At 42.3% G+C, this 115,343-nt stretch carries 115 protein-coding genes (1 of these 115 running past the window's edge); 39 read left to right on the forward strand and 76 right to left on the reverse strand.

Features of this window, described 5'->3' with window-relative positions:
* Nucleotides 1-191: 191 nt before the first annotated feature.
* Nucleotides 192-338: an Lmo0850 family protein gene (locus HPK16_RS06180; protein ID WP_181676135.1), complete on the reverse strand. Its 147-nt coding sequence runs from the start codon at nucleotides 336-338 to the stop codon at nucleotides 192-194.
* Between the two features lie 232 nt (nucleotides 339-570).
* Here HPK16_RS06180 and HPK16_RS06185 point away from each other — a divergent pair, with 232 nt between their 5' ends.
* Nucleotides 571-774, forward strand: a complete 204-nt coding sequence (locus HPK16_RS06185; protein WP_181676136.1) for a uracil phosphoribosyltransferase — start codon at nucleotides 571-573, stop codon at nucleotides 772-774.
* Here the strand turns inward: HPK16_RS06185 and HPK16_RS06190 are convergent.
* The 9 genes from HPK16_RS06190 to HPK16_RS06230 all read right to left on the reverse strand — a co-directional run bounded on the left by HPK16_RS06190 (nucleotide 771) and on the right by HPK16_RS06230 (nucleotide 9,630).
* On the reverse strand, nucleotides 771-1,439 hold the full coding sequence (locus tag HPK16_RS06190; protein ID WP_181676137.1) for an ABC transporter ATP-binding protein: 669 nt from the start codon (nucleotides 1,437-1,439) through the stop codon (nucleotides 771-773). The two genes, HPK16_RS06185 and HPK16_RS06190, sit on opposite strands and share 4 nt — an antisense overlap.
* The gene (locus tag HPK16_RS06195; RefSeq protein WP_181676138.1) at nucleotides 1,439-2,527 is read right to left on the reverse strand and encodes an ABC transporter permease; all 1,089 of its coding nucleotides are present in this window, start codon (nucleotides 2,525-2,527) and stop codon (nucleotides 1,439-1,441) included. The genes HPK16_RS06190 and HPK16_RS06195 overlap by 1 nt, the downstream gene beginning before the upstream one ends.
* 79 nt (nucleotides 2,528-2,606) lie before the next feature.
* Nucleotides 2,607-3,986, reverse strand: coding sequence for a sensor histidine kinase (locus HPK16_RS06200; RefSeq protein WP_181676139.1), 1,380 nt, complete (start codon nucleotides 3,984-3,986; stop codon nucleotides 2,607-2,609).
* Complete coding sequence (locus tag HPK16_RS06205; protein ID WP_181676140.1) at nucleotides 3,983-4,660, reverse strand: response regulator transcription factor; 678 nt, start codon at nucleotides 4,658-4,660, stop codon at nucleotides 3,983-3,985. The genes HPK16_RS06200 and HPK16_RS06205 overlap by 4 nt, the downstream gene beginning before the upstream one ends.
* Nucleotides 4,661-4,978: 318 nt before the next feature.
* Nucleotides 4,979-5,707 carry an amino acid ABC transporter ATP-binding protein gene (locus tag HPK16_RS06210; RefSeq protein ID WP_181676141.1) on the reverse strand — a complete coding sequence of 243 codons (729 nt, stop codon included), beginning with the start codon at nucleotides 5,705-5,707 and terminating at the stop codon, nucleotides 4,979-4,981.
* Nucleotides 5,700-7,094, reverse strand: coding sequence for an amino acid ABC transporter substrate-binding protein/permease (locus HPK16_RS06215; protein WP_425487924.1), 1,395 nt, complete (start codon nucleotides 7,092-7,094; stop codon nucleotides 5,700-5,702). Before HPK16_RS06215 ends, HPK16_RS06210 begins: the two co-directional genes overlap by 8 nt.
* Before the next feature lie 244 nt (nucleotides 7,095-7,338).
* Complete coding sequence (locus tag HPK16_RS06220; protein ID WP_220132270.1) at nucleotides 7,339-8,445, reverse strand: 5-methyltetrahydropteroyltriglutamate--homocysteine S-methyltransferase; 1,107 nt, start codon at nucleotides 8,443-8,445, stop codon at nucleotides 7,339-7,341.
* A gap of 63 nt (nucleotides 8,446-8,508) precedes the next feature.
* On the reverse strand, nucleotides 8,509-8,886 hold the full coding sequence (locus tag HPK16_RS06225; protein ID WP_181676143.1) for a RidA family protein: 378 nt from the start codon (nucleotides 8,884-8,886) through the stop codon (nucleotides 8,509-8,511).
* A 66-nt stretch (nucleotides 8,887-8,952) separates the two neighbouring features.
* Entirely contained in the window at nucleotides 8,953-9,630 is a 678-nt protein-coding gene (locus HPK16_RS06230) for a hypothetical protein (protein WP_181676144.1), read from the reverse strand.
* 100 nt (nucleotides 9,631-9,730) lie between these two features.
* On the opposite strand from HPK16_RS06230, the gene HPK16_RS06235 reads away from it, so the two are divergent.
* Together HPK16_RS06235 and HPK16_RS06240 are read left to right on the forward strand one after the other, a co-directional pair.
* The gene (locus HPK16_RS06235; RefSeq protein ID WP_181676145.1) at nucleotides 9,731-10,006 is read left to right on the forward strand and encodes a DUF1294 domain-containing protein; all 276 of its coding nucleotides are present in this window, start codon (nucleotides 9,731-9,733) and stop codon (nucleotides 10,004-10,006) included.
* Between the two features lie 77 nt (nucleotides 10,007-10,083).
* Nucleotides 10,084-10,374 (forward strand): rhodanese-like domain-containing protein, encoded by a 291-nt coding sequence (locus HPK16_RS06240; protein ID WP_181676146.1) that lies wholly within the window; start codon nucleotides 10,084-10,086, stop codon nucleotides 10,372-10,374.
* A 60-nt stretch (nucleotides 10,375-10,434) separates the two neighbouring features.
* Here HPK16_RS06240 and HPK16_RS06245 read toward each other — a convergent pair whose 3' ends face one another.
* Nucleotides 10,435-13,083: a cation-translocating P-type ATPase gene (locus HPK16_RS06245; RefSeq protein WP_181676147.1), complete on the reverse strand. Its 2,649-nt coding sequence runs from the start codon at nucleotides 13,081-13,083 to the stop codon at nucleotides 10,435-10,437.
* 138 nt (nucleotides 13,084-13,221) lie between these two features.
* Complete coding sequence (locus tag HPK16_RS06250; protein ID WP_181676148.1) at nucleotides 13,222-14,694, reverse strand: MDR family MFS transporter; 1,473 nt, start codon at nucleotides 14,692-14,694, stop codon at nucleotides 13,222-13,224.
* Nucleotides 14,695-14,820: 126 nt separating this feature from the next.
* Here HPK16_RS06250 and HPK16_RS06255 point away from each other — a divergent pair, with 126 nt between their 5' ends.
* On the forward strand, nucleotides 14,821-15,486 hold the full coding sequence (locus tag HPK16_RS06255) for a TetR family transcriptional regulator (RefSeq protein WP_181676149.1): 666 nt from the start codon (nucleotides 14,821-14,823) through the stop codon (nucleotides 15,484-15,486).
* A 3-nt stretch (nucleotides 15,487-15,489) separates the two neighbouring features.
* On the forward strand, nucleotides 15,490-16,041 hold the full coding sequence (locus HPK16_RS06260) for a GNAT family N-acetyltransferase (protein WP_181676150.1): 552 nt from the start codon (nucleotides 15,490-15,492) through the stop codon (nucleotides 16,039-16,041).
* 29 nt (nucleotides 16,042-16,070) lie between these two features.
* Here the strand turns inward: HPK16_RS06260 and HPK16_RS06265 are convergent, their stop codons facing one another.
* The 9 genes from HPK16_RS06265 to HPK16_RS06305 all read right to left on the reverse strand — a co-directional run bounded on the left by HPK16_RS06265 (nucleotide 16,071) and on the right by HPK16_RS06305 (nucleotide 24,298).
* Nucleotides 16,071-16,472: a DUF805 domain-containing protein gene (locus HPK16_RS06265; protein ID WP_181676151.1), complete on the reverse strand. Its 402-nt coding sequence runs from the start codon at nucleotides 16,470-16,472 to the stop codon at nucleotides 16,071-16,073.
* Nucleotides 16,473-16,643: 171 nt separating this feature from the next.
* Entirely contained in the window at nucleotides 16,644-18,365 is a 1,722-nt protein-coding gene (locus HPK16_RS06270; protein ID WP_181676152.1) for an ABC transporter ATP-binding protein, read from the reverse strand.
* Nucleotides 18,366-18,483: 118 nt separating this feature from the next.
* The gene (locus tag HPK16_RS06275) at nucleotides 18,484-19,521 is read right to left on the reverse strand and encodes a lysylphosphatidylglycerol synthase transmembrane domain-containing protein (RefSeq protein WP_181676153.1); all 1,038 of its coding nucleotides are present in this window, start codon (nucleotides 19,519-19,521) and stop codon (nucleotides 18,484-18,486) included.
* Between the two features lie 6 nt (nucleotides 19,522-19,527).
* Nucleotides 19,528-20,550, reverse strand: coding sequence for a glycosyltransferase family 4 protein (locus HPK16_RS06280; protein ID WP_181676154.1), 1,023 nt, complete (start codon nucleotides 20,548-20,550; stop codon nucleotides 19,528-19,530).
* Nucleotides 20,543-21,826: a glycosyltransferase gene (locus tag HPK16_RS17085; RefSeq protein ID WP_181676155.1), complete on the reverse strand. Its 1,284-nt coding sequence runs from the start codon at nucleotides 21,824-21,826 to the stop codon at nucleotides 20,543-20,545. Before HPK16_RS17085 ends, HPK16_RS06280 begins: the two co-directional genes overlap by 8 nt.
* 252 nt (nucleotides 21,827-22,078) lie before the next feature.
* Complete coding sequence (locus tag HPK16_RS06290; RefSeq protein ID WP_181676156.1) at nucleotides 22,079-22,456, reverse strand: OsmC family protein; 378 nt, start codon at nucleotides 22,454-22,456, stop codon at nucleotides 22,079-22,081.
* Nucleotides 22,457-22,469: 13 nt separating this feature from the next.
* A complete protein-coding gene (locus HPK16_RS06295; RefSeq protein ID WP_181676157.1) occupies nucleotides 22,470-23,069 on the reverse strand; it encodes a short chain dehydrogenase in 600 nt (199 codons plus the stop codon).
* Between the two features lie 18 nt (nucleotides 23,070-23,087).
* Nucleotides 23,088-23,504, reverse strand: coding sequence for a phosphate-starvation-inducible protein PsiE (gene psiE, locus HPK16_RS06300; RefSeq protein WP_181676158.1), 417 nt, complete (start codon nucleotides 23,502-23,504; stop codon nucleotides 23,088-23,090).
* 65 nt (nucleotides 23,505-23,569) lie between these two features.
* Nucleotides 23,570-24,298: a gamma-glutamyl-gamma-aminobutyrate hydrolase family protein gene (locus tag HPK16_RS06305; RefSeq protein WP_246369310.1), complete on the reverse strand. Its 729-nt coding sequence runs from the start codon at nucleotides 24,296-24,298 to the stop codon at nucleotides 23,570-23,572.
* Between the two features lie 155 nt (nucleotides 24,299-24,453).
* On the opposite strand from HPK16_RS06305, the gene HPK16_RS06310 reads away from it, so the two are divergent.
* Nucleotides 24,454-26,412 (forward strand): fructose-1,6-bisphosphatase, encoded by a 1,959-nt coding sequence (locus tag HPK16_RS06310; RefSeq protein ID WP_181676160.1) that lies wholly within the window; start codon nucleotides 24,454-24,456, stop codon nucleotides 26,410-26,412.
* 54 nt (nucleotides 26,413-26,466) lie between these two features.
* On the opposite strand, the gene HPK16_RS06315 is transcribed toward HPK16_RS06310, so the two are convergent.
* Nucleotides 26,467-26,805: a winged helix-turn-helix transcriptional regulator gene (locus HPK16_RS06315; RefSeq protein ID WP_181676161.1), complete on the reverse strand. Its 339-nt coding sequence runs from the start codon at nucleotides 26,803-26,805 to the stop codon at nucleotides 26,467-26,469.
* A gap of 108 nt (nucleotides 26,806-26,913) precedes the next feature.
* Here HPK16_RS06315 and HPK16_RS06320 point away from each other — a divergent pair, with 108 nt between their 5' ends.
* The 3 genes from HPK16_RS06320 to HPK16_RS06330 all read left to right on the forward strand — a co-directional run bounded on the left by HPK16_RS06320 (nucleotide 26,914) and on the right by HPK16_RS06330 (nucleotide 30,229).
* Nucleotides 26,914-27,969 (forward strand): LLM class flavin-dependent oxidoreductase, encoded by a 1,056-nt coding sequence (locus HPK16_RS06320; protein ID WP_181676162.1) that lies wholly within the window; start codon nucleotides 26,914-26,916, stop codon nucleotides 27,967-27,969.
* Between the two features lie 14 nt (nucleotides 27,970-27,983).
* Nucleotides 27,984-28,550, forward strand: coding sequence for an NADPH-dependent FMN reductase (locus HPK16_RS06325; RefSeq protein ID WP_181676163.1), 567 nt, complete (start codon nucleotides 27,984-27,986; stop codon nucleotides 28,548-28,550).
* Nucleotides 28,551-28,873: 323 nt separating this feature from the next.
* Complete coding sequence (locus HPK16_RS06330; protein ID WP_181676164.1) at nucleotides 28,874-30,229, forward strand: aspartate kinase; 1,356 nt, start codon at nucleotides 28,874-28,876, stop codon at nucleotides 30,227-30,229.
* 396 nt (nucleotides 30,230-30,625) lie between these two features.
* On the opposite strand, the gene HPK16_RS06335 is transcribed toward HPK16_RS06330, so the two are convergent.
* On the reverse strand, nucleotides 30,626-32,971 hold the full coding sequence (locus tag HPK16_RS06335; RefSeq protein ID WP_181676165.1) for a cation-translocating P-type ATPase: 2,346 nt from the start codon (nucleotides 32,969-32,971) through the stop codon (nucleotides 30,626-30,628).
* A gap of 301 nt (nucleotides 32,972-33,272) precedes the next feature.
* Here HPK16_RS06335 and HPK16_RS06340 point away from each other — a divergent pair, with 301 nt between their 5' ends.
* A complete protein-coding gene (locus HPK16_RS06340; protein WP_181676166.1) occupies nucleotides 33,273-33,923 on the forward strand; it encodes a Crp/Fnr family transcriptional regulator in 651 nt (216 codons plus the stop codon).
* Nucleotides 33,924-33,983: 60 nt separating this feature from the next.
* Here the strand turns inward: HPK16_RS06340 and HPK16_RS06345 are convergent, their stop codons facing one another.
* The 4 genes from HPK16_RS06345 to HPK16_RS06360 form a co-directional block, all read right to left on the reverse strand.
* On the reverse strand, nucleotides 33,984-34,700 hold the full coding sequence (locus tag HPK16_RS06345) for a LutC/YkgG family protein (RefSeq protein WP_181676167.1): 717 nt from the start codon (nucleotides 34,698-34,700) through the stop codon (nucleotides 33,984-33,986).
* Nucleotides 34,697-36,169 carry a LutB/LldF family L-lactate oxidation iron-sulfur protein gene (locus tag HPK16_RS06350; protein ID WP_181676168.1) on the reverse strand — a complete coding sequence of 491 codons (1,473 nt, stop codon included), beginning with the start codon at nucleotides 36,167-36,169 and terminating at the stop codon, nucleotides 34,697-34,699. The genes HPK16_RS06345 and HPK16_RS06350 overlap by 4 nt, the downstream gene beginning before the upstream one ends.
* 15 nt (nucleotides 36,170-36,184) lie before the next feature.
* Complete coding sequence (locus HPK16_RS06355; RefSeq protein WP_181676169.1) at nucleotides 36,185-36,928, reverse strand: (Fe-S)-binding protein; 744 nt, start codon at nucleotides 36,926-36,928, stop codon at nucleotides 36,185-36,187.
* 357 nt (nucleotides 36,929-37,285) lie between these two features.
* The gene (locus HPK16_RS06360; RefSeq protein ID WP_181676170.1) at nucleotides 37,286-37,933 is read right to left on the reverse strand and encodes a GntR family transcriptional regulator; all 648 of its coding nucleotides are present in this window, start codon (nucleotides 37,931-37,933) and stop codon (nucleotides 37,286-37,288) included.
* Nucleotides 37,934-38,079: 146 nt separating this feature from the next.
* On the opposite strand from HPK16_RS06360, the gene HPK16_RS06365 reads away from it, so the two are divergent.
* Genes HPK16_RS06365 through HPK16_RS06380 form a run of 4 tightly spaced genes read left to right on the forward strand, consistent with a single transcriptional unit; the run spans nucleotide 38,080 to nucleotide 42,166 of the window.
* Nucleotides 38,080-39,528 (forward strand): AcpB/EbpR/MafR family transcriptional regulator, encoded by a 1,449-nt coding sequence (locus HPK16_RS06365; RefSeq protein WP_181676171.1) that lies wholly within the window; start codon nucleotides 38,080-38,082, stop codon nucleotides 39,526-39,528.
* A 24-nt stretch (nucleotides 39,529-39,552) separates the two neighbouring features.
* On the forward strand, nucleotides 39,553-40,449 hold the full coding sequence (locus HPK16_RS06370) for an ABC transporter ATP-binding protein (RefSeq protein ID WP_181676172.1): 897 nt from the start codon (nucleotides 39,553-39,555) through the stop codon (nucleotides 40,447-40,449).
* Entirely contained in the window at nucleotides 40,442-41,677 is a 1,236-nt protein-coding gene (locus HPK16_RS06375; RefSeq protein ID WP_181676173.1) for an ABC transporter permease, read from the forward strand. The genes HPK16_RS06370 and HPK16_RS06375 overlap by 8 nt, the downstream gene beginning before the upstream one ends.
* A 15-nt stretch (nucleotides 41,678-41,692) precedes the next feature.
* The gene (locus tag HPK16_RS06380; RefSeq protein ID WP_181676174.1) at nucleotides 41,693-42,166 is read left to right on the forward strand and encodes a GNAT family N-acetyltransferase; all 474 of its coding nucleotides are present in this window, start codon (nucleotides 41,693-41,695) and stop codon (nucleotides 42,164-42,166) included.
* 911 nt (nucleotides 42,167-43,077) lie between these two features.
* Here the strand turns inward: HPK16_RS06380 and HPK16_RS06385 are convergent.
* A complete protein-coding gene (locus HPK16_RS06385) occupies nucleotides 43,078-44,094 on the reverse strand; it encodes a PTS sugar transporter subunit IIC (RefSeq protein WP_181676175.1) in 1,017 nt (338 codons plus the stop codon).
* 263 nt (nucleotides 44,095-44,357) lie between these two features.
* Here HPK16_RS06385 and HPK16_RS06390 point away from each other — a divergent pair, with 263 nt between their 5' ends.
* Entirely contained in the window at nucleotides 44,358-44,537 is a 180-nt protein-coding gene (locus HPK16_RS06390) for a hypothetical protein (protein WP_181676176.1), read from the forward strand.
* A 41-nt stretch (nucleotides 44,538-44,578) separates the two neighbouring features.
* The gene (locus HPK16_RS06395; RefSeq protein ID WP_181676177.1) at nucleotides 44,579-45,040 is read left to right on the forward strand and encodes a GNAT family N-acetyltransferase; all 462 of its coding nucleotides are present in this window, start codon (nucleotides 44,579-44,581) and stop codon (nucleotides 45,038-45,040) included.
* A gap of 83 nt (nucleotides 45,041-45,123) precedes the next feature.
* Here HPK16_RS06395 and mreB read toward each other — a convergent pair whose 3' ends face one another.
* The 12 genes from mreB to HPK16_RS06455 form a co-directional block, all read right to left on the reverse strand.
* A complete protein-coding gene (mreB, locus tag HPK16_RS06400) occupies nucleotides 45,124-46,137 on the reverse strand; it encodes a rod shape-determining protein (RefSeq protein WP_181676178.1) in 1,014 nt (337 codons plus the stop codon).
* A gap of 160 nt (nucleotides 46,138-46,297) precedes the next feature.
* Nucleotides 46,298-46,600 (reverse strand): nucleotide pyrophosphohydrolase, encoded by a 303-nt coding sequence (locus HPK16_RS06405; protein WP_181676179.1) that lies wholly within the window; start codon nucleotides 46,598-46,600, stop codon nucleotides 46,298-46,300.
* A gap of 46 nt (nucleotides 46,601-46,646) precedes the next feature.
* Nucleotides 46,647-47,792: a mannitol-1-phosphate 5-dehydrogenase gene (locus tag HPK16_RS06410; protein WP_181676180.1), complete on the reverse strand. Its 1,146-nt coding sequence runs from the start codon at nucleotides 47,790-47,792 to the stop codon at nucleotides 46,647-46,649.
* Complete coding sequence (locus HPK16_RS06415) at nucleotides 47,789-48,223, reverse strand: PTS mannitol transporter subunit IIA (protein WP_181676181.1); 435 nt, start codon at nucleotides 48,221-48,223, stop codon at nucleotides 47,789-47,791. The genes HPK16_RS06410 and HPK16_RS06415 overlap by 4 nt, the downstream gene beginning before the upstream one ends.
* 2 nt (nucleotides 48,224-48,225) lie before the next feature.
* The gene (locus HPK16_RS06420) at nucleotides 48,226-50,310 is read right to left on the reverse strand and encodes a BglG family transcription antiterminator (RefSeq protein WP_181676182.1); all 2,085 of its coding nucleotides are present in this window, start codon (nucleotides 50,308-50,310) and stop codon (nucleotides 48,226-48,228) included.
* Nucleotides 50,311-50,325: 15 nt separating this feature from the next.
* Entirely contained in the window at nucleotides 50,326-51,765 is a 1,440-nt protein-coding gene (locus HPK16_RS06425; protein ID WP_181676183.1) for a PTS mannitol transporter subunit IIBC, read from the reverse strand.
* Nucleotides 51,766-52,030: 265 nt separating this feature from the next.
* Nucleotides 52,031-52,540: a hypothetical protein gene (locus tag HPK16_RS06430; protein ID WP_181676184.1), complete on the reverse strand. Its 510-nt coding sequence runs from the start codon at nucleotides 52,538-52,540 to the stop codon at nucleotides 52,031-52,033.
* Between the two features lie 255 nt (nucleotides 52,541-52,795).
* Nucleotides 52,796-53,125 (reverse strand): thioredoxin family protein, encoded by a 330-nt coding sequence (locus tag HPK16_RS06435; protein WP_181676185.1) that lies wholly within the window; start codon nucleotides 53,123-53,125, stop codon nucleotides 52,796-52,798.
* Nucleotides 53,122-53,562 carry a flavodoxin gene (locus tag HPK16_RS06440; protein WP_181676186.1) on the reverse strand — a complete coding sequence of 147 codons (441 nt, stop codon included), beginning with the start codon at nucleotides 53,560-53,562 and terminating at the stop codon, nucleotides 53,122-53,124. Before HPK16_RS06440 ends, HPK16_RS06435 begins: the two co-directional genes overlap by 4 nt.
* On the reverse strand, nucleotides 53,559-54,608 hold the full coding sequence (locus HPK16_RS06445) for a ribonucleotide-diphosphate reductase subunit beta (protein WP_181676187.1): 1,050 nt from the start codon (nucleotides 54,606-54,608) through the stop codon (nucleotides 53,559-53,561). Before HPK16_RS06445 ends, HPK16_RS06440 begins: the two co-directional genes overlap by 4 nt.
* 217 nt (nucleotides 54,609-54,825) lie before the next feature.
* The gene (locus HPK16_RS06450; protein WP_181676188.1) at nucleotides 54,826-57,102 is read right to left on the reverse strand and encodes a ribonucleoside-diphosphate reductase subunit alpha; all 2,277 of its coding nucleotides are present in this window, start codon (nucleotides 57,100-57,102) and stop codon (nucleotides 54,826-54,828) included.
* A gap of 434 nt (nucleotides 57,103-57,536) precedes the next feature.
* Nucleotides 57,537-58,874, reverse strand: a complete 1,338-nt coding sequence (locus tag HPK16_RS06455; RefSeq protein WP_181676189.1) for an MATE family efflux transporter — start codon at nucleotides 58,872-58,874, stop codon at nucleotides 57,537-57,539.
* A 190-nt stretch (nucleotides 58,875-59,064) separates the two neighbouring features.
* Between HPK16_RS06455 and HPK16_RS06460 the strand changes: the two genes are divergently transcribed.
* Entirely contained in the window at nucleotides 59,065-59,424 is a 360-nt protein-coding gene (locus HPK16_RS06460; protein WP_181676190.1) for a YxeA family protein, read from the forward strand.
* Between the two features lie 19 nt (nucleotides 59,425-59,443).
* On the forward strand, nucleotides 59,444-59,785 hold the full coding sequence (locus tag HPK16_RS06465; RefSeq protein ID WP_181676191.1) for a YxeA family protein: 342 nt from the start codon (nucleotides 59,444-59,446) through the stop codon (nucleotides 59,783-59,785).
* A gap of 92 nt (nucleotides 59,786-59,877) precedes the next feature.
* Here HPK16_RS06465 and HPK16_RS06470 read toward each other — a convergent pair whose 3' ends face one another.
* Nucleotides 59,878-61,296 carry an aminotransferase-like domain-containing protein gene (locus tag HPK16_RS06470; RefSeq protein WP_181676192.1) on the reverse strand — a complete coding sequence of 473 codons (1,419 nt, stop codon included), beginning with the start codon at nucleotides 61,294-61,296 and terminating at the stop codon, nucleotides 59,878-59,880.
* A gap of 784 nt (nucleotides 61,297-62,080) precedes the next feature.
* On the opposite strand from HPK16_RS06470, the gene pdxS reads away from it, so the two are divergent.
* Together pdxS and pdxT are read left to right on the forward strand one after the other, a co-directional pair.
* Complete coding sequence (gene pdxS / locus HPK16_RS06475) at nucleotides 62,081-62,968, forward strand: pyridoxal 5'-phosphate synthase lyase subunit PdxS (RefSeq protein ID WP_036060913.1); 888 nt, start codon at nucleotides 62,081-62,083, stop codon at nucleotides 62,966-62,968.
* A 1-nt stretch (nucleotide 62,969) separates the two neighbouring features.
* Nucleotides 62,970-63,536: a pyridoxal 5'-phosphate synthase glutaminase subunit PdxT gene (pdxT, locus tag HPK16_RS06480; RefSeq protein ID WP_181676193.1), complete on the forward strand. Its 567-nt coding sequence runs from the start codon at nucleotides 62,970-62,972 to the stop codon at nucleotides 63,534-63,536.
* A gap of 53 nt (nucleotides 63,537-63,589) precedes the next feature.
* On the opposite strand, the gene pta is transcribed toward pdxT, so the two are convergent.
* Both pta and HPK16_RS06490 read right to left on the reverse strand, forming a co-directional pair.
* Nucleotides 63,590-64,567 carry a phosphate acetyltransferase gene (gene pta / locus HPK16_RS06485; protein WP_181676194.1) on the reverse strand — a complete coding sequence of 326 codons (978 nt, stop codon included), beginning with the start codon at nucleotides 64,565-64,567 and terminating at the stop codon, nucleotides 63,590-63,592.
* A gap of 192 nt (nucleotides 64,568-64,759) precedes the next feature.
* Entirely contained in the window at nucleotides 64,760-65,479 is a 720-nt protein-coding gene (locus HPK16_RS06490) for a pseudouridine synthase (RefSeq protein WP_181676195.1), read from the reverse strand.
* A gap of 184 nt (nucleotides 65,480-65,663) precedes the next feature.
* On the opposite strand from HPK16_RS06490, the gene HPK16_RS06495 reads away from it, so the two are divergent.
* Genes HPK16_RS06495 through HPK16_RS06505 form a run of 3 tightly spaced genes read left to right on the forward strand, consistent with a single transcriptional unit; the run spans nucleotide 65,664 to nucleotide 68,050 of the window.
* On the forward strand, nucleotides 65,664-65,894 hold the full coding sequence (locus tag HPK16_RS06495) for a FeoA family protein (protein ID WP_036060907.1): 231 nt from the start codon (nucleotides 65,664-65,666) through the stop codon (nucleotides 65,892-65,894).
* Nucleotides 65,891-67,879, forward strand: a complete 1,989-nt coding sequence (gene feoB / locus HPK16_RS06500; RefSeq protein ID WP_181676196.1) for a ferrous iron transport protein B — start codon at nucleotides 65,891-65,893, stop codon at nucleotides 67,877-67,879. The genes HPK16_RS06495 and feoB overlap by 4 nt, the downstream gene beginning before the upstream one ends.
* Before the next feature lie 15 nt (nucleotides 67,880-67,894).
* Entirely contained in the window at nucleotides 67,895-68,050 is a 156-nt protein-coding gene (locus HPK16_RS06505) for a FeoB-associated Cys-rich membrane protein (protein WP_181676197.1), read from the forward strand.
* A gap of 39 nt (nucleotides 68,051-68,089) precedes the next feature.
* On the opposite strand, the gene HPK16_RS16760 is transcribed toward HPK16_RS06505, so the two are convergent.
* Nucleotides 68,090-68,314: a type IV toxin-antitoxin system AbiEi family antitoxin domain-containing protein gene (locus tag HPK16_RS16760; protein ID WP_181676198.1), complete on the reverse strand. Its 225-nt coding sequence runs from the start codon at nucleotides 68,312-68,314 to the stop codon at nucleotides 68,090-68,092.
* A 136-nt stretch (nucleotides 68,315-68,450) separates the two neighbouring features.
* Between HPK16_RS16760 and HPK16_RS06515 the strand changes: the two genes are divergently transcribed.
* The 6 genes from HPK16_RS06515 to HPK16_RS06540 all read left to right on the forward strand — a co-directional run bounded on the left by HPK16_RS06515 (nucleotide 68,451) and on the right by HPK16_RS06540 (nucleotide 74,833).
* Nucleotides 68,451-69,185 (forward strand): NADPH-dependent oxidoreductase, encoded by a 735-nt coding sequence (locus HPK16_RS06515; RefSeq protein ID WP_181676199.1) that lies wholly within the window; start codon nucleotides 68,451-68,453, stop codon nucleotides 69,183-69,185.
* 19 nt (nucleotides 69,186-69,204) lie between these two features.
* Nucleotides 69,205-70,158 (forward strand): mannose-6-phosphate isomerase, class I, encoded by a 954-nt coding sequence (gene manA / locus HPK16_RS06520; RefSeq protein ID WP_181676200.1) that lies wholly within the window; start codon nucleotides 69,205-69,207, stop codon nucleotides 70,156-70,158.
* Nucleotides 70,159-70,281: 123 nt separating this feature from the next.
* Nucleotides 70,282-71,037 (forward strand): hydrogen peroxide-dependent heme synthase, encoded by a 756-nt coding sequence (gene hemQ / locus HPK16_RS06525; RefSeq protein WP_181676201.1) that lies wholly within the window; start codon nucleotides 70,282-70,284, stop codon nucleotides 71,035-71,037.
* A 604-nt stretch (nucleotides 71,038-71,641) separates the two neighbouring features.
* Nucleotides 71,642-72,409: an ABC transporter ATP-binding protein gene (locus HPK16_RS06530; RefSeq protein WP_181676202.1), complete on the forward strand. Its 768-nt coding sequence runs from the start codon at nucleotides 71,642-71,644 to the stop codon at nucleotides 72,407-72,409.
* The gene (locus HPK16_RS06535; protein ID WP_181676203.1) at nucleotides 72,396-74,330 is read left to right on the forward strand and encodes an ABC transporter permease; all 1,935 of its coding nucleotides are present in this window, start codon (nucleotides 72,396-72,398) and stop codon (nucleotides 74,328-74,330) included. The genes HPK16_RS06530 and HPK16_RS06535 overlap by 14 nt, the downstream gene beginning before the upstream one ends.
* 131 nt (nucleotides 74,331-74,461) lie before the next feature.
* Nucleotides 74,462-74,833 (forward strand): iron chaperone, encoded by a 372-nt coding sequence (locus tag HPK16_RS06540; RefSeq protein WP_181676204.1) that lies wholly within the window; start codon nucleotides 74,462-74,464, stop codon nucleotides 74,831-74,833.
* 48 nt (nucleotides 74,834-74,881) lie between these two features.
* Here HPK16_RS06540 and HPK16_RS06545 read toward each other — a convergent pair whose 3' ends face one another.
* From HPK16_RS06545 to HPK16_RS06570, 6 genes are all read right to left on the reverse strand, one after another.
* Nucleotides 74,882-75,451: a VanZ family protein gene (locus tag HPK16_RS06545; RefSeq protein ID WP_181676205.1), complete on the reverse strand. Its 570-nt coding sequence runs from the start codon at nucleotides 75,449-75,451 to the stop codon at nucleotides 74,882-74,884.
* A gap of 27 nt (nucleotides 75,452-75,478) precedes the next feature.
* Nucleotides 75,479-75,928, reverse strand: coding sequence for a hypothetical protein (locus tag HPK16_RS06550; protein ID WP_181676206.1), 450 nt, complete (start codon nucleotides 75,926-75,928; stop codon nucleotides 75,479-75,481).
* A gap of 763 nt (nucleotides 75,929-76,691) precedes the next feature.
* The gene (locus HPK16_RS06555) at nucleotides 76,692-77,066 is read right to left on the reverse strand and encodes a DUF423 domain-containing protein (protein ID WP_181676207.1); all 375 of its coding nucleotides are present in this window, start codon (nucleotides 77,064-77,066) and stop codon (nucleotides 76,692-76,694) included.
* Nucleotides 77,067-77,082: 16 nt separating this feature from the next.
* The gene (locus HPK16_RS06560; protein WP_181676208.1) at nucleotides 77,083-77,370 is read right to left on the reverse strand and encodes a YwdI family protein; all 288 of its coding nucleotides are present in this window, start codon (nucleotides 77,368-77,370) and stop codon (nucleotides 77,083-77,085) included.
* Nucleotides 77,370-77,939 carry a sugar O-acetyltransferase gene (locus HPK16_RS06565; RefSeq protein WP_281368025.1) on the reverse strand — a complete coding sequence of 190 codons (570 nt, stop codon included), beginning with the start codon at nucleotides 77,937-77,939 and terminating at the stop codon, nucleotides 77,370-77,372. Before HPK16_RS06565 ends, HPK16_RS06560 begins: the two co-directional genes overlap by 1 nt.
* A 103-nt stretch (nucleotides 77,940-78,042) precedes the next feature.
* The gene (locus tag HPK16_RS06570; protein WP_181676210.1) at nucleotides 78,043-78,420 is read right to left on the reverse strand and encodes a DoxX family protein; all 378 of its coding nucleotides are present in this window, start codon (nucleotides 78,418-78,420) and stop codon (nucleotides 78,043-78,045) included.
* A gap of 193 nt (nucleotides 78,421-78,613) precedes the next feature.
* On the opposite strand from HPK16_RS06570, the gene HPK16_RS06575 reads away from it, so the two are divergent.
* The 5 genes from HPK16_RS06575 (at nucleotide 78,614) to HPK16_RS06595 (ending at nucleotide 83,213) form a co-directional block, all read left to right on the forward strand.
* Complete coding sequence (locus tag HPK16_RS06575; protein ID WP_181676211.1) at nucleotides 78,614-79,480, forward strand: Cof-type HAD-IIB family hydrolase; 867 nt, start codon at nucleotides 78,614-78,616, stop codon at nucleotides 79,478-79,480.
* A gap of 21 nt (nucleotides 79,481-79,501) precedes the next feature.
* Nucleotides 79,502-80,317: a pyridoxine/pyridoxal/pyridoxamine kinase gene (pdxK, locus tag HPK16_RS06580; protein ID WP_181676212.1), complete on the forward strand. Its 816-nt coding sequence runs from the start codon at nucleotides 79,502-79,504 to the stop codon at nucleotides 80,315-80,317.
* 135 nt (nucleotides 80,318-80,452) lie between these two features.
* Nucleotides 80,453-81,016: a DUF420 domain-containing protein gene (locus tag HPK16_RS06585; protein WP_181676213.1), complete on the forward strand. Its 564-nt coding sequence runs from the start codon at nucleotides 80,453-80,455 to the stop codon at nucleotides 81,014-81,016.
* A gap of 148 nt (nucleotides 81,017-81,164) precedes the next feature.
* Nucleotides 81,165-82,100, forward strand: a complete 936-nt coding sequence (locus tag HPK16_RS06590; protein ID WP_181676214.1) for an LCP family protein — start codon at nucleotides 81,165-81,167, stop codon at nucleotides 82,098-82,100.
* 99 nt (nucleotides 82,101-82,199) lie between these two features.
* Complete coding sequence (locus tag HPK16_RS06595; RefSeq protein ID WP_181676215.1) at nucleotides 82,200-83,213, forward strand: LLM class flavin-dependent oxidoreductase; 1,014 nt, start codon at nucleotides 82,200-82,202, stop codon at nucleotides 83,211-83,213.
* 9 nt (nucleotides 83,214-83,222) lie between these two features.
* Here HPK16_RS06595 and HPK16_RS06600 read toward each other — a convergent pair whose 3' ends face one another.
* Both HPK16_RS06600 and HPK16_RS06605 read right to left on the reverse strand, forming a co-directional pair.
* A complete protein-coding gene (locus HPK16_RS06600; RefSeq protein WP_181676216.1) occupies nucleotides 83,223-83,942 on the reverse strand; it encodes a metallophosphoesterase in 720 nt (239 codons plus the stop codon).
* Between the two features lie 88 nt (nucleotides 83,943-84,030).
* On the reverse strand, nucleotides 84,031-84,222 hold the full coding sequence (locus tag HPK16_RS06605; protein ID WP_181676217.1) for an Lmo0654 family protein: 192 nt from the start codon (nucleotides 84,220-84,222) through the stop codon (nucleotides 84,031-84,033).
* Between the two features lie 174 nt (nucleotides 84,223-84,396).
* Between HPK16_RS06605 and HPK16_RS06610 the strand changes: the two genes are divergently transcribed.
* Both HPK16_RS06610 and HPK16_RS06615 read left to right on the forward strand, forming a co-directional pair.
* Nucleotides 84,397-85,458, forward strand: coding sequence for a DUF975 family protein (locus tag HPK16_RS06610; protein WP_181676218.1), 1,062 nt, complete (start codon nucleotides 84,397-84,399; stop codon nucleotides 85,456-85,458).
* Nucleotides 85,439-85,978: a GNAT family N-acetyltransferase gene (locus tag HPK16_RS06615; protein ID WP_181676219.1), complete on the forward strand. Its 540-nt coding sequence runs from the start codon at nucleotides 85,439-85,441 to the stop codon at nucleotides 85,976-85,978. The genes HPK16_RS06610 and HPK16_RS06615 overlap by 20 nt, the downstream gene beginning before the upstream one ends.
* A 34-nt stretch (nucleotides 85,979-86,012) precedes the next feature.
* On the opposite strand, the gene HPK16_RS06620 is transcribed toward HPK16_RS06615, so the two are convergent.
* The 3 genes from HPK16_RS06620 to HPK16_RS06630 are packed head-to-tail and all read right to left on the reverse strand — an operon-like array spanning nucleotide 86,013 to nucleotide 88,354.
* Nucleotides 86,013-86,669 (reverse strand): GntR family transcriptional regulator, encoded by a 657-nt coding sequence (locus HPK16_RS06620; protein WP_181676220.1) that lies wholly within the window; start codon nucleotides 86,667-86,669, stop codon nucleotides 86,013-86,015.
* A 60-nt stretch (nucleotides 86,670-86,729) separates the two neighbouring features.
* Nucleotides 86,730-87,371 (reverse strand): GntR family transcriptional regulator, encoded by a 642-nt coding sequence (locus tag HPK16_RS06625; protein WP_181676221.1) that lies wholly within the window; start codon nucleotides 87,369-87,371, stop codon nucleotides 86,730-86,732.
* 29 nt (nucleotides 87,372-87,400) lie between these two features.
* A complete protein-coding gene (locus HPK16_RS06630) occupies nucleotides 87,401-88,354 on the reverse strand; it encodes a magnesium transporter CorA family protein (protein ID WP_181676222.1) in 954 nt (317 codons plus the stop codon).
* Nucleotides 88,355-88,468: 114 nt separating this feature from the next.
* On the opposite strand from HPK16_RS06630, the gene HPK16_RS06635 reads away from it, so the two are divergent.
* On the forward strand, nucleotides 88,469-88,768 hold the full coding sequence (locus tag HPK16_RS06635; protein ID WP_181676223.1) for a hypothetical protein: 300 nt from the start codon (nucleotides 88,469-88,471) through the stop codon (nucleotides 88,766-88,768).
* A 55-nt stretch (nucleotides 88,769-88,823) separates the two neighbouring features.
* Here HPK16_RS06635 and HPK16_RS06640 read toward each other — a convergent pair whose 3' ends face one another.
* Both HPK16_RS06640 and HPK16_RS06645 read right to left on the reverse strand, forming a co-directional pair.
* Complete coding sequence (locus tag HPK16_RS06640; protein ID WP_181676224.1) at nucleotides 88,824-89,660, reverse strand: VOC family protein; 837 nt, start codon at nucleotides 89,658-89,660, stop codon at nucleotides 88,824-88,826.
* Nucleotides 89,661-89,745: 85 nt separating this feature from the next.
* Nucleotides 89,746-89,967: a helix-turn-helix domain-containing protein gene (locus HPK16_RS06645; protein WP_343064804.1), complete on the reverse strand. Its 222-nt coding sequence runs from the start codon at nucleotides 89,965-89,967 to the stop codon at nucleotides 89,746-89,748.
* A 333-nt stretch (nucleotides 89,968-90,300) separates the two neighbouring features.
* Between HPK16_RS06645 and HPK16_RS06650 the strand changes: the two genes are divergently transcribed.
* The gene (locus tag HPK16_RS06650; protein WP_181676226.1) at nucleotides 90,301-90,945 is read left to right on the forward strand and encodes a Crp/Fnr family transcriptional regulator; all 645 of its coding nucleotides are present in this window, start codon (nucleotides 90,301-90,303) and stop codon (nucleotides 90,943-90,945) included.
* A gap of 49 nt (nucleotides 90,946-90,994) precedes the next feature.
* On the opposite strand, the gene HPK16_RS06655 is transcribed toward HPK16_RS06650, so the two are convergent.
* From HPK16_RS06655 to HPK16_RS06665, 3 genes are all read right to left on the reverse strand, one after another.
* A complete protein-coding gene (locus HPK16_RS06655) occupies nucleotides 90,995-91,375 on the reverse strand; it encodes a VOC family protein (protein ID WP_181676227.1) in 381 nt (126 codons plus the stop codon).
* Entirely contained in the window at nucleotides 91,372-92,109 is a 738-nt protein-coding gene (locus tag HPK16_RS06660) for a DUF2238 domain-containing protein (RefSeq protein WP_246369299.1), read from the reverse strand. Before HPK16_RS06660 ends, HPK16_RS06655 begins: the two co-directional genes overlap by 4 nt.
* Nucleotides 92,110-92,174: 65 nt before the next feature.
* Nucleotides 92,175-93,050: a PhzF family phenazine biosynthesis protein gene (locus HPK16_RS06665; RefSeq protein ID WP_181676229.1), complete on the reverse strand. Its 876-nt coding sequence runs from the start codon at nucleotides 93,048-93,050 to the stop codon at nucleotides 92,175-92,177.
* Nucleotides 93,051-93,176: 126 nt separating this feature from the next.
* Between HPK16_RS06665 and HPK16_RS06670 the strand changes: the two genes are divergently transcribed.
* The gene (locus HPK16_RS06670) at nucleotides 93,177-95,504 is read left to right on the forward strand and encodes a glycoside hydrolase (protein ID WP_181676230.1); all 2,328 of its coding nucleotides are present in this window, start codon (nucleotides 93,177-93,179) and stop codon (nucleotides 95,502-95,504) included.
* Between the two features lie 86 nt (nucleotides 95,505-95,590).
* Here the strand turns inward: HPK16_RS06670 and HPK16_RS06675 are convergent, their stop codons facing one another.
* The 16 genes from HPK16_RS06675 to HPK16_RS06750 form a co-directional block, all read right to left on the reverse strand.
* A complete protein-coding gene (locus HPK16_RS06675) occupies nucleotides 95,591-95,803 on the reverse strand; it encodes a hypothetical protein (RefSeq protein WP_181676231.1) in 213 nt (70 codons plus the stop codon).
* A gap of 132 nt (nucleotides 95,804-95,935) precedes the next feature.
* Nucleotides 95,936-97,432, reverse strand: a complete 1,497-nt coding sequence (gene yjeM, locus HPK16_RS06680; RefSeq protein WP_181676232.1) for a glutamate/gamma-aminobutyrate family transporter YjeM — start codon at nucleotides 97,430-97,432, stop codon at nucleotides 95,936-95,938.
* A 307-nt stretch (nucleotides 97,433-97,739) separates the two neighbouring features.
* The gene (gene cls / locus HPK16_RS06685; protein ID WP_181676233.1) at nucleotides 97,740-99,263 is read right to left on the reverse strand and encodes a cardiolipin synthase; all 1,524 of its coding nucleotides are present in this window, start codon (nucleotides 99,261-99,263) and stop codon (nucleotides 97,740-97,742) included.
* Nucleotides 99,264-99,373: 110 nt separating this feature from the next.
* Nucleotides 99,374-100,483, reverse strand: a complete 1,110-nt coding sequence (gene ytvI, locus HPK16_RS06690; protein ID WP_181676234.1) for a sporulation integral membrane protein YtvI — start codon at nucleotides 100,481-100,483, stop codon at nucleotides 99,374-99,376.
* Between the two features lie 259 nt (nucleotides 100,484-100,742).
* Nucleotides 100,743-101,684 (reverse strand): L-lactate dehydrogenase, encoded by a 942-nt coding sequence (locus tag HPK16_RS06695; RefSeq protein ID WP_181676235.1) that lies wholly within the window; start codon nucleotides 101,682-101,684, stop codon nucleotides 100,743-100,745.
* Nucleotides 101,677-104,319 carry a cation-translocating P-type ATPase gene (locus HPK16_RS06700; protein WP_181676236.1) on the reverse strand — a complete coding sequence of 881 codons (2,643 nt, stop codon included), beginning with the start codon at nucleotides 104,317-104,319 and terminating at the stop codon, nucleotides 101,677-101,679. The genes HPK16_RS06695 and HPK16_RS06700 overlap by 8 nt, the downstream gene beginning before the upstream one ends.
* A gap of 825 nt (nucleotides 104,320-105,144) precedes the next feature.
* Nucleotides 105,145-106,068, reverse strand: a complete 924-nt coding sequence (gene bla, locus HPK16_RS06705) for a class A beta-lactamase (RefSeq protein WP_181676237.1) — start codon at nucleotides 106,066-106,068, stop codon at nucleotides 105,145-105,147.
* Nucleotides 106,069-106,250: 182 nt separating this feature from the next.
* Nucleotides 106,251-106,928: a DUF4956 domain-containing protein gene (locus HPK16_RS06710; protein ID WP_181676238.1), complete on the reverse strand. Its 678-nt coding sequence runs from the start codon at nucleotides 106,926-106,928 to the stop codon at nucleotides 106,251-106,253.
* Complete coding sequence (locus tag HPK16_RS06715; RefSeq protein WP_181676239.1) at nucleotides 106,928-107,638, reverse strand: polyphosphate polymerase domain-containing protein; 711 nt, start codon at nucleotides 107,636-107,638, stop codon at nucleotides 106,928-106,930. Before HPK16_RS06715 ends, HPK16_RS06710 begins: the two co-directional genes overlap by 1 nt.
* A 150-nt stretch (nucleotides 107,639-107,788) precedes the next feature.
* Nucleotides 107,789-108,481 carry a Crp/Fnr family transcriptional regulator gene (locus tag HPK16_RS06720; RefSeq protein WP_181676240.1) on the reverse strand — a complete coding sequence of 231 codons (693 nt, stop codon included), beginning with the start codon at nucleotides 108,479-108,481 and terminating at the stop codon, nucleotides 107,789-107,791.
* A gap of 43 nt (nucleotides 108,482-108,524) precedes the next feature.
* Nucleotides 108,525-109,487: an SDR family NAD(P)-dependent oxidoreductase gene (locus HPK16_RS06725; RefSeq protein ID WP_181676241.1), complete on the reverse strand. Its 963-nt coding sequence runs from the start codon at nucleotides 109,485-109,487 to the stop codon at nucleotides 108,525-108,527.
* A gap of 57 nt (nucleotides 109,488-109,544) precedes the next feature.
* Nucleotides 109,545-110,510 carry an ABC transporter ATP-binding protein gene (locus HPK16_RS06730; RefSeq protein ID WP_181676242.1) on the reverse strand — a complete coding sequence of 322 codons (966 nt, stop codon included), beginning with the start codon at nucleotides 110,508-110,510 and terminating at the stop codon, nucleotides 109,545-109,547.
* A 15-nt stretch (nucleotides 110,511-110,525) separates the two neighbouring features.
* Entirely contained in the window at nucleotides 110,526-111,335 is an 810-nt protein-coding gene (locus HPK16_RS06735) for an ABC transporter permease (protein WP_181676243.1), read from the reverse strand.
* 17 nt (nucleotides 111,336-111,352) lie between these two features.
* Nucleotides 111,353-112,420, reverse strand: coding sequence for an accessory Sec system protein Asp2 (locus HPK16_RS06740; RefSeq protein ID WP_181676244.1), 1,068 nt, complete (start codon nucleotides 112,418-112,420; stop codon nucleotides 111,353-111,355).
* A gap of 24 nt (nucleotides 112,421-112,444) precedes the next feature.
* Nucleotides 112,445-114,577 (reverse strand): glycosyltransferase, encoded by a 2,133-nt coding sequence (locus tag HPK16_RS06745; RefSeq protein ID WP_181676245.1) that lies wholly within the window; start codon nucleotides 114,575-114,577, stop codon nucleotides 112,445-112,447.
* Between the two features lie 12 nt (nucleotides 114,578-114,589).
* Nucleotides 114,590-115,343, reverse strand: partial view of a glycosyltransferase family protein gene (locus HPK16_RS06750; protein WP_181676246.1) — the 3' end only. 1,397 nt of this gene lie beyond the right edge of the window; only the last 754 of its 2,151 coding nucleotides appear in the window; the start codon falls outside the window, past its right edge; it ends in the stop codon at nucleotides 114,590-114,592.

Here is a 115,343-nt window from a genome sequence, read left to right on the forward strand (position 1 = left end):
CCGAGCCAAAATACTAGCACAACACTTTATCAAAGATTTTGACATCTCTGTAGGTTAAGAAAAGGCACGAGCTATTGACTCCCTAGCTCGCACCTTGATATTTCACCCCAACAATTGACATAGAGCCGGAATTAAATCCATATAAAAAAGCCGATATTCAGAATACCGACTCTAAAATGTGTCTATGTAGTTCAACGAATGCCTAGCTTCACAATGTTCAAATTGTTTTTTTGCAGATTGCGCCAAATGTCATTTCTGGATTTGGTCTTCTCTACAAAAATACCTTTTTTCTCTAATTGTTGGATTACCTTATTCAATACATCTTTATTTTCTTGCAAATGGTATCACTCCAATCGCTTTTTACAAGTTATCCCGTTTGTATTTTCTCTATAGGTTCACTTTAACACAAAACTGCTGACAAAAATACCCCTTTTTCAAAAAATATCTCTTATTTACGAATTATTTTTTATTTTTAAGTCCTGTAAACGGTTTAAACCCGAATATTATACGTCAAAAGGGACTTTTTCAAGAAATTTTGTTACAATTAGAAAATACAAAGGAGTGATGAACATGGCGATTTCACAGGCCAAAAAAGCGCGAATGAAGCGTGTTAGAGAAGGAAATCTGGATCCATCGATTCATAGAAGTGCTTTTGCAACATTAGATTTACGGACGAAACGAACAAAAACAAAGCAAGCGAAACTGAATCAGAAAAAATACAAGCCCTCTTATTCCAATACGGAACAGGATAGCTTGTATTTTTTATTTGTCTAGCCTCTTAGGTGCCCATCTTCAATTCTAACAACCCGATCAACCAAGTCCAGTACGCGCTCATCATGAGTCACCATGATAGCTGCTTTGTTATTTCGCTTCACTTCTTCGGCAATCATTTGCACCACTTTATGCCCTCGACTCGCATCTAGACTTGCTGTTGGTTCGTCAGCCAGGATGACATCTGGATTATTCATCAAGGATCTTGCAATCGCGACACGTTGTTTTTCACCGCCTGATAAGCTTTCTGGATAGTTGTGTTGGCGCGCGGTAAGTCCTAATTCGCTGAGCAATGTGTCCGCCTTTTGTTTCGCTTCGCTACCACGATGACCCGCTAATTCAGCAATAAGTAGGAGCTGGTCACGAACATTTAAATACGGAATCAGATTCGCGCCTTGGAAGATGAAGCCGACTTTTTCAAGACGAATTTCTGTCAATGCTTTGTTGGAAAGATTGCTGAGCTCCGTGCCACCTATCGTGATTTCTCCGACTGTCGGTGATAAAAGCGCGCCTGCGATGGACAGAAAGGTACTTTTCCCAGCACCCGATGGACCGACGATTGCGACGAATTCTCCTTGTGCGACTTCCAAAGATACATTTTTCAAAACCTCAACAACTTGATCTCCGTCCTGATAACTTTTAGAAATATTTTTCATCGTTAATGTCATTAGATTGCCCTCCCAATTGCTTCTAGTGCGTCTACTTTAGCCACGCGGTAAAGCGATAGCATTGATCCAGCCACGGCCACGGCAAGGAATAAGACCGAGCAACCGATGGCGAGTAGCGGGCTGAGTGTGAATGGCATGCTTGCTGGCAAAATCGCGGCTAACCCGAATGTGAAGGCGTTACCGATGAGTAAACTGACGACTGATAGAAATACAACTTGGCTCACGATGCTTCGTCCGAGGTACGCTGTTCTCGCTCCGACAGCTTTTAAAACACCGAACTGATTGATTTTTTGAATCGTGATGACGTAGAAAAAGGCTGCTAAAACAAAGGCTGCGATGACGAATAAAAAGGCGATCATCATGAGTAGCGAACCTTGTTCTTCGGAATATCCCGGAATGCCTTGAAGCACCTCTTTGCTCGATGCCAATTCTAATTTTCCGAGCGATAAACTCTCGGCTTTGCTTTTTGAAACATTTAGCGCGACCGCTGTATATTCACCCTTGGCTGCTTGATTCGTTTGATGAATCATTTCCCAAGCGTCCCAACCGACAAAAATAACGGGGGAATGGCTAAATGTATTATTTTTCGTAAAAGCGGTAATTTGGAACACGTTTCCTGTTGCGCTGTCCTTTATTTCACTTTTCAATTTGTAACCGGATTCTTTCAATGAGATATCTGCTATCACCTCGTTTTTTGTTTGAGGCGCTTTTCCTTCTGTGATTTCCGGTTTCATGAAGCTACTCTTATCGATGCCAAAATAAGCAATGTCTGTTTTCTTGTCTTTCGCAGGTGGCGTTACCGTCCCCATTTGCACGCCAAGGTTCGTACTATCCGATTTCCCGACTTGTTTTGCAATCTCCTCTGTCTCCACCTTGGTTAAGTTCGACCTCGTTAAGCGATTATCCGAGTCTTTCTGCAACACGTAATAGGTCGCTTGATTCGATGAAATCGCGGCTCCGTTATCATTTGCGAGCCCATTTGCTAAACCCGTGACAAACAAAACGAGCCAAGCGATCAACACCATAATAAGCCCTATTAAAAAATAGCGTAGTTTTGCATGTTTCAATTCTCTTAACGCCAAAAACATTCCGTTCAACTCCTCTATAAGATCTTACACTTAGTTTAAAGGAGTTTTGTAAACGGAATGTGAATCGGATTTTACAAATTTAATTTTTAGGAAGAATGATAGTGAATTTCGTGCCTTCGCCTAGCTTACTTTCGACGAGGATGGTTCCGTGGTGTAACTCGATAATTTTTTGGCTGATGGATAGGCCTAGACCACTAGATCCTTCCTCGCGGGACCGGCTTTGATTGGCTTTGTAGAAGCGGCGGAATATATTAGGAATTTCCGCCTCGTTTATCCCAATACCGCTATCCTCGACTTCTACGCACACATCATTGGTCCTTTCATAGAGCCGAACCTTGATGGTGCCTCGTTTTGGTGTAAACTTAATCGCGTTTGTTAACAGGTTCGACCAGACTTGATAGAGCAATTCCGCGTCACCACTGTATGCCACATCTGCCAGCTCGATATCAATCGTTAACTCCTTAGCACGCCAACTCCATTCAGTCATTTGCAGTAGTTGGCGCCACTGTTCTTCCAGCTGAAACAGATCTTTTTTGCGCAACTCGGCTTCTTGATCTAGTGATGCGAGGGTCAGCAGCTGTTTCGTCAAAGAAGATAAGCGCATCGTTTCCTCTGATAAAATGGCTAAATATTCCGCTCGTTCTGCAGCCGTCAGCGTTTCCGAACCGAGCAATGTCGCGAACCCTTGCATGGATGTGAGTGGAGATTGTAATTCATGCGACACATTGGCAACGAATTCTTGGCGCGCAGCCTCCGATTTTTCCAATTCTCCAGCCATTTTTGCAAAGGAGTCCGCGAGCTGACCAATCTCATCTTTGCGCCGAACTTGTAAGCCCACATCATAGTTTCCCTTGCGAATCTGCTTCGTCGCATTCGTCAGTTTTACAATCGGGTTCACGATATAACGCCCACTAATCAGTACGAGCAAAATACTGATAACCGACGTAAAAATGAGAATCATCGCAAAAAAGATCCGTAACTCGCCAAATTGCCGTTCTGGGTCTTGTCGTAAAAACAGCGCCATTGTTTTCCCATCCGATTCCACTGGCACACCAATCGTATTTCGAACGTCATTATCGAAAAATCCTGTGATGAAAAGACCTGTCTGGAAGGTATTGATACCATGATATGTCTCACCAGCTAACACTTGTTGTACCGTTTTTGCCGGCAGATAGGTTTCTCGGAATTCACCACCGAAATAACGAGAAGTCGCGTCGCCATCCGTAAGGTATAGTTCATAACCAAGCGTACCAACGTTTTCAAGATAGCTGTCCAATGAAATCGTATCGTTAGTCTGATAGAATTGCTGAATCGATTTTGCCATATCGGTGATTTTTTCGTCGTTAAATGGTTTTAGCTTCACTTGGTAATAAATATTAGCGAAAAAGAAACCCAGTAAACTGCTGGAAAGAATGACAACAAGCATCGTAATGACAATTCGGGTGTACAGCGATTTCATATTGTCTCCTCCAATTTGTAGCCGACACCGCGCACCGTCGTAATCCGAATGCCGTCTTTTGTTTCATCAAAATGATCTCGTAACCGCTTAATATGTACATCTATCGTCCGATCACTGCCATCGTAATCACGTTGCCAAATGCGTTCGAGTAGTTCCTCTCGTGTGAAAATACGTCCTGGATAGCTCGCAAGCTGGTAAAGTAGCTCGAACTCTTTGACGGGAATCATTCTTTCTCGGTTGCCGATCATGATGCCATAACTCTTTTGGTCAATGGTGATATTGCCAATTTTTATTTTTACTTCGCTTGATTGGTTAGAGCGCCGTAACAAAGCCCGAATCCGAAAAACAAGTTCTTGGGGCTCGAATGGTTTCGTGATATAATCATCGGTTCCAACTTCAAAACCGCGTGCTTTATCGGCTAGCGCGTCTTTTGCAGTTAGCATAATAACCGGGATATCTGGATAACTCGCATGCATTTTTTCGCATAGTTCAAAACCGTCCATATTGGGCATCATGATATCGATTACCGCCAGATGGACTTGTTGCTTTTCAACGATGATCTCAGCCTCCGCACCATCGCTTGCCTCAAGTACGTGGAACCCTTCCGCCCGTAAGCAATGCCCCACCAATTGGCGAATATGCCGATCGTCATCTACCACTAAAATCTGTTTCATCTTCCCTGCTCACCTGACCCGTCCTACTTTTACTGCATCATATCAAAAAATCCGCCACAATGCCAAAATTTCGCGAAAAAAAAAGGGGGGCATAACCCCAATAAATCGGCGAAAAGCGCTCGCATTCAGAGGGTTTGGCGGACTTCCGGTTCTCACATACACCAGTATGCGCAGCTCTCCGGCTTCCGCCAAACCCTCTGAATACAAACGCTTTCGCTCGATTTGTGTAAAGCAAGATTCACGTCTTACCTGGGAAAAGGTTTCGTGATATCTTGCTTATTTTTATGTGTCAGGAAGTTTTGTCTCATCCCCTTCAAACTATAATACTTTTTCCAGAAAACTAATTGTACGTTCATGTTGTGGTGCGTCAAATACTTGCTCTGGAGTACCTTCTTCGACGATATAGCCGCCGTCCATGAAGATAACTCGGTCACCAACTTCTTTTGCGAAGCCCATCTCATGCGTGACAACCATCATCGTCATGCCTTCTTTCGCTAAATCCTTCATAACGCCCAGAACTTCGCCGACCATTTCTGGATCGAGTGCTGACGTCGGCTCATCAAAAAGCATGATATCAGGATTCATCGCGAGCGCACGAGCAATCGCGACACGTTGTTTTTGCCCACCGGAAAGTTGGCTTGGTAGCGCGTCTGCTTTGTCAGATAGGCCGACACGTTGCAGGAGCGCTAAGCCCGTCTTCCGGGCCTCTTCTTTCGATTGTTTGCGTAATTCTGTTGGTGCAAGCGTGATATTTTTCAAAACAGACATGTGCGGGAAAAGGTTGAAATGCTGGAATACCATCCCAATGTTTTCGCGTACTTTGTTGATGTCTGTTTTTTTATCGGTAATCTGGAAGTCGTCAACGATTACATCGCCAGCTGTGATTTCCTCGAGGTTATTCATGCAACGCAAAAATGTACTTTTTCCAGAACCGGACGGACCGATGACGCAAACTACTTCGCCTTCTGCCACTTCGAGATTAATTCCTTTTAAAACTTCATTTGTGCCGAAGCTTTTCTTTAAGTCGGTTACTTTTAGTTTAGTCATTATTTACCCTCCGTTCCATCACGTTCGATAGTTTCGTCAAGGCGGTGATGACAATCAAGTACATGATTGCAACAATCAGCCAAATAGTGGACGATTCGAATGTACGCGCGATGATAATTTTACCAGATTGTGTTAACTCGACAAGACCGATAACACTCATGATAGACGTATCTTTCAAGGTGATAACGAATTGGTTGATAAACGACGGAATCATGACGCGAATCGCTTGTGGCAAGATAATTTTGATCATCGTTTTGCCGTATGGTAAGCCGAGCGAACGACCCGCCTCCATCTGACCTTTATCGACAGCTTGAATTCCACCGCGGATGATTTCGGTAATGTAAGCCCCCGCGTTCAAACTCAAGGTGATGACTGCGGCAACAGTTGCGTCCATTTTAAAGCCCATTGCTTCGGGAATCCCAAAATAGATAAAGAATGCTAGGACGATTAGCGGAATACCACGGAAAATGTCGACGTAAACCGTTGCGATACCGCGCAATACTTTGCTGCGACTCACTTTTAGGAAACCGAAGACAAGTCCTAAAATTGCTGCGAAAACGAGTGAAATGAGCGTTAATTTAATCGTGTACCACAGACCGAGTAGTAAGGCTGGTGCGCTTTCGATGAGTAAATCCCAAAATGATTGTGGTTTTACATCGCTACCAATATACCGGTCAATGATTTCTTTATATTCACCGCTTGCTTTAATGTTTGTTAGCCCAACGTTAAATTTCTCAAGGAGCTCTTGATTTTTGCCTTTATTGACTGCAAAACCGTATGAATTCCCTTTTTCTTTTTCTGTGACGATATCGAGGCCATTGCCTTGTTTTACGCCGTAAGCGAGTACCGGATAATCATCGAAACACGCGACAGAATTGCCGGTTCTAACGTCTGCGTACATGCTTGCAGAGTCATCGAATGGCACGAGTGTGTAGCCATATTTTTCTTTATTGGCATCTGCAAAAGCATAGCCTTCCGTTCCTGTTTTGACAGCGACTTTCTTGCCGCGCAAATCTTCATAGGATTTAATCGAGTCGTCGCCTTTTTTGATGGCCATAACGATACCTGATTCAAAATAAGGATCCGAGAAATCGAATTTTTGCTTGCGTTCATCGGTAATACTCATTCCTGCGATAACGCCGTCCACTTGATTACTCGTCAGCGCTTGAACGGCCGCATTAAAACCGAGTGGCTTCACGTTATACTGAAAATCTTGATCTTTGGCGATGGCTTTTAGGATATCCATGTCAATCCCAACAAGCTCGCCTTTCTTATTTTGAAATTCGAACGGGGCAAACGTTTCATCTGTCCCGATTTCATACACTTTTTGTTCTGCTGCCTGCGCTGTTGGTACAAAACTACCTGCAACCATTGCGAATACTGCCATAAATGCCAAAAGTAAAAATAGTATTTTCGTCTTTTTCATTGTTTCCTCCCCATTTTGCAAGTATGTATATAAATTATTTCTGTACTTTTGATGCTGTAAAAAACATAACACATCCTCGATTTTATCATAATGTAACCTTATTGAAAATACCCTATTCGGATAAGGTTTAGTGGAAAGCATCAAAAACCTCGGAATAATCGCGCTATTCCAAGGTTTTTTCATGTCTTTTGGTTTATAAATTTTGTTAGGCTTCGTCGCCCCATACATCTTTTGCAATCGCTACAACGTGAGCTAATTTTGCCCATTGTTCGTCTTCAGTAAGGATATTTCCTTCTTCTGTCGATGCAAAACCGCATTGTGGACTTAAGCAAAGTTGGGAAAGTGGGACGAACTCGGCTGCTTCTTTAATTCTTGCTTTGATTAGTTCTGGGTCTTCTAGGACACCATTTTTTGATGTGACAAGGCCAAGAATAATTTTCAAATCTGGACGTTTGACATAGCGTAATGGAGCAAAATCGCCAGAACGGTCATTGTCATACTCTAGGAAAAAGCCATCGATATTGAGACCGCCAAATAGGGTTGCGGCAACGGGTTCATAGCCGCCAGAAGCAATCCATGTCGACCGGAAATTACCGCGGCAAATGTGCATCGTGATCACCATATCCGCTGGTTTTTCGGAGATGGCCTCGTTGATTAGATTTTTGTACGTTTCTTGTAAAGCATCTGGGTCAAAACCGCGCGAACGCACGACTTCACGTTGCTCATCCGAACATAAATAACTCCATGATGTGTCGTCAAGTTGCAAATAACGACAACCAGCATCGTAAAAAGCTTGAATCGCTTCTTTATAAGCATTCGCCAAATCTTGAACGAACAGCGCATTGTCGGCTGAATACGGCGCGTACTCCATATCCCCGCGGTAGTGCAACATCGCTGGACTCGGAATCGTCATTTTCGCAACGGCATCGTCTCCCGCAATGCTATGTAAAAACTGATAATCCGCGAGCATCGGGTGGTTGCCAAATCGAATCGGAGCTACAATTTTGACTGAGTGCGTTTTCGTTTGGACGTTGGCGAACTGAATGCCATCCTGCGCGTCATATCCTTCCACTCCATCCAAGCCTTCTAGGAAATCGAAATGCCACCAAGCGCGGCGAAACTCGCCATCGGTCACAGCTTTCAGACCCGCCTCTTTTTGCTTAGCCACGATATATTTGATTTCTTCATCCTCAATCACGCGCAATTCCGCGTCGTTTATTTTGCCTGACGCTTTGTCTAACCTCGCCTGCTTAATCGCTTCCGTTCTTAAAATACTGCCAACCTGATCTGCTTTAAATGGTGCTTTTCCCATGATATCCACTCCAATCCCCAATTTCAAAAAACCGAACCCCTTTTACAAGGCTCAGCTTTTATTCTACGCTTCTGCGATTACTTCAATTTCAATATCTGCGTCATTCGGCAATTTAGCCACTTGAAAAGCGCTGCGTGCCGGATAATCTCCTTCGAAAAACGACGCATAAATCTCATTGACCGCGATAAAATTACCAAGGTCTTTGAAAAGTACCGTTGTTTTGACGATTTTATCTAGGCTTGAACCACCAGCTTCTAGCACTGCTTGGATGTTAGCGAATGCTTGCTTTGTTTGTGCTTCCACGCCTGCCACCATTTCACCTGTTGCGGGATCAATGCCTAGTTGCCCCGATGCATAAATAAAACCGTTTACTTTTACCGCTTGAGAATAAGGTCCCAACGCTTTTGGTGCTTGATCTGTATGAATTATTTCTTTTGTCATGTATGAAATCCTCCTAAATTCTGTTTATGTTAGTATTGTATGTCAATTCAGATAGTTTTGCAATCTTTAAATAGGTAACTTATCGCGGAAATCATTCCATCGTTCGATAATAAGGTGTTGAACTTGACCTGTGACATCGTGTACATTCGACATAAATACTTGGATAAGTAAATACATGCCGAGCAACGTTATGATTGTAACGGCCACAAATACTAAAATACTAACCCAATACACATCAACGCGTGATTTTTCATAATGTCCAATAATAAAATACATGATTGCATATGGAAGAAATAGTAAGGCCATCATGCAGAGTAGCACGGAGATAAGCACCGAACCGAAACTTGTCATGATAATAGATATGATCAAAATAACAAGCGGGAACGTAATCATACCGCCAATACCCGCGGCGCTCTTCATGAACGTCACTTCTTTAATTCCCATAATATAGCGAATAGCGACCCAAGCAACGGTAATGTTCAGTAGCATTAAAATTAAGATATACAAGAAAACTTGTCCCGAAGAAACAAAAATGGCGGTAACTATTTTTTGTAATATCGGATACTCTTGCATAGCGTTTAATATGAGCCCCTTCATGTTCCAGCTATATTGCAATGATAGTCCTATGACAAATAATAATATGTGAAATAATCCAAATGCCCCCTTTTCCTTACTCGCTTGCATACTTGTTTTTACAGGACGAACAATTGTCATCCCCACGTACGAAAAATAATCTCGAATCATCTCAAAACTCACTCCTTTTTAAATATGATATAATTATAACTTGTCGCCATTCATTTGGCACTTTTAAAACATTTTTTGTTAAGGAAGCAGGAGGAAAATCATGTTTATCACATTACTTATCCTATATTATGCGGTTATCAATAGTATCGGTTTTGCGACCATGGCTATCGATAAACGAAAAGCAATCAAACATCAATGGCGCATTCCGGAAGCTACACTTTTACTCGTTGCTTTTCTCGGTGGCGGAATTGGCTCATGGATTGGTATGCACACGTGTCACCACAAAACCCATAAATGGAAATTCAAAATTGGCGTTCCGTTCTCGATTATCCTGCATATTAGCGCCATTCTCTATCTTATGACTTATTTTAAGTAGCTTTATCACAAGCGCGGAAGTTGTTTTCTCCCCCCACTATCCTTTAAAATAAAACTATTCGAGAGGGGTTTTTAATGATGAGTTTTAATCTTATTTCCGTAGAAGAATTAGAGAGTCGTTCTGCAGAGAATATTATCGATGTGCGCGATACGGCCGATTTCGACGCCGTTCACATTGAAGGTGTCCGCAATATTCCGCTGATTGGCTTGCCAAATTTTGTAGAAGAATTAAATCCAAACACTATTTACAGCGTGATTTGTTATTCAGGTAAACGTTCCACACAAGCATGCGAATACCTAAGCGCACGCGGGCTCCAATGCGAGAATGTCGTCGGTGGCATGAACGCTTGGCTCGAGAAAGAAAACTAAGAAAAGAGGTACGCCACATTCGCGGAAAAAACCGAGTCTGGCGTACCTCTTTATTTTGTGTTATTTTCCTTTTCCGATCCGACTTACTAGTTTGCCAAGTTCCATCAAAATCACTGCGGCAAGTGCAAGTCCTGCGGCGATTCCCCACTCGTTTAGACCGAATGATGCTGGAATCGAGAAGACTTCGCGCGCGCCTGGAAGTATCGTCACGCCATAAAGCACGAAACATACTAGCACAGCGTAAATCACGTATTTATTACTGAAAAATCCTGCTTCAAATGCGGTTTGTTTATTAGAACGTGCCGCAAAAGTTTGCAACGTACGAGCCAAGATCAGTGTCGTAAATGCCATCGCAACACTAATTTCAGGCGAATGTTGCAAGCCGATATATTGCGAAATAATAACCGCAACCCCAATCAAAACACCACGCGTAATGACTGCCTGCATCGTTCCACCCGCAAAAATACCTTCTTTAATATCCCGCGGTTTACGCTCCATCACATCTGGCTCCGCTTTCTCCATTCCAAGTGCTATCGCTGGCAAGGAATCATTGACTAAATTGATAAACAGCAGTTGTAGCGCCGTAAACGGATTAATCCAGTCAAATACTAAGGCAAAAAGAATCGCAATAATCGCGCCTAGGTTCCCTGCAAACAGGTACGCAATCGATTTTTTAATGTTATCAAAAACAGTACGGCCGACCTCCACCGCACTCACAATCGAAACGAAATTATCATCCGTCAAGACCATCGCCGAAGCATCTTTGGCAACATCAGTCCCACTTCCCATCGCCACACCAATATCGGCTTGCTTCAAGGCCGGCGCATCATTCACACCATCCCCCGTCATCGAAGTAACCTTCCCTTTTTTCTGCCAAGCTTTCACGATTCGAATTTTATTTTCAGGAGACACCCGGGCATAGACCGAAATATGTTCCAGTTTTTCATCCAGTTCTTGCTCCGATAACGCATCGAGTTCTTGCCCAGTAAGCGCGATGTCATCCGGTTGCATCAAGCCAATGTCGCGCCCAATCGCCTGCGCCGTCGTCTTATGATCCCCTGTAATCATCACCGTGCGAATCCCAGCCTTTTTCGACTCCTCAATCGCCGCATAAACCGCCTCACGTGGCGGATCAATCATCGCCGTCAAACCAACGAGCACCAAATCATGCTCATCAGCCAAATCAACATCCGACTGCGAACCGTCCAAACGCTTATACGCATACGCCAAAACCCGTAACGCCTGATTCGAAAAGTCCTCATTCGCCTGCATCAAAGTAGCCTTCAATTCCTCTGTCAGCGGCTGCTCCTTGCCATCCAAAAATACTTGGCTACAGCGCGCAAACACGACATCCGGTCCCCCTTTTGTCAGCATCGCTTTTTGCCCATCAAATGTATGCACCGTCGACATCAATTTCCGCTCCGAATCAAACGGAATCTCCGCCTCCCGCAAATAACGCTCCCGAATCTCGTTATAATTCTTATTGTTCTTATTACTAAACGCGATCAGCGCAACCTCCGTCGGGTCCCCAAGCTCCATACCTTCTTCGTTTATATTCGAGTCGTTACAAAGCACCGCGATATGAATCAAACGACGCTCGCCCTCCGACCACGTATCCGGCGTATCCGGGAAAACTTCCTGCGTCCCGTCCGGCAAATAATAATCCACCACCGTCATCTTATTTTGCGTCAACGTCCCCGTTTTATCCGTACAAATCACGCTCGTCGAACCAAGCGTCTCAACCGCCGGCAACTTCCGAATAATCGCGTGCCGTTTTGCCATTTTGTTCGTTCCAACCGACAACACAATTGTTACAATAGACGACAACGCCTCCGGAATCGCCGCAACAGCTACTGCCACCGCAAACATAAACGCATTCAAAATCGCTTTCGTCATGTCTCCACTTCCGCCACCAAGCCAAGCACGCCCAGCCTCAATCGCGAAAATCAAGATACACAACAGCAAAATCCCGACGCCCAGTTTCTTACTAAAGCTCTCCAATTTTTGCTGCAATGGCGTCTGTTTCGCCTCAGCACTCTCGAGCAAGCCAGCAATTTTACCGATTTCCGTACCGCCGCCCGTTCCAGTCACGACAAAAGCACCACGACCATAAACCGTCAGCGCGCCACTAAAGACCATGTTTTTCCGATCCCCAAGCGCCACGTCCTCCGGAATCACCCGAATATGTTTTTCGACCGCCTCCGATTCCCCCGTCAGCATGCCCTCGTCCACTTTAAGCGAACCACTTTCAAAAATCCGCCCATCCGCCGGAACAAAATCCCCAGCATCCAGCAAAACGATATCGCCGACAACGAGTTCCCGCGCAGCAATCGTCAACTTTTCACCGTTCCTGATCACCTTAGCCGCGGGTGCCGACATCTCTTTCAGCGCATCAAGCGACCCTTCCGCCTTCCTCGTCTGCACCACACTAATCACCGAGTTCAGAATCAGCACCGCAAAAATAATCAGCGACTCCACAACCTCACCAATCAAAATCTGCACAAGGGCTGCCGCAAGCAAAACAATGACCATCGGATCCTTAAACGTCTCCAAAAACAGTTTCCACAACGGATCCTTCAACTTATCTTTCAATTCATTATAACCATCCCGCTCCAACCGTTTCGTAACCTCAGCCGTCGTCAACCCAGTTTTCGCAGAAGTTTCTAACTCTTCTAATACCTTATCCGCTTCCTCTTGATATCTCTGCATCCCCAAACACCTCTTTTTTTACAGTATATTACCCATTATACCCGAAAAACCTCATTTTCAAATCAAAAAACCACGAAATCCCAAAAAATCAGATCTCGCGGTCTAAAATCACTATAAAAATCAGACTACCCCTTTGAATTACTCCCGTAGGTCGGACATCTTCGCTTTGCCCATCAACAGCATCGTGAAAAATGCCAAGCTCAGCGGAATCAGCGTCCACAAAAATGTTTGCGCAATCGAGCTGCACAATACTTCGGTCACCTTGTCCAAAATTTCGGTTGGAATTTTTGCGCGTAGTTCTGGTGACAAAATTGCGCGGCTATCGATGTGCTTAAACATATCCGGAACACCGTCAGCAAATAGGTTACGCTGCACCACGCCATAAATCGTGATCCCAACTGTCATACCGAACGAACGGATAAAGTTATTCGTCGCACTCGCTGTTCCGCGTTCACTCGGATTAATTTTATACAGGCTCGCCGTCCCCAGAATCGAGAACGATGGGCCAATCCCAACGCCTAGCATCACCATGTAAATCGTCAACATGTAACGTGGTGTGTCTGGCGTCAGCGTCCCAAACAAAATCGTCGTCACAAACGTCAAAATCCCAGCGCAAATCATAATCGAGCGGAAACTAAAACGGTTCGCCAAGTTCCCAGAAACAGCCGCCATCACGCTCGTACCAAGCATCATCGGCAGGAGTAACAATCCTGAATTCGTCGCCGTTCCACCATCCACACCTTGCACATAAAGCGGGATGTAAATCGTCGCAACCATAAAGACACCACCGTACAGCATCCCCGTTAGCACCGTCCCCAAGTACACGTTTCGCTTAAACAAGTAAAACGGTAAAATCGGATCCGACGCACGGCGCTCTACAAAAATAAGCACAATCATCGCGACTATAAACAACGCAAACAGACTCAAAATCTGCACAGAATCCCATGCATATGTCTGACCGCCAAGCTCTAGCCCGAACATCAAAGCAACCGTCCCGCCAACGAGGAAGAACGCGCCCAGCCAATCAATTTTAGCTTTATTATGTTTCGGTGATTCTTTATAAAAAGCACTAATTAAAAATAAGGCCACAATCCCAATCGGAATATTAATATAGAAAATCCAGTGCCAGCTAATATTATCCGTGATAAACGCGCCAAGTAGCGGTCCAACAACGCTCGATAATCCGAATACCGCGCCAAACCAACCCCCGACACTCGCTCTTTTTTCAAGTGGCAATACGTCCCAAATAATCGTGAACGCAATCGGCATCAACGCACTTCCACCGATACCTTGAATCGCTCGGTAAATCGCAAGTTGCGTCATCGATTCCGCCGTCCCACATAAAATCGAACCAATTAAAAATAAAGTAATCCCAAATATGTAGAAGCGCTTCCGTCCATACATATCCGATAATTTTCCGAAAATCGGCATTCCTGCCATTTCCGCTACTAAGTAAGCCGACGTAATCCAAACATACTTATCAAGTCCCCCTAAATCCCCTACGATTGTCCCCATACTAGCTGCAACAATCGTGTTATCAAGAGAAGAAACAAAGATTCCGAGCATGAGCGCTATCAACACCGGAAGTATTTTCGTTTCTGTTTTTGCCATTTTTCTCACCCTTCTTGACCTCAACCATGTATAATAGAAATATCACAGTTCGCCTTCTTAATTTAACACTGTTAAATTATATCTCTATTACCCTGAAAATAAAATCAGTCTAAAGGAGTATTTTTAGTGAGCAAAAAAAGGAATCTAACCAAAGAAAAGATAATTCTCGCCTCATTAGAAGTTTTACAGAAGAATGGTATACAAAAATTGTCGATGCGCAAAGTGGCCGAGGCGATGAACGTTCAAGCCCCTGCGATTTATTGGCATTTCAAAAACAAACAGGATTTGCTACAAGGCTTGGCAAGCTACATTTCGTCTCAGATTGAACTCCCTGATGCGGCGCTCCCTTGGCAGGAAAAAGCGCGTATTATTGCGATGCGAAGCCATGATGCGATGCGCGAGATTCCAGATGGCGCGGAAATCATGATGAAAACGATTCCTGTGGATATTCACCGTTTGACGCTGATTGATTACTTGTTCCGAGCCTTTTTGGACGCTGGGTTCAGTGAGGATCAGACGCTTGCTTTGTGCAATTTGATCGATAATTATGTGACGGGAATTGCACTGGATGAAACATCACAGGACCGGACGCTGAACGAGGTTGGGCCAGATAAAATACAAGGTCTTTTTGCCTCGATGTTCGAACGGGAAGATACGCAGAATCTAAAAGTGTTACCGGTCATGAAAAAGCACGCGGAATCTGGCAATCGTTTTGATTTGAATTTTCTATTTGGATTGGACGTTATTATCGCTGGTGCTGAAAGGTTGCTGGCGTCAAATGAAGGAGTGTGAAACATGCGCGAAGATAAGTTATTACAAGGAGAACGCGTTTTCCTGCGCCCATTAAATGCAGACGATCAAGATACATACTATACGTTATTTTCGGGCAGCGATGTGCGCCGTTTAACGGGGACAAAACAAGCTTTTACCTACGCCCAAATCGAGCAATATATCGCGAATAAGTGGCAGGATAGCGATGCAGTTCTACTATTGATTTGCTTGCAAGATACGGAGGAAGTGATTGGGGATATCGCGCTACAGGATATCGACACGACAAATCGCAACGCCAACATACGAATCGCTATTAGCAAAAAGGAACATCAAAGTAAAGGCTACGGATCGGAAGCAATGCGGCTCATGCTAGATTACGGATTCGGGATGTTGAATCTACACCGAGTGGAACTTAACGTATTCGACTACAACAAACAAGCCATCCGCGCCTACGAAAAAGTCGGTTTTACGGTGGAAGGCGTGCAACGCGAAGCCTTATTTTACGACCACACTTATCACGATTCGATTTTGATGAGCATACTTGCTCGTGAATACCGCGAAAAACACCTTAACTAAAGATAAAAACTAGGATCCTCAATGGATACCTAGTTTTTTTCATTATCATATTTATTGGGTCCGGGGCTCGACTTTGCACACATAAGCAACAAAATCAAGCCTTGCCCAATCGCCGGAATAAGTCCGACAAGGGCAACCCAACCAGTCACATCCATATCGTGAAGCCGCCTCACAATCAAGGCAATAAGCGGGACAATAATGGCTAGTTCATAACCCATCAACAAACCATTGGCAACCGCAACAACGATAATGCCCACATGACTATCAAATCCTAGTAAATCAAAAATACTTCCCAATTGCGTGACTCCGTGCAGTATGCTAAAAATGGCGATGTGCCACAATAAAACAAACCAAAATTCCCATCTAACTGACCGGCCTTTAAATTCTGCATAATTGAGCCAGAACAATTTATAGGCAAAAAATAAATGCATCGCTTCCTCCTGTTTTCTTCTTATTCTGAACTTCTATTATACAGGATGAAGTCACACATTGTTAGTTTTTCGGTGAACTTCTTACGCTTTTCAACACTTGAATATAGTTTTTTTTATCTTTTATACATAAAAAGGAATTTAATAATCCAATTCCTTACTTCTAATTTACTGTTATTCATTTCTAGCAAACTGAGCATCGTGCAAATTACGATACGCGCCACGCCTTGCAAGCAACTCCGCGTGTGTTCCTTGTTCTGCAATACCAGACTCATTCACGACAATAATCCGATCCGCATGTTTAATCGTTGCCAAGCGATGCGCGATAATCAATGTCGTCCGTCCCTTTGCCAACTCATCCAATGACTGCTGAATCACAAGTTCCGTCTCCGTATCCGGTGCAGAAGTCGCCTCGTCCAAAATCAAAATCGGTGGGTTCTTCAAGAACATCCGAGCAATCGCTAACCGCTGTTTCTGACCACCTGAGAGCTTCACACCACGTTCACCAATCATCGTATTCAAACCATTCGGCATCTCATCCACGACTTTCTCCAAATGCGCCAATTTCACCACATATTGAATTTCCTCATCCGTCGCATCCAGTTTCCCGTAAGCAATGTTCTCCCGAATCGATCCTGAAAACAAGAACACATCCTGCTGCACAACACCAATCTGCGCCCGTAAAGAAGCCAGCGTCATCGCCTGAATATCCATCCCATCGATCGTAATCGCACCGTCCGTCACATCATAAAACCGCGGCAACAAGTTACAAATCGTCGTTTTCCCAGCACCAGAAGGCCCCACAAACGCAATCGTCTCGCCCGCCTTCACCTGCAAATTAATCCCGTCTAGCACCATTTTTCCAGAATCATATTGAAACGACACATTGTTATACTGAATATCACCATGCAAATGCGCCACATCTACCGCATCCGCGCGGTCCACAATCCCAGGCTTCGTATCAATCACCTCGATAAACCGCTTAAATCCAGCGATGCCCTTCGGATAACTCTCAATCACCGAATTAATCTTCTCAATTGGCCGCATAAACACATTCGTCAGCAAAATAAAACTCACAAACTGGCCATACGAAATCTCATCATTAATTACAAAATACGATCCGAAAAACAGCGCAAACAACGTAATCAACCGCATCAAAAAGTAGTTAAACGAGAAACTAAATCCCATCACCTTATAAAACATCAATTTCGACTGACGATACGTCTCATTCAACACACCAAAACGCTCCCGCTCAAAACCCTCATTCGCAAACGCCTGAACAACACGCACACCACTAACCGCATTTTCCACGCCCGCATTAAAACTACCCAAATCCTTAAAAATTTGTGTATTAACACCCGTCATCTTTTTATTAAATAGAATAATTAAAACACCCAAAATCGGCACGAGCACAATCGTCATCACCGCAAGCTTCACATTTATCGTCATCATCAACAAGAATGCCCCGACAAGCGACATAATCGAAATGAAAATATCCTCCGGCCCGTGATGCGCAACCTCTCCAATCTCAAACAAATCCGTCGTCATCCGCGACATCAATTTTCCCGTTTTCTGATTGTCATAATACTCAAATGGCTGCTTCTGCAAATGCGCAAACAAATCGCGGCGCATATCCGTCTCAATATTCAATCCCAACATATGCCCCCAGTAAGTCACAATATACTGCATAAACATATTCAAAAAATAAAAGAATAACAACGCCAAAGCCGCCGTCACAATCAAACCCCAATCCTTATTCGGCAACAACTTATCAATCACCTGATTCACCGCCACCGGAAACGCCAACTCTAAAAGCGCCGCGATAACCGCGCACCCAAAATCAATTATAAATAAAAGCTTATAAGGCTTATAATAACCAAAAAATCGTTTTAACATCTTTATACCTCCCCTTTCTGTCACGGAAATTCTATTATAACAAACAAACTCGCCCCTGCCTAGTTGAGAGTCGTTCTCAATTAAAAAAGTTCCCATTTTCATAGGAACCTCATCGTTATTATTTATTAGCACCTAGTTGTCGATTCTTCCGCCGTCCAAATGGTATCATCGCAATCGCACCGAAAATTGTACAACTATAATACGTAATCAAGCGCCACAATATCAGTCCAATCACCAATTTATCAGGACTAAGCACCATTCCAAAAAACGAGGTGAAACTATATTCCGCGCCCCCACTACCACCAGGCGTCGGAATCGAGGACGACAATTTCATCACAAACGCATGATACGTCATCACAGTCATCAAACCAACATCCGTCACGCCCATACTAAGTAACACAAAATAAGGAATACTCAAATAAAATACGATCTGCAGCGTCGTGTACCCAACACATTCCCAAATCAATCGTTTATTTCCACTGAAACGCACACTTTCCTCATGAAACGAGAAAATCTTACTATCCGCACTTTCACGAATCCCCTCGCGCTTTTCCTTTTTAACGAATAAAAGCGCGGGTTTCAAAAGAAGATGTACAATCGCAGCCGCTACACGCTCACTTTTAGCCACCGTCATCAGGAATACAATGACCCCCAAATTAATCACAAATCCAATCAAAATCAAGTATTTAATTTCAAATGTCGTGTGCCCAAGCAAAGGAAAGCCAACAATCAAAAAGAAAATAAACGTGCCGACAATCACCGCTTGATAAATAATAAATTTGATAAGTAAAACCGAGCTCGCAAGACCAATATCAATCTTTCGTCGCGTCAATAAATAAAGCTGCGCCGGCTGCCCACCACTCGCAAACGGCGTCACCGAATTAAAAAACTGCCCAATCATCGTGATTCGAAACGATGTCCGAAGCTTCAATGTCGGATCTGCTTGTTTGGCAAATCGATGCAACACAACCGCTTCCAGCCACCAATACAGAAACATTGCCAAACAAGCAATCCCAATATAAACTAAATTCACATGCTTCAAAACATCGAAAACCGTACTCCATTTGACATCACGAAATTGAAAATAAATAAATCCAACACTAATCGCAACGACTAGTAGAATACTAATCAGATGCCGGCTCGTATTTTTACTCATCTGCCTCTATCCCTTCAAAAGCCCATCATAAAATTCCTGCCACAATCCTGTCAGTCTGGCTTCCGAATAATACGCCGCACCTTTTTTCGCGCCCTCTTTTGCTGTTTCTAAATAAGCTTGGTCAGTCGCCATCCGTTCTAATTGCGCTTTAAAACCAGCCACATCAGACGCTTCCATGTAATTCCCCGCGAGAATCCCTTCATATAGCTCTAAATCGCGAAGTAACACCGAAAGCCCGCTGCTCATTCCTTCTAGAATCGCCATCGGGAATAATTCATTGAACGACGGCAAAAAGAGTACATCTGCCATATTATAATAGTTATTCATATCCGCACGCTCGACAATCCCAGGAAACTGAACATTTGCAGGCGGATTATCATAAATTTCTTTCAATTCTTTATAACCCGCCGTAATTTTCCCAAATGAAAAACCACCAGCCCAAATAAACTGCATCTCCGGCAACTGTTTCGCGACCTCAATAAAATCCAGCACACCTTTACGATGCTGTACTTGCCCAACACCAATGGCTACAAACGCATCTTGCGCGATACCATGTTCTTTGCGCAGCGCCATTTTTTCAGTCGTGTCCATCGGATAAAACGTATTCGCAGACACAAAATTCGGAATGTACTTAATCTTCTCTTCGGGTATACCATACGCCACCAATTGCGGGATAAACGACGGATTCACCACAACAAGCACGTCCATCCGCTTGTAAAACATAATTACATATTTATAAAAAACTTTTTTCGCAATCCATGGAAGCTCTAAACTCTCATCCAGTGTTTCCGGCAAAAAATGCACATAACCGACCATCACACCGCGCCGCTTCCTTGCAAATGTGGATAAAAAGAACGGAAAATCGATCGTATGATAGTGGGTTATCTCAGATTTGCGATATGTATTAATAGCCACGTCGTACTTATCCGCATGGTGTGTCGTCATTAAATTAATTAGCTCTCGATAAGCAGAAGCCACCCCCTGTCCTTTTACTTTTTCCGCAGAGGATAGCATCGTAATTCTATTCATGATATTTTCTCACTTTCTTATCTCGTTTTTGGAGAACTGCTGCTGGAATGCTTAAAACATAGTTGCTCACTGTATACTGGTCAACCGGCTCATACGTCCTTTGCCCATCAACCCAACCATAATTCTCGCACACTTCCATGTACAGTTGCTCGATGTTCGCGCCGAATCGTTCCGAAGAAAAACTCCCAATATGATGTAACGCATTCGCCGCTAATTGCTGCGCCACCTCAGGTTGTTGCAACATATCGCACATTACCCCAGGCAACTCCCAGTCCGCTTTAAAACTGCGACCCGTTTTTCGATTCAAAATCAGGTTCTCATTACTGCGATCCGATTTTGCAATCACCGGGATTCCAGATGCCATCGCCTCAATATACGTCATGCCTTGCGTTTCCGATGTAGACGCGCTCACAAACACATCACCCAATTGATAAAAACGACCGATTGTTTCCCAGTCTTGTTCTCCTGCAAAGATAACCGATTTCGAAATATCTTCCGTAAAAGCAAGTTCTTCAAGCTCCGCACGCGCAGGCCCATCCCCAACAATCAGTAATTTCGCATTGGGAACCTTCGCCAAAACGCTCGGAAAAGCTCTCACAATAATATCAATACCTTTTTCTTGCGCCACGCGTCCAACCGAAACAACGACTTTATCATCTGGAGAAATGCCCAGTTCCGCCTTTGTTTGCGCTAAATTGTCTGCATGAAATCGATCTGGTTGAAACGATTTAAATTCCGTACCAGTCGGGATAATTCGAATATGATTGGCAATACCATAGCTTCTAAGCGAAGTCTGCACTTTCTCCGTCGGCACGATTACCGTATCCATCGAATCACAGAACGCGCGACTTAGCTTTTGCACCACGCCTTGACCAATCAATTTCCCTTTACCAATATAGTGTAAATAATCTTCATACATCGTGTGATACGTATGCAAAACAGGAAGATCGAATTTTTTCGCCATTTTTTTCCCGATTAGTCCCATCGAAAACTCCGTATGGGTATGAATAACATCAATTTCTAGACGTTTAATTAGACGGGCCACCTTTTGCGTTCCAGTCATTGCGATTCGTCGCTCAGGAAAAAACACAAACGGAATGCTTGAAAAACGGAATACTTTTCCTTGTTCCGCCTCCAAGTCAGCCTGTGGGTCTGAAGTTGTAAATATATACACATTGTGTCCTCGTTTGGTTAACTCTTTTTCCATCGTCTTAATTGATGTCGCTACACCGCTAATCTGCGGAAAAAAAGTATCTGTAAAAATACCTATGTTCACTGTTTTCGCCTTCCCTCCACACCATGATACAATACCATCGTGCCATTACCCAAGCTTGTATCAGCGAGCCGCTAAACGTTTAGCGACTCGCTGATTTTCTTGTCCATCCTTATTATAACAAAAATTCAGCCAAAAAATCATTTTATTTTTCTACAATATCGACATATTTGGTGCTTATAATTACATTATGCTACATTGTCGCCTAAATTGCCTAGGCCTATGGTTTGATTTTTACTCATACCTACGCCTTTATTATGAAAAGATGACTTTTTCGATAATCTCAATTTTAGGATCTAAGGACATCGCAACCGGGCATGATTTTTTCACTAGATGTAGCGCCTTTTCTGCTTTTGCTTGGTTTTCTGGTGCCACTTTTAGAGTAAAGGTCACTTCGATTTTCTTTAAAACGCGAACAACCGCTTCTTGATCCTGCTCAAAATCAGCGTGGATATTCTCAATCGTATACTCTATCCGCTTTTTTTCTAAAATCGAATCGTAAACGTAACCGCTACATGCTGCTACGGCCGCGACAGTTGCTTGCGTTGGCGAAAAGCCCGTTTCTCGATTTAACTGCCAATTCCCGTTCTCATGTATCACGTCAAAACCGTTCGTCCCTCTTACTATATCCATATCCTAATTCCTCCTAGTAAACTTCATAATTCTGACCTGTTTGGCCTCCAAGAACGCTTTTTACAAACGCTTGTGCCACTCGCTCGACAGGAACCGGGTTAAAACCAACAAAAAAGTCTGCATATTTATCCCAAGATTCTTGCAATACGTTCGGGCTTACACTATTAATCCGAATCGCGCGCGGCAACTCAATTGCAGCTGATTTAACAAAAGCACGAATTCCGCCGTTAACCATTGCAGCAGAAGCACCTTGCCGGATTGGGTCATCCATCATGATTCCCGTTACCAACGTGAAACTACCACCATCGTTCACGTGTTCCATCCCTAGCAAAACAAGATTCATTTGCCCTTTTAGTTTGCCATCAATGGACTGCTCATTATCTTCTGGTGTCATCCCTGTCAGCGGTCCAAAATAAGCAGCGCCTGCCGCAATGACTAAGGCATCGATTTTTCCAACTTGCTCATACATCGCCTGGATACTCGCGATTGACGTCATATCTACCGCAATATCTGCCCCTTTACGACTCGCCGTAATCACTGTATGCTCCTGCTCCAATTTCGCGACAATTGCTTTTCCAATCGTTCCCGTTGCTCCAACCACTACTATTTTCATCTAAAATTCCTCCTAAAACTAATCCGTGTCCCGCCGTAAAGTCTTCGTATTAGCGACAAAAAGAGATATTAAAAGTACCAGAATCGCGCCAGATAAAAGCAGCGTCGATAGCGCACTCTCATGGTCGATAATAATGTAGCGTACAATCGCTGTAATCCCGATGTAAATAAAGTAACGCAGCGGAAAATGATATTCCATCTCGAAATATTTAATAATCAAGGCTAAAAACTCAAAATAAAGAAAGAATACCAGAATTTCTTCGGTAATCTGATAAAAGCTCTCAGAAGTGTCGTAAAAAATGCTATGAAAAATCTCCCAAATCTCTTTAAACATCGCAATAACGAGTATAACTGCAACTAGGATTAGGGCCAGATTTAACGCAGCTCGCAATAACCGTGGTGTTTTATCCGACCATTTCTTAATCGATTCTAACATTTGTTTGCCAGCTCCTCTCGTGTGTTTATCTATTGTACCAGATTTTGACCTAGAATTCATTCGCTTTACTCGTTGTTCGCTTCGACTTTTTGAATGAAGGTTTCAAATAAGGCGCACATTTCATCATCCTGTTTCACCATAATTTCAGGATGCCACTGCACACCAACGACAAATAGCTCTCCTTCACGTTCCAGACCCTCTATTACCCCATCTGATGCCCAAGCCGTCGCGTGAAATTCGGCCGCCACATTTCTGATTACTTGATGATGCAACGAGTTCACCATCGTCTTCTCACCAAAAATCGCGCGTAACTCCGAATTCTCCTTTGTCGTGACAGAATGAATCGGAAAAGCGGGATCCGTATGTTGTAAATGCTGACGCTCGATGCCTGGCGCATAACTAATATCTTGATAAAGCGAGCCACCAAAAGCTACATTCATCAGTTGAACACCGCGACAAATCGCCAACACTGGTTTATTTTGAGCTAGCGTTTCTTTCAATAGTTCCATCTCATATAAATCACGATCCGGTAGCGTCCCACTGAGTCTTGCCAATGGTTCTTCCCCATATAAAAATGGCGAAATATCGTCGCCTCCTGTGAGTATCAGACCATCGATATGTGCCACAATCTCCTTCGCATAACCTGTTTCTGTTACCGGCAAAATAATCGGCGCGCCTCCCGCTTTTGCAACTGCCTTCACATACGTATCGTTCACCGTTGCGCGGTCCTCAAATATATTTTGTGGAAACTCCATACTACGGCGAGTTCCCGAAATTCCGATAATGACTGTCATTTTCAATCGCATCCTCTCAAAGCTTACTTCCTACTATAGTACATAACCGTTTTTCAAAATTCGAATCATCTGCCTTGCGAAATGAGTCTCCGTTCTCTATAATGAACTATACCAATTAATATTATCTGGCTTTTACAAAGGGAGGAATTATATTTATGCAAGCAGACCAATTCAAGTATTTACGTTTGTTGTCTCGTAACTATCCGACCATCGCAAGCACCGCCACAGAAATCATTAATTTAGAAGCCATCCTTAACTTACCAAAAGGCACAGAGCATTTTTTAAGTGATTTACACGGGGAATATGAGGCTTTTGAACAGGTAATCCGCAACGGCTCTGGTGTTGTCAAACGCAAAATTCACGATGTATTTGGCAATCGGCTAACGGACGCCGAGATTAACAGTTTGGCGACTTTAATCTATTATCCAGAACAGAAGCTAGATCTGATTTCCGAAACAACGGAAAATCTTGACTTGTGGTATCGCAGTACCCTTTTTCAATTGATTGAGCTCTGCGTCCACGTCTCTTCTAAGTATACCCGCTCCAAGGTGCGCAAAGCAATGCCTGCCGATTTTGAATATATTTTGCAAGAATTACTGCATGAAAATCATCTCGTGATGGATAAATCGCTCTATTATCAGGAAATTATCACGAGTATTATCGCGCTTGACCGTGCCGCTGAGTTCATCGGTGCGCTTGCCCGGCTGATTCAGCGCCTCGTTGTGGACCATTTACATATTGTTGGCGACGTCTATGACCGCGGTCCTTATCCTGATAAAATTATGGATTCTTTGATGAGCTACCATTCTCTCGATTTTCAGTGGGGCAATCACGATATGCTCTGGATGGGCGCTGCGAGTGGTTCGCGCGTTTGTTTGGCGAACGTGTTACGGATTTCGAGTCGGTATTTGAATCTGGATATTATCGAGGACAGCTACGGCATTTCGATTCGTCCGCTCGCCCTTTTCGCCGAGGAAAATTATGGTGAAGATCCTTGCACCGCCTTTTTACCTCAAAAAACCGCGATTACCGAGCAAAGTACGACTGAGATTAATCAGATTGCGCGGATGCATAAAGCGATTGCTGTGATTCAGTTCAAGCTTGAAGGCGAAATCATCGCGCGCCACCCAGAATTCGAGATGGAGCACCGACTGTTACTCGACATGATCGATTACGAAGCCGGGACTGTGACGATTAAAGGGAAAACCTACCCGCTCCAAGATCACCATTTTCCAACGATTGATCCAACTAATCCATACGCGCTCACGCCTGAAGAGCATGAACTAATCGACAAACTCGTCTCCTCTTTTAAAAATTGTGAAAAATTGCAGCGCCACGTCTCGTTTTTGTACGCGAAAGGAAGTATGGTTCTGACTTACAATAGCAATCTGCTGTATCACGGCTGTATTCCGCTGAACGAAGATGGTAGTTTTATGGAGCTGACGCTAAAAGGGCAGAAATACGCTGGTCGGGCATTGCTGGAACAATTTGAACAAATCGCACGAGAAGGCTATTTCCGGACAAGTGGAACCCCAGAAAAGAAATATGCACTCGACATCGTTTGGTATTTATGGACCGGCGCCGCCTCTTCCTTATTTGGAAAAAGTGAAATGACGACGTTTGAGCGTTATTTTGTGGAGGATAAAGAGACGCATGTGGAGGAGAAGAACGCCTATTATAAACTGCGAAACGAGGAGCAGATTTGCCATCAGATTCTGGCCGAATTCGACTTGGATTCAAGTGGCCATATTATTAACGGCCATACGCCAGTCAAAGAAGGTAAGGGTGAGAGCCCGATTAAGGCGGGTGGCAAGATGCTCGTCATCGATGGCGGCTTCTCCCCTGCTTACCAGAAAACAACAGGTCTGGCCGGCTATACGCTTTTGTACAACTCTTTTGGGCTGCAACTCGTTTCCCATCAGCCGTTTACTTCGACAGAGGACGCGATTCAGGAGGAAACCGATATTCTCTCGACACGTCAGGTAATTGAGACCGAAACCGAGCGGAAACTCGTTCGTGATACAGATATTGGGAAAGATTTATTGCAGCAAATTGATGAGTTAAAATGCTTGCTGGGCGCGTATCGGCAAGGTTTGATTAAAGAACGACATTAAAAAAAACTGCAACACTTCTTATTTCTAATGAAAAATGTGTTGCAGTTTTTTTTATTATTTCGCGATGGCTTCTTTTTTACGCATTGTATGTTTTGCTCCCCATTCATGCATAGCATTTAGAATTGGCTCCAAACTCCTACCATACTCTGAAATCGAATACTCCACTTTAGGAGGAACTTGTGGGTATACTTTACGCACAATTATATCTTCCTTCTCCAAGTCGCGTAATTGACTTGTGAGCATCTTTTGTGTGATATTTGGGACTCGTCTTTTCAGCTCACTAAATCTCATGGTTCCTTCGTGCAGTAAGAGTAACAAAATAAGCGGTTTCCATTTGCCTACAATAATCCCTAAGGCATCATCTACACGGCAAAGTTCTGGTTCTAATTCCATATATACCCTCCTTAGTATCCTTTTGTATACTATACCACCATTAAGTACGTACTTACAATTATTATCGCATTGTTTTATACTAAGATCATAAGAGAAAGGTGGATATCGATGAAAAATTATGGTGTAGATGATACTAATGGAATGGAATTCGGACTGTATACACTGGGCGATCATATGCCAAATCCATTGACTGGTGAGCGTATTTCCGCCAAGGAACGCATTCAAAATATTATCGAGGCAGCTACATTAGCCGAGCAGGCCGGACTCGATTTTTTTAGCATTGGGGAGAGCCATCAAGAATATTTCGCTACACAAGCACATGCCGTCATTCTTGGAGCCATCGCTCAGGCAACAAATAAAATCAAAATTGCTAGTTCTGCCACAATTATTAGTACGTCTGATCCAGTCCGCGTGTATGAAAATTTTGCGACACTCGATTTAATTTCTAATGGTCGTGCTGAAATCATTGCAGGACGCGCCTCCCGAATCGGTTTGTTCGAATTACTCGGATACGATGTGCAGGATTACGAAGCCCTTTTTGAAGAAAAGTTTGATTTGTTATTGCAAATTAATGAAAATAAACGTGTAAATTGGCAAGGGGAGTTTCGTGCACCACTCAGAAATGCCGAAGTACTGCCGCGCCCGGTTTCTGGCTCTATGCCCATTTGGCGTGCGGTTGGTGGGCATCCGGCGAGTGCAATAAAAGCAGGAATCGCAGGTGTACCAATGGCTCTAGCGACACTTGGTGGTCCAGCAAGCATTTTCAAAAGGACAGTGGATGCTTACCGAGATGCTCTAGGGCGTGGTGGTTTTGAACCAGCTGAGTTCCCTGTATCCGTTACCGGTCTTTTTTATACCGCGGAAACAACACAGCAAGCGCAAGCCGAGATGTACCCGTACATTAACGAGGGCATGAAACTTAGCAATGGTAGCGGTTTTCCAAAACAGACATTTGCACAAGGAGCTAGTACGAAAGATGTCTTAAATGTTGGTAGCCCACAACAAATTATTGAGAAAATTCTTTATCAGCATGAGCTTTTCGGACATCAGCGCTACATGGCACAGCTTGATTTCGGTGGTCTTCCTTTTGAAAAAGTGATGCAGAACATTGAGCGCATTGGAAATGAAATTTTGCCTGCTGTTAAAAAATATACATCAAAATAAGGAGTGATAAATAGATGAAAATCGTTGCTTTGTCAGGTTCAAAAGTTGGTTCTAAAACAAGAACAGCTATCGATTATGTGGTGCAAGAAATCAATAAAAAAGAGAATGATATAGAGGTAACACTGCTTGACCTCGCCGATTATGATATTATCTTTAGCGATGGTAGGAATTATCTTGATTATGAAGGAGATACTGCTTTCGTGACGCGCGAACTCATGTCCGCAGATGCGATTATCATTGGGACACCGATTTTTCAAGCATCTATTCCAGGTACGCTAAAAAACATTTTTGACCTCCTTCCTGTGGATGCTTTTCGTGATAAGATCACAAGTATGGTTCTAACAGCCGGCTCCTCAAAGCATTATTTAATCGGCGAATATAATTTGAAACCTATCTTAGCCTACATGAAAGCACAAATTGTCCCATCCTATGTTTTTATTGAGGAAAAAGATTTTTTACGTGGACAAATTACTGAGGATGATGTCCTGTTTCGCCTTGAGCGTCTCGTGGAAGACACCATTTTACTAACGAAAACATACACAACTATGCGATTAGAACAAGAATCCCATTACGATTTTTGATAGATTAGAGACATGCTTATGACGCTTCAATTTGCGGATTGAGCATGTCTTTTCTACTTAAAATATTCACAGTAGAATCACCTGTAACTATAAAATTGGAAAAGCCCATACCCTATTTACAAATTAAATGATTGCAATGCAGCATATCATACCCGTGTTCTCCATAACTTTATTTTTTTGCAAAACAAATTTTAATAATTCTAAAAACATATTGTTTTTTCTGGCAAAAACGTTCATAATGGATAGATATAATGGTCTAGGCATTTTTAGAAATCGCGTTAACAGAATACTTAGCCAAATGAATTAAATCAGGAGTGTGAAAAATGAAAGTTATTAAATTCGGCGGAAGTTCGCTGGCTTCGGCTGCGCAACTACAAAAAGTATACAAAATCGTGGTAGGGGATTCGAAGCGAAAGTTCGTTGTTGTATCAGCTCCTGGTAAGCGTTTTGCAGATGATGTGAAGGTAACGGATTTATTAATTGATTGTGGCGCGAAACATCTCTTAGGGGAAACGGCGTCGGATTTGGAGCAGGAAGTGTTGGCTCGCTATGCATCAATTGCAGATGAGCTTGGGCTTGGCGAGGAAGTGATGGCGCGAATTACGCGGGATTTCAAGGAACTTCTATCATCGGATAAGAGGAATCCTGATCGGTACATGGACCGGATTAAGGCGAGTGGTGAGGATAACAACGCCAAACTGATTGCGGCGTTTTTCCGTAGTCAAGGAACAGAGGCGCATTATGTGAATCCGAAAGACGCTGGGCTTTTTGTGACGGATGAGCCGGGAAATGCGCAAGTTCTATCGGAGAGCTATGATAACTTGTACAAGTTGTTGGAACGCGATGGGATTGTTGTTTTTCCGGGGTTCTTCGGTTATACGAAGGATGGCGAAATCAGTACGTTTTCGCGCAGTGGCTCGGATATTACAGGGGCAATTGTGGCGAATGGTGTGAAGGCGGATGTTTATGAGAATTTCACCGATGTGGATGCCGTTTATGCGGTAAATCCTTCGATTGTGCATAAACCGAGCGCGATTGTGGAGCTGACGTATCGGGAAATGCGTGAACTGTCTTACGCTGGTTTTTCGGTATTCCATGATGAGGCGCTCGTCCCAGCCTTCCAAGCGGGAATTCCTGTGCAAATTAAAAATACGAATCGCCCGGAATTGCCTGGTACGCGTGTGATTCATCATCGGGAAAATACGAATGGACCTGTCGTTGGGATTGCGAGTGATGGCGGTTTTTGCAGTATTTATATTACGAAATATTTGATGAACCGTGAGATCGGGTTTGGTCGCAAAGTCTTGGAGATTTTGGAAGATGCAGGCTTGACCTATGAGCATATGCCTTCTGGGATTGATGATTTGACGATTATTTTGCGGGAAAATCAGATGGATCGCCAGACAGAGACAACCGTTTTAGATCGCTTAAAAAATGAGTTATCATCTGATGAGGTCATTATCGAGCACGGCATCGCGCTTGTCATGGTTGTTGGTGAGGCGATGAAGCATAACGTCGGAACTACGGCACGAGCTTCGAAAGCTTTATCTGAGGCACACGTCAACATCGAGATGATCAACCAAGGGTCATCTGAGGTGAGCATCATGTTCGGCGTGAAAGAAGAGGAAGAGAAAAAAGCAGTACGTGCGTTGTATAATGAATTTTTTGACGCAAAATAAAAAAGAGTTTAGGACATAACCCAGATAAATCGGCGACAAGCGTTCGCATTGTTGGGGCTCTTCGAATGGTAATGAGTTAGAGCCCCAATATGCCTATGAGTATCACGAATAGGCGTTCCTTCATGGGATTTAGAATAAGGATGCGGTATATCGTGCGGTTCTGCTACACAAGAGCAGTTTCGCTTAACTTCTCGCATGGTCGAGGAAACTACCCTCTCCCTGTTTTCAGTCATCACATACACCAGTATGCGCAGCTCTCCGGCTTCCACCAAATCCCCTGAATACAAACGCTTTCGCTCGATTTGTATAAAGCAGAATTTTCGTCCTACCCGAAGAAATGGGAGGGCGCTTTTACTTTGTCTTGAGTTTTGTCTCAGCCTCGTTTTGCATTTATATCTAGTCTTTTGCACCTGCCCAACTAAAACGCATAATAATATGGCGGATAAACCAGTAGAGTGGGCCGCAAGATACGAGCAGTGGTACATAGATAAGCATCATTTGCCAGTCGAAAATCGATACGAGCGAGAAGAATTTGCCACCGAATAGGAATAAGCAGACAAACGCAGCCATCATTGTTACTACGAGTACTTTTGTTTTGCGTCCGAACGGGTGACCGACGCTGATTAATGCGACGAAACATGTTGCGCCTGTTAGCATCACATTCATTGTTGATGTTTGCGCGAAGCTTAAGCCTAGCATGTTTCCGAAGCCTAGAATCAGCATGATATACGTGATGACGCATGTGGCTGCGGGCACGGATGTTTGCAATACTTTGTGGAGAAATTGCCCTTTGATGCGGTCGTAGTTGGGTTTTAAAGCTAAGAAGAATGACGGGATTCCAACTGTTAGCGCCGAGATTGGGCTGAGTTGAATCGGTTGGAACGGATACGCGCCTGCTAGGAAAATGAACGCGAGTGCCAGTACCGTCGAATACATTGTTTTGATGAGGTAAAGGGATGCGACGCGTTCAATATTATTAACAACACGTCGGCCTTCACGCATCACGCCAATCATCGAGTCGAAATTATTGGATAAAAGGACAAAATCGGAAACGCTACGTGCGGCGTCACTACCTTCTGCCATCGCGATGCTACAGTTCGCTTCTTTTAAAGCAAGCACATCATTAACGCCATCGCCAGTCATCGCCACTGTGCGACCTTCATTTTTGTAAGTACGAATCAAATCTTTCTTTTGATGCGGTGTTACGCGGCCAAATACCGTATATGCTTCGATAATTGGCAACAAATCGGCATCTTCCGCCACTTCACTCATATCAATGTATTTATCGCCATCCGCAATGCCCGCCCGAACTGCAACATTCGAAACCGTCACCGGATTGTCTCCTGAAATAACCTTGATTGACACACCTTCCGCGGCGAAAAAGGCGAACGTATCTGGCGCTTCTTCGCGAATATTATCCGCAATCAAGATGAACGCTAGCAACTCGCACTGATCCGGCAGAACGCTTTCCGTCAGCGTTTCCAAAGAATGTGCCACGGCCAAAACTCGAAAACCTTGATGCGCATATTCATCTAATTCCTGCCGGTTTTCTGCAGATAAATCTCTGAAAATAAACTCCGGCGCACCGATCAAAAACGTGCCCTTCTCCGTAAAACTACAACCACTCCATTTACGCGCAGAGGAAAACGGAATACGCTTCTCAATCTCCCATGCAGGATTCTCTGTGAAATGTTTACCGAGGGCAATGCTGGTCGCGTTATTATCCGAAAGCGAGCCAACGATAGCGCCAACACTAGCATCGATCTGTGAAGACGTCATACGCGGATGCTTCAACACGATATCTGTCACATCCAATTTTCCATCTGTAATCGTCCCCGTTTTATCCAAGCAAAGCACGTCCACACGCGCCAATGTCTCAATACACGGCATCGATTTCACGAGCACTTTCTGCTTCGCCAAGTTGATGACCCCAACAGCTAGCGCGATACTCGTCAACAGCACGAGCCCTTCTGGAATCATCCCAATCATCGCGGCCGCCGTTCCGAGCACCGATTCCTTCAGCGGCAATCCTTGAAAATACTTCGAGAAAAACAGCGCCAATCCAATCGGAATAATGATAAACGTCAATACCTTGATAATTTTCTTAATCGAGCGGATTAACTCGCTATCTGGCCGTTTCTCCTGTTTGACTTCCATTGAAATTTTCGATACAAAGCTATGTTCTCCGACAGCTGAAACCTTCACGTACGCCTGTCCACTGACGATATAGCTGCCAGACATCACGTAGTCATCCGAGCGTTTCACAACAGGTTCAGCCTCACCGGTCAATTGCGATTCATCAACCTCCAAACCGTCCGTCTGAAAAATCATCCCATCCGCACAAATCTGGTCTTCGCGATTCAGAACCATCACATCTCCAAGCACGAGCTCGTCCTGTTCCAGTTCACAAAGCTTGCCATCACGCATGACTTTCACTTTTGCCTGCGTCAAAATCGTCAGTTTGTCAATATTCCGCTTCGCCCTAATCTCCTGAAAAATCCCCATCGATGTATTGCATAGCGCAACGCCGAGAAACAGCAGATTTTGATAACTTCCCACGAGAATAATAAAGCTTGCGATAACGACATTTATCATATTAAAAAGTGTAAACGTATTGTCCCGTATAATGCCTAACACACTGCGCGTTAACGGCTTGAGTGCGTGATTGACCTGTCCATGTTTTACTCGCTCGGCAACCTCGCTGGAAGTTAAGCCTGCTGGTGTTTTCGTTTTATTTCCCATCTCACCAGATCCTTTTCGCTTTAGAATGCATTCCCATAACTCTGTATATTTTATTCATGTCCAGATTATATCAGAGAAAAATAAAAATACGATGAGATTTGCCTCTTTTTCTCATAGTTTCTCTGACTTTTATCACATATACTAATACTACCCTTTTTTCCGTCATTAGATTCCATAAAAATCATTTTTTTCATTTCTGTCCATTTTGATGACAAGATTGAATTCCCCAATTTCGGTATTCATGGTTTAATGGTTATAGAGGCAGTTAAGGAACGCCAAAAAAATTGCAGGAGGAGATACGATGAAAACAAATACTTTAACATTAGATACAAAAATACAAGCCGGAAAATTCCTAACATCCCTACTCGAGTCAGATATCGCCAAGGAAAGATTGGAATTAAAGAAGAATGACAAAATCGAATTAACAGCAACGAACGACACGCCATACATCTTTGTCATTGTAGCTGGTGTTGCTGGTATCTTCTCCAACGCAAATGTAGCGATTGACTTTGCTGGCGAAGGTGATTTACTGGATTACAATGTTTACTCTAGCCAACTATTTGGAAAAGCTTTGACAGACGAAGTAACGGTTTGGAGATTTACACAAAGTGATGTATTTAATAAAATCGCGCAGAATTCAGAGATTCAATTGCAACACTACCACATGCTACAGACGATTCAACGCCGTTTAGAAAAGAAGCAAATCCAAGCAACTTTAGATACGAAAAATAGGATCGCTGCGTTTATCCACACATTAGCGACACGTTACAACCCGAAAGCGGATGACCAAGGTATGATCGAATTGCCGAGATATTTATCAAGAAAAATGATTGCGAACTATGCTGGTGTGAGTCTTAATACGCTGACAAACCACTTGCAACAATTGATGGAAGAAGGCCGTGTTATCTTTAATGCCCGCGTACTTCTAATTGGTGAAGAGAACGAAGCTTAAAAAATAGGTCGAATAAAAAATCATGCTTAGCGCTGGACTAAACATGACTTTTTATTCGACCTATTTATCTGTTACTACTACATAAGTGACGCTAATCGGTCCATGAACGCCGACGACCAGTTGCATCTCGATATCGCCTGAATTCGACGGGCCTGAGATGAAATTGATGGAAGAACCAATTTCCTGACCGCTCGCAATACGCGCATCATAATAGTCTGCCGCTTGCGTGGAACGTGGAACAATCTTGCTTTTTGGAACAATCGCAATGTAGTGTACTGGTAAAAAATGAAGCGTCCTGCCTTGCTTAGGACTCGACTCCACAACGACCGAGCCACTTTCTGCGAGAAGAAAATCTGCGAAAGCAATCGCAATATTCGCGTCAGCAGCCGTAGCAATGTTCGCCGCACGATTTTCCCGTCCTTCTTTCCAAATAGATACGGAGCAATCATGCCACGCATTATCCGCTAAATTCTGTAATCCGAATTCGCCGAATCGTGGATCATCCGCAATAAGCACCGACTCGTTACCATAATTGGTAGCGATTTTTTCGATGTGCGCTGCTAGTTCCGCGACAGTCGTTTCCACCACATCGGTATGAATCCGTGAACAAGCCTCTTTCGCAATCACCAGCAACTCATCCTGCGTTTTCCCAACAAGCGTCTCATCCGCAATATTATGCACGCGTTCAGGTCGCACCACACCAGTTCGGCGCCGCTCCCGACCCAATTTCTCCGCAATCCCATTCAAAAATGCTTCCCGGTTATCCGTCGCTGTCATTTCGCCGCACCTCCCTGTTCCCGATTTTTATACCATGACCTGAAATTATCGCGCTCTTTCGGCGGTCTCGGCAAATCACGCACGCTCGTCCAACCTTTAATCAAGCCAAATCCACCGGAAATAAAGCCGCCATATTGATATAAATTTTCCGTCGTAGAAGACGGTTTCGCGCCAAGAACACCCAGCCCGACATGGCCAAATTTGAGCGCCTGCTTAAACAAGAACGGCGACGAGGTAGCTTTTGCGATGAAGCGCATTTGCTTATCCACGAAACCATGTCCCATTTTCAGCTCGTCCGTCATCACCCGCCGATGTTCAACCAGCAAGCCATGAAGTGGAATTTTGACAGGGCACGTATCCGTACAAGCACCGCACAGACTCGATGCGTAAGGCAACTCGCCAAACTGTTCGTAACCGCCAAGAACCGGCGACAGCACCGCACCAATCGGACCTGGATAAATCGAGCCGTAACCATGACCACCAATCGTCCGATACACCGGGCACACATTCAAACACGACCCACAGCGAATACATTGCAACACCGACTGAAACTCCGTACCTAGCGCCTCCGAACGTTTATTATCCAGAATCACCACATGAAAATCATCCGGCCCATCCGATTCCTCCGTCAATTTTGGCCCCGAAAAAGTAATGTAACTCGTCAAACTCTGACCGACCGCACTGCGCGACAACAAATTATCCATCACTTCCGCGTCCGCCATATTCGGCACAATGCGCTCCATCCCCATCAACACAATCTGCGTATCAGGAATGCTCTCGCATAAATCCGCGTTCCCCTCATTCGTCACCAAATTCACCATGCCACTGCTCGCAATCGCAAAATTACAGCCCGTAATCCCGACATCCGCATCTAGGAAAAATTCCCGCAACACCTCGCGAGCAAACCGCGCCATATGCTCCGGCTCATTGTCCCCGTCATACCCTAGCTTCTCCTTAAAAACCAGCCGAATCTGCTCCCGGTTCTTATGTATATCCGGAAAAACAATATGCGACGGCTCATCCCAATCATCCATCTGTAAAATAAATTCCGCGAGATCCGTCTCCATCACCGAAACCCCGTCCATTTCAAGAAGCAACCGATCCAAATCAATCTCCGTCGTCACCATCGATTTCGACTTCACGATTTTCTTCGCATTTTTCTGCCGAATCACGTCTTTTACATAATCCGTTGCCTCCTGCTCCGTCGACGCAAAAAATACCTTGCCACCGTTCTTCGTCACATTATCGCTAAACTGCTCCAAGTAAAAATCCAAGTTCTCAAGCGTATGTTGCCGAATCTGTTCTCCGAGATCACGCCACTCTTCCCAGTTTCCCAAGTTCTCCCGCGATGTTTCCCGTTTCACCCACTGGTCATCCTGCGCCTTGGCGACCGCTTTTTGCATAAACGCATCATCCAGACTCTCCTTCACCCGCGTATCAAAATCCTTCGTACTCGTCGATAATCCCATTTCCAAGAATCCCCCTTAACCGATTGCCCGAACAGGCTTTGTGACATTACTATTCAACACTTCCGCGATATGCATAATCTTGATTTCCTTGCCCTCACGATTGAATTTCCCACCGATATTCATCAAACAACCCATATCCGCGCTGATTAGAATTTCCGCATCCGTCGCCACGACGTCCATCATTTTTTCCTCCACCATCTGCTCCGAAATCGCCGGCATCTTCACTGAAAAAGTGCCACCAAAACCGCAGCAATTTTCCACGTGTGGCAATGGCACGAGTTCCAATCCACGCACCTCCGCAAGCAACGCATACGGCGCCTCTTTTTCGCCTAAAATCCGCGTCATATGGCACGAACGATGATATGTAGCCTTGCCTTCGAGCGTCGCGCCAACATCCGTTACGCCCAACACATGATATAAAAACTGTGAATATTCATAGGTTTTCGCGCCAAGTTCCCGCGCCGCATCCGCATATTCGGGGTCATCTTTAAAAATCTCCGCATACTCCCGTATCATTCCGACACACGATCCCGATGGCCCAACCACATACTCCGAATCCTTAAAAGCCTCCAATTGATTGATTAACGTCGCCCGCGTCTTCTCCATGTAACCGCTGTTATAAGTAGGTTGCCCACAACACACTTGCGACTCCGGAAAATCCGTCTCACAACCAAGTCGTTCCAAAGATTCCACCATCGCAATCCCTACATTCGGAAACATCATATCCACAAGACACGTTGAAAAAATACTGACCTTCATACTATACGCCTCCATCATCTTTTGCATCTTCTTCTATCATTAAATTCTAGCATAAAAAATAGTGAAAAACGAATGGAAACCCTTGAAGAATAACGATTATCCGCATACAATGGATAGAAACATAGACAAATAGCCACTTCCTAATACATCTAATACCCAAACAAAAACCACTGAAAAACGAGGTTTAAAAGTGGTTTTCCCTGTATTTATCCTTATTTTCTAATCTAAAAAAACAACTTTCCGATGCAGTCTCCCCACATCAAAAAGCTGTTTTATCCCCAAACAAAAATATTCCCCACAAATCGCATTTTTTAATGGCATTATCTCACCGAAAGCGCTACTATTAAGAGGAGTTAGCTAATCTACCAACAATGAAATATAATAATGATACAATTGTTGCACAACACTGATTGCTTGCTCATAATCGCGATCTTCCAGCGCAACCAAAATAAGTTCCACAGCCTCAACCGTACACATAGATGAAGTCAACAAAAATTTCTTACCAAATATATCATCAAACGCCGTTAGTTGCTCATTAATCGTTCTCAAACTCTTACCTAAGCTGCTCATATTAGCTTGTTCGCAAAGTTCTAAATAGAACCCCTCACACGCGTTAATATAAGCTGTATAATCACGATTCTGAACCCCAACCTTCATCACTTCTAAGTGTGCACTCAATGGGCTCTTCACAATCGGAATATTCGTTTCTTTTAATCGTTGGATAATGTACTCCATATTCAAAAACATAATTTGAAACCGACCCGAGTAATAAAACTCTTTACTATGCGTTTCTTTCACATCATACATAGTTGCCGTAAGCTGATTCAACAGTCCTCTTTGACATAACAACTGGAGCGCTTGCTCTGCAATATGGCTCGACACACCAAATTCAGCTGCCAAATCCTGCACCTCAATCGTGTCACCAATTTCATATTTTTGGCAAAGAACTGCCGTTTTTATAGAAGCATAAATCTCATCTGCTACACGATCATTGTTTAGAATCATAATTATTACCCGCTTTTCCGCTTATTATTATCTCTATTCATTGTAAACTATATACACCTACTAAAAAAGAGGTGGCTCTCTCAAAGTTGTCTTTGAAGAACAGCAAAAATAAGAAGTTCGATTAACCGAGAAAGGATGATGTCACCATGAACGGTATTTTAGAAAAAGATAAAGAACGCCAATTGCTCATCATTAAAGTCCTTTTATCCGATCACAAAATCTGGGACCGTCAAGAAATTTGCAAACTCGTGCGCTGTTCCAAAAAAACGCTCGCCCGCGAAATGAAAAGTCTAGAAAATTCCCTACCCGACAAATGGCAACTTATCAATACAAATGAAGGCATTCTTCTAGAAAAACCATTCGATGAAAATTTTATTCACCTTTTCTCCGCCTTCTTTTCAGAAACGTATTTATTCCGACTTTGCTATGATATTTACGATGAAAAAGAGATTTCGCTCGCCGTCTGGTGCCAAGAAAATTTCGTCAGCCCGGCAACAATCTACCGTAAGCTAACGCCCGTTCACCGCTATTTAAAATCGATTCACCTGCAACTCGAGAATAAACCGCTTCACCTCATTGGCAAAGAATCGCAAATCCGCTTCCTATATTACGACTTATTCTTCAATGCCTATCCCGCTCAAGACCTGTTTTTCATCGACATCAACTGGGAAATTATCGATGGCTTTATTGAAGATATTATGCGAAAATTAGATATATATTTTTCACCAGCAGCAAAAATTCAATATGCCGCTTGGGTTGGGCTTTCCCTCACTCGCATCAAACGTGGTTACCCAATCGATAGTCGTGGCACGAGAACTACGCGCACATGGAAAGTATATAATGAACGTAACGACCTCGCTGAAGCTTTTCAAATACTTTCAGACGCGACTCATATCGAGATTTCTGAATCCGAATCCATTTTTATCTTATCTTGTATTTTCTTTTGTTCTAAATCCTATAATTCCGAAAAATCTAGAACGGCGCGAATCGAGACGAGTAAAGAAGCAAACCCAGTGACTTATCGTCTTGTCGAAGCTATTTTCAATATTTTGCCGAAGATTGGCTGGGACGAGGATGATTTAATGGTTAGTCTCATTGACACTTTTTCTATGTTTCATGCCGTCGAAAGCCCGCTTTTCCTTGCACAAGAACGTTTTTTAATCAAGGAAGAACACGTTTTATCCCCTGATTTAGAACAACAGATTGCGACTATTTTCCAAACATTCGCCCAAGAACCAGTGTACGCTTACTTACGCGAAAATCACGATGTCCTAATGTATCGCATCGGAATAAGCATCCAAACCGCGATGGAACGAACGGCGCGTCCAGCTGTCCTAACCGCAAAAATTTTCTCACAAAACGGCTTTTTATGGGAGGATCTTGTGAAGAAAACCATTCGCTCACGCTATTCCGCGCAACAACTCATTATTGTTGGTAGTGGGCACCCACAAGCCGATTTCATCATTACCGACTTGCCATTACCTCATAATACCATCCCGCAACTCGTCTGGAATACCAACCCGACATTGCGCGACTGGCAAATGCTCGATGCCTATCTCAACGAAAAAACACAGCAAAAAGAAGAACTACTGTAAAATCAAAAAGGAGCTGATACCCACATGTTACAAGTCAATAACGTATCCAAACTATTCGGCGAAAAAACAGCCGTCGATGATTTACATTTCCAGATTAACGAAGGCGAAATACTCGGTCTAATCGGTCAAAACGGCGCTGGTAAAACAACAACATTCCGCCTTATTCTTAATTTTCTACGTCCAAACAGCGGTGAAATTCTCTGGGATAACCAAAACATCTCCAAAATAAACACAGACATCATTGGGTATTTGCCAGAAGAACGTGGCCTTTATCCAAACGTTACTATTGAAGACCAAATCACCTTTTTCGCGGAGTTAAAAGGCTATTCTCGCGCTAAAATTAAGCCCGAAATCGATCTTTGGATGGAACGCGCGGAAATCGTCGGCAAAAAGACCGATCTTGTCAAGACGCTATCCAAAGGGAATCAGCAAAAAATCCAACTAATCAGCACGATTATTCACCGTCCAAAACTGGTCATTCTAGACGAACCATTCAGCGGCCTCGACCCCGTCAACGCCGAAATCCTGAAGAAATTCGTGTTTGATCTCAAAGAAGACGGTGCAACCATTATTTTTTCGAGTCACCGCATGGAAAACGTCGATGAATTATGCGACTCACTCGTGATGCTAAAACAAGGAAAAACCGTATTACGCGGCAAATCCGAAGACGTAAAAAACAGTTTTGGGCGCAAACGAATCATGCTAGACGCGCCACATCCAACAGAAGCATTAGCCGCCTTACCTGGCGTCACGCAAATCGAAAATCACAAAGGCATCCGGATCGTTCACCTAGCAGAAGAATCTGATGCCAACACCGTATTTGATTTCGTCACAAAAGATGGTTTCATTCCAATGTTTAGCTTAGAGCCACCAACACTCGAAGAAATTTTCAAATGGAAAGCAGGTGAGACGAATGAGTAAATTCTGGGTCATAACATCACAAGTCTACAAACGTCGCGTCAAAACAAAATCATTCCTAATCTCACTTCTACTCCCACTACTTATCGGTGCGGCAATCTTCGCCCTACCAAAAATAGTTGACTACTTCGGCGGTGGTGACGAGCCAACAAAAATCGCCGTAATCTCTGAAAATCCAGCTTTTTCAATGGCCATCGCAGCAGATAAAGCTAATTTCAAAGTCGATAAAAAAATCGATACCGAAAAGAAAGCCAAAAAAGCACTAACAGACGGCGATATCGAAGGCTTCGTGACCATCACACCACTTGGCAATGAAGTAAGCGCCGTCTACACATCCCAAGAAACGGCAGGAAACTCACTCATCACGGCCTTACAAAATGACATAACAACCGTGACACTGCAACAGAAAATCAAAGAATACAACATTACGGAAAAACAACTCGCGAGCCTCACAACACCAGTACCCGTCAAAAATGAGTTGCTATCCAATGATCAATTAACCAACAGCCAAAAAGAAGCGATGAGCGCAGCGATTTTGATGCTAACACTCGTTATTTTCATCTTCGTGATGAGTTACGCTAGCATTGTTGCAGCAGAAATCGCGAACGAAAAAGGCACACGGATTATGGAAATCATTTTATCCAGTGTCTCATCAACTACCCATTTAATGGCCAAATTGACCGCTATTTTACTCATGTTGCTCACCCAGATTGCCTTTTATGGACTATGTATTGCGGTTGTCATGATTGGCGGTAAAAATACCGAGATGATTCAAGGCATACTGGACCAACTAGCCCAATTCCCGACATATTATCTGATTCTAAATATCCTGTTCGTCGTGCTCGGCTTGCTACTCTACATCCTACTTTCAGCCATTATCGGCTCGATGGCACCGAACGTTGAAACCGTGTCACAATTCATGTATCCGATGACGATGTTTGCCATTGTTGGCTACTGGGGGTCGATTGCAGCCGCAAATGCACCGAATAATATGCTCGTCGTGATTGGTTCTTACGTGCCGACGTTCTCACCAATGATGATGCTTGCCCGAATGGATTTGCTCGCCGTGGACGCCACCGGTATCTTCATCTCACTCGGTATTCTTGTCCTAACCAACGCCCTAGCATTCTGGCTAGCAATCCGACTTTACCGCGGCAACGTACTTCTTTATACAAACGACGGCCTACTCAAAACTTGGAAAACATCCTTAAAATATGCGAAACGCGACTAGAAAAGAGGTTTTATCATGTTAATCCGAAAATCAATCCAAGAAGATGCTGCGGGAATGATTGAACTCGAGCATCTTGTCTGGACCGCTGGAACAACACCCGGCGAAATTCATTACAATACAGACGCCGAATACCTGCTAAAAAATCCACCTGGCTCCAAAGTAGTTGCCGAAATCGATGGACAAATCGCAGGTATTCTAGGCTACCACTCACCGATCCCACTAAAAAGTAACGAACACGTTTGGACGCTCGATATTGCAGTACATCCCAATTTCCAAAAACACGGTGTCGGCTCTGCCCTCATGGAAGAGCTATACCGCATCGCCAAGGCTGAAAACAAGAAGAAAATCTCCTTACGCGTCCTATCAACAAATGAAAAAGCCATCCAATTTTATACGAAACATGGTTTCCAAAAAGAAGGCCAACTTCACAATGAATTTATAATCGATGGCAAGTATGTAGATGACATTTTTATGGCGGTTTTCCTCTAATTTCGATTACTTTTGGCCATTAAAATTAGCTCGTTTTTCCACCCATCCTTATTTTGGCATATATCCAATGTATCATTTTTTACTATTTATGTTTCAACTTTGCGAAAAGCGGCTAATGTATAGTATCAATAGCGATAGAGGGTGATTGGATGACAGAATCGCACAGACTGAAGAACAAGCTTATAGGTGAAAAGGACAAATTAGCCACACGAGCCAAAGGTCAGTTTAGTAAGTTAACCAATGACATTGTCGGAGCAGCCCGTATTTAAGATGGATGTTTGAAACGTAGTAAGAAATTCGATTATCCAACGATTATTGTTTGCACAAGTTATACGTTTCTCCTATCTCCCTATTCTCGTTAACGAAAGCGATATTTGTTTCTAATGAATATCGTGCGAGAGAGTCTATATGTTTTGTCTCACTTTTAGTGCATATAGATATATGGATGGAGTTACCATAACTTTGCTATAGTCGGATATCGTCTGGTGAAGGAAGTTTTTAAGTAATTGGTCAGTCTTGCGGGAGCTTGAGGAAGGCCACGGTAAATGAAAAGGTCGCGTCAAGAGTTTTATCCACTCGTTAAGGCAAGGAATGCGGAATCTCGATACGTCGCTCCAACTATATTAAATATTGTTTTACCTCACTTTTTAATATAGCTCGCGAAAAAGTTTCGTATTCAACCATTGAATTCTAAACTTAGTTATATGGTAGTCATATCTACTAGTCCAAAGTTGTCTAGTAAATATCTGGATTTTCCAATTCTATCTACCAACTATTTTTAGATATTCTATCGTATTCCGATTTATTTAAACCAATTACTCAGGCAAATTCCGGCACATCACGAGGAAAGAGGATGAATAGGTTTTGACCCTTTAACAACAGGTCATTTCCTACTTCATCCTCTTTTTTTGTTATTCTAATTCGACTCGCAAATCCCCACTCCGCAACCAAGACGATCGCAACAAGAACGGCCTAGCCACAAGTGCAATCGCTGCTGGTATCACAACCGCGACAATTAAAAATGCGCCAAAAGATAACCAACCGTAATTCGCAATCAAGAAAAGCGGTGCAACAAAGGCGCATAAACCAAGTCCCGCAACCTCTGCCGATGCTTGCAAATGAAAGACGAGGACGCCGATTGGACTCGCAATAACCGCCGAAATAAGTGGCACAATCATCACCGCCGGCCGTTTAATAATGTTTGGCGTCTGCAATTTTGGCGTACAGATCAATTGTGCAAAAAACGCGCCCCAATTATTATCCCGGAATCCCAGCACCGCAAAAGAAACAAATTGTACCGAACAGCCTATCAAGGCCGCAGCACTCGCCGTCGGGTCCAACTGTAAAGCAATCGCAAGCGCCGCCGATGAAGCCGGACTCAGAATCAAAATTGCGAACACGAGCGCGATCACCATCGACGAAAGAATCGGTGAACCGTCCACAAGCGATGTTATCCCACCACTCACCGACGTCAAAACAGGCGCCATAATCTTCGAAAAGAGCAATCCGCTAATCCCCCCTGATAGTAGTGCCGCAGCAGGAATTAAAATCATATCAAAATTCGTTTTCCCAGTCACCCGTTTTCCAACCCAAACCGCAACAATAACCGCTAAAATCGCGCCAATCGGTTCACCGCCAACAATCGAAAATCCACCATTTTCAAGCGCCAGTATCGCGCCCCCACCAATGACAGATGCCGCAGCCGCACTAATCACAACTAGCGTATTCGCACCAAGACATATCGCAATTCCCACGCCAAGCCCAGGAATCAATAATAACTTTCCAACAGCCCCAATTTCCGTTAACCACGTAAATCCGACCATCTGCCCAATCGTCTGTAATAATAAACCCATACCAAGTGTTACTAAAACCGCATTCGCTATCCCCATAGACGCCTTATAAGAGCGGTCCACAATATAATCCTTCATGCCTTATCCCCTTTTCTCGTTTAATCCTTTCCATCTTACCGAGAATATAGTGTGAAAGCAAAGAAAGTTTTACCTACTAAACAAAAATAAAGATAAATCGCATATAACAACATTAAAATCGTTATTTACAACTGAAAATCCGCTAAAGTTCAATATTTTGTTTAGTAGATTAAATTTTTCATTTCATGCCAAAAGTCACTTAATATTTCTCACTTTTTTCGGTATAATAGATGATATACCCTCATACAGAAAGGAGTTTTTGAATGAAACTTATCGGTTTGATCCTACTTATTTTAGGCATCGTCGGCGTTGGTATATCATTTAGCATCGTTGGAATCATTGGCTTTATCGTGTGTCTCATATCCATTGTTCTCTTCGTGCTAGGCATCCTATTCATGATTCGTTCCAAGAGAAAAAATAATCGTTCTTATTCATATAGATAGTTTATCGCATCACCAAATTTTGATTATGTGGAGGCTTGACCGTGACTAATACACGTTTTATTGTTTGGGATAATCAGTATCTTGAGGAGGGTATTGCGCTATATATCGATGTTTTTACGAACGAACCGTGGAATGACGAATTGACATATGCAGAGATAAAGCTATATTTTGATCGCTTACTCGCTATGAACACATTCGAGGGGTACCTTGCGCTGGATGGGGAGGACGCGGTTATTGCGGCATCACTCGGTTTCATTCGCCCTTGGTTTCGTGGCGTTCAGTATCATTTAGATTCCTTTTATATTGCTAGTTTCTGCCAAAACAAAGGTATTGGTAGTGCATTTTTGGATTTTGTTAAAGCTGATTTAGCGCAAAAAGATATCCCAAATATCGCACTGGACACTGAGATTGGCTATCCATCTGATTATTTTTATCGCAAACATGGATTCAGTAGTAATCCAGAATCAGTCACAATGTATGGAAGTACAGAAACGAAGAAATAGACTACTGCATATCAAAAAGAAAAACCGAGAGATTCTATAAAGATCTTCCGGTTTTTCTTATGTTTAAATCGCATTTTTAGCTTTTAGCGTGCAGTTACTTTTTCAATATTTATCAGTCGATCTAAATGTTCTCCTGCCATGCTCGTTCCAAGTGCCACAGACTCGAATGGTGCTGGAGCCATATGAACCGGCACCATGATTTGATTATGCAACCAGTCTGATAAGCCTTCAAGTAATGAACCGCCACCCGTAAGCGTCACGCCACTTGCCCGGATATTACCACTCAATTCGGGCGGACTCGTTTCCAATGTCGATTGCACGACACTCAAAATCCGCTTCAAAAATTCATCAATCTCTTCTTGGAATTCAGAAGCTGGGACTTTAATCGTAATCGGGAAACCGGTGACTAGATCACGTCCCTCAATCTCGATCAACTTCTCTTCCAAAGAGGTATCACAATGCAGTTGCCATTTCACCTGTTCTGCCGTCTCTAAGCCAATCAAAACATTATACTTATTGCGTACAAGCTGGGCAATATCACGATCGAGTTCGTCACCCGATTTGCGCAATGTTGCACTCGTAACAATGCCGCCATAGGAAACGAGCGATGTTGAAATTTTGCCGGCGCCGATGTCTACAATTACGTTTGCAATCGGCTTCTCGAACGGTAAACCCGCGCCCATTGTTGCGGCAAGCGATCCTTCTATAAAATAAAGCGACTTGACTCCCAGTGAAAATAAGATGTCCCCAATCGCCTGACGTTCAATATTAGTTGCTCCAGGAAGTAGCGAAACAATCAAATCCATCTGCTTAAAACGCTTTCCAGTAACCGCGCTAACACGGCTTTCCACTTTCTTCATCAATCGTAATGTCATATCAAAATCGGCAATAATTCCGCCCTGTAAAGGACTAAGCACAACAATCGAACCCGGTGTCTTCTCTGCCAACTCTTTCGCTTCATGGCCAATTTCTAAAACTCTATCTTTCTTCGTATCATATGCTAAAACTGTAGGCTCATGAAAAATCATTTTCTCCATGTCTGAGTAGATACTAATATTAGCCGTGCCAATATCAATACCAATTGTAACTTTCCCCATATTTCTTTTCCCACTTTCCTAAATGTTGATTTTCAGATTCGCCTTATCGTTTATAGCTATCCTCTTCTAGTATATCAGGTCTAAAAAATATAATCCATGACGAAGTAGTGAACATTTCTAAAAAAAAGTTAAAAAAAACAACAAAGAGTACCTTTTTGCGTCAGATACTCTTTGCCGGATATTTTCTTGCGTTTTTAGCCAATTTTTCCTGCACAATTGTCACAATATTGACATCCATTGCATCGGCCATTTGAATCGCATAAATAAAGACATCCGCCAATTCATCCAAAATTTCCGGGCGGTTGGCACTCACAGCCTCTTCACTCGTCTTCCATTGGAAACATTCGAGTAATTCGCTCGCTTCAAGCGTGAGGGATAAAGCCAAATCTTTCTGCAAGTCATATTGACCTTCCCAGCCACGTTCCTCGACAAATTGACGTACCGTTTGCTTTAATTGCTCCATTATTGCTACCCCCTCTTTTAAAAAGAGTGTATCATATCATACGACATCAAGCTAATTTTAAATAGGAGTCCTTCACTTTCTCAAATAGTTTGGAATAACTCTCGATTCCTGTAACATCCGCAATCGCTTTTTCAAGTCCAACAGCGGCAACAAGTGCTTGTAATTCTACAGCTTCTATATCGTCTGGATCATTGAAACGAAGAGCCGCAGCAATCGCATCCGCAAGCGCTTTTGGTGTTTCATTGAAAGCCTCGACAAATTGACGTGCTGGCTGAACAAAACGATCATTTGGCCCTAACTTACGCATCGGCGAACGACCAACGCGTGATACATAATCCGAAATGTGAGGGTTTTTGAATCTTTCAATAATTTTGTCAATATAAGCTTGATGTTCTTTATGAGCAAAGTCGAATTTCTTTTCTAGCAGTGCACCAGTTTCCTCAAGCGCGCTACGAACAGCAAATAAAACTTTGTCATTATGGATTGCCGCTTCGATCGAATCAATATTTTTCATATGACCGATATAAGCCGTTACCGCATGACCTGTGTTTACCGTGAACAGTTTACGCTCAATGTAAGGCGTCAAATCAGCAACATATGTGATTCCTGGTACATCCGGCGCAGCACCTTTAATCGCACTTTCCTCAACAACCCACTCATAGAACGGCTCTACCAGAACGGTTAGCGGGTCATCATGTGTTTGATTTGGTACAATACGATCCACCGCAGCATTCGGGAATGACACGAATTCGTCCGCATATTTTTTCTCAGCATCCGTCAACTCAGCATAAACACTGGCTTGGAGGGATGCAGACGCACCAATCATATTTTCGCACGCCATAATAATCAATGGTTTTTGAATCGCCATTCTTGCTTTAATCGCGACCACCAACGTCTTCGCAATAAACGGTAAAATCGTTGGCCCAACAGCAGTCGTTACAAGCTCCGTCTCCAAAATTGCCGCGATAACCTGCTCCGGATTTTCCTGACTATTAATGGCGCTCACATCTGTAATCAAATCCACCTGCTGCGAATCATCCGCTAAAATCACATTATACTGCATTTTCTCGTTCAACGCGTCCACAACCGTCTTGTTCACATCAACAAACGTCACATGATATTTTGCCTCATGTAGCAACTGTCCAATAAAACCGCGTCCGATATTACCAGCACCAAAATGTACGGCGATCATGCGCTTTCGCTCCCTTCAAAGAAGTCCATAATCTCTTGTTTCGACTCTGCAGCAACGATTTGCGCCACATTTTCTTCCTCCGAACACACAATCGCGATGCTGCTAAGTAAATCCATATGTTCCCCGTCCGCACCAGCAATGCCAATCAAAACCTTCACTTCATTGCCATCAAACGAAACACCGTCCGGCACCTGCAAAATAACGATTCCCGAATTTTTTATCATATCCCGCGAATCATCCGTACCGTGCGGAATCGCCACCATGTTCCCGATAAACGTCGTCGTCATCGCGTCACGCTCTTTCATCTTCTCAATATAAGGCACATCCACGTATCCCTGATCTACCAACAATTGTCCCGCGGCCGTAATCGCCTCTTCCTTCGTGCTAAACGCCTGTTTCAACGCAATATCCTGACTATTCAATGCTACCATCCCTATTTCCTCCTCATATCATCTAAAAATTGGTTCAATCTACTAATCACAAAAGCCGTGATCTCCGCACCATTTCCCGATTCCAACAATCGCGTTGTCTCCTCATTTTCAATCGCCATCGCACTTATAAAACTCATCACTTCGAGTCCCTGCGGTGCCAATTTTTCCGGTGCTAGCAAAACGAGTAAAGTTGTCGCCGCCACATTTCCCCCACCCATCGCCGGTACATCGACCGCGTCCTGCAACGAGAAAATCTGAAAAACCGGCTGATGCACAAACTCGTTTCGGACATGAAACAACGCAAGCCTTGTCTCCGGAATCCCGAAACCACTCCACTTCTCCCGTTCCAACAGCGATCGGAGTAATATCTCCACTTGGATATCCCGCTCCTGCTCAAACATCGCCATACAAACCGCGCGCAACGTATCTTCCAAATTATGCTGCGTCTCCTCCATCTTCACGACCTGAAACCCTTTCAAAATCGCTAAAACCGTGTTCACATACTCCTGCTGACTTTCCAAACGATGCACCGCTTCAAGCAATGACATCTCCTCTTCTTGCTCCCGCGGCGCCTTTTGCGGCACAAACATTTCCTTCTGCTTCAGAAAAACCTCCACTTGCGAAATTTCCCGATCCGTCAACATCGGACTCACCAAGAAATACTCGAAATCCACTTTTCCTAAATCAATCGTCGACACAATCACATCAAAATGTCGTGTATTCCGATGATTCAGCACCTCAAACAACGATACATTCTGCAAATCCTTGAGCTGTGGTAACGCCTGTTTCAAGCGCGTTGCCAACATTTTCGAAGTCCCGATTCCGCTCGAACAAACGACCAATCCCGAAAACACACGACTCTCACTTTTCTGCAATAACGCCGCCCCAAAATGTAAAACCAAATAACCAATTTCCTCATCCGGCACATCCGCTTGCTGGTAAATTTCACGAAACGCCACCCGCACAATTTGGAAAAGCGACGGATAATCATGTTTTATCGTTTTAATCAATGGATTATGAATGCGCATATTCTGATCTAATCGACGTAACGCCGGTCGTAAATGTGCCGTCAATCCGCTAAGTAACGCTGCCTCTTGAAACGAACTACCCAGCTCCGCCTCCACTTTTGAAATCAATCGTTTTGCAATCGTCACTGCCTGCACATTCTCATTGCCCGAGAAAATCCCCGACTCATCCTGCGCCTTGGCCCCGCGAATATGCATCGTCACATAAAGCGCTTCGCCATCCGGCACGACAAACGGTTCCATATCCAAGCAAGCAGCCAATAATTCTTTCGCCACAGTAAATTCTGGAAAATTCCGAAAATAATCCTGTTCGGGCTTCATTTCCTGCAAATAGTTCCCGCTAATCATCCGTTCCACCGAAATCGAAATATGCACGACGAGCGTCAAATACGCCTCATCCGTTATCTCATATGCCAAATCCTTGCGCCACGTCCGCACATTCTCCTCCACTTTTTGAATCAGCGCATTATCAATCACATGCAACAAACGATCATCTGCCAGCGTCTCGATTTCATCCTGCTTTTGTTGCTGAAACAATTGGAACAGCGAATTCTTCGAGCCCGTCGTCGCGATTAAATCACTAAGCAACGCCCGTTTTATCGCTTCCTCCGCAATCAATTTCACGCCATACCCACGCTTACGCTCAATCTCCGCACGTCCAGTTAACTCATCCTCTAGCTTCGTCAAGTCACTGCTGACCGTCGATATCGTCACATTAAGGTCATTTGCCAGCGCGATTAATTTCACCGGTTCATTTTCCTTCAATAACGTTTTTAAAATAAACTGCTGCCGCTCCATCGGTGTGAATTCATTGTAAGAAAGGTCGAGCAATTGCCATTTGAAAGCTTGGCGACTAGACTCCGCTCCAAATACCGAAAGCTTCGCATCCTTACGTTCCAGCGCCAACTGATATGACCCAAGAACAGCCTCCACTTCCTTCAAATCACGCCTAATTGTTCGCTCACTCACATCCATATATTCCGCCAAATCCGCCGTTGCTACAGGTTCATGGCTCATTAAAAGCTGCTCCAAAATAAGTCTCGTCCTTGCCGAAATATACATCTAAAATTCCCCCAGTTATTTCTGGTCAGCCAAATTCTCCACCAGCTCATCATATTTATGACTATTCAAGAAATTGTCGACCGAAATATGATAGGCCTTTGGTAGTTTTTCCGTCGCACGAGCCGTCAAATCCTGATGCGTCACGACAATATCAGCGTCCGGAGGCAACTGCGCAATTGCAAAATTCACAACCTCAATATCCAGTCCCGCCTTCTTCACCTTATTACGCAAAACCGACGCGCCCATCGCACTCGATCCCATACCAGCATCACACGCAAAAATAATTTTTCTCGTCCCAACTGGAATCCCATCCGCTGCAAGTTCCGCATCCGTTGTCCCAACAACCGCACTGGCTACCATCGCCTTCTTACCTTTCATTGTAGCCATTTTTTGCTCCGCTGTCTTGAGTTCTGCATCATCCGTTTGCTTCGAAGTTTTCAAGATAACCGCAGAAACAGCAAATGAGACAATTGTTGCAAATAGAATCCCCGCAATAATACCGATATAGTCTCCTTGAGGTGTTAACGCAAGTATCGCAAAAATACTCCCTGGTGAAGCCGTTGCAACCAAACCAACATCAAACAAGTTGAACGTGATAATCCCCGTCATCCCACCAGCAATCGCACCTAGTAATAAAGCCGGTTTCATTAGAACATAAGGGAAATAAATCTCATGAATCCCACCTAAAAATTGAATAATAATCGCGCCTGGCGCCGTTTGTCTAGCCGTCCCCTTACCAAATACCGTATAAGCAAGTAGAATTCCTAGCCCTGGTCCTGGGTTCGTCTCAATTAAGAATAAAATAGATTTCCCCGTACTTACAGCCTGATCAATACCTAGTGGTGATAATACACCCTGATTAATCGCGTTATTCAAGAATAATACCTTCGCGGGCTCTACAAATATACTTACAAGCGGCAACAAATGATTATCAATTAAGAATTGAACGCCTGAAGCCATTGCCTGATTCACCGTTTGCAGTGCTGGCCCAATCGTTTTTAAAGATATAATAGCTAACGTTCCTGCCAAAATACCAGCCGAGAAATTATTAACTAACATTTCAAATCCAGCTTTTATTTTTCCTTCAATTAATTTATCAAATCGCTTAATCAACCAAGCTGAAAGAGGTCCTAAAATCATCGCACCAAGTAACATTGGCATCGATGTCCCCACAATAGCCCCCATCGTCACAGCCGCACCAACGACCCCACCACGTGTTTCATATACCAATTTACCCCCAGTATACGCAATCAGAAGTGGTAATAAATATTTAATCATTGGATCGACAAGTTTAGCAAATTCCGCATTTGGAATTCGACCAGTCGGAATAAATAACGCCGTAATAAGTCCCCATGCAATAAACGCCCCAATATTGGGCATAATCATACCACTTAAAAAACTACCAAAATGCTGAACCTTCACTCGGAAGCCAGACTTTTCTTGTTGTTGCTCCATTTTTTATGTCCCCTTTCTTATTCTGCTTCAAAGCAATTGCTCTGCCCGTTCCACTAATGGAATTGCGCCCTTCCAAATCTTAGTTTCACATATCGGCTTAGCTCTTATATCCATTGTATGATAGCGGTACCAACATAGCAATACAATCAAAATTGGAATTTGTCCTCAGGGGGTGGACAAGATTGGAGAAGTCTAGTGGTAGGAAGTCAAGTAAAAAGAAATCCTAGAGACATGATATAACATGCACCTAGGATTTCTTTTTACTTTATTTAACAACTTTGTATGTTACCTGAGTTGAATACGATGTATGTGGAATTCCATCAGTAATTGTTACTTTTACTCTCTTACCCTGCTTTGCTGCGGATACTACTTCTTTTTTGAATACAGCATTTCTAGATAGAATAGTCGCTGCAGAGTACGCAGCCGCACCTGCACCAAATACTGGTCCTAGCACTGCTATTACAGCATTTAACTGTGCACTCCCGCTCACAGTTTTCATAGATGAAGCCAAGCTCTTAGTCTGAGCTTTCGAAAGTATATATGATCCAAGTGTTACCCTTGAAGCCCTAGCCTGTATTGCATAAGTAACATCTACCGACTCTTCAGTAACTGGTGACAGTGCTAATGTTTTTTCTGTATAGAAGTCATTCTCGACAGCAGATACATCATTTGTTACAGTAGTTGCATATGTTTCTGCAGCTGGTGCCAATACCGTTAATCCCATGGTCAGAGCTATCCCTGTGCAGCAAATTTGAATTTTTTTGTTTATTTTCATTTTCCTTACCCCCATTTGCATACTATTTTTATAAAACATCGAGTAATTTAAAAACAAGTTTATTAAAGAGATGCGCATCTTCTAAGTTAACTTCATTCTATTATTACTCTTAATGTACATATTAGCGTAAGCGTTAACTAAAAGGCAATATAACCTAAATATGTATTTGTCCTCAAGCTTTGGACAAAATTGGAGTGGTTCTCATACAGAAAAAGACACCCCGAAAACAAACGGAGTGCCCATTCTAATCCTCTATTATGCTTCTTGTGCTACAACCGCTTCCTCAATATGCTCTGGCGGAATAAATCCATTCAACCGCGAAACCTCTTCGCCGCCTTTATAAAGCACCAATGTAGGTGTTTGACGGATATTGCGATTGAAAAAGAAATCTTCCCCTACTTCTTCTAATTTCACTTTCAATACTTTGACCTTATCAGCCATTGATGAATTTTTAAACTCTTGGAATGAAAGATCAAGCATCTTACAGTTCGGGCAGTTATCTTTCCAAAAATCCACGTAAACTAACTCTCCTGCAGCAACATGTTGATCAAATTCTTCCATTGTTTTAATTTCAATACTTGTCATTTTACTACCCCTTCTTTCATGGACAATACTTCCGCGACCCAATTTCGGATCGCTTCGTGGTCCCGTTCATTATTCGGCATTTGCTCGATTTTTAACCTCGGATAATCCGATTCAAAATACGTAGCCATCCGATCGACTGCCCCGCAAAAATAAGCCATACTCCATTGTGTTTCACCCGTCCCAAAAATCGCGACGTGCGGCGGTTTTATTCCCAATTCTGCGATAAAATCCTTCATATCTGGCGGTGTCCTACCTAAATCAGCTGTCCAAGCCCCTAAAATGAACAAATCGTAGTCCGTCTCGAGTGGATACTGGGCGCCGGGATGGACACGAAACGAGGTCACATCATGCCCTGACTTCGTACATTCCGCTTCCACTTCCTCTGCCACCATTTTTGTATTACCACTCAGAGAATCATACGCCAAGAGGATTCTCATAGATCGTCAAAACCGTTGTCGACATTTGTTTTTTTGTAACTACTATTGCGCATTTCGAAAAAGTCCGTTTTCGTTTCGGTAAAGTTATCTGCGTAAGCCTTAATCCACGACATCTTGTTCTCGCTGTGACCCGGATAAAGTTCTGGAATCCCAAGCATACCAAGCATCTTATTGGCACGATATTTCACGTAATCCACCATTTCCGATACATCGATACCTTCAATCCCGTCCAATACTTCCTCCGACCAAATCGTCTCAAGTTCCACAGCATGGCGGAAAGCCTCATGTGTATATTCCACAAGTTCATCTGTTTGCAATTCCGGATTTTCACCAAGAATCGCTCGAATAACTTCTGAGATAAACTTAGAATGTGCCAATTCATCACGATTAATAAAACTAATAATTTTCCCAGTTCCCGTCATTTTATTTTGACGGACCAAGTTATAAAAATAAGCAAAACCACTATAAAAATTAATACCTTCCAATATAGAAGACTGAATCAACGCCTTAACTAAATTCTCACCCGTCTTGTTCGTCATAAAATCATCATACGACTCCATGATTGGCTCGTTCCGCTTCACAATCGTCGGATGCGTCCGCGCCAATTCAAAAATACGTTTCTGCTCCTGCAAATTCGTAATCGAAGCAAGCACGTAAGAATAACTCTCATTATGAATCACTTCTTGCTGCCCAATAATCGCAGTATTCGCGTGTACCGCTGGATCTGTAATATATTCCGCGACATTATAAATAAACCTCGTTTGCGGGGAATCCAATGTCGCAAGCAAACCGATAATCGCATCAAAAGCGTACTTCTCTTCTTCTGAAAGTAGCGGATATTGCTTCGCGTCACTCTTCATATCGACCTCATCAGGAATCCAATAATTCGTCGATAACTCTTTATACGCACGATAAAACGATGGATACGGAATATCATTCCAATTCAAAATCCCACTCGTGTCCCCATTTATAATAGCAGTCGAGCGATTCGGGCTCAACGGTTCCAAAATTTTAATACGGTGCAATTCTTCTTTTTGATCCGTCATATAATAACCTCCTCTAAATTGTTTATGTAAAATTACTTAAGTTATTTGCGTAACATCTACATTCTGCATAAAACAAATCGAGCGAAAGCGTTTGCCTCGCCCCAATTTGATGGAAGCCGGAAGCGGAGCATACTGGTGTATGTGAGAACCGGAAGTCCATCAAATTGGGGCGAGGCGAGCGCTTGCCGCCGATTTACATCGCATATGATCTATCTTATCAGCTTGAGCACCATTCGCATTCCTCAACGTCAATGTCATTTGAACGCACATAATAAGTCGTTTTCAAACCTTCACTCCAAGCCAACATATGAAGTTCTAGCAATTTACTTGCTTTAATCCCACTCGGCACATAGAAGTTGAAGCTTTGCGATTGATCGACATGGCGTTGACGGCGACCATTTTGGCGGACACTTGCGAATTGATCCACTTGGTACGCGCCTTTGCCGTAGTACGGATATGTTTTAAGCGAAAGATCCGGCGCAATAACTGGACGACGATAATCTTTCTTCTCTTCATAATAAAACGGACTGAAAATTGGATCGATGGATGCCGTTGATCCTGCGATTTGTGCTGTACTCATGTTCGGTGCAACAGCTAGCAGGTATGCATTACGGATACCATTTTTAGCAACATCTGCTGCAAGTTCTTGCCATGCATCCGATGTATAACCGCGGCGTTCGAAGTATTCGCCAGTATTCCAATCACTACCTTTAAAGACGGAGTACGTGCCTTTTTCTTTCCCTAATGCCGCACTCGCTTTGATGGTTAGGAAGTTAATTTGCTCGTATAACTCATCTGCAAAAGTTTCAGCTTCCGCGCTATCCCAAGCGATATTTTTAAGGGCAAGCAAGTGATGCCAGCCAAACGTTCCAAGACCGATCGAGCGGTATTTCTTATTCGTAATCGTCGCTTGTGGTACTGGAAGCTCGTTCAAGTCGATAACATTATCCAACATCCGCACTTCGATGGCGATCAAGCGCTCCAACGTATTTGGGTCTTCCGCAGTCACAGCACGACCAAGGTTCACCGAGGACAAGTTACAAACAACGAAATCGCCGGCTTGTTTTGTAATCACGATTTGATCGCCACTAATGATTTCTTGAATCATCCGTGTCGGACTCATATTTTGCATAATTTCGGTACATAGATTACTAGAGTAAACCATGCCCGCGTGTTTGTTAGGATTCATCCGATTTACTTCATCACGATAGAACATGAACGGATTACCCGTCTCCAGTTGACTCACCATGATGCGTTTCATAATATCAATCGCCTTCACGATCTTTCTGCTCACCGTTTCATCCATCACTAACTCTTCATATTTCTCGCGGAACGAACCGTCACCTTTTTGCTCATCGTAGAAGTCTTGTAGGTACCAGCCTTTTTTCTCCTTGACTTCATGCGGATCGAATAGGTACCAGTCGCCACGACGCTCGACAGCTTCCATAAATAAGTCTGGCATACAAACCGCTGTAAATACGTCATGTGCCCGTAAGCGTTGGTCTCCGTTGTTTAGACGAAGATCTAGGAATGCTTCGATATCTTTATGGAAAACGTCCAAGTAAACTGCAATCGCACCTTTACGTTGACCTAATTGATCGACACTAACCGCCGTATTGTTCAGCTGTTTAATCCACGGAACAACACCGCCACTAGCGCCACGCACGCCACGAATCGCAGAGCCCGAAGAACGAACATAACCAAGATACGCTCCAACGCCGCCGCCGTGTTTACTTACACGCGCCACATCCGTGTTGCTATCGTAAATGCCTTGCAAACTATCATCCACCGTATCAATGAAGCAACTCGACAATTGCCCGCCGACTTTACCAGCATTAGCAAGCGTTGGTGTCGCGACCGTCATGTACAAATTACTAAGCGCCCAATAAGCTTCGCGAACTAAATCCATCCGCTTCTCTTTCGGCTCATCTTGCATCAAATAAAGCGCAATCGTCAACCAACGTTCTTGCGGCAACTCATACACATTGCGCGCTTGGTCTGTTGCCAAGTAACGCGTTGCTAGTAAATACAGACCATTATATGTGAAAAGTTTATCCTTCTCTGGATCCACCATGTTTCCTGCTTCGATTAACTCATCTTTCGAATAGTTTTTCAAAATGCTACCAGAATATATACCACGTTCGCCAAGGCTTTCTTGCAAACCAACATACGAACCATATTTATCATCGTCATTGTAAAAACGGTTTTTACTTGCTTTCTTGTATAGCTTATTCAAATAAAGTCTTGCTGCAAATAATTCCCACGCTGGAAGGTGAACATCCGTACGCGCTTCTGCTTCACGAATCAAGTAATCGACAAGCTCATCCGCCGCATAATCCTCTTTCTTCTCAATAAACGTAAACACTTTACGCTTGTAATCTTCCATCTCTAAGGCTGGAAATTCTGCATGAATCGTGTCCAGATATCTGTTTAGTCGTTCCTTGTCGAAAGGTAGTTTGCGATTCCCTCCGTCTTTCACTATGTAAGTCGTCATTTGTAGTCCCCATTTCTTCCCAATATTTCGAGTTATACCTGATCCCGTTCACTGATCGAAACTAGCCTCATTCGAACAAAAAAATTAACTTTTGCAAAAGTCTGATCCTTTGTAAAAGTTAAAATAGCATTTCATGTTTTAACGGCTTTCGATACTATATATAGTACCTCGTTTCGAATGTGAATGCAAGATATTGTGTCTAGCCATTTTTTTCAAAATCGATACGAAGCGTTTCATTCCAAAGGTTTTCAGATTTTAAATTTATTTTCAGGCAAAATTCTTTGTGAACGAGACTACAAAATCACCATTTGTCAACCACTACAAGTTGTGATTAGAGCACTGTATCATACCATATTTAGTGGCAGGATTTTTATGGTCTTTTTATTTCACAAACATTAGAAAATCCATGCCGATGAGACACGGATTTTCTAACCTTATTGTACTTTGCCAAAAATATGCTTGCGTCTTGCGTATATAACGATGGACAGAGCTACAACAGCCTCTGAAAGTGGAATCGATGCCCAAACACCTTCTGCTCCGAGAAATGGCGGTAAGATGATTAGGAAGGCCACCATGAACAGCATTTCGCGTGCAACCGTAATCCAAATCGCCATACCGACACGGCCACTTGTTTGGAAATACGTCATCATCACGAAGTTGAAGCCCATAAAGAGATAACCCGCAAAGAAAACCCGCACAGCCACCGTTGCCAAATCGACAATCTCTTGACTAAACGTACCGAACATCGCTACGATATGCCCCGCTCCGAAAAATCCACCGACGAAAAAAACAAAACCAGTTCCAATCGCTGTAATAATTGCGAGCCTCATTGTTTGCTGCTCACGATCCTGCTGTTTGGCACCACGATAGTAACTTATCAACGGTTGAATCGCCGAACTCATCCCAAGGAACAACATTAAAATCACACTATGTGTATAGTTCAACACAGAAAACGCCGCGACACCTGCCGTACCTGCGACCGCTGCAATCGCGATGTTATAACCCATCGTGAATACAGACAAGCCAAGCTCCGACAAGAAACTCGGTAATCCGATAGAGAACGTTTTTGTAAGTGAGCTTTTTGAAAAACGGAATTTCACGAATTTTAAGCGCGAAGATTTTTTGAAAAAATGAATCGATAGTACGCCTATTCCGACCGTAACCGCAATAATCGTTGCACCAGCTGAACCACTTACGCCCCAATCCAGAATGAACAGGAAGTAATAATTCAAAATCACATTCACAACTGCCGTCACAATTAACGCGACCATCGAGAGATTCGGGTCCCCATCATTACGTACGAAAATACTCAAAATATTTTCAATCGTAAACGCAAAACCGAACATCAGTAAAATCGTCATATAATCCATCACATACGGCAACGTCTCCGGATTTGCACCTAAAACATTCGCCAGTGGCACCCGAAATACGAACGCAATCGCCGCCAATGTAATCGTAATAAAAAACACCATTATAATAGAACGAGTAAAAATCCGTTGCGCCTCCGGAATGTTTTTTTCACCTAGCGCAAACGAATATTGCGTCGCGCCACCAATCCCAATCCAAAGCGAGATCGCCGTAAAAATCGAGAACACCGGCACCGCAATATTAATCCCCGCAAGCGCTACCCCGCCGAGTCTATGTCCTACAAAAATCCCGTCCGTCACAATATTCACCGACATCAGCAACATCCCAACGAGCGAAGGAATTAAATACCTTAAAAAAACCTTTAAAACCGAGTCCGTTTCCATTCTTGTATCCATTTCTTTCATAACTTCTCACTTCCTAACCTAACGTTAATTAGTCAACTATATCATTTAATCACATTATCGAAAAAATTGCAACATGACAGCTAACATTGCAAAAATGTAAGGTTCGGCATCCCTTTTGTTAGCTAAGAAGCGGGAACCAAATCTTTTGGCACGATATAATAAACGTATCAAGTAAAGGAGCTGACACCTTATGAAGAAATTAATGATTGCACTCATCGTTATTGTTATTATAATTGGCGGCGGATTGCTAGCTATGCGCTTTATAAATTTTAATAGAATTGGTGCTGACACATATTACGTTAAAATTGAAACAGATGGTAAAAAAACGAGCGGTCAAGCAAGCGATGGTTCCACCTATACAGACTATAATTACGATTTCACCGGTTATAACGAAGATGGTAAAGAGAAACAAGTCGAGCTTACCGCCCAAAAGAACTTACGAAAAGGCGCGTATCTCGAAGTATTCGTAAAAGACGATAAAGGCGTGACATCCTATCAAGAAGTCAAGCAAGCTGATATTCCAAAAAAAGCAGCTGAAAAATTAAACTAGTGACGAAAGGTTGAGGAAAATGAAAAACAAAAAAGGTTTATTACTAGGATTAGCAGGATTGTTGATTGCACTATGTGTCGTATTTGAATATGGTATGCCCTCAGACGCTGCTGCCAAAGCCTATTTTGTCGATGTGAATACGAATGGCGAACCAATCCAGAAAAACCAATTTTCCGGCTATAAATATAGCTTAAAAGCGTATAAAAAAGACGGAAGTTCGGAAAACATCACATTTTACTCACCTGACAAACTAGCGAAAAACAAGAAATTCAAGATTCATGTCACAAATAATCAATTTGTTGCGAACTACAAACAAGTCAAAAAGTTACCATCCACGATTCAATATTACGCTGAACAATAAAAAAATGGTGTTACATTCTAGGGAATTCCCCTTTGATGTAACACCATTTTTTTGATATCACGTCTTTTTAGAATAATGAAAACGAAAAAATACTAACTAATGATAATTTCAGCTAATTTCTTCTGAATGTCTAGCAATCCCGTTTCATTTAATCGCGCGAAAGTCAGCCTAATCGATGGCTCTTTAATCCCAAATAAAAAAGCTGGCATCACTAGTAATTTATGCTCTAAGAAAATATCAAAATCACGATTCGTCCATATTTTATTTTCAGGCAAATGGCACCAGAGATGGAACCCGCCTTCTGGAGTACGATACGTAAGCCCCTCCGGCAAATGAGCAATAAGCGCGTCCCTTTGCGTTTTTAGTGTTTCTTGCAACCAAACGATATGCTTGTCGAAATCTGAATCATTCAGCACATGGTTTGCCAATACTTGAGGGAAAATACTTAGTCCAAAGTCCATTTCCTGACGTGCTTCAGCAAGTCTTGTCACGACAGCCGCGGGGCCAAGCAACCAACCGATACGCGTCGTGGAACCCATTACTTTTGATAAAGAACCGATGTATAGAACGTTATCAGGATCTAATTTTTTCAAAAGCGGTGGCATCGGCTGATCGGCAAATCTAAGCATGCTGTAAGGATCATCCTCCACGATTGGAACCTGGATTTTGGCGCATAACTTCACGAAGGCTTCCCGACGTTTTGTGCCCATTGTTAAACTTGTTGGGTTTTGAAAAGTCGGATTGACAAATACCATCTTGATGCGATGCTTGCGATAAAGTTGCTCCAATTCGTCTAATTTTACGCCGTTGTCATCCATCGGTAATGCATAGATTCGTAAACCTGCTGATTGAAATATCGAAAGCGCGTAGAAATAGGACGGCGACTCAATCGCAATGGCATCCCCACTCGTCAGTAGACATTGTGTAATTAAAAACAACGCTTGTTGCGCGCCTGATGTGATAAAAATTTGATCAAGGCTCGTTTGGACATCGTGGTCTCGCGCCACCATGTCACGAATCGTTTCTTTTAACGGCTGATATCCCGCTGTGTCTTCACTATCTTCCTCCGCTAGAAAGCTCTGCCACGACAGCGCTGGCGTTGATATTTTTGGAATGAGATGTACCGGGAGCTCTCCAGAAGCAAGATCAATCACATCATCAGGAGATTCGCGCAGAAGCTGCTTCATTTTATCCATATAGGGCGTTGCTTGCAAAAAAGAACCTTGTGTCACGTAATGCCGCCAGTTTGTTTTTTGACCGGTAAAAACGCCCCATTTATCTTCGCTGATTCGAGTACCACTTCCTTGTTTGCGGGTGATGATACCGCGAGCGCTCAGTTCATCAAGCGCTCGCGCCAAGGTAGAGCGGTTGACCAGCAGCAAGCCCGCGAGCTCACGTTCAGGTGGTAACTTATCACCAGGAAGCAGTTTCCCTTCCTCGATATAGTTCTCTATTAGAGCAATTATTTGTTGGTAAATTGGGTATTGTTTGTCTTTTGGTATATGCCACATTTTATGATATCTCCTTTTCAGTTATTGGTGGAAGCCTTGTATTGCATCATGTGCGGCGCCTTTGGATCAGCTTTTTTAGAGGCTTATGTGGATGTGATGAAACTGCCATCCTTTTGGACAGACCCTCGAAATTTTCGTGCCCTCCATAAAAACCAAGTACGGGTTTTCACTGCGCCACTAACAAATTTTTTCGGGTCTAACGTAAAGAATAATCTGGTGGTTGTTCGAAGTGTAGCAATCATGTATGCGGGAACGCTCCGTTTTTTTGGCTTATCATCGTTTTCAGATCTAGCTTTGTTGTGGTTCTTGAAAAGCGTCGTTTGCTTTTTTAGAACCTCAATATGCAATTGAATGTAATGAAACTGTCATCCTTTTGGGCAGACCCTCGAAATTTTCGTGCCCTCCGTAAAAGCCAATTGCGGGTTTTCACTGCGCCACTAACAAATTTTTTCGGGTCTAACGTAAAGAATAATCTGGTGGTTGTTCGAGGTGTAGTAATCATGTATGCGGGAACGCTCCGTTTTTTGGCTTATCATCGTTTTCAGATCTAGCTTCAACGGCCAACTCCTCGAAAACTTCACGCCCTCCATAAAAAGCAAGAGCGGCTTTTTACTGCGGCCGCTCCAGTTTTTTTCGGAGCTGAACGGGCCGTTTCAGCTTTTCTTCATTGGACCACCAATTCGTCCTCCAATTGGCTGTTTTCATAAATTTGGTTTTAGCTTACCATAAGGTGGACAGGTTTCCAAGGCAGAGGTTCTACATATATAAAGGAGGAATGGATTAAATGGAAAAGCAAACTGGTAGTGAGTTGGTAAAAAGAGGTATGGCGCAGATGCAAAAGGGTGGCGTTATCATGGACGTTATTAACGCGGAGCAGGCGAAAATTGCGGAGGACGCGGGGGCTGTTGCGGTTATGGCGCTAGAACGTGTGCCTTCTGATATTCGTGCCGCGGGTGGGGTTGCTCGTATGGCCGACCCGCGTATTATCGAGGAAGTGATGAATGCGGTTTCGATTCCAGTCATGGCGAAAGCTCGTATTGGTCATATTTCTGAAGCGCGTGTTTTGGAAGCGATGGGCGTTGATTATATCGATGAAAGTGAAGTTTTGACTCCTGCTGATGATGAATTCCACCTTCTAAAAAGCGATTTTACCGTACCGTTCGTATGTGGTTGTCGTGATCTTGGCGAAGCGCTCCGTCGTATCGGCGAAGGTGCTTCGATGCTTCGTACTAAAGGTGAGCCCGGAACTGGAAATATCGTGGAAGCGGTTCGCCACATGCGCAAAGTGAATAGCCAAATTCGCAAAGTCAGCGTGATGAGTGACGATGAGCTGATGACCGAGGCCAAACTTTTAGGCGCTCCTTATGAACTTTTAAAAGAAATTAAAACACTTGGCAAATTACCAGTCGTGAATTTCGCTGCTGGCGGTGTGGCGACGCCTGCTGATGCTGCCTTGATGATGGAACTTGGCGCGGATGGCGTTTTCGTTGGATCTGGTATTTTCAAATCGGATAACCCTGCTAAATTTGCGAACGCAATCGTGCAAGCGACGACCTATTATACAGACTACGAGCTGATCGGCAAACTTTCAAAAGAACTTGGCGCGCCGATGAAGGGAATCGAGATTTCTCGTTTAAACCCGGAAGATCGTATGCAAGATCGAGGCTGGTAAGATGAAAAAAATCGGTGTTTTAGCGCTACAAGGTGCTGTATCGGAACATCTGGACGCGATTTCACGGACTGGCGCCACTGCTATCGCCGTGAAGCATCCTGATCAGTTGCCAGATCTCGACGGACTTATCTTGCCTGGTGGCGAAAGCACGACTATGCGCCGCCTTATGAAGAAATACGATTTATTCGAAACGATTCAAACTTTCGCAGAGTCTGGAAAAGGGATTTTTGGGACATGCGCAGGCTTAGTTTTAACAGCACGCGAAATAGACGGTAGCGATGATGAGACACTGAATCTAATCGATACCGTTGTGATGCGAAATGGTTTTGGTCGGCAAAAAGATAGTTTTGAAGCAGCGATTGAGATAAAAGGGATGGACGGCGAGCCATTTCCGGCAGTTTTCATCCGGGCGCCTTACATTGCTTCTGTTGGCGAACAGGTGAATGTCCTCGCGACGATTGATAACAAATGTATCGCTGCACAACAAGGAAAAATTCTCGTCACCGCGTTTCATCCTGAACTAACAGGAGATACGCGCTTGCTTGAGCTTTTCATTGCGACGCTGTAAAATGAAAAATACCGATTGCGCAAATAAGTCGCAATCGGTATTTTTATTTAGAATTATTCTGCTACAGCTTGTGCCGCAGTGATTAGTGTCAAATTGTAAACATCTTTCGTATTACAGCCACGAGAAAGATCGTTCACTGGTGCGTTCAAACCTTGTAAAATCGGCCCAACCGCTTCAAAATTACCCAGACGTTGCGCAATTTTGTAACCAATGTTCCCGGCTTCTAGACTTGGGAAAATGAATACGTTCGCGTCTCCTTTAAGAACGGAGTCGGGTGCTTTACTCGCTGCTACAGAAGGAACAAACGCCGCATCAAATTGGAATTCGCCATCAAGCACTAAATCAGGTGCTTTTTCTTTTGCAATCGCGGTTGCTTCGGCCACTTTCTCTGTTTCTTCCGATTTAGCGGAACCTTTTGTCGAGAAGCTAAGCATAGCAACACGTGGATCGATACCGAATACCGAAGCTGTTTCTGCACTGACAATCGCATTTTCTGCCAAGTCTTGCGCAACTGGTGCAATATTTATCGCTACATCACTGAAAACATATTTTTCGTCGCCGCGAACCATAATCATTGCGCCTGCTACTTTTGAAATGCCAGGTTTTGTTTTGATAATTTGTAACGCTGGGCGAACCGTATCCGCTGTAGAATGCGCCGCGCCACTTACAAGGCCATCCGCTTTCCCAGTGTAAACCAGCATCGTGCCGAAATAGTTCGGATCAACGAGGATTTTGCGCGCATCCTCTTCCGTTGCCTTGCCTTTACGACGTTCTACAAATGCCGCAACCAACTCATCAAAAAGTGGATCTGTCGCTGGCTCATGAATCGCGATACCATCCAAAGATACGTTCAATTCCGCCGCTGTTGCCGCAATCGCCGCCTTATCCCCGAGCAAAATTGGTGTTACAATACCATCTTTCAAAAGTTCCGCCGCCGCACCAACAATACGCGCATCTTCGCCTTCTGGTAGTACAATGCGTAAACCTTTTCCAGTCACTTGCGCTTTTAACGTTGTAAATAAATCACTCATAATTTCCTTTTCCTCCAATTAAATAATAATATGATATCTCTATTCTACTATGAATCCGAACACTTTGACAGCAATACAAATCGACTAGCACAGTTTGAAATAAGCGCGCTTTGTATCAATACAGGAATGAACAGTCATTCAAAATACTTTATCGAACTGTAGCGGTCAATTATTTTTTACAACTAGTACAGTTTATTTTTCAAATGTCGTTAATGCAGCTAACTCATCTTTCGTTAACGGCCGATATTCCCCGAGTCCAAGCGTTTCATCCAAATACAAGGCCCCCATCCGCAAACGTTTCAAATAAACGACCTGCTTATCGACCGCCTCAAACATCCGCTTCACTTGATGGAACTTCCCTTCTTGGATCGTTACTTCCACATCAGAAAACCCATTTTCGACCTGCAAAATGACCAATTCCGCCGATTTACACGTATAATTATCCGAAATTGTAACGCCTTCTCTAAAAATCGCGATATCCGCTTCCGTTACAACACCTTCAATTTTCGCAAAATACGTTTTATCCACATGCTTTTTAGGAGATAATAAATTATGCGCCAAAACCCCGTTATTCGAAATAAGCAACAATCCTTCTGTATCTTTATCCAAACGCCCCACCGGGAAAAGTTTTTTCAATCGATCTCGTTCCTCTAATATGTCAATGACCGTCTGATCCCAATTGTCCTCCGTCGCGCTAACAACGCCTGGTGGTTTATTCATCATCAAGTATGTAAATTCCTCGTAAACGACCGCTTCCCCGTAAACTTCCACCAAATCTTGCACAGCGTCCACTTGAAATTTCGCCTCTTTTTGCCGCACATCATTCACCGTAACCGCGCCATTTTTCAGTAGTTGCTTGACTTCTGTCCTACTTCCAAAGCCACTATTGGCGAGCAATTTATCTAATCTCATTCCTTCCAACGCCTCCATACCCGATTTTTGCATTTCTTCTATATATAACCCATTCTACCGTTTATTTCGAATCCTGACAATTGCGCTCGTTGTGATTTCACTTTTCAGACGCACTTTTATATGCTAAAATAAGAGTAATTGATAATGATAATCATTATACATACGATCGGAGGCGCCAGTCAAAATGAAACAACTCAATGAAGTCGCTATTGGGGAACACGTTACGATTACGCAATTAAACATCACAAATCCTAAGCTTGAAAAACGGCTTTTATCGCTTGGTTGTAAAATCGGTTGTGAAGTTTGTATCAAACAAAAGGGTTTATTTGGTGGGCCTTGCACATTCGAGACGAAGGGGCAGTATATTAGTATTCGAAACTGCGATGCGTGCGCCATCTTGGTCGAAATGCCATGACAACAATTTGTTTACTTGGAAATCCGAATACGGGGAAAACCTCACTTTTTAACGCGCTTACTGGTTCTTATGAAACGGTTGGCAATTGGAGTGGCGTGACCGTAGAAAAGAAACTTGGAACGCTACGTCAAAAAGCTGGGAAAATTATTGATTTACCGGGCATCTATGATTTAAGTCCGCTTTCACGTGACGAGACGATTGTCACCCGTTTTTTGCTAGAGGAGCGCTTTGATTCTATTTTAAATATTGTCGACGCATCGCAATTGGAGCGTAATTTGCATCTGACCGTACAATTACTTGAACACGGCGCGCCTGTTGTTATGGGATTGAACATGGTGGATGTCGCTGCTAATCGCGGTATTCGCATTCAAATTCCTGCCATCGCACGCAAATTACATATTCCGATTTTGCCTGTTGTCGCTAGAACTGGAAAAGGTACCGATGAAATTCTAGCTGCCATTATTGAAAAAAGTCCAGCGCCCGCACGTGGTCTTATTTTGCCTTATGGAGACGTTGTAGATGAAGCGATTTCCGAGTTGAAGCCGCTCCTTGAATCGCATGTAAAACCAAAACAACAGCGCTGGTTTAGCATCCAGTTTTTCAGTGGGAATGAGGCGATGAATGATTTCTTGGCGCACCACAATGTGCTCGAAGCTGCACTCATGATTCGGAATCGCTTGCAAGAAAAGCTAGAAACACCGCTAGAACAGTATTTCTATCAGATTCGTGAATCCTTTATTGCCGATATTTGTCTGGAAACCGTCGAACATACGAAAAAACATAATATCCCGCTCTCCGATAAGCTTGACCGTCTGTTTACGCATCCATGGCTTGGTATTCCGCTATTTCTGCTCGTGATGTATCTGATTTTCCAGATTACATTTACGTGGATTGGCGTCCCGCTTTCTGATCTGCTCGATAGCTTTTTCGGCGGTGCTTTATCCGATTGGGTTACTTCCGGTCTAACGTTTATCGGAGCCTCCCAGTTCATTATCGACCTCGTTGTTAGCGGTATTATTGCGGGTGTTGGCGGCGTTCTCGTCTTTATTCCGCAGATTTTGGTCCTATTTTTCTTCATTTCATTGCTGGAAGACTCCGGCTACATGGCGCGGATTGCGGTTGTTATGGATCGGGTTATGGAGTTTTTCGGCTTAAATGGGAAGGCGTTTATACCGATGATCATTGGCTTCGGCTGTAACGTTCCGGGAATCATGGCCGCGCGATCCATCGAAGAATCCAAAGAACGAACCTTGACCATTCTCGTGACGCCGTTCATGTCCTGTTCCGCGCGACTTCCCGTTTACGCGCTTTTCGCCGGTGTATTTTTCGCCCAAAATCAAGCGCTCGTCGTCCTCTCCTTTTATGTAATCGGCATCGTGCTCGCCCTACTCGTTACAAAAATTCTATCCGTGACGCTGCTCAAAAAAGATAATTCAGTATTCGTCATCGAGCTTCCACCTTACCGCGCCCCGTCTTTTCGAACATTATGGCGCAGCACCTGGGAAAAAGGACGCGGATTTTTACGAAAAGCAGGGACCTTCATATTCGCAGGTTCCGTTATTATTTGGCTGTTAAATTACACTGGCCCAACTGGATTCAACGTCCCAATGGGAGATAGTTTTCTCGCTATGATTGGTGGTTTTATCGCTCCAATTCTAGCACCACTCGGATTCGGAACGTGGCAAGCTGGTGCGACACTCATTCCCGGTTTTCTAGCAAAAGAAGTCGTGATTTCTACTATGTCGATTATTTACGCAACAAAAGAAAGCACGCTCGCATCCGTCGTTGGTGCGCATTATACACCGCTATCCGCCTACTGCTTCATGCTTTTCATTCTATTATATATTCCTTGTTTGGCGACAGTCGCAGCGATTCGCAAAGAGATCGTCTCCTTCAAATGGACAGCTTTTGCAGTAATTTACCCACTCGTAACGGCTTACGTTCTCACGCTGTTTGTCTACCAAATCGGAAGCTTATTCTTATAAAGGAGGCTGTGAAAAATGGTATCCCTACTCGTAAATATAGTGATTGGCAGCCTCATATTCGGCTACACAGTCTATGCACTCGTCCGCCACATCCAAAAAAGTAAACAAGGAAAATGCGGCGGTTGCGATTTAGAAAAGTCATGTGACAGCGAAAAATCAGCGCCATTCTAATACGAAAAAAGTCCGCCTCATTTTCCAGGCGGACTTTCATTATGTATACGGTCGATATTTTTTACGGAGCGACACTTGTTCATCCTTGCGTGCCTCCAAATCGTCTTTAAAAAACAAACTAATCTGCCCCTTCTCCACGCGTTCTATTTTTCCACGTTTCACCAGCGATGATAAGGCTTGTTTCGAAATCCCTAAGAAGGCAGCTGCTTCCTCTGTTGTAAAGAAATATTTTTCTAAAAGTCCGATTGCTCTCTTTTTTTCCACATTACCACCTACTTTCTTAACCTATTTTACTGGATGTCAGAACTCTTTTTCAACCCATAACTTAAAAATACTTTCATCTAATTCTAAAAAAGGCTATACTTAGTTTGTTAGTGTACTCGAAATGGAGGTTTTCTGTATGAATCCAATCATAGATCATTTGCAAAATCATCGTTCTTTTCGCAAATATAAAGCGGATAAAACGATTCCAAAGGCACAATTAGATAGTATTATTCGTTCTGCTCAAAGTGCTCCGTCTTGGATCAACGGCCAGCAATATTCGATTATCGCTATCCAAAATCCTGAGCGCAAACAGAAAATCGCGGAACTCTGTGGCAATCAACCGTACATAGCGGAGTGCTCCGTATTTCTCGTTTTTGTGGCTGATTTCTACCGGACGCATTTGGCGAGTGAACAGCACCAAGGCTCGCATTCTGCTGTCGAAAATGTGGACGCTTTACTCGTTGGGGCAACGGATGTTGGGCTAGCTTGTGAAAATGCGATTATCGCGGCGGAATCCTTTGATTTAGGCGTTGTTTGTATCGGCGGAATTCGGCGTAATATGGCGGACGTCATTGATTTCTTGAAACTGCCATCACATGTTTTCCCGGTTGTCGGACTTTGCATCGGCTATCCTGATGTAGAGATGCCGATTAAACCTCGTTTTCCGAAAGAAGCTGTTTACTTTGAAGAAACCTATCAAACGGACGTTGCAGACTTAATGTCGGCCTATGACGAAACGATTATTCCTTTTTCAGCACGTGAAGGTGGAATTTCGTGGACGAAGCGTGTTTCTGCATTTTATGATAAAGATTATTATCCTTCGATTGCAGAAACACTGAAGCAACAAGGTTTTTTGATGAAAGATGTATAAAAATTAGGAGGCTATTATAATGACAAAGGCTTTATTTTTAGATTCAGTTTTTCAAGATCGCATATGGGGAGGCACGAAATTACGTGACTTCTTCGGTTACACGATTCCAACAGAAACGACCGGTGAATACTGGGCGATTTCGGCACATCCACACGGTCCTTCTACTGTTAAAAACGGCGAATTTGCTGGAAAAACACTGATTGACTTGTGGGCGGAGCAACCTGCTTTATTCGGCAATCCAAAAGAGCCGGTATTCCCCTTACTGACGAAAATATTGGACGCAAATACCGATTTATCCGTGCAAGTTCACCCGAATGATGCGTATGCGAAAGAGCACGAGAATGGCGAGCTTGGCAAAACGGAATGTTGGTACATTATTGATTGCGAACCAGGCGCTGAGCTCGTTTATGGCCATAATGCAACATCAAAACAGGAATTGATTGACTGGACACGTGACGGTAAATGGAGCGAGTTGCTTCGTAAAGTAGCAATTAAACCAGGTGATTTTTTCTATGTTCCGAGCGGTACGATTCACGCGCTTTGCACAGGGACACTCGTTCTTGAAACGCAACAAAGCTCGGATACGACTTATCGCGTGTATGATTACGATCGTGTTGATAAAGACGGAAATAAGCGCGAACTTCACTTGGAGAAATCCATCGATGTGACGACTGTTCCTCACCATGATGCCGTTTTAAATGTCACCACAAAAACAACAGACGCTCTAACAGAAACTACTTTTGTAGATAGTGAATTTTTCGCAGTGTACAAATGGGATATCGATGGAAAAGCTGATTTCGAAGCCACAGCGCCATACACATTGGTCAGTGTGCTTGCCGGATCTGCGACGCTAACAATTGACGGTGAATCAACGCCGATCAAAAAAGCCGATCATTTCATCTTACCGAACACGTGCAAAAACTGGACCATTGACGGTAACATAAGCTGTATTGTTTCTACACCAGCGAAATAAATTTTGCGAAGATTCCTCCCCTTTTTTATTTAGGTGGAGGTTTTTTCACAAACACAGAGTGAGACAGCGTTCTCTTTTTTGTGTTACAATTTAGGCAGTACATAAGGAAGGAAGTGCTTTATTATGAACGAAGCAGTTAAAACATTAGACGGTTGGTTTTCGATACACGATTTCAGAACAATTGATTGGCCAGCACTCAGAGAAGTTTCCCCTATTGATCGCGATGCTATGCTCAATGAATTACAAAATTTCTTGGGCGACATGGATATCACGAAGAAAATGGGGGAAGGTGAACACACAATTTACTCGATTATCGGTCAAAAAGCTGATTTGCTATTTTTCACGCTTAGACCTACACTTGAAGGTTTGAATGAGGTTGAGAATCAGTTGAATAAACTGCGTATTGCAGATTATTTATTGCCTGCATATTCGTACATTTCTGTTGTGGAATTGAGTAACTACTTGGCAAATCACTTGTCTAAAGGGGAAGATCCATATGAAAATAAACATGTGCGTGAACGTTTATATCCAGAACTACCGGCACGGAAGCATATTTGTTTTTATCCAATGACAAAGAGACGGAATTTATCTGACAACTGGTACATGTTGCCGATGGAAGAACGCCAAGCGATGATTCGTGACCATGGCGCGATTGGCCGTACGTACGCTGGGAAAATTAAGCAGATCATTGGTGGTTCTATTGGTTTAGATGATTTTGAGTGGGGCGTGACGCTATTTGCAGATGATGCGCTTGATTTTAAACGAATTGTGACGGAGATGCGATTTGATGAGTCCAGTGCCCGGTTTGCGGAGTTCGGTTCCTTCTTGATTGGGAATTATGTAGCAGCAGATGAGCTGACGAATTTTTTTAGGATTTAATGATTGTTCATAGGTTTTAGAACCCAGCTTCCCAGTAGTAAGGGGGCTGGGTTTTTGTTGAGGCTCTTATGAAGCATCCCCTGCTGAATTAGAGCCTCAATATGCATGCGAACACCGTGAGCAGGTAATCCATCAATGGCTATTATGAAGCATCCCTTGCTGAATTAGAGCCTCAATATGCATGTGAACACCGTGAGCAGGTAATCCATCAGTGGCTATTATCCGCAGAATCCCCAAACTACCTAGAATCAAATATTAAAACGCTAGGCTCTAAATTTTTTAATTACGTTCGGCGCCTCCGGATCTAGCATTCAACGGCCAGCCTCTCGGAATTTTCGTGCCCTCCACAAAAGTCAAAGAGGACTTTTACTGCGCCCCCTAACAAATAAATTGGTTGTCAGTCTCGCGCCGCTCTACTGCCTATTGATTCATTACATCAAACCAAACGACGGTTTGAAAATTCATCAACATAAAAGGGCCGTCTCAGCTTTACATCATTACAAAATTGTAAGTCTCCTCTCCCATAATGTCATCTTAGACAATGGAACCGACCTCTCTTTACCGTTAAACTAAGGGTATAGTTATTTATTTAGGAGGAGTTTACATGGAAATAGTTCTACAGGCAAAAAATGTTCGCAAGGTTTACGGCATTAAAGGTAATGTTTACACAGCTTTAGATAATATCAGTTTGGAAATTGCAAAAGGGGATTTCGTTGGTATCATGGGTCCAAGTGGTGCTGGTAAATCGACACTTCTCAATGTTTTTTCAACAATCGACAAACCAACATCTGGTGAGATTCAAATTTCTGGGCAAGAACTCGAAACAATGAATGAGCAACAAATGTCCTCGTTCCGCCGAGACCAATTAGGTTTTATTTTTCAAGATTATAACTTATTGGATACGTTAAGTGTTCGGGAAAATATTATCTTACCACTTGCGCTTGCGAAACGTCCTCTGAAGGAAATGGAAACAAGCCTTGAAAAAGTAGCTGATACGTTTGGCATTCGAGATATTCTAGATAAGTATCCTAACGAGATTTCCGGTGGGCAAAAACAACGGACCGCCGCAAGTCGTGCGATTATCGCGAATCCTAGTTTGATTTTCGCGGATGAACCAACTGGTGCCCTTGATTCGAAGTCAGCCACTGATTTGCTCGAGAGCTTGAAAGACCTCAATGAGCAGGAACATTCGACGATTATGATGGTTACGCATGATGCTTATGCGGCGAGCTTTTGTAAGCGAATTTTATTCATTAAAGATGGTGCGATTTATACAGAAATTTATCGTGGTACAAAAACGCGTAAGGAGTTCTTCCAAAAAATTCTCGATGTGTTGGCGCAACTAGGAGGGGACATGAATGACGTTATTTGATCTAGCAAAAAAGAATATCAAACATAATTTTGTCCATTACTTCCTTTATTTCGCGTCAATGATTTTCTCGATTATGATTTACTATACCTTTGTTTCTTTGGCGAAAGACCCAGCTGTTATTGAGCGAATTGATAAGAGCGCCAAGCTTTCCGCAGTATTCAATGCCTCATCGATTGTCTTGATTATCTTTGTTGCCATCTTTATTTTATATTCCAATCACTTTTTCACACGAAAACGTAAAAAGGAAATCGGTCTCTATTCCCTGCTTGGTCTTCGTAAAAAAGAAATTGGACGCATGCTTTTCTATGAGAATTTCTTGATGGGCGTGGTCGCACTTGTTATTGGGATTAGCCTTGGAACGTTAATGTCCAAACTATTCGTCACGGTACTGCTCAAGATCATGAATTTTGGTGGCGTCAGTAACTTTGTCTTTTCCATCGATGCTGTGATTAATACGGTTGTTATTTTCATCATCATCACGCTGGTTACATCGTTTACCGGCTATCGTATTATTTATCGCACGACACTTCTCGATCTTTTTCATTCGGAAAGTAAACGTGAAAAAACGCCAAAAAACAATCCAATTCTAGCTATTCTCTCGATATTATTAATTGGAGCAGGCTATTTCCTTGCTCTTCAACCACTTAGCGAAGATTCCCTTCTAGTAAAAATGGGCCCAGGACCTGGCATGTTGACCATTCTATTCTTAGTTATCATCGGGACTACACTACTTCTGAGCAATTTCTTACCGTTCCTACTTAACCAGATTCGCAAAAATAAACGGGTTTTCTATAAAGGCACGAACATCATTAGTAATTCCCAGCTCGCTTTTCGGATTGGCTCAAACGCGAGAACCCTTGCTATCATTGCGATTTTGAGTGCTACAACACTGACAGCTATCGGCGCTATTGGTAGCCTTTACTACAATGTGAACAAAGAATCGGCAAACTCCTTCCCTTCTACTTTTGAATATACGATTGTCGATCAAAAAAGTAATCAAGAAGCGCTGAAACTAGCTGAAACTAACACACAAACACCAATGACTGGCCATCAAGAAACAACTCTGAACCATATCAAAGCAACGAGTGATCGCGAAATGCCGATGGAGTATGATCCTGAAAGTGGCTTTACATTCATCAGTCAAACAGCTTACAATAAACTTCTAGCGCTACAAAATAATACAGAGACAACGAAAGCCGACCTAAAAAATGATGAAGCGATTCTAATCGCACCGGGTTCTCTTTACGAAGAAAAAACGGCAAAGTCACTTGAAAATCAAAGTTTCACCTTAGAAAATAGTACGAAGCAAAAAGTAACTTTAACAGAAACACTAAAAAACTCACCGATTGCTACCGTTTACAGCTTGCTCATTATTTCTGATGATGTAGCTAAAACAATTTCGACTCAAAAAATGCAGACTCTCCAATCCGTCATGGTCGATAATCCAAAAGACGCAATTCCTTTAAGTGAGCAAATGGCAAAAGCACTGCCTGAAAACGCTAATTTCATAAGCTATCCAACAAACTATGAAAACGCAATGAGCATAACTGGCGTACTACTTTTCATTGGTATGTTCATCGGTCTTGTCTTCCTTGCAGCAACGGGTAGTATCATCTACTTCAAGCAACTAACCGAAGCATACAACGATGTCGCAACATATGATATCTTGAAAAAAATCGGTTTGGATCGCAAAGAAATTCGTAAAACAATCGCCAAGCAAGTGCTTGTGGTCTTCCTTGTACCGCTTATACTTGGTATCGCCCATAGTTCCGTCGCGCTTGCTATGCTTTCCAACATGTTGCAGATGGATCTGACATTACCAGTTCTCATCAGTACCGGAATCTACACAGCGATGTTCATTGTTTACTACTTCCTGACAGTCAACACATATACAAACATCGTCATGGGAAAAAAGAAATAAACACAAAATAAGAAGTATGGCGCACCTGTCTTGTTGATTGGTACGCCATACTTTCTTCTTGTTTACTTGTATTTTGCTCCATTTACGCTAAAATAGACGTATATCTTTTAAAATCGACTGGAGGAACAAGGATGGAAACTATATCAGATTATTTAGCAAAAATCGATAATCCCGAACAGCGCGCACAAATGGAAGACGTTTTTAAATGGATGAAAGAAGAATTCCCCGACTTAAAGTCAAAAATCGCTTGGAATCAACCGATGTTTACCGATCACGATACCTTTATTATCGGCTTCAGCATCGCCAAGAACAACTTTGCCGTTTCACCCGAAGCAGTTGTCGTGGCTCGTTTTTCAGAAGCTATAAAAGCAGCCGGCTATACACATACAGCGAATCTAGTGCGCTTCCCGTGGGATAAACCCGTGAACTATGATTTACTGAAAGAGATGATTGCATTTAACATAGCGGATAAAGCAGATTGCGAGACGTTTTGGCGGAAATAAGTCTGAAATATAATTCGAGACACCGATAAACACAAATCGGTGTTTTCTTCATTTAGCCCTCATTATATCTCTAAACAATACAGGGAATCGCGACTTATCACCTCGGTAAAGAAGCATAAGCGTATTTTGAAACCACTGAAAACAAACATACCCAATCATACATCCCACAAAATTAAATAAAATATCATCTACATCAAAAACTCGGAACATGTATCCTACAGAAACACCAATGATAAACTGGCTAAACTCAATAATCAGTATAAATATCACGCTCGCAATCATTATTTTTTTCCAAGATGCATGCATTAAAAATGGTAGCCCGAAACCAAAAGGGATTGTCAAACATATATTCAAAAAATAATTATTCACATCAATACTTGAAAAAGGAACAAGAGAAAGCCCATTCCAAATAGAATTCCCCTCTGCCACCATTCCTTCCATTGCATAGATTGGAAATTGTGTCAGATTAACCACTTCTGCAAGGTAGATGTAGAAAATAGTGAAATACATCATATAGATCCAATTTTTCTTAAAGAAAAACTTGAATACACTAAACGTACATACGTATATAACAAATATTGAAATTAAAACTTCCCAGTAATCAAAATAAATAATCATATCACACCTTCTGTCATTGTTAACATTTTAGTTACTAACTGTGCCGGAGCCTTTTACATTATTACCATCATCATCATTTTTCCACATTATTAAATAATATTGAGTGCCACCACCAACAGTTTTTGAAAATCTTGTCTTAGAAATTTTAGTTGGATAAGTTGAACTTCTACTAGAAAGCGCTTTCGAAAAAGAACCAAAACTATTACGTGTTGTCTTATTCCTTAGTTCATATCCAATAGCATTAGCCTTTTTTGAATATCCCTTATCTGCACTATAGATATATTGTGAACCTGTCAAATATGCATTCCCTTTAGATAATTTATGATACTTTCCAGTTACAGATCCATCCACGACTCTTTTGTCCATTGTAAATGAATAACCAGTTGACGCCGCTTTTACAATTAAAGGTAAACTAAAAATAGAAACAAACAGTAATATTAAGACTCCCGTACATACTTTTCTCGATACTTTTCGCATAAATACCCCACCTTTTTCTATATATTGATATTACATGACTAACTTTATTATATATTTTTTAAGCCGTCAAACGAAAGGTATTATATATATCTTTTTATACTTTTTGTTTTATAATGTTCATTTTAATAAAGCAAGAATAGTATAAATTTGCATAAAATAATACGTGGAATAGAGTACCATAAATAGGAGCTATTCTTATACATTATGCTTAAAGGGTAGCTTCTTTACTCACTAATTCAAGTTCTAGTATATTAAATTGCCTTCTAAAATAAATCTATACCTTTTTCAAATATACAATAGTTAACTTATCATCTGAGTCATATTTTTTATTATTCACCGCGAGCACTAACAAATTACTTTATAAATTAATACAAAACCGTTATAATTCAGAGGTTTCTATATCTTATGGACAGATTATTTTTCCTTTAGTATTTATCAGTACTTAAATCAGACTACGTAAAAATAGATTTATGTAAAGAAAAACCGGCAAAACAGCTAATTAATTTGCTTATTAGACAAAAAAATATCGCTAATCCGGCAATGTCAGCAGGTTTAGCGATTAAAAGGGAGTTTAAGGTAAGAAAGACTCTCAATTACTAAAAAGGGAGAAAAAGTAATTAAGATGTCGTTGCTTACATGTATAATACCCCGCTAATTTGGAATGTAATCCTTTTTTTCAACTTTTTTTATTAAGGTTAGGTAACAATAATTACCACCGTTCAGGCGATACCGCGAAATCCCTTCTTACGCCTTACTTTTTATATTACAGAGTTGGTTTATATTTTGCTACGGCGATAATGAAACAAATCCATCCAGCGATAAATGCTACTCCGCCAAGTGGTGTAATCGCGCCTAGAACGGATACCTTGGTTATGCTGAGCACGTATAAACTTCCTGAAAATAGGACGATTCCCGTTGCAAACAAATAACCTGCCGCTCGTAACAAGCCGCTATCTATTTTTCCGAGGAGTAAACCTACAATTAAAATGGCTGTGGCATGAAACATTTGATATTGTACGCCTGTTTCGAAAGTCGTGTGGTAACTTCCTAGCGTTTCTTTTAGCGCGTGTGCACCGAAAGCGCCTATTCCTACGGCTAAACCGGCGAATATGGCTCCTAGTATTAACATTTTTCTCATTTCTTCATCGAACCCCCTAAAAATCTAACAATGAATCGCCATTGGATCCATCTTCTGTTTCTATTTTTCCACCATCAAGCGTTGCGGGCTTTGCTATAGGTAATTCACCTGTCATCGCTTGATATTCCATGCTTGAGCTCAAAATTGCTGGTTTCGCAGAGGGGCTTTCTTGTCCGCGCATCACATCAATCAATACGGTCAATCCGTGCAAGTGTAGTTGCTTATCTTGTTCGGATGAGGCTGCTTTCGCGAGGTTTAATTCCTGCTCCATTTTTGCAAAAAGGGCTTGGTCGGACACTGTCATCACGCATGTTCCTCCTGCTTATCTAATTGACGAATCACGCGCGCTGGATTTCCTGCAACAACCGTGTTCGCTGGCACATCTTTGGTTACCACTGAGCCGGAGCCAATAACCGCATTATCGCCAATCGTGATTCCCGGATTGATCACACTTCGACCGCCAACCCACACGTTATTTCCAATCGTGACGCTTTTCGCCAATTCCTGCCCACTATTTCGTTCCGTCGCGTCCAGTGGATGGTACGCTGTATAAACATGCACGCCAGGCGCGAACATGCAATTATCGCCAATTTTAATCGGTGCGCAATCTAAGAAAACACAATCGAAATTTGCATAAAAATAATCGCCGACTTCTATATTGTAACCGTAATCGCAACGCACATTAGGCTCCATGTAAACATCTTTCCCTGATAAACCTAATAATTCACGAATATGTACTTCACGCTCGGCAGTATCGCTCACAACGCCATTAATTTTCGCGCATAGTTCCCGTGCTCGAACTCGGTCTGCTACAAGTTCCGCGTCCCCCGCCCGATATAATTCGCCACTAATCATTTTTTCACGTTCTGTCATCATTTTATTTGCCACCTTTCATTATTTATACACTCCTTCCATTATACCGTTTTTCCAGCAAAAAGCCCAATTCAAAAAAATTCTGAACCGGGCTGATAACGCATTATTTTCCGCTTGCTGGGAGGAACTGAAATATCTTTTTGAACGAGCCTGTTATCAAAGTTACGATAGCCAGCACCATTAGGACGAATTCTGGTTCGTAGCCGCCTAAGAAACCGCTTGAAAACTTCACTGTCACAATCGCCACGGCCAAAACAATAACAAAAAGCGCCGAAACATAAGGGACTAACACGCCAAAAACAAGCGCCAAACCGCCGACTAATTCAATCGAAGCTACGATATAAGCCATAAATCCAGGAATCCCTAAACTATCGAAAAACTGTACTGTACCGCCAATCCCGTTCGTAAATTTCTGTAAGCCATGTAGGAACATCAATCCTCCAAGTAAAATTCGAACAATTAAAATACCATATTTATTCATTTTTTCTAATCTCCTTTATCTGTGTAGTAAAATTTATTATGTCGGAAAAATATATCCTACTGCTTAACTGGGTATTAAATTTTTATTAAATCTCAGCTTTATAACCCCTGATTCCCCGATTTTACTTACTGCAATTTTGCTGAAAAAATGATATCCTAGTGTTGTAGGTACGAAAATGGGAGGATTCTATTATATGATAAAAGTAATTGCTTCAGATATGGATGGCACACTGCTTAACTCAAAAATCCAAGTGGACGATGAAGGCGTGAAAGCTATCGAACAGGCTCGCGCAAAAGGCATTCATTTCGTGTTATGTACTGGGCGAATGTACGATGATGCGATGCAACTAATCAATCACGCAAACCTTTATGCACCAGCGATTTGTATGAATGGTGCCGAGATTCGCGATGAACACGGCAAGATTTTGAAACAAATCCCGATCGATAAAACCTCAGCACGATATACGTATCAAGTTTTAACAGATTTGGGGATGTATTGCGAGTTTTTCACCGATATTGGTCCGATTTCGCCGAATAAAGACAAGGGTATCGAGCTCATGAAAGAAATTCAGCGCAAAGTTCATCCTGATTTAACGACAGACGAAATTCACCGCTATGTCGAGGAACGTTTTGAGAGCAAAGATGTTCACGTGATTGATGATCCAGAGCGCCTTTTTCAAAACGAGGACATCACGATTTTGAAATTCATCGCCTTTTCTTCTGATCAAGTGGTGCTCAAAAAAGCGAAAGACGAGCTTGAATCAAAAGGAAATTTGGCGGTTAGTTCTTCGTTCTCCGACAACATTGAAATTACACACATCGACGCGCAAAAAGGCCTTTCCTTGCAATTTTATGTGGAAAAAATGGGCGTGACAATGGATGAAACCTTCGCGATTGGCGATAATTTCAATGACGTTTCCATGTTGAAAATGGCGGGTTACAGCGTCGCGATGGGCAACGCTGAACCGGCTGTCAAAAAACTAGCCAAACACGTCACGGATTCAAATGACGAACATGGCGTCGCGACTGCCATTCACAAGATGCTTGAATCAAATAATTAAGGTAACTGGAGGGAATTTATCATGACAATCAAAAAAACATTAACCGTTGCAGGCTCGGATTCTAGCGGTGGCGCTGGACTCCAAGCAGATTTAAAAACATTTGAAGAGTACGGCACATTCGGATTTTCGGCGATCACAACAATCGTGACGATGGATCCAGACAATAATTGGAGCCATGGCGTAACACCGCTTGATGCCAATTTATTGCGTGCCCAGTTAAAAACAATCCTATCCGGTGGCCCAGTGGACGCGATGAAAACCGGAATGCTTGGTTCTGTTGAAATCATCGAAGCAACGCGTGACGCCATCGATGAATACAAGTTACAAAATGTCGTTATCGATCCCGTTATGGTTTGTAAAGGCGAGGACGAACTTATCCAACCAGAAAATGCCGAAGCTATCCGTGATTTATTGCTACCTCGCGCGTTAATTACGACGCCAAACCTATTCGAAGCAGGACAACTTTCAGGTCTCGGCAAATTAACAACACTCGACGATATGAAAGCTGCTGCTGAAAAAATTGTCGCACTTGGTGTGAAATATGTCGTCATCAAAGGTGGAAAAGCGTTGCAAAGCGATAAAGCCATCGACCTATTATATGATGGAACAACATTCACCGTTCTTGAAACACCAAAAATCGACACCAACTTCAATCACGGCGCAGGCTGTACATTTGCAGCAGCAATCACGGCTGGACTTGCTAAAGGTTTAACCGTTGAAGAATCCGTGCATAAAGCAAAAGACTTCGTAACAGCTGCGATAAAAGGCGGTTTTGCCCTAAATAAATTCATCGGTCCAGTTTGGCACGGCGCATACAACAACGCAGAAAACAGATAAGGTTCTGGAATTGATTTCTCAACAAAAACCAGCGTGGAAGCACGCTGGTTTTTGTTTGTGAATCACTTTTCATACAATTTCCTCTTTGAACATGTTATAATGGTAGTGAAACTTATTTTAGGGGGATTTAAATTCATGACACAAAAAAAAGATGCGATAAATAAAGCGTCATCTGAAAAAAACTATTTCTGGCCCATTATGATTTTGTCATTCGTAGCGGTAGTCGTTATTTTACTGCTATTCTTCTCGCCAATCGGTTATCAAGGGAAAGTAGACTATGACTTATCTGTTTTTCCTCGTCTCAATGCCATTTTTAACAGCTTTACGTTTGTTTTTCTGTTAATTGCTTTGTGGGCGATTATTGCGAAGAAAAATATCAAGATGCACCGTGGCTTCATTTTAGCCGCTTTCACATCGACGTTATTTTTCCTAGTTAGTTATTTGACATTTCATTACATGTCTGCCGAAACATCAACCTTTGGTGGCGAAGGAATTGTTCGTCCGATTTACTTCTTTATCCTGATTACACATAGCTTCCTTGCTGCAGTCGTTGTGCCTTTAGCGCTCTTCGCACTTGTATGGGGCTGGACAAATCAAATCCAAAAACATAAAAAAATCGTTCGTTGGACAATGCCAATTTGGCTATATGTAAGTCTGACTGGCGTACTCGTTTACTTGTTTATGGCGCCTTATTATTGATTTTAGGGGATCTTACTATTAACGCTTGTCGCCGATTTATTAGGTGTATGCACCCATTTTGAAACATTTATGTAACATTGGTTAGCTATACTTATTCTGGGAGAATTGTTTTGTTGTTAGCTTCAATCTAATGAACGAGGTGAAAGATATGGCCACTCGCCAAGATCGCAATCAACCAACGAAGAAGAAACTACGAAAAGGCAGGACTATTTTTGCAGTAATTTTAGTCATTATTCTAGCCATTGCTGGATTCGGTTTTTATCAGTATAAATCTAGTCTAAATGCGGCTGAGGCTGATAATAACATGAAAGACTTTGAATTTAATGGGCAAAAAGCGGAAGATGTGAATGATCTCAATGTGCTTTTAATAGGAAGTGATTCGCGTGGGAAAGACCAAGGTCGTTCGGATTCCTTGCTTATCGCTCACTATGATACGAAATCAAAATCACCGAAATTAGTCTCGATTATGCGTGATACATATGTCGATATTCCTGGTTACGGTTTGAACAAAATCAACGCTGCTTATTCTTTTGGTGGTCCTGAACTGGTTCGCCAAACAATCAAAGAGAATTTTGGCGTTAATATTGAGTATTATGTGGTTGCTAATTTTGAAGGGTTCCCGAAAATTGTCGATACACTCGCGCCAAATGGGATCGAGATTGATGCTGAAAAAGATATGTCAAAAAATATCGAGGCTAACATTAAAGCTGGTAAGCAAACGATGGATGGCGAAACATTGCTGCAATATGCGCGTTTCCGTCATGATGCTGAGAGTGATTTCGGCCGGGTTCGTCGTCAACAGCAAGTCTTGAATGCCCTGAAAGATCAGGCGCAAAGTATCGGTACCGTAACGAAGCTTCCAAGTTTGATTGGTACGATGCAGGGCTATACGAATACGAATGTGACGACAGGCATGATGATCTCAATTGGGAAAGATTTCGTGCTAGGTAACGCCAAAGATATGAAAGATTTCCGGCTACCTGTTGATGGTACGTATAAAAATGTCCGCAATTCACATGGTTCTGTGCTAGATATTGATGTGGCAGCAAATGCGAAAGCTTTACAAGATTTTTTAAATGACTGAGAATGTGAAATCACTTGTTCCGAGTAGCGGGTGGTTTCTTTTTTTTGACTACGGTGAGGAAGAAGCATATACTATTAGTCAAAGAAGGGCAGTGATTTTATGACAAACAATAAATTTGGGCAAGTTCCCTTATCCATTCTCGATTTAGCAACCATTCGTGAGGGTTTCAATGAAGCGGATGCGTTTCAAAATAGTAAATCGCTCGTTCAGTTTGCTGAAAAAACAGGATTTCACCGCTATTGGGTGGCTGAGCATCATGGTATTGCTGGTGTTGCTAGTTCAGCGACGGCTGTTTTGATAGGATTTCTTGCTGGGCATACCGAAAAAATTCGTGTCGGTTCGGGTGGCGTCATGCTACCAAACCATTCTCCACTCATTATCGCTGAGCAGTTTGGGACGCTCACAACAATGTATCCCGGTCGGATTGATCTTGGGCTTGGTCGCGCGCCAGGCACCGATTTCAAAACAGCTCGGGCACTCCGTCGTGACTTACATGAAACAGTAGAAGCTTTTCCTAATTCGGTGATTGAACTAGGCAACTATTTTTCAGATGGCGGCAATGATGGCATCGTTGCGATTCCCGGTCGAGGTCTCCACGTACCACTTTATTTGCTCGGGTCTAGTACGTATAGCGCCAAGTTAGCCGCGAAATTTGGTCTACCTTTTGCATTTGCTAGCCATTTTGCACCCGATGAATTAGAAAATGCGTTGGAACTTTATCGCAGTCGCTTTGAGCCATCGGACGTTTTGGATGAGCCTTATGCTATGGTGACGGTCAGCACGATTATTAGTGATACCATGGAGGAAGCTGATTTTCTAGCAACATCAGGCTATCTATCGTTCTTAAATCTGACACGGGGCGCGCCTACCCCACTTCCAAAACCGATTTCTAATATGGATCAACACTGGTCCGAATATGAAAAACATGCACTAAAGCATCAACTAAAGTATTCTTTCATCGGCGACCAGCACAAAGTAAAAGCGGAACTGCAAGAATTCATGGCTACGCATCAACCCGACGAACTGATTGTTGCATCCAATATCTATGACCCTGTACTCAAACAGAAAAATTACGAACTACTCTATAAAATTTGGGGAAATAAAGAAGTTTAGACGCAGCGTCTAAACTTCTTTTTTATTATGAATACTATACGTTTTCTCCACACCATCATGTGATAAAAGAACACCGTGCAAAGCTCCGCCAAATACCGCTCCACCATCAATATCGATAATCGAACGGTCTGGCGAATACCAAATAGCGGTCCCACCATCGGCATTCAAACTCTCTGTCGGCGTGTGACCCACTACAAACGTCTTTCCCGTCCGATTTGTACCTTGTTGAAATGGCTCACGAATCCAAACCATATCATGTTCTGGTGTCTGCTTCCAATCGGATAATTCCAAATCAACACCTGCGTGGACAAACACAAAACGACCCCACTCCATATAATATGGTCGTTTTCTAATGAAGGCAAGTTCTGCAGCAGCCTCATTTTCCACTCGCCGCGCTAGTTCTTCGGGCGTTATTTTGGCAGCATTTTTGTATGCTAGTAAGCTTTCAATCGTTTCCATTCCGCCTTGACTAATGTAATACATCATTTTCTCACTCGGGTCTGCAAGCCAATCCAATAGCATATTTTCATGATTGCCACGCAAGAAAATGGCATCATATTTCGCCTCAAGAAACATCGCTTTTCGAATAACAGCACCTGGATTTGTCCCGCGATCGATTAAATCACCAACAGATAATAAGCATTCTTTATCTGGGTTCCAATGTGTTAAAAGCTCCTCGAAAGCCGCTATTTCTCCATGAATATCACCAACTGCAAAAATGTAATCCATCGCTATCACCTCATATGTAGTACCTCTGAAGCATTGGCTAAAAACACCAAACTTCGAAAGGCTGATCTGCGTATTAATCAAGATCATTTTATAACTTATTTAGTTTTTTCTCCACTGATTTGATTTCTTTTTCAAGTGCATTCATTCTTAACTCGGTAGCTGAAATCGTACCATTTACTAAATTAGCATCATTAAATTGATCTGTTTCTCCAAGCAATTCCTGATGCTGGCGGCGCAATTCAATAAGACGATCCTCTAAATCTTGTTTTTCATAGGCCATATATTTTCACCTCCACTAACCTCATTCAGATCTATTTTACCTTATAGCCTATTCCCCTTTACTCGAAAAGTCAATCATTTTATAAAAATTTGGATTATCACTATCAATGTGACTGATTCTATGGTAGTTTTAAGTATACATGTATTTTCACAAAAGAAAGGGGATAGAATTTTTATGATGAGTATTTCAGAAGTTAGAAAAATGACGAAGCAATCCTTAAAGGGTAATTGGGGATTGGCAATTGGGGGTATGGCGCTTGCTTATGTAATTTTAATGGCTGTGTCAATGATTAATTTCATTCCAGTGCTCGGAACGATTGCTTACTATGTTTTCGCTGGTCCTTTTATGATTGGTGCGACTTGGTTCTTCCTTGCAATTAGCCGTCAAGAAAAGCCGGAAATTGGTTATTTATTTAGTGGTTTTAAAACGTTTGGTCGTAATTTACTTGCAGCGGTACTTGTATTTATTTTTACTTTTTTATGGAGCTTATTATTCCTTATTCCTGGTATTATTAAATCATTTTCATACTCGCAAACATTTATGATTTTACGCGATGATCCTAATATTTCTCCGCTTGACGCGATTACAGAAAGTCGCCACCGCATGAATGGCCATAAAGGTCGCTTGTTTGGACTTGTGCTATCTTATGTTTGGGTATTCTTTATTCCAGTTATCATTATGATGGTGCTTGGAATCATTGCAATGGCTACAACAGCAATGTTTGACTATGGCTATAATTCGTATTCGTATGATTACTATAGTAGCGTACCAGATATGAGCCCGGTATTTGCGATTGTGTTTATTCTTGGTTACTTTTTGATGCTTGCTGTATTATTCGGTTTAGCCATTTGGATTTATCCACAAGTGCTTGTAGCTTGTGCGGTGTTCTATGACGATTTATATGCAAGTACTGGAACGTTTGGCGGTGATACGGATACGGCAGCCTACACAACGACAGTTCCCGAAGATGACACAACATTTGGCGCGATTCCACCGGTTGATCCGACACCAGTCGATGAGCCAGAATCGCCGCATTTCGAAAATAAAACATGGGGTGCTGATTCCATGGTTGATCCGGTTGAAGCTCCTGAGGCAGAACCAAAAGCCGATGTAAGCACGCACGAAACCCCAACAGAAGAAACACCTGACGATACAATAAGTGAAGCTGTTCGCCCATCTCAACCAGCAGATCACGAAGAAACAACGGAACAAAAGAATGACGACGAACAAAAATAATATTTCATTAGGCAATTCTATTTTCACTGTGCAAGAGGCTTCTGTTTCCGACGAAGCCTCTTTACAGCAACTTATGATCGATACGGCATCTTGGCTAAAGAATTCTGGCTCCTCTCAATGGAACGATATTCTGGAAGGGAAAGATGTCCATGGGCTAAAAGATCGCATTCGAGATGGCGAAGTCTTTTTAGTACGTGAAACAGAATCAGAAGGCATCGCATCAGCCTTTATTTTACGAAAAACAGCGAGCGACTGGGATAAGCGTTTATGGCGTGACCACGGTTATCAAACACCTGCGCGATACTTGCACCGCTTAATGATTGCTAGAGCCTTCGCTGGTCAAAACTTAAGTCAAGCAATTCTCGACTGGGCAGGCGTGGAATCCGCACAAAGCCACTACCAATACCTGCGACTCGACTGCATAGCTGACAATAAAAAATTAAACACTCTCTATCAAAAAGCTGGCTTCATACAAATCGCAATCGTCGACGGCTTCTGTCTATACGAAAAAAGAACGTAGGATAATCATGCCCTACGTTCTTTTTGTGCACTCTTCACCGAAAAGCACTAAGCGCAAAATCGCTAAATAAGGCTTGAATACGCTCATTCGCTAAGTCATATTCATTTTGTTCAAAGGCATCCGCAATCGCCGTAAATTTCTTCACAGTCAAATCACGTTTATCCTCCGAACCTTGCTTCACGACCGTTTCCATCGAAAAATTGTTAATCGTGAAAAAGACACGCTTCACATTCTCATAATAATACGGATTTGGATCATGTTTTAGAATACGGAAGAAAAATTGGTGTTGATTGAAGATGTAATCCTCCATATTTTGCAAATAAGAAGAACGATCCATCGATGCAATATAATTCCGCAACGCCGCTATATCGACCGGCGTATTATTTTTCTTCATTTTCTGAATTGCGGCATCCATAAACACTTCGATTACTTCTAAGAGGTAAGCGTATTTCGCCGGATCAATCATCGAATCTCGAACAACAACGCCACTATATGTACGATAATCTAGAATTCCCTCTGAAACCAATGCCGTAATTGCCTTGCGTATCGGCGACCTACTAACATCTAATTCCTTTGCCAAACGTTCCTCTGTCAAATGCTCGTTCGGTTTTAATTCCCCTGTTTTTATCTTCTCAATAATGCTAAAATAGACCATTCTGTCTAGCGTCTTATACTCTCGTTTACTTTTCAATGCTCTCGACACCCCTATCTTAATTACGAATATTGTAGCATAACCTTCCAAAAATTTCACCTATCGGAACGTTTTTATAATAAAATAATTGACCAATTCACGAACAATCGTCTCTGCCTTATCAAAATCTTTCGTCCTTAGCAGTTCATTCATTCTGAGATACTGCTCAATTAAATAAGCCCCATTCTGGAACGGTATCAAAATAATTTCTTTTGGAGCCTTCGTTAAAAAGTCGATTCCCATCTTTCTAACTGCGCTATCCGCATAAGAATTCCCCATATAAGCGATAAAATCAAAAACAGTTTGCCAACCTTCTTCTACAAATCCGTTGCTATTCCCAGTTTTCAAATGCCCTTCCATGACAGATAAACGCTTATACAAATGCTGCGGTTCAAAAGAAATCCCCTTCGTCTCGATTTTATCCATCGTCTTAATCGTCAGAACTTCCAACATTTCCAACATCTCGATGAACTTACCTACCGTCACCTTGCTCTCACAAACAAAAGCACCACGATTACTCTCAATCGTCAAAAATCCCTCTGTTTCCAGCATAACTAAAGCACGACGCACCGGTGTCCTGCTAATACCTAGCTCCTTGGCGATCGTATTCTCCGGCACGCGATCCCCCGTTCGCAATTGCCCATTCAAAATCTTCTCCTTCATTGTTTCATACGCTTTTTTCTCATAGTTTTGCTTTTCCATAAAGAATCAGTTCCTCTCGAAGTCCCATTTTAGAAGTACTTTTTGCGCCAAAATATAATCGTTGTGATAATCGTAATAATCAAGGTTCCAACCATAATCAACCCAAAAGCATATTCTTGATTTGAAAATGGTAGCTTCACATTCATCCCATAAATGCTCGCCACAATGGTTGGTAACGACAAAATAATCGTAAATGACGTCAAAAATTTCATCACCCGATTTAAATTATTCGCAATCACAGACGAAAAAGTGTCAGACATCCCACCAACAATTTGCGTATATGTATCCGTCATCGCGATTGCTTGCTTATTTTCGATAATAACATCCTGCAATAACTCTTTATCCTCATCCTTACCGGTGTAATGCCCCGCCTGAATCATTTTATCCAGAACAGCCTTATTGGATTGAAGCGCTGTCGCAAAAAAGACCAAGCTTCGTTGCGCGGCCATAAAAGCATACAGCTCTTCATTTTGCATAGACTGACGGATATTTTTTTCAAGTGTATGCATATGCTCAATTAGGCTATTTAAATATTTCAAAAAGTAGTAGGATACCGCGTACAGAATTTGTAACAAAAACTGGACATGGTTGGCTGTATTATACTGCTCCATGCGCCTGTCCATAATATCTTCAAGCACCGGCAATTGTTTCAGCACAACGGTTACCACAACTTCCTTTGTCGTAATAATTCCAATCGGTATCGTTTTAAACTCAAGGAAACCCATCTCATCCTTTGCCTCTATCGGACAATCCACAATAACCAAGGAATGCTTGAAATTCTCCTCTACATGCTTCAATTCGATTCGCGAACGTTCCTCTTTATCCAGCGGGTCTAGAATATGATCCTTTGGTATATCTAGTTTTTTCGATAAATAGTCAATCTCATCAGGACTCGGTGCCACAACATGAACCCAACATCCAACTTGATAGCCTTCAATCTGACGTATTTCATCATTTTCTTGCGTTATATAATATTCAATCATCCGTGTCCCCCCTTACCGAATCAGGCCTATCTTATGTAACCTTTACAATACATTTCATTTGTGTTACAATTATTATCAATAATACCAATTCCGTAATAATACGAGGTGAGCGTCATGGAGTCGATACAAATGATATTGGTTGGTTTTTGTTTCGCGATCTTTTTCTTTACGCTATCTTTTGTCATTAGTAAGCTTGGGAAAATCTCTGTTTACTGGGTCTCGCTTGGCGCCAATGCTGGTTTCTTTCTGGCTTTTCTATTCGTTCAACGCGCCTTCCCAGCAGAAGCCCAAACCGCCCTATTCTATTTGAATCTAGGCATCTTAACTTTCGTACTCATTCAAGCCGCACTTGGACTTGCACATTGGCTACTAAAGAAGACATCAACGCGCCAAAAGAATTGGAAGCACTCTTAAAATCAATTATAGCAAAATTTTGCCTATAAAGAAAAGCTAAGCATCGAAATGATGCTTAGCTTTTTGTATTAGTCGCAATCTTTATGATGATTCCATTTGGATCCTCTAATGTAATCAGAGTATCCGAATCCTTCTCATAGGCTACATCATATGCTATCAGCCGATCCTCTAGCCTGTCCAATTCTTCTACTTGAATGGAGAAATAAGCAAGACCCGTCTCTAAGTCTGCCATTTTAGGCAAATCACGACCAGCCCAAATATTTGTACCAATATGGTGATGATAATCCCCCGAGGCAAAAAATAGTGCAGATGGAATCTCTGTAGTCACTTGGAAACCTAGAATCGTTTGATAAAATTGGCGCGTGTCTTCTAAATGACTGACTTGCAAATGAATGTGCCCAATGGTTGTATCATTTGGAGCCGCATACCAATCGAGTTCAGCTCCCACCATCAATATACCGTCTCCATCGACCTCATTCGTTGCCATAGGAAGGTTTCCAAGCTCATCACGTTGCCACTCATTTCGAGGCCGATCCGCATAGACTTCAATCCCATTACCATCAGGATCTCGGAAATATAATGCCTCACTATATATATGATCTCCAGCGCCGTCTATTGGGTAGTTACTTTCCAACAAATGATGTAAAAAGCTACCAAGTTCAGCTCTACTAGGCAACAAAAAAGCCGTATGATATAGCCCAGTTTTCGCTTGTTTCGGAGCCTTCCCTTGCTTGATCTCTATCAATTCTAGAAGGACTCGATTATCAACGCCTAATGCTATTTTATCAGCCTCATCCGCTATCACTTTTAACCCGATTATCTCGCTATAAAAAGCCGCCAATGTATGCTTGCTCTTCGTTTTCAAAACAACTTTTCCTATTTCCATTGTCATATTGGTCACCCTTTCGTTGTAACTAATAACATTACAACATATTACCTGCTAAAAGTCCATCTTCATGCTTACAATTAGTAAGTAATCATTTTTTCTTTTCAAATCCATTCAACTTTCGATATAATATCGAGCGATGAATACCTAGCTGTATGGCGGTCTGCGTCATGTTTCCATCATTTCTCTCAATGATTTTTTTGATACAATGGATCTCTACCTCAGACAAGTATGTTTTCAAATCAACGAAGCTATCTATATGTTCTTCATAATACATATCGAGCGTAGAAGTAGATTTTTTGGTTTTTTTCACCTTTGCCAAATTTATTCTCCTCCTTGACTTGCTCATCATTGAACATATTATAACATAAAATTGCCTAAGAAAAAATAAGTAGATTCCCTCTTTATTCTCATAGAACTACATTTTTTCACCATATATAGCCTTGATAGAATAAAACTGCCTTATGACCCTCATAAATAAATAATATATATCTGTCACAAATAGATCGATGCGAAAGAATATGGTCTTTATTTATAGTTCTAGATTTATATTATGACGATACTTATCCGTCTAGATAGCTATTTACCTCAAGAAAAGACCAGTAAAGTAGTGCTATAATAAGGATATCAAGAAAGGTGGTTAGTTATGAAAGAAAAAATAAAGAGTTTAAAAGAAATTCATTTGGAGAATATGGATCAAGGAAAATTCGACTACAACCATTTTTTAGAGTTCTTACTCACCCATCGTATCCCCTATAAAAAATGCACTTTAAAAAGAAATACGCACATCTTTATTGAAAATCAACCTTTTAAAAATATTTACTTCATCGAGAGTGGTGTGATTTCATGTAATAAAGACCAAAATATCGTTGGTTTTTTGGGAAAGAAAAACATTATCGGTCTCTCTAACCCTTATACTAACGATAACTCCTTTTATACGCTGAAAGTACTTCAGCCCACAACTGTCTATGAATTTGATAGAGCCGACATGCTAACAACACTGCTAAGTTTCCAAGAAGGCTGGCTATTTTTATATGCAAACAATCACAGAAAAGAAGAAATGCTATTCAACAAAACCTTGCTATTACAAGAGGCTGCAGAACATCGTTTGTTGGCGTTACTAAAAGAAGTTGCACATCTCTTTGGAGACTATCGTGATGGTATTTTATTCATTCCCAATTATTTTTCCAAAACCTTACTTGCTAACTACGCCAATTTAAGCACCAAAACATGTAGCAATCTTTGCAATGAGTGGACCGAAACCGGAGAATTGGTTTTTGATGGTGACTGATTCCATAGTAAAGACGATGCGTTGAAAATTCACGCATCGTCCTTTTTATCTAGGCTGTAATTTCAATCTGATTGCCTTCGCTGTCTAAAATAACACTTTCGTAATAGCCATCGCCAGTTGTTCTTGGGCCGCTCTCTAATCTATATCCATCGTTTTGGAGCTGCTTCGTTAAAGCGTTCACTTGCTCTTTACTACCAACACAAAAAGCAATATGAGCCCATCCTAGTAGTGGTTTTTCTTTTGCATCGACAATATCTGTACGTTGCATGATTTCAAGTCTAGCACCCGTGGGATAGCTAATAAAATAGGAAGAAAAGCCTTTCGCTTCGTTCGTGTATTTGTCGTTCGCGACTCCTTCGAAATAGGTCGTATAGAAACTCTTCGCTCGCTCAATATCTGCCACCCAAATCGCTACGTGTTCTATCTTCATTTTACCACTCCTTCTTTCGGTTTTTTCTTCTTAAATTCAAAATTTTTCATCCATGGTCGACCTTTTTTCAGTGACCAGTAGCCGATGAGGACGAAGACAAGTGAACCAAGGACGTCCACAATAATATCGCCCATCGTGTCAGCTAATGCCGCGCGACCAACAAGTGGTGTGCCGTTCGACATCTCGTAACGCTGCATATTTAGATTCATTATACCGTCAAATGTATACTCGTAGATCTCCCAAAAAGCGCCCAATGTAACGGCGAAACAGAATGCAAAGATAGAGATAAAGCCAGGTTTCATTTTCATCACGACGTGTTTATCATTGTTGAGCAAGTTGACGAATGAAAAACCGATAGCACCGAGCATGGCGCCACTAAATGTATGCAGAATTTTGTCCCAATGAGGAACTGTAGAGTAGAATTTTTGAACGGTACCTAGATAAATTGATGCGTACAAAAAGACTAAAAATAAAATATAGACCAAACCCGGAATTTCAAATTTAAATCGGTGGGATAAAATTGTTGGTAATAATAGAATAATGACTCCCAGTACACATTCAAACAACAAGAAAATATAGTCGCTTCGCAGTGTCACTTTCGGCTGTCCCGGCGTTTGTTCTACTGGCGCTAGGAAAATTTCAACCGTAATAAAAATCATTGAAATCCCCATCGAGACGAAAATAAAAATTGCAATCCATTGTGAAATACTGAGCCCCTTAAGCTTTTTTAACATTGTTTTCATCTCCCATTCTTACATAATAGCTAATACGTCTTTCATTATAGCAGAGTTTAGGAATATTATCCTATCTCACCAACAAATACTGCTGTGCCTGTAATTTCGATGGCGTAAGTTGTTTCCTTTTTATGAATATGGACCATGACTTTTCCATCACGACCGACTTCAACGCCTTGTTCTACCACAATGTCCAGCGATTCATCAAAATCAGGCGCAATGTACTTCGCGTAGTAAGCTCCCATAACACCAGATGCTGTTCCTGTCACTGGGTCCTCTATTGTTCCAGAAAATGGAGATGAGAAATGTCTAGCGTGCATTGCGGCATCAGTATCCATCGTCTCCAAACAAAAAGGATGAATGGAAGCGCGCGGCATCTCTTGAAGGAGATCGGGGAACTTAGCATTATCTGGCTTCATCTTTTGGAAGCTGGTTAGTTTTTTTATTGGCACGAGTAATGTCCAGATTCCCGTGCTTCCATACATTATCGGCCATTCATCAGTGAGATCCTGCTCTACTAGTCCGATTACTTGTGCTAAATCTGCACGGGAACCTAAGAAAGCTTCAAAAACTGGTGTTGCTTGTTGCATAGTCATCCAAAGTTGTCCATCTTTCGAATACTTACTTTTTATTGTCAAAATACCTGCTTTAGTCTCTACCCGTATTTCGGCTTTTTCAGTCAAAAATTGATGCTCGCTTAATGCACAAATTGCAGCCATCGTTCCGTGACCACAAAGATTCATCTCATGTCCTGGCGTAAAATAGCGCAACTTGATATCTGCTATCTCTGATTTCATTGCAAAAGCAGTTTCATTAAAACCTACTTGTGAGGCGATTTTTTGCATATCCTCTGAACTTAAATTATCTGCCTCCAATACAACACCTGCTGGATTCCCTTTGCCCGGTACTTTACTAAACGCGTCATAATGATACACTTTCATTTCCACAGCACTCCTTTTCCTCAAATTATAGCATGTATTTCCCGGGAAATAATCATATATCGTCAAACTAGCGTCACATACGGATGCTATAGTTGCCTTTGAACCGACACAAGGAGGAATAGAGATATGAAAAAAATGATGATAGCAGGTATTGCGCTGTTTCTACTAATCAGCACTGCTTGCTCACACGAATCAAACGCGAAGACACCATCACAAATTGACAAAGCAAACAATAAACGAATCGAATATGCTCAAGGCGATTTCACATATGAGGCTATCCCTGAAACATTCACCTTGACAGTAACAAAGGATGGCACGACCGAAACAATTGCCGAACCACAAAAAAAGCGTAAGGTCACAAATCTCAAAAAAACAGCGACCGAAACAAGTTGGGATTACCCTGATGATAAGTTCCACGTTTCTATCAAAAAACAAGCGAAATCACTGAACGTTAAGATCCATTCTACAAATCCAAAAACATCTCAGCTAGAATGGCCACGTGTCAATGCCCCTACTTATACACTACCAATTTCAGAAGGAAAGCAGATTCCGCAACATGATGCTGCTTGGAAAAAATATTTTACAACAGATAATGAGCAAACAATGAATGAATATTTTTCGATGAAGTTCTTCACATTGAATAAGGAAAAATTCGCTGTATCTTATATTTTACCTGACACCTTTAATAATGACATTTCATTCCATACAGATCCCGCGATTCAGTTTAGCATCAATCATACGTTTTCCTCTGTAAACAAAGAGAAAGTTTATAAATATAGTATTTTTATCACAGAAAATGATCCTGTAGCCATCGCCAAAAACTATCAAAATTATATAAAAGACCATCATCAATTTACCACATTAGCTGAAAAAGAGAAGCAAAATCCTGAGATAAAAAAACTATATGGGGCACCCCACGCTTATCTATGGAATAGTCGCATTTTAACTAGTGCCGATATGCATTGGAACAAATTGCAGACTTCCATCGAGGATCCCCTTTTTGATTGGATGGGGAATCTGCTTGATAGATATGGGGAAGACGGAGCAACAGAATACAGGAAGGTTCTGACTAATATTAAAAACGGCGAGATGTACCAATATGAAAAAAATATGATACTGAATTCACTCCAATATATTCTTCAAATGCCTCAACTGTACAGTCCAACTATCTTTAAAAATCCTGATGCTACGGCTAAAAAATATATCGACAAAGGTATAGCTAAGTTGAACGAGCAAGAGCTTTATGATTTAAACAAGCATCTGATAGCTAGCCATATTAAGGACTTGACCACTCCCGTTCGTGAATGGGGTCAATCTAATTCTACTGCTATCATTCAAGAAATGAAGCAAGCTGGAATAAAAAATGCTTGGATTGGTCTTCCCAATTGGGTGAACGGTCTAATGAATCCCACTGCTGTCAATACCGCGGCTGGTGCAGGCTATCTCGTAGGCCCATACGATTCTTATCAATCGATTCAACAAAATGCGAGTATCGACTGGAATACTGCTTCCTTCCCAGATCCGAAGCTGTATGAAGATGCTACTGTGGAAAATGAGCAAGGCGAGAAGCTGACAGGTTTTCTCGGTAAAGGTCGCAAGTTGAATCCAACGCTCGTTTTTAATGCTGTTAAAACGCGTGTCAATGGTATTTTGGCAGAAGGAATTGCCTTTAATTCATGGTTTATGGACGTCGATGCTGCGGGTGAACTTCATGAGGATTTCGCAAAATCACACCCTACGACACAAAAAGAAGATGCTGCGGCTCGGATGAAGCGCCTCGATTATCTGAATAAAAAAGGTTTTGTTATCGGCTCAGAAGGTGGTAATGATTACGCTGCCTCACATATTGCTTTTGCACACGGTTTGGAGACGCCTGTCATTAAATGGGGTGATCCTGATATGCGTGAAAAGGAGGACAGTCCCTATTTTATCGGGAAATATGCCTCGATGGACGGCTCCATCCCAACGCGTTATAGTAAAATTGTTCCGATTAAAGAGGGTTATAAGCCAATCTATACGAGCCCCGTGTACTCCATTCCACTTTTCAAATTGGTGTATAATCGTTCTGTGATTACAACGCATCACTGGGAATGGGATAGTTACAAAATCAAAGAACAGACCGGCGAGCGTCGTCTCAAGGAATATTTGTACAACACGCCGCCCTTGTTCCATCTTGATGAAGCGAACTGGGAGTTGCACCGTGCTGATATCACGGCAAACATGAAAAACTGGACGCCATTCCAACAAGAAGCATTACGCCATGAAATGACCAATTTCCAAATACTTGATGCAGAACGTCTTGTCCAAAAAACAGAATTTGGCTCCACCTTGCAAGTTATCGCCAATTTTTCAACTAAAGATTTCAAAACGGATCATGGGAACATTCAGGCACACACCGCATTGATTATCAATAATGGCAAGAAGACCATGATTTCAACAAATAATCTGGACTAAGATTATCGTATTTACTTGAATTAGATAAGAAAAAAAAGCTGGGAATCTGTCATAATCCCAGCTTTTTCATTATGAATAATGCAATACTATTTATCCATCTCTTCTTGCAATTCTCTTTGTCTCTCTTTAAACATATCGATTGTTTTTTGGAGTCTTTGTTGCTGTTCCTCTGTTTGCGCCCGCATACGATCGATAATTACTTGAAATGCCTCGGAGCATTCCTCCCAAACCGTATCTTTCTCGCCATCTTTCAATGCATCCCGTGATTGCATATAAATAGCACCATCCTTTGTTTTCATTTTTCTATATCTATCGTACCTTGCAATTATAACAAATAATGTATGAATTAGCCAAGCAAAAAATTGTGACTTATTATCCAAAAAATAAAGCGACGTCGCAACCCCCATTTGGGAATCGTAACGTCGCATTTATTAGCTACCTTTTTTTGTTCTCATCAAGTAGGTTTCGTACAGAACGTATGCAACAATCGCAAAAACAACTGGTCCTGCAATCATCCAAATTGTACTGCTATAATCTCCATTTAACGATGGATTAATAATCGTGAAGACATTAGCGAACCCTACAACAATCAAAACTACTGCTGTGCCAAGATACGTTTGCCATTTCTTTTTATAGATGACGAATTCTCGACTCAGTCCTTTTTTCGCTTTAAAGAATGGGAATGCGAAAGCTAAAAATAGGTATGGTAATGTCATCGATACGTTTGCCATCAGTGTTAATTTATTGTAGAACGCAGAGGCATTGTCCCCACCAAATGAGGCTAGTAAAATAATGATTATTACCGCTAAACATTGCGTCCACATCGCGAATTCTGGCATATTTGCCTTATTCATCCGTGTCATTTTTTTCGGCCATACTTTTGCTGGTGTTCCTTGAATCAAAGTCTTCAGCGGTGAGTAAATAAGTGTGAAAAAGGCTCCTGTGTATGCTAGGAACATGGATAGACCGGTGATTCGCGCAAACCAAGTTCCGATTGAAGCTGCGGTTGTAGCGCTCAAATGAAAGGCATTTCCGAGTTCAAAACCTAGATTATACATCAAGACATATGTGATGTTTCCAAGGTTCGTCGTTTTGCCACTGAGTACTTGTAACCAGTTCGCGCTTACACCCCAAAGGAAAATCCCCAAGGCATAGCCAACTGAAATAATGATTGCTGAAATAATAACCCCTTTTGGAAAGTTCTTTTCTGGATTCTTCGTTTGATCGACCAAGCCTCCAACAGCCTCAATACCACCGTACGCAAAAATCGCAAATACGACAAAGGAAAGCGTGGCAAGCGGTGTGACGTAGGATGGGTTTGGCGATTCTACAAAGGACGACCAGCCTGTGATTGGTTGGGCAAATTCCCCACCGTTAAGAATAATGATTAGTACGCTGACAAGGAGTAAAACTAGGTTCAAACCTGTAACGGCAATCCCTCCGACTGCTGTTACTTTTGAAATTTGCTTTAGACCCCGAGATGCGAAAAATGTGATGACGATCATCCAAACAATCGCTAATACTCCAACAGTTTGCGTTGGTGACAGCGAGAATAAACGCCATTCTTGTGTTTTGTCGCCACCAAAAATGAATGTGGAAAGCGGAATCCAAACTTTTGACGATGTGCTTACCATCCAAATAACGTACGATGCAAACCACATAAACGTTCCAATAAAAGCGAAACGTGGCCCAACGCTGTCATTCATCCAAGAAAAAATACCGCCTTGTTCATTTTTGTAGGTAGAACCGAATTCTGCCATCATCAATGCGTACGGAATGAAGAAGCAGATGGCCGAGAAGATATACCATGGAATGGCACCATATCCCATCAAATAAAACGCAGATGGGCTGTTTGCGAAACCGAATACCGACGTGAAAATCATCAGTATTAGGCCTATTAATGTTAACTTTTTCACTTGTGTTGTCATGTGTGTCCCCCCACTTTTTATTGTTCAATTATATTGTGATGAAATTTTACGCTAAAAGTAATTAAAACTACATTTGTCTGATAATTATTATACAATAGACTGATTTTTAATTTCGTAATTCTAATAGAGTATTACATGTTAGCAAAAGGATTATACCATATTTAAGGGTTCTCGGTCATCCATTTATTGACCTATTTTGTTGGATGTATTTTACATTTTTAGTTATACCTGATATTTTTCAACTAATGAGCACTAAAAAAACTATCAACCGATTTAGTTTTCACTACAAAAGGTTGACAGCTTTATTTTACAGTATCGGTGATAGCAGACTTGCTAATGTTTCCTTCATGCGTTTTGTTCTGGATTTCGCCTTCATTTCTGATTCTGTGAATAGGTGGCTTTCTAGGAAATCGGCATTGAAATCACGTTCTAATTGCACGACTGCATCGCTACGGTTGTATAGGAATACCATTAATTCGTGATTGAGGCGGAAACTGCGGATATCAAAATTCGCGGTTCCAACGGCTGCTCGCTCTCCGTCGACCAGCATCACTTTTGCATGGATGAACGAATCATCACGGTAGGAATACATTTTTGCACCGGCGTCAATCATCGTTTGGATATAGGCATTGCTTCCGTGGTAGGAAACGCCGCGGTCACCTTTACCTGGAATAATAACACGGACATCGATGCCACTCATTGATACGCGGCGAATAACGGCAAGTGATTCTTCATCGGGGACAAAATAGGGACTCGCAATCCAGACTGATTTCTTCGCAGAATCCATAAGATCAAGCATCGAGTCGCGAACCCACTTCTCTTTATCGTATGGACCGCCATACACGATTTGCACCCAATCATCTGAACCGTCGACTGGCTGAGCGCTTAGATAACGTGCAATCCCGGCTTTGCTAATGAACTCGTCGGATGCTCCCGCACGATTTTCCATGTAAACCCAGTCAAACAGAAATGACTCTTGTAACTCTAGGACACCAGTTCCTTCGATTTTCATGTGCGTATCGCGCCACACCTCGAAATCTGGCGTATTGCTGCGATATTCTTCGCCTACATTAAGTCCTCCGGTAAAGCCAATTTTGCTATCAATGATGATCATTTTACGGTGATTTCGGAGGTTGGCTGTGCGCGCAATCCAGATGGAACGAACGGGATCATACGCATAAACGGTTGCGCCCGCTTGTTTTAATGGTTCTAAAAACTCATCTTTCAGGTTTGCCGAGCCCATGCCGTCATACATAAAACGAACGGTGACTCCTGCTTTCGCTTTTTCAATTAAAATATCGCGAATTTCTGTAGATATCTCATCTTGGCGATAAATGTAATATTGAATGTGAATATGGTCTGTAGCTGTTCGCAAAGCTGCTAAAATGGAAGGAAATGTTTCTGATCCATTCGTTAAAATAGTTACTTTATTGCCGTTTATCGGCCGAATATCAGTTAATGCATATAGACTTTTCGATAGCTCTGGTAGTTCTTTTTCGGATTGTTGGATTGGCAAGTTATGTATTGCCTCGATTAGTTTTTCTTTTTCTTTCACTTGATTCGCTGTGAAGATCCGATTTTGTGGGTTTCTGCCGAAGAATAGGTAAAGAATAACTCCGAAAACTGGCAGGACAAAAACGACTGCTAGCCATGCGATTTTTGATGTGGTATTACGCTGATCCCAAAGAAGTAAACGTACGGCAATGACGACTGCGGTAATTTCTCCGGCAATGGTTATAACAGTAAGAATGACACCTGACCATGTATAAAGGAAAAAACCGACGAGGGAAAATAAGACTAAAATGACGATAAACTGGATTAATTTTTGCATATAATGGCTCCCTTTTTCTTATTTCTATTTCAATTATACATGGATATAGTTGTTTTGTCCTGTTCTATACAGAAATTGCTACGCCGTATTATATAACGTAGCAACGTTTATTAGTATTTCCAAATTTTGAATTTGCCAGCGTCGTGTAGATCTTTTACGATAACCGTGATAATTGGTGCGAGAATCAGACCGATAATGCCGAATAGTTGTAAGCCAATGTAGAGTGTGAATAAGGCAATAACCGGGTTTAGGCCTAATTTTGTGCCGAGAATTTTTGGCTCGATGATATTTCGAATAACCGTAATGACGATATATAAAATGAGCAGTTCGATTGCGAAGGCAAAATCGCCGTTGATGAACATGAGGAGTACCCACGGAATCATGATACCACCGGTTCCGAACACAGGAATCATATCAAAAACAGAAATGCCAAGAGCAATCCAAATCGCGTTCGGGACGCCTAGAATCGTGAGGCCGATGAAAAGCTCCACACACGTGATTCCAGCGATAATAAGGTACGCTTTGATGTAATCCACTGTCGTTGTTTTGAAATGTTTATGCACATTTTGCATCGTTTCATTCACACGATCTGGCAGTTGCTTCCGCATGAACGCCCCCACTTTGTCAAAGTACCAAACAATGAAAAAGGAAAACAACATGCTGAAAGAAAAGAAGATGAAAATGCCAGGCAAGGAAAGTGTCACAGAGCCAATCCAGCTAGCAATGCTACCAGATAGCGAAAGTGCGAAACGGCCAATTTTGGCGATAACGGCATGGAAAACATCATGGTATTGCTGCGCGAGATCCGGCGCAATATTATCAATCCAATCGGCGCCCCAGTCCTCGATTTTTTGCAAGGCTGGTAAAATATCATTTTGATAATACCTCGGAATACTGCCGATTGAGCTACCGAGCAATTTAAAGAGCTCCAGCAATCCCAGAATGAGTAGGGTGCTGAGAATCGCATAGAAGAACAACATGACAATCAATCCCCATGCATTGCGATTCCGCCATTTCGTTTTGCGAGCGAGCAGCCGAGTGAGCGGCATACACATCCACGCTAAGCCAAATCCAATCAAAAACGGATAAGTCAACGGCAAAATATACTTAATAAAAAGGAAAATCACGATAACGATACTAGCCAAATACAAAAATCGAATCAAAAACCGCTTCTGCCTCTCCAAATTCGACTTCCCTTCAACCTCATGTTTCTCTTCCATATAAAACTCCCCCGTCTATCTAAATCTATGTAATCGTGTTTCCCCGTTAAATCCTGTCTTCACTCTCAAAGCTAAGCGTCAGTGCTCATGTTTCTACGCTAAATCTCGTCCCCACCACCAAACCTCAGCGGAGCGAGAAATACTTAGCTGCTAGGCAAAGGCGAGTACCGGAGCGGAATGTACGATTTGTACATGAGCACCGTAACGGAGCCTTTAACGACGCAGATGAGCGTTTCTCGCTCCGCTGACGCGGAAAAGATTAGAAGAAGTCCTGCATCATAGATTTAATTTCATTAACTGAGTTATCCATATCTGATTGTTCTTTTTCGTTTAGTGGCATTTCGATTATAAACTTGATTCCTTGACGATTGATAACCGCTGTTGATCCAATGTAAATATCGTTGTGACCATATTGCCCTTCTAAATAAACGGAAAGTGGCAAAATCGCATTTTCATCGTTAAAAATCGCTTTTGTAATGCGGGCTAGTGAAATTGCAATGCCGTAATAGGTGGAGCCTTTGTGTTCGATGATTTCATAGGCTGCATCACGAACTTTATGGAATAGCTCATCCAGAACCTCGTCGGTAATTTCCGGATGGTCATGCATCCATTCTTTGATTTGCAAACCACCGATATTCGCATGGGACCAAACTGGGAATTGGCTATCGCCATGTTCGCCGAGTGTATAGGCTTGCACGTCGCGGGCATCGACGCCGACAAGTTCAGCGAGTGCTTGTTGGAATCGCGCGCTATCAAGTGATGTTCCTGAACCGATGACGCGGTGTTTTGGTAAGCCTGAATATTTCCAAACGGCGTACGTCAAGACGTCCACAGGGTTTGATGCAACTAAAAATAGTCCGTCAAATCCGCTTGCCATGACGCTATCCACGATTGCTTTCGTGATTTTTAAGTTTTTGCCGATTAAATCAAGTCGCGTTTCTCCTGGAGCTTGTGCCGCGCCTGCTGTAATAACAACGAGGTCAGCATCCGCGCAGTCGTCATAGCTTGCTACATAGATTTGTTTCGGTGATGTATACGCCAAACCATGGGATAAATCCAGCGCATCACCTGTTTTTTTGCCTACATTTAAATCAATAATACCAATTTCACGTGCAATATTTTGTGCGGTTAACGCGAAGGCATAACTTGCTCCAACGTCCCCAGCACCTACTAAAATCACTTTTTGTTTGTCATTACGCATATTTCTCGTCTCCTTTTTGTTTGCGATTTTTGATCGCTTTTTGAATTTCTACAAATACTAATGGGAAAACAGATAATCCGAATGCTAGCAACCAGTGCGTTAAGCTTAGTGGCACTAGGTAGAACATGTTAGCAACTGGCGGAATAAGAACCATTAGCAAAATAATCACCATCGATAGCATCGCGCTAAAGAATAGTGGTTTATTCGATAAAAAACCAATTTTGAAAATAGACTCGTCGCTGCGAACGTTGAAAATATGCGATACAGAGGACCAAGCTAAAATGACAAAAGCCATCGTCATCCCAATATCAGCACTCGCGCCGATGTCTGCATTAATATCCACGAATCTTCCTATATAAAATCCAATCAAGGTTACAAAGGTGAACACAACCGCTTGTGTCGCGACTTTAGCACCTAAACCATTCGCAAAAATACCACTGTTTTTCTTCATCGGCGGGCGATCCATCACATTAGCATCTGCTTTTTCACGGCTCAAACAAAAACCAGGAATCCCATCGGCAACCACGTTAATAAGTAGCAATTGCACCGCTACAACTGGCGCGCCCCATCCGAGAGTAATCGCGATGAACATAATGAATATCTGTGAGAAGTTCGTGCTGAGTAAGAAATAAATCGTTTTGCGAATATTTTCATACGCCGTCCGCCCTTCCGACACAGCGTCTACAATCGTCGCAAAATTATCATCCGTAATGACCATATCTGCCGCATTTTTCGATACATCGGTTCCCGTAATTCCCATCGCGGCACCAACATCAGCCGCTTTCAAGGCCGGCGCATCATTCACGCCGTCTCCGGTCATCGTCACCACTTCACCATTTTTCTGCCACGCTTGGACGATTCGAATTTTATCCTCAGGACTCACGCGCGCATAAACCGCATAATCGCGTACCGTGCGCTCCAATTCCTCCTGCGACATCTCGGCAAGTTCAGCGCCAGTAATCGATTTGTCGCCCTCTTCCAAAATACCAATTTCCCTAGCAATCGCCGAAGCCGTCACAATGTGGTCGCCCGTTATCATTACCGTTTTTATTCCCGCTCGCTTTGCTTCCGAAACTGCGCGCTTACTCTCGGGTCGTGGCGGATCAATCATCCCAACCATCCCCGCAAAAGTCACATCGCGTTCCAGCGCCTCCGCCGTCAAATCCTCTGGCATCTCGGTATAGCGTTTATAACCAACCGAAATGACGCGCAATGCCTTCTCCGCAAACCGGTCATGAATCTCCCGTGCTTGCTCCAACAACTCCTCCGAAAAAGCAACCGGAATCCTGTCAAAAGCACCCTTTGTAATCGAGAGGAATCCGCCTTCCACTTCATGAATCGTCGTCATCAACTTCCGTTCCGAATCAAATGGTAATTCAAATACCCGTGGTGATTTCTGCTCCAATTCCTTTTTCGTCAAACCCTTCTCATTCAACAGACGAATAATAGAAGATTCCGTCGGGTCGCCGATAATATTCTCCACACCATCCGCTACTTCAATCGTCGCGTTATTCGACAAACTCAGCATTTCCAAAAGCTCATTTTCAGATGCATCAAACGTTTCCTCCACCGGTTTTGGCGGCATACCCACCGACCAAATCTGCTGAATCCGCATCTTGTTTTGCGTCAAAGTCCCCGTCTTATCCGAACAAATCACCGACGTGTTCCCAATCGTTTCCACAGCTGGAATCCGCCTAATAATCGTGTTTTTCTTCACCATATTTTGTACGCCGTAAGCAAGCGTAATCGTCACAATAACCGGCAAAGTCTCTGGAACCGCCGCAACCGCAAGCGAGACCGCGATCATTAGCATCTCAATCATCGTTTCCCCGTGCCATAACCCAATCCCGAACACGAGTACACCAGCGACAAGCGCCACAATACTCAAGCGTTTCGCAAGTTCCTTCAAGCGTTTTTGTAGCGGTGTTTCCGTTTTCTTCGTTGCGTTAATCAGGCTCGCAATTTTCCCCATTTCCGTATCCATCCCAGTTTCCACAACGACAGCCCGCGCACGACCTCCCGTCACCAAACATCCCGAAAATAGCATGTTAAAGCGATCTCCAAGCGGTGACTTCTCGCTCACAATCGCGTTCGCATCCTTCTCCACCGGCAAACTTTCACCTGTCAGCGCCGACTCCTCGACCTGCAAACTGCTGCTCTCAATAATCCGCGCATCGGCTGGAATCATATCCCCTGCGCCAAGTTCAATAATATCGCCAGGCACCAATTCCGTCGCATCGATTTCCTGCTTCACACCATCACGAACGACCAGCGTCATATGCGCATTCATATTCTGAAGCGCCTCAAGCGCCCGCTCCGCATTGTTCTCTTGGTAAATTCCCAGCACCATATTCAGCACCACAATTCCCAAAATAACGATGACTTTAGGGTAGCCGTAACCCGTTGTAACCGCTAAATAAAGCGAAATCGCCGCGGCCAGAAGTAAAATAATCGTCGTAATTTCCAGCAAATGATGGCCAATTTTGGCAAGTAGCGTCTCCTTCTGCCCTTCCTCGAACTTATTCGGCCCAACCTCCGCCTTTTTCGTCGATGCAGCCGCACCTGTTAACCCCTTGTCAGCGTTCGTATTTAGCGCTGTGAAAATGGCTTGTATTTCTTTTTCCATCCATTTCATCCTGATTACCTCCACACTCTGTTTCCAAATTCGTGATTCTACCTTTAAAATAATTGCACTATTAAAGTAATCTTACAATTCGTGTCTTGGTGGCTTATGTAATGATCAGACAGCTACTCTATCTATTCCCGAAAAAAAAGACTACAACCCCTCCAATAAATATTTCTGATCAAAAAAGCATCATTTCAAAATTTACGAGTTGTTCTAGCCTTATTATGTTATTTACGACGATGTTTTTAGAATTTCAATGTGTGATCTACGACTAATTGTAAATAATGCGAAAAATGAAATTGTAAATGACACTTTACAATCCCCTTTCACTATCCGCACTCCCACTATTACTTTCATCTCTAATAATACCATAAAAAGGTCCCAAACCGTATCACATTGATTTCTTTTTTTACCCCAAAATTGTGTATTGTAGAGACTTATATATAACAATTTTCGAGATTTATCGCAGAAAAAGAAGACCCACAAAACGAGTCTCCTCAAACTATAAAAAATGCCCTACATGAATTCACCTCAAACCACCGCGTGTTGTTGGAGTCCCTCGACATGAAATGAGTTAGTACCCAATATGCAGAGAAATCTCATTTTTCTGCTATCCTTACGCGCTTAGTTTCTAGGCAAAAAGCAAGTAGCAGAACGGATCGTTGGAACGGGGCTTTTAACGTAAACGGGAAGGTTTACATGTTCGCTTTGCTCTCATGCATATTGGGGTTGTAACTCTTTTCATTTCGAACAACCGGGAAGGATTACATGTTCGCTTTGCTCTCATGCATATTGGGGTTGTAACTCTTTTCATTCGAACAACCCCAACAATATCTATAAAGCAAAATAGTTGCTAAGTACTTTTGCTGTGTCTGCAATCAATTGATCGTTATATTCATCATCTTTTCCTGTTTTTTTAGAATAGATCACCCAGACTAATGGTTTCGCATCTTTTTCTTTAGGATAAATGACCGCGATATCATTCCGAGTGCCGTATGAGCCGGCGCCTGTCTTATCTCCGACAGTATAACCGTCCGGAACGCCTGCACGAATTAATTTGTCGCCGGTTGTATTATCAATCAAGGTTTGCTTGAAATAATCCAATCGATCAGATGCCATATTTCCTTTCGTTATAAGGAATGACAGTCCTTTCGCCATTGCTTCTGGAGTCGTTGTGTCACGCTTATCACCAGGAACAGCTTCATTCAATTCTGGTTCAAATCGATCTGCTTGTGTTGTTTTATCGCCAATTTTTGCAAGCTCTTTTTGGTAGCCTTTAGGTCCGCTTAATTGGTGGAATAAGATATTTCCTGCCGTATTATCGCTATATGTCATAGCTGCATTGATGATTTCTTTCACCGTCATGCCACTTTCTACGTGCTTTTCTGTGACTGGTGAATATTCAACTAAATCTTCTTTTGAGAAGTGGATGCGCTTATTTAGTTGCTCGGATGTTAAATTTTTAAGCAATAATCCCCCAGCCATCGCTTTATAAGTAGATACGTAGGCAAATCGTTCTTGGTCATTATAGCTGATTTTCTTATTATCCGCTGTATTGACAGCATAAATACCTAGTGTTGCTCCGTACTTTTCCTCTAGTTTTTTTAACTCTGCATTGGCTTTTGCCGTCGCCGTTTCCTGCTTTGGCTCCTTTTTTGCTTTAGTGGCCGCTGCGTCTTTGTCTGCTATACCACACGCTGCTAAAGAGGCTACCACAAAAAGAAACATCAATCCTAACACATATTTTTTGAAAACCATTTTTTCAACTCCTCCTATTTATTTGTTACAAACCCTATTCTAACTGAGTAAGTTAAATAGAAATTACAGAAAACAGAAAGAAAACATTAATTATTTGATTTTTATATACAAATTCACCTTTTAACCTATTTTCGCAAATAAGAGCCTAGGCTATAAACCCAGACTCTTCCCTTATTTTTTCATTATAATTCCGCTTTAATGCTTGAAACGCGGCCCGAAATAACAGGCAAGTTCCCATTTTTAGTGCGGATTGCATCGATTAATTCTTTCTCTTGCTCGACGTTTTTCAGTTTAATATAGTACCGTAACTCCATCAAACTCCCCATATTGGTTGTGCGCACTTGCTCAAGCGCAATCTCATAGCCGTAACTTTGCAATAGGTCATCGAAAAGGTTCGCGTAATCAATATCCTCTGGAATCGAAATACGCAGGCTCCGCTCAGCGACTTTACTTTTTGATCCGAATCTTGTGCGTGTCAAGACGATCAAAACAACTGCGACAAATGCCGAGAAAATGAGTGCGTACATAATATATCCCATTCCAGTCGCCAGGCCAATTCCCATCGACCAAAAGATACTGCTAATTTCGCGCGCACCGCCTGCTACAGAACGGAAACGGATCAAGCTGAATGCCCCCAAAACAGCGATACCCGTCCCGACATTACCATTTACAAGCATGATAACCGATTGCACCAAGATTGGTAAAATCGTCAGCGTCACGATGAAACTTTGCGAGTAGGTGTTGCGATACATGTGCACGCAAGCCACTAATACCCCTAAAAGAACCGAAGCTCCACTATACATAATTATTTGCCATACATCTACGTTCACCATTGCACTTTTTACTGCGTTTTCTAACATTATAAAACTCCTACTTTCTGATTGGTTAAATAGCGTCTATATACTTGTTCATATTTTGAAAATTTGGATGGATAGAGGTCTAAATCGGAAAGTATTTTCACAAACCATAAAGGATAGGCGTGCAATGATTTCACTTCCATTAATACATCTATTTCTGGTGCCACAAGTTCCCCATCGTGACCATTTGCCAACTGGAGATCATCGTTGCGCCACCTTATTTTCGCGTCGAATGTTACTCTAAACTCGTCCTCTTTGTAGGCGCTAAAAGCTCTTCTATCATATGAAATGATGACTTTAGGCGCGATTGTCTCTTTTTTCTTTAGCCAAAAAATCTCGTTGCTGATTTGTTGATTTAATCTGTCTTCAAATTGTTCCTCTTGCTCACTTTGCATATAGGCATCCACTTGGCTCAGACGCATCGAAATTCTTCGTTTATACACAATCCCCTTTAGTTTTTTCTTGATTTCTAAATACACCATCTGCTCATGACTTGGAACCCCGTATGTGCGAATTCTGAATTTCTCTTTATACGCTGGCTTTTCGCTTGACCGCTTAATTAAATCATAGTTATTTGTATCATAATACAGCGAACAAATCGTGTGTAAACCGTACTTATCTTCTTTCATGTGCTCAGAAATCCGATCCAACAGTGAGTTGTATTTTTCCTCGCTCAAAATATATTTCTTTTCCTTACGTTCAAAAATCTGCATTACTACCTATCCACCTTTTATCGAAATATTTTTAATATATATATTTATATCCTATTTCAACTTAAAATAATCCACTCCAGATGATGCACGCTTATATTATATGGTGGGAAGCATACTAGCTCATATACCACGCTTCCCGCCATGTATTTATTAATGTAAAGATCCTGATACTTCGAAGCCGACCATTTCTTTTAGTGTCTGTGTATCCAAGATTGTAATTGGTTTCGGCGTTAATTTAACGAGCCCCTCTTCTTCAAACTTAGATAGTATCGTCGTTGCATACTCGCGCGTGATTTGACAATAACTCGCTAAATGGTGCTGACAGATTTCTTTTGGTAAATGTCCCTCTGATTTGCCTAGCTTTTTAGATTCTAAGTGTAGCAAGGATGCTGCTACTTTTGCTTTTGCTGGTAGTAAATTAAATTTGCCATAATAGTTCACGGATTGTGTTAGATTTTCAATGATTTTTAGTAGAATCGAGGTTCCCCAACCTGATTCATCGATCACATTTAAAACGAAGTACGGATCGATGAAATATGCCGTCGTTTCTGAAATCGTTTCTAATTCAAATTGATTGCTTCCTCTTGATAATAATGAGGCAAAACCTATAAATTCGCCGTCTCCAGAGAATGAAATAGTTGTCTCTTTCGTATTATGACTTGCCACAATTTTGGTCAACCCTTTTTCTATATAGATAAAGGAACGATTGTCTGTCACCGTGGAATCAATAACTGTTTTAGCTGGTAGTACTTTCTTCTTGGAATATTTATCAAATGATTTATTGGAAAACAGTAGTATTTCCAGGAAATTCTCGTCGATTTCAACACCAAATGTTTGTAGCATAATGAATGCCTCCTTTTAATTTTCACATATCCTATTTCTCTTTTTAGACTTGTTGCTGCAGCAAAGATTGCTTTAAGGCTATCAAACCCTCTTTCAAACTCACTTTATTTGTCCATCCCGTTAGTTCTTTGGCGCGGTCACTAGCAAGAACCGAGCGTTTAACATCTCCTGCGCGTGGGCCTTCCATCGTAATCGCCACATCTTCTTCAAATACGTCTAAAATCGTGTTGTAGATATCTAAAATCGCAATTTCATCTCCTGTTCCAATGTTCAGAACCGTGTTGACTGCTTTTTCAGATACAAGTCGGTTTGCTTCGACAACATCCCCAACATACACATAGTCGCGTGTACAACCGTTTGGCATATCAGGGTATGTCATTAGCACCGATGGCTTATTCGCCAAGATATTATTCACAAAAATTGGAACAACCCCGCATTCACCATCTGGAATTTGACGCGGGCCATAGATGTTAGCATAGCGTAAAACAGTGTATTCAAAATGATACGTACTCGCATAGATGTCTAAATATTTTTCGCCTGCATATTTGGTAATGGCGTATGGGGATAAAAGTTGAGGGGTATCGCTCTCTTTGGATTTTTCAGTACCTTCAATTACTTTGCTTAGGGCACCACCAGAAGAGACGTAGATAAATTTTTCAATTGGGAACTTTTGCGTGCATTGGAGTAGGACTAGCAAGCCACCGAGATTGATATCTAAATCGTAAACGGGGTCTTCGATAGAACTGACGACTGATTTTTGCGCGGCATGATGATTGATAATTTGGGGACGGAATGAGTCGAAAATCGCCATCATTTTAGTTTTATCTTTAATATCAGCTTCCACAAAGGTGAAACTTTCACTCGCAAGTAGGTGACAAATATTATCTACCTTGCCAGAAGATAAATTATCGACACAAAGCACCTCGTATCCTTCTTCTACATACATTTCACAAATATGGGAACCGATGAAGCCTGCGCCACCTGTTACTAAAACTCGATTTTTCATGTTTGTTGCCTCCTTCATTTATTGTATCTTTCATGTTTGATTTTCACTATCCACCGATTAGAACACACTTGCGATTATTTCTTGTAGCTTCGTAAAGAACATATCTGACTCCATCGAAATAGCACTAAAAATGGTAAATATCCAGAGAATACTGAGATAGATGACGGTAGACTTTCGAAATTCGTTATTTACTTTGCGCTGGTTGTAAGTGTGTTTTATGTCTAATTGATTGCTATTATTTTGTCGTTTCTTGAGAGTTTGTTGGTATTGCGTTTTTTCTTCCTTGGATAATTTATTAAAACGGTGAACGAATTTGCTGTATTCCAGACCAACTTCTTCGGCTGGTCCATCCAGTTTTACTTCCCCATAATGAAGCCAGATAATGCGACTACACATGGTGCGGACTTGGCTAAGGGCATGGCTGACGAAGAAAATAGTTTTTCCTTCTTGCTGGAATTCGGCAATTTTGTCCGTGCATTTTTGGTAAAAGGTAGTGTCCCCGACGGATAAGGCTTCATCTATAATCAGGATGTCAGGATCGATTTGAACGGCGATGGCAAAACCAAGTCGAGCTTTCATACCACTAGAGTAGCGCTTAATGGGCTGGTCGATGAAATCATGTAGATCCGCAAACTCGGTAATAGCTGGAATCATTTCTGCAATCTGCGCATTGGAGTAACCCAACATTAGACACTTCAAGCGAATATTTTCCATTCCGGAAAGCGTTGGTTTGAGACCGGCTCCGATGGCTAGCAGGGATACTTCCCCGCCCGTTTGGACTGTGCCGTGACTAGGTTGAATGATACCAGCTAAGATATTCGACAAGGTGGATTTACCAGAACCGTTTAGACCGATAAGGCCCACTGTTTCACCTCGTTTGACATCAAAGGAAACGTCACGTAGCGCTAAGAATTCTGGCTTTTTTTCCCTAGGGTGAAAGAGCGATCGTAGCTGCTTGGCTGGGCTTGTAATCATGCTGTATTGCTTGGATACATGCCTGACGGACACCATACTTTCTATCATCTTTGTTCTTCCTCTCTATAAATAATCCATGAAGCGGTCTTTAAAACGAAGGTGTAATACAGATCCGACGCCGAGCACGAGTAGTGTGATTCCCCAGAAATAGGCTGTCCACCAGGGTTCTGCGAAAAACCACTGTCTGGAGAAAAAGCTATCGCGGAACCCCTCGATGATATACACAAACGGATTAAGTTTTAAAATTTTCGTCATGAGCGAATCTGGGTTTGCTGTGACATCCATGACTGCACCTGATACGAAAAACAACAGGCGCATCATCGAGCCAATAATCAGTTGGTAATCTCGAAATAGAATCGTGATGGTCGCATTTAGCAAAGAAATCGCGTATAGGAATAAGCACATACACACAAAATAGTAGAAAAACTGCGTCCAGTAAATGGTCGGATAGATGTGGTTGATGAATAGGAAGCCGAGCAGGATAACGAGCATCGTAGCGTAACTATACAGTGATTTAAAAATCGTAATCGATGGCAAAATACTCATCGGAAACTTCACACGAGACACCAAACTCAAATTACTATAAATCGAATTGGCGCCAGAAACGATAATCGCGCTGATGAAGAACCACGGAATCATACCAGCAAGCATCCAGACAATGTACGGCACACCCGCATCCATCGAACTAGCACCATTCATCCGAATTCCAAATACGAAATAATAAATCATGACTTGTAATGTCGGACTAAGAACTTCCCACAACATCCCCAGATAGTGACTTTGATAGGCAGCGCGCTGATCATATCTCGCAATCCGCGTAATCTTGTTGAAATGTTGTACCTGCTCTTTTAGAATTTGGACCGTTTCTTTCAATGCTTGTTCACTTCTTCCTATTTTTGAATCATTTTAGAGATTGTTTCAAATAAAAATGGTGCGTAATACTGGCCTGTTGCGTTGTGATCACTGTAATCTTGAAGGTCCAATTCGTAGGAGACGCCTTTTTTATCTAATTTGCTAAGCAGCGGTTGTAAATGCTGTTTATAGTGATAATCGCCTTTTCCGATATGGAAGATGAAGTTTGGAAAAGCCGTATTGGTATCGACGAGATTCATGATGAGTTCATCGTAATATTTTTCGCCAGCTGCCTTATCCTCGCCAAGCATGTTATTCAAACCCTTACGGACAACCGGTGCATTCGTCGCACGCTGCTTCAAGAACTTCGCTAGGAAAACTTGTGGTGCACCAACAATGGCAGTGCCAAAATGATATTTCATCGCGTAATATAGCGATGCGGCACCGCCTTTACTAGAACCAGAAGCGATGATGTTGCGTGAAGAAATACCTAGCTCATTTGCTTTGGACATGATTAATGCAATAACCGAACGTTCGTAATCAGAACGGCGATTATGTCCCATGTAGTAACAGAATTGCCCTTTATACTCATCTAGAATAAAAAGTTTGTTCACATCGCATGGCCACAATGTTCGGAAATGATTATAGACTGGCGGACCACCGCGAAACTCATTGGAATGCAGTCCTGAGAAAGAAATGACTAATTTATCAGAAGGAGTTTTTGCTGGCTGGAACAAATATTTCACCGGATGATCATTGTAGTAAATTTCTTCTTTTTCTAAGGTTGTCGTTACCGTTTGCTGATTGGCAACATCTACATTCAGCATGTTCGTTACTTTATTGATAATCATCGTATCGTTTTTCTTCAAAAACAGACGGATTTTATAGGCACCGCTTCGGATCGGTTGGTAATCTACTGTCACTTGTTGTTTGTCGATTGGTTGATACCACTGGCGCTCAATAATCTGGTCGTTGTAGTAAATATAATAAGCATACGTATAGCTCGCTTCTAGCATGTACAGTGCTTTAAAGTTCACTATCAGCTTGCCACTCGTATAGGCTAGGCGGGATGTGTCTAATTTCTCAATAATGATATCGCTTGTCATAATTTCTCTCCTCGTGTCCGGAACTTAACCCACAAATGTTGCGGCCAATAAGTCCTCGATTTCGTGACAAATTTTTGCTTTGTTAAAATATTTATAAGCATAGTCTTTATAAGCTTGTTGGTCGGCTGCGTTTAATTCGTTGCTCGCGATAAAGTCCGCGATGGCTGCCGGTGTTTTAAAAATAGAGTTGGCGGGATAAACGGTTTCCACGCCAGGCCAGTTGAGTAGACACGGTGTAGAGCCAGCCGCCATACCTTCCATCAAGACAGTATGGAAACTTTCGGATTCACTCGTTGATAAAAGGTAACCGATTTTCTGTAGCCATTCGTGAACGTCATTACCATGCTTATCAAACACAACACTATCTTTCCACGCAGCTGCATTGATTCGTGCAAATACAGCGTCATAGTATTCCCGTTCTGCTGTACGCCCCATTAACCAAGCGACATCTTTTGGTAGTTGTCCTTTGATGAACAAGGTGTAACGCTTATCTTGTTTCCATAGCTGCTCGAAAATGTCGAGTGCTTTATCAAGCCCTTTAATTTTAGGGATGACACCGCAAATACCAAGGTTAAAGTCGATATTATTTTTTTTCGGACGATCCAGTTTTTCTGTATCAATTGTGTTGGCAATTAAGACCATCTTGTAGCGGGGAATCTGGCAAATTCGGTGCATTTCCTCCATAATGAATGGGCACACCGCGATGATATGGTCGATAGCTTCGAGGTTATAGTTGAAAGGATGAGTGGTACGTTTTTCTTGTGCGTGGACACGAACGATCAGCTTTTGATTCGGCTTTTTATTTTGCGAGTACCAAACCGTATTGCCCAGGCCCCATTCGCAATAAATCATGTCAGCCCACTCAAGCAATGCTTTGCTGTTCACCACATCGTGTTCCGTATGATTCGTCCAATGATCGATTTTCACGTTGATATTTGGTTGATTTTCCAGATAATCGATAATGTCCGTCATAAATTTCAAATCATGACTCGCAAATAGGAGATTCATCGGTTCTTGGTTATAGCTCCACAAAATGTCTTTCAAACGATCATAAGAAGCTTCCAGCGTGAAATTCTGACTTGCTTGATACATCGCTTTTGCCGCACGTTTGTAGACGGTAGAATCATTTAATACCAGTTGTGTTTTCTCTAAAAATTCGGCTTCCGTGTCTACGAATAATTCATAATCACTGCCGAGTAATTGCTCATGCATTTTTGTACGCCGTAACAAAACTGGTTTGCCCAGTCGTGCATATTCCAACAGCTTCGTTGATAATTCTACCGAAGCATCATTATCAATCAACTCACTGCGCCAGCTAATACCAACATCCGATGCCGCTATAAATTCCTGCGACTCCGAACGTGACACCGCACCAACCCAATCAATATTTGTCGCCTGTTGAAACGCTTGTCTTATCTTGCCATTTCGTGCCCGCAAGTCTCCTTGAAACTTATCTCCCACGATACAAAATGTAATGTCCGTATTTTCGAGTTTTCGCGCCGCGCGGATAATTTCTTCCGTATACCACTCCGCCGCAAATTTTCCACTGTAAATCAATTGATTATTCCGATTCCGATAATCTGGAACGTTCGGTTGCGCGGGAATCATTGGTAATAGAATTGCCACTTTGTCCCCACTCACATCCATCAGTTCACTAAAAATCGCGCGTGTTGCCTCCGTTTGTAAAAACATATTCGGAAAGCTATCATAGACTTGACGTAAATCCGAACGTTCGGTATCCGAGATTGTCTTTGGATCATGATTGAAATCCGTGATGTATGGCATCGTTTTCTTCATCAAATCGGGATGCTTCATCATCTCTTTTACTAGCGCAAACCCGCGAATGATGATCAAATGGTAGTCGTTCTTTTTATTCAGTACTTCCATCCTTGCCAAAGCTTCCGCCACCTGAATCCGATTTCCATTTTCAAAAGGCATACTTGGAAATGTCTCAAAAGGGTCAAGCAACGTCACATTATCAAAATTAGAAATGCCGCCCGTCAAACGCGTATTTTGTTCTTTCGCTTTCAACAATACATCCGTCTTCACACTCGGATTAATTGCCAACATGGATGCCATTGATGTCAACCAAACCGCCGAACCGTCCATAATATTCAAATCCATGTCACCATAGACTAAGATTTTTAACTGTCTCAAAAGTCATCGCTCCTATATTTCTACTTTAGTCAAAATGTTTGGCGGGGCTTCTGCACCATAGGCCACAAAATTAAACTTATCGGCACTGAACAAAGACACACCTTGTCGGAAATAATGCGCCATGGATCCGTCATTTTCCATGTTGGCAAGTAGTACTGGCACAGCACCCATCATCGGTATTGCCGTTTTCATCAACGCTTTGTGATACGTCATCCCACTAACAAATTCATAATCTTCTTGCGCCCCATCTTCTTGTAGCACACCATTTTCCCATTCAAAAATATTTTTCTTCCCGATGACATCAGCTTTCGTATACTCTGTTGCTAAAAATAAATCTGCGAGATATTGCTCCCCATAAAAATGTTCACCTGCCATATAACTCATATACTCCGTCGCAATAACATCTTGCAATTTCTGATAATTATTCATATAGGTTATGGCGTACATGCTAACGTCTTCCGTATTATATACATTCATCAAATCCGTCACGCCATCAAACATCGAGGCAAACAAAACTAATTTTTTATTTGGATATGTTTGGCGATCAAAATTCGCTTTTACCGCTTCAATATCTGCTTTCGAGTGTACGACCGACAGCACCGTGACTGCTTTTGGTAGCACATCTAGCGTGATACCCATGTTAGCCAGCATCATGCGCAACCGATGTTTGTACGTATGGTGATGATACACCTCACGAATTCCTTCCAATGATTTCTGCTGATACAACGCGTCATCCGTCGTAATCTCTTGAATTTTCTCCCGTAAC

The organism is Paenilisteria rustica (assembly GCF_013820765.1).
Lineage (GTDB): Bacteria > Bacillota > Bacilli > Lactobacillales > Listeriaceae > Listeria_A > Listeria_A rustica.

What these genes read in the sequence shown, in the direction of transcription:
- HPK16_RS06185 (WP_181676136.1), top strand. Translation starts at nt 571, where the DNA reads ATGGCGATTTCACAGGCCAAAAAAGCGCGAATGAAGCGTGTTAGAGAA.
- HPK16_RS06190 (WP_181676137.1), bottom strand. Translation starts at nt 1,439, where the DNA reads ATGACATTAACGATGAAAAATATTTCTAAAAGTTATCAGGACGGAGAT.
- HPK16_RS06195 (WP_181676138.1), bottom strand. Translation starts at nt 2,527, where the DNA reads ATGTTTTTGGCGTTAAGAGAATTGAAACATGCAAAACTACGCTATTTT.
- HPK16_RS06200 (WP_181676139.1), bottom strand. Translation starts at nt 3,986, where the DNA reads ATGAAATCGCTGTACACCCGAATTGTCATTACGATGCTTGTTGTCATT.
- HPK16_RS06205 (WP_181676140.1), bottom strand. Translation starts at nt 4,660, where the DNA reads ATGAAACAGATTTTAGTGGTAGATGACGATCGGCATATTCGCCAATTG.
- HPK16_RS06210 (WP_181676141.1), bottom strand. Translation starts at nt 5,707, where the DNA reads ATGACTAAACTAAAAGTAACCGACTTAAAGAAAAGCTTCGGCACAAAT.
- HPK16_RS06215 (WP_425487924.1), bottom strand. Translation starts at nt 7,094, where the DNA reads ATGGCAGTATTCGCAATGGTTGCAGGTAGTTTTGTACCAACAGCGCAG.
- HPK16_RS06220 (WP_220132270.1), bottom strand. Translation starts at nt 8,445, where the DNA reads ATGGGAAAAGCACCATTTAAAGCAGATCAGGTTGGCAGTATTTTAAGA.
- HPK16_RS06225 (WP_181676143.1), bottom strand. Translation starts at nt 8,886, where the DNA reads ATGACAAAAGAAATAATTCATACAGATCAAGCACCAAAAGCGTTGGGA.
- HPK16_RS06230 (WP_181676144.1), bottom strand. Translation starts at nt 9,630, where the DNA reads ATGATTCGAGATTATTTTTCGTACGTGGGGATGACAATTGTTCGTCCT.
- HPK16_RS06235 (WP_181676145.1), top strand. Translation starts at nt 9,731, where the DNA reads ATGTTTATCACATTACTTATCCTATATTATGCGGTTATCAATAGTATC.
- HPK16_RS06240 (WP_181676146.1), top strand. Translation starts at nt 10,084, where the DNA reads ATGAGTTTTAATCTTATTTCCGTAGAAGAATTAGAGAGTCGTTCTGCA.
- HPK16_RS06245 (WP_181676147.1), bottom strand. Translation starts at nt 13,083, where the DNA reads ATGCAGAGATATCAAGAGGAAGCGGATAAGGTATTAGAAGAGTTAGAA.
- HPK16_RS06250 (WP_181676148.1), bottom strand. Translation starts at nt 14,694, where the DNA reads ATGGCAAAAACAGAAACGAAAATACTTCCGGTGTTGATAGCGCTCATG.
- HPK16_RS06260 (WP_181676150.1), top strand. Translation starts at nt 15,490, where the DNA reads ATGCGCGAAGATAAGTTATTACAAGGAGAACGCGTTTTCCTGCGCCCA.
- HPK16_RS06265 (WP_181676151.1), bottom strand. Translation starts at nt 16,472, where the DNA reads ATGCATTTATTTTTTGCCTATAAATTGTTCTGGCTCAATTATGCAGAA.
- HPK16_RS06270 (WP_181676152.1), bottom strand. Translation starts at nt 18,365, where the DNA reads ATGTTAAAACGATTTTTTGGTTATTATAAGCCTTATAAGCTTTTATTT.
- HPK16_RS06275 (WP_181676153.1), bottom strand. Translation starts at nt 19,521, where the DNA reads ATGAGTAAAAATACGAGCCGGCATCTGATTAGTATTCTACTAGTCGTT.
- HPK16_RS06280 (WP_181676154.1), bottom strand. Translation starts at nt 20,550, where the DNA reads ATGAATAGAATTACGATGCTATCCTCTGCGGAAAAAGTAAAAGGACAG.
- HPK16_RS06290 (WP_181676156.1), bottom strand. Translation starts at nt 22,456, where the DNA reads ATGGATATAGTAAGAGGGACGAACGGTTTTGACGTGATACATGAGAAC.
- HPK16_RS06295 (WP_181676157.1), bottom strand. Translation starts at nt 23,069, where the DNA reads ATGAAAATAGTAGTGGTTGGAGCAACGGGAACGATTGGAAAAGCAATT.
- psiE (WP_181676158.1), bottom strand. Translation starts at nt 23,504, where the DNA reads ATGTTAGAATCGATTAAGAAATGGTCGGATAAAACACCACGGTTATTG.
- HPK16_RS06305 (WP_246369310.1), bottom strand. Translation starts at nt 24,298, where the DNA reads ATGACAGTCATTATCGGAATTTCGGGAACTCGCCGTAGTATGGAGTTT.
- HPK16_RS06310 (WP_181676160.1), top strand. Translation starts at nt 24,454, where the DNA reads ATGCAAGCAGACCAATTCAAGTATTTACGTTTGTTGTCTCGTAACTAT.
- HPK16_RS06315 (WP_181676161.1), bottom strand. Translation starts at nt 26,805, where the DNA reads ATGGAATTAGAACCAGAACTTTGCCGTGTAGATGATGCCTTAGGGATT.
- HPK16_RS06320 (WP_181676162.1), top strand. Translation starts at nt 26,914, where the DNA reads ATGAAAAATTATGGTGTAGATGATACTAATGGAATGGAATTCGGACTG.
- HPK16_RS06325 (WP_181676163.1), top strand. Translation starts at nt 27,984, where the DNA reads ATGAAAATCGTTGCTTTGTCAGGTTCAAAAGTTGGTTCTAAAACAAGA.
- HPK16_RS06330 (WP_181676164.1), top strand. Translation starts at nt 28,874, where the DNA reads ATGAAAGTTATTAAATTCGGCGGAAGTTCGCTGGCTTCGGCTGCGCAA.
- HPK16_RS06335 (WP_181676165.1), bottom strand. Translation starts at nt 32,971, where the DNA reads ATGGGAAATAAAACGAAAACACCAGCAGGCTTAACTTCCAGCGAGGTT.
- HPK16_RS06340 (WP_181676166.1), top strand. Translation starts at nt 33,273, where the DNA reads ATGAAAACAAATACTTTAACATTAGATACAAAAATACAAGCCGGAAAA.
- HPK16_RS06345 (WP_181676167.1), bottom strand. Translation starts at nt 34,700, where the DNA reads ATGACAGCGACGGATAACCGGGAAGCATTTTTGAATGGGATTGCGGAG.
- HPK16_RS06350 (WP_181676168.1), bottom strand. Translation starts at nt 36,169, where the DNA reads ATGGGATTATCGACGAGTACGAAGGATTTTGATACGCGGGTGAAGGAG.
- HPK16_RS06355 (WP_181676169.1), bottom strand. Translation starts at nt 36,928, where the DNA reads ATGAAGGTCAGTATTTTTTCAACGTGTCTTGTGGATATGATGTTTCCG.
- HPK16_RS06360 (WP_181676170.1), bottom strand. Translation starts at nt 37,933, where the DNA reads ATGATTCTAAACAATGATCGTGTAGCAGATGAGATTTATGCTTCTATA.
- HPK16_RS06365 (WP_181676171.1), top strand. Translation starts at nt 38,080, where the DNA reads ATGAACGGTATTTTAGAAAAAGATAAAGAACGCCAATTGCTCATCATT.
- HPK16_RS06370 (WP_181676172.1), top strand. Translation starts at nt 39,553, where the DNA reads ATGTTACAAGTCAATAACGTATCCAAACTATTCGGCGAAAAAACAGCC.
- HPK16_RS06375 (WP_181676173.1), top strand. Translation starts at nt 40,442, where the DNA reads ATGAGTAAATTCTGGGTCATAACATCACAAGTCTACAAACGTCGCGTC.
- HPK16_RS06380 (WP_181676174.1), top strand. Translation starts at nt 41,693, where the DNA reads ATGTTAATCCGAAAATCAATCCAAGAAGATGCTGCGGGAATGATTGAA.
- HPK16_RS06385 (WP_181676175.1), bottom strand. Translation starts at nt 44,094, where the DNA reads ATGAAGGATTATATTGTGGACCGCTCTTATAAGGCGTCTATGGGGATA.
- HPK16_RS06390 (WP_181676176.1), top strand. Translation starts at nt 44,358, where the DNA reads ATGAAACTTATCGGTTTGATCCTACTTATTTTAGGCATCGTCGGCGTT.
- mreB (WP_181676178.1), bottom strand. Translation starts at nt 46,137, where the DNA reads ATGGGGAAAGTTACAATTGGTATTGATATTGGCACGGCTAATATTAGT.
- HPK16_RS06405 (WP_181676179.1), bottom strand. Translation starts at nt 46,600, where the DNA reads ATGGAGCAATTAAAGCAAACGGTACGTCAATTTGTCGAGGAACGTGGC.
- HPK16_RS06410 (WP_181676180.1), bottom strand. Translation starts at nt 47,792, where the DNA reads ATGATCGCCGTACATTTTGGTGCTGGTAATATCGGACGCGGTTTTATT.
- HPK16_RS06415 (WP_181676181.1), bottom strand. Translation starts at nt 48,223, where the DNA reads ATGGTAGCATTGAATAGTCAGGATATTGCGTTGAAACAGGCGTTTAGC.
- HPK16_RS06420 (WP_181676182.1), bottom strand. Translation starts at nt 50,310, where the DNA reads ATGTATATTTCGGCAAGGACGAGACTTATTTTGGAGCAGCTTTTAATG.
- HPK16_RS06425 (WP_181676183.1), bottom strand. Translation starts at nt 51,765, where the DNA reads ATGGAGCAACAACAAGAAAAGTCTGGCTTCCGAGTGAAGGTTCAGCAT.
- HPK16_RS06430 (WP_181676184.1), bottom strand. Translation starts at nt 52,540, where the DNA reads ATGAAAATAAACAAAAAAATTCAAATTTGCTGCACAGGGATAGCTCTG.
- HPK16_RS06435 (WP_181676185.1), bottom strand. Translation starts at nt 53,125, where the DNA reads ATGACAAGTATTGAAATTAAAACAATGGAAGAATTTGATCAACATGTT.
- HPK16_RS06440 (WP_181676186.1), bottom strand. Translation starts at nt 53,562, where the DNA reads ATGAGAATCCTCTTGGCGTATGATTCTCTGAGTGGTAATACAAAAATG.
- HPK16_RS06445 (WP_181676187.1), bottom strand. Translation starts at nt 54,608, where the DNA reads ATGACGGATCAAAAAGAAGAATTGCACCGTATTAAAATTTTGGAACCG.
- HPK16_RS06450 (WP_181676188.1), bottom strand. Translation starts at nt 57,102, where the DNA reads ATGACGACTTACATAGTGAAAGACGGAGGGAATCGCAAACTACCTTTC.
- HPK16_RS06455 (WP_181676189.1), bottom strand. Translation starts at nt 58,874, where the DNA reads ATGAAAGAAATGGATACAAGAATGGAAACGGACTCGGTTTTAAAGGTT.
- HPK16_RS06460 (WP_181676190.1), top strand. Translation starts at nt 59,065, where the DNA reads ATGAAGAAATTAATGATTGCACTCATCGTTATTGTTATTATAATTGGC.
- HPK16_RS06465 (WP_181676191.1), top strand. Translation starts at nt 59,444, where the DNA reads ATGAAAAACAAAAAAGGTTTATTACTAGGATTAGCAGGATTGTTGATT.
- HPK16_RS06470 (WP_181676192.1), bottom strand. Translation starts at nt 61,296, where the DNA reads ATGTGGCATATACCAAAAGACAAACAATACCCAATTTACCAACAAATA.
- pdxS (WP_036060913.1), top strand. Translation starts at nt 62,081, where the DNA reads ATGGAAAAGCAAACTGGTAGTGAGTTGGTAAAAAGAGGTATGGCGCAG.
- pdxT (WP_181676193.1), top strand. Translation starts at nt 62,970, where the DNA reads ATGAAAAAAATCGGTGTTTTAGCGCTACAAGGTGCTGTATCGGAACAT.
- pta (WP_181676194.1), bottom strand. Translation starts at nt 64,567, where the DNA reads ATGAGTGATTTATTTACAACGTTAAAAGCGCAAGTGACTGGAAAAGGT.
- HPK16_RS06490 (WP_181676195.1), bottom strand. Translation starts at nt 65,479, where the DNA reads ATGAGATTAGATAAATTGCTCGCCAATAGTGGCTTTGGAAGTAGGACA.
- HPK16_RS06495 (WP_036060907.1), top strand. Translation starts at nt 65,664, where the DNA reads ATGAAACAACTCAATGAAGTCGCTATTGGGGAACACGTTACGATTACG.
- feoB (WP_181676196.1), top strand. Translation starts at nt 65,891, where the DNA reads ATGACAACAATTTGTTTACTTGGAAATCCGAATACGGGGAAAACCTCA.
- HPK16_RS06505 (WP_181676197.1), top strand. Translation starts at nt 67,895, where the DNA reads ATGGTATCCCTACTCGTAAATATAGTGATTGGCAGCCTCATATTCGGC.
- HPK16_RS06515 (WP_181676199.1), top strand. Translation starts at nt 68,451, where the DNA reads ATGAATCCAATCATAGATCATTTGCAAAATCATCGTTCTTTTCGCAAA.
- manA (WP_181676200.1), top strand. Translation starts at nt 69,205, where the DNA reads ATGACAAAGGCTTTATTTTTAGATTCAGTTTTTCAAGATCGCATATGG.
- hemQ (WP_181676201.1), top strand. Translation starts at nt 70,282, where the DNA reads ATGAACGAAGCAGTTAAAACATTAGACGGTTGGTTTTCGATACACGAT.
- HPK16_RS06530 (WP_181676202.1), top strand. Translation starts at nt 71,642, where the DNA reads ATGGAAATAGTTCTACAGGCAAAAAATGTTCGCAAGGTTTACGGCATT.
- HPK16_RS06535 (WP_181676203.1), top strand. Translation starts at nt 72,396, where the DNA reads ATGACGTTATTTGATCTAGCAAAAAAGAATATCAAACATAATTTTGTC.
- HPK16_RS06540 (WP_181676204.1), top strand. Translation starts at nt 74,462, where the DNA reads ATGGAAACTATATCAGATTATTTAGCAAAAATCGATAATCCCGAACAG.
- HPK16_RS06545 (WP_181676205.1), bottom strand. Translation starts at nt 75,451, where the DNA reads ATGATTATTTATTTTGATTACTGGGAAGTTTTAATTTCAATATTTGTT.
- HPK16_RS06550 (WP_181676206.1), bottom strand. Translation starts at nt 75,928, where the DNA reads ATGCGAAAAGTATCGAGAAAAGTATGTACGGGAGTCTTAATATTACTG.
- HPK16_RS06555 (WP_181676207.1), bottom strand. Translation starts at nt 77,066, where the DNA reads ATGAGAAAAATGTTAATACTAGGAGCCATATTCGCCGGTTTAGCCGTA.
- HPK16_RS06560 (WP_181676208.1), bottom strand. Translation starts at nt 77,370, where the DNA reads ATGACAGTGTCCGACCAAGCCCTTTTTGCAAAAATGGAGCAGGAATTA.
- HPK16_RS06565 (WP_281368025.1), bottom strand. Translation starts at nt 77,939, where the DNA reads ATGACAGAACGTGAAAAAATGATTAGTGGCGAATTATATCGGGCGGGG.
- HPK16_RS06570 (WP_181676210.1), bottom strand. Translation starts at nt 78,420, where the DNA reads ATGAATAAATATGGTATTTTAATTGTTCGAATTTTACTTGGAGGATTG.
- HPK16_RS06575 (WP_181676211.1), top strand. Translation starts at nt 78,614, where the DNA reads ATGATAAAAGTAATTGCTTCAGATATGGATGGCACACTGCTTAACTCA.
- pdxK (WP_181676212.1), top strand. Translation starts at nt 79,502, where the DNA reads ATGACAATCAAAAAAACATTAACCGTTGCAGGCTCGGATTCTAGCGGT.
- HPK16_RS06585 (WP_181676213.1), top strand. Translation starts at nt 80,453, where the DNA reads ATGACACAAAAAAAAGATGCGATAAATAAAGCGTCATCTGAAAAAAAC.
- HPK16_RS06590 (WP_181676214.1), top strand. Translation starts at nt 81,165, where the DNA reads ATGGCCACTCGCCAAGATCGCAATCAACCAACGAAGAAGAAACTACGA.
- HPK16_RS06595 (WP_181676215.1), top strand. Translation starts at nt 82,200, where the DNA reads ATGACAAACAATAAATTTGGGCAAGTTCCCTTATCCATTCTCGATTTA.
- HPK16_RS06600 (WP_181676216.1), bottom strand. Translation starts at nt 83,942, where the DNA reads ATGGATTACATTTTTGCAGTTGGTGATATTCATGGAGAAATAGCGGCT.
- HPK16_RS06605 (WP_181676217.1), bottom strand. Translation starts at nt 84,222, where the DNA reads ATGGCCTATGAAAAACAAGATTTAGAGGATCGTCTTATTGAATTGCGC.
- HPK16_RS06610 (WP_181676218.1), top strand. Translation starts at nt 84,397, where the DNA reads ATGATGAGTATTTCAGAAGTTAGAAAAATGACGAAGCAATCCTTAAAG.
- HPK16_RS06615 (WP_181676219.1), top strand. Translation starts at nt 85,439, where the DNA reads ATGACGACGAACAAAAATAATATTTCATTAGGCAATTCTATTTTCACT.
- HPK16_RS06625 (WP_181676221.1), bottom strand. Translation starts at nt 87,371, where the DNA reads ATGGAAAAGCAAAACTATGAGAAAAAAGCGTATGAAACAATGAAGGAG.
- HPK16_RS06630 (WP_181676222.1), bottom strand. Translation starts at nt 88,354, where the DNA reads ATGATTGAATATTATATAACGCAAGAAAATGATGAAATACGTCAGATT.
- HPK16_RS06635 (WP_181676223.1), top strand. Translation starts at nt 88,469, where the DNA reads ATGGAGTCGATACAAATGATATTGGTTGGTTTTTGTTTCGCGATCTTT.
- HPK16_RS06640 (WP_181676224.1), bottom strand. Translation starts at nt 89,660, where the DNA reads ATGACAATGGAAATAGGAAAAGTTGTTTTGAAAACGAAGAGCAAGCAT.
- HPK16_RS06650 (WP_181676226.1), top strand. Translation starts at nt 90,301, where the DNA reads ATGAAAGAAAAAATAAAGAGTTTAAAAGAAATTCATTTGGAGAATATG.
- HPK16_RS06655 (WP_181676227.1), bottom strand. Translation starts at nt 91,375, where the DNA reads ATGAAGATAGAACACGTAGCGATTTGGGTGGCAGATATTGAGCGAGCG.
- HPK16_RS06660 (WP_246369299.1), bottom strand. Translation starts at nt 92,109, where the DNA reads ATGTTAAAAAAGCTTAAGGGGCTCAGTATTTCACAATGGATTGCAATT.
- HPK16_RS06665 (WP_181676229.1), bottom strand. Translation starts at nt 93,050, where the DNA reads ATGAAAGTGTATCATTATGACGCGTTTAGTAAAGTACCGGGCAAAGGG.
- HPK16_RS06670 (WP_181676230.1), top strand. Translation starts at nt 93,177, where the DNA reads ATGAAAAAAATGATGATAGCAGGTATTGCGCTGTTTCTACTAATCAGC.
- HPK16_RS06675 (WP_181676231.1), bottom strand. Translation starts at nt 95,803, where the DNA reads ATGAAAACAAAGGATGGTGCTATTTATATGCAATCACGGGATGCATTG.
- yjeM (WP_181676232.1), bottom strand. Translation starts at nt 97,432, where the DNA reads ATGACAACACAAGTGAAAAAGTTAACATTAATAGGCCTAATACTGATG.
- cls (WP_181676233.1), bottom strand. Translation starts at nt 99,263, where the DNA reads ATGCAAAAATTAATCCAGTTTATCGTCATTTTAGTCTTATTTTCCCTC.
- ytvI (WP_181676234.1), bottom strand. Translation starts at nt 100,483, where the DNA reads ATGGAAGAGAAACATGAGGTTGAAGGGAAGTCGAATTTGGAGAGGCAG.
- HPK16_RS06695 (WP_181676235.1), bottom strand. Translation starts at nt 101,684, where the DNA reads ATGCGTAATGACAAACAAAAAGTGATTTTAGTAGGTGCTGGGGACGTT.
- HPK16_RS06700 (WP_181676236.1), bottom strand. Translation starts at nt 104,319, where the DNA reads ATGAAATGGATGGAAAAAGAAATACAAGCCATTTTCACAGCGCTAAAT.
- bla (WP_181676237.1), bottom strand. Translation starts at nt 106,068, where the DNA reads ATGGTTTTCAAAAAATATGTGTTAGGATTGATGTTTCTTTTTGTGGTA.
- HPK16_RS06710 (WP_181676238.1), bottom strand. Translation starts at nt 106,928, where the DNA reads ATGTTAGAAAACGCAGTAAAAAGTGCAATGGTGAACGTAGATGTATGG.
- HPK16_RS06715 (WP_181676239.1), bottom strand. Translation starts at nt 107,638, where the DNA reads ATGCAGATTTTTGAACGTAAGGAAAAGAAATATATTTTGAGCGAGGAA.
- HPK16_RS06720 (WP_181676240.1), bottom strand. Translation starts at nt 108,481, where the DNA reads ATGCTACAAACATTTGGTGTTGAAATCGACGAGAATTTCCTGGAAATA.
- HPK16_RS06725 (WP_181676241.1), bottom strand. Translation starts at nt 109,487, where the DNA reads ATGAAAAATCGAGTTTTAGTAACAGGTGGCGCAGGCTTCATCGGTTCC.
- HPK16_RS06730 (WP_181676242.1), bottom strand. Translation starts at nt 110,510, where the DNA reads ATGATAGAAAGTATGGTGTCCGTCAGGCATGTATCCAAGCAATACAGC.
- HPK16_RS06740 (WP_181676244.1), bottom strand. Translation starts at nt 112,420, where the DNA reads ATGACAAGCGATATCATTATTGAGAAATTAGACACATCCCGCCTAGCC.